Origin of the sequence: Pandoraea capi (assembly GCF_902459735.1) — a bacterium.
Classification (GTDB): domain Bacteria; phylum Pseudomonadota; class Gammaproteobacteria; order Burkholderiales; family Burkholderiaceae; genus Pandoraea; species Pandoraea capi.
Genome location: NZ_CABPRV010000005.1, coordinates 1 through 114157, shown reverse-complemented (window position 1 = coordinate 114157; position 114157 = coordinate 1). Strand labels below are relative to the sequence as shown.

Sequence of the window (114157 nt, the reverse complement as noted above, 5' to 3'; positions counted from 1 at the left end):
GGGCCACGTTGGCGGTGACCGAGATATTACCCTGACCGCCCATGAGCATGAGCGCAACAGCCGTCAGGTCGTCGCCGCTATACACGGCGAAGCTCTTCGGGGCGCGCCGGATCAGGTCGATACCACGATCCAGATTGCCCGTGGCGTCTTTCACGCCGATGATGCCGGGCACTTCGGCCAGACGCAGCAGCGTTTCGTTGCTGGCATCCGCCACGGTACGGCCGGGCACATTATAGAGGATGACCGGAAGCTCACCGGCTTCGGCAATGGCGCGGAAGTGTTGATACTGGCCTTCCTGCGTCGGCTTGTTGTAGTAAGGCACGACCTGCAACGAAGCGTCGGCGCCAACCTTCTTTGCATGCTTGGTCAGCTCGATAGCCTCGGCCGTCGAATTCCCGCCGGTGCCGGCAATCACGTGCACCTTGCGCCCGCGCGACTGGCCGGCTTCCGCCGTTTGCTTGACCGCGATCTCGATGAGTTCGCAGTGCTCTTCGACGTTGACCGTCGGCGATTCGCCCGACGTGCCGACGATGACGATACCGTCCGTGCCTTCGTCGACGTGCCAGTTGATCAGGTTACGCAGTGCTTCACGGTCAAGACTGCCGTCCTCTGCCATCGGCGTGACAATCGCGACGATACTGCCTTGAATCGGAGTTTGGGTAGTCATGTTTGATCGAACAATTCAGCGATAAGGGTGGATTGTAGCGGATTACGCTGTCGCCTCGTACAGCGCGGCAGTCCCGGGGTTTTCCCCGGGGGTGGACGCACGCGTCGCACACAGCCGCTGCACACACGCCGCGCGCGGCGCCGGCAACGTGACATCTTCGAAACCCGCAACCCGCAGCCCCGCCTCACGTGCCACGTCGAGCAACTCGCCCGGCGCCAGCAGGAACAGCGGATTGGACGGTTTCCCGTACCTTTCGTTTCCTTGGGCAAAGGTTTCGTAAATCAGGACACCGCCCGGCGCCACACTAGCGGCAATACGCGCGAGCAACGGTCGGTGGAGATAGTTTGTGACGATGACGGTGTCGAACGTCGCGTCCGCAGGTAACGGCCACGGAGCCCCTTCCAGGTCCGCAGACACCGTCGTGACGCCCGCCAGCGTTGACATCGTGGCAAGCGCCGCCTCGTCACGATCGATTGCGGTGACGTTCACGCCACGCGACGCGAGCCAGCGCGAGTGACGCCCATGCCCGCACGCCACATCAAGCGCACGGGTGCCAGGCGCAATCAGATGCGCCCAGCGCATCAGCCACGGCGATGGAGCGCCGGTGCCGTGCATCACATCAGGGACGACAACGCCCGTCATGAGTACTGAAGCCCCATGGCCTCACGCACATCGCGCATGATTTCCTGCGCCGATTTACGGGCCTTCTCGCAGCCGTCGGCCACAATGGCGCGCAGCAGCGACGGATCGTCCATGTACTTCTGTGCGCGTTCGAGCATTGGTTGCTGCTCGCGCAAAATGCCTTCGATGACCGGTTGCTTGCATTCGATGCAGCCGATACCGGCGCTGCGGCACCCGGCCTGGACCCACTCACGCGTATCGTCATCGCTGTAGACCTGATGCAGTTGCCACACCGGGCACTTGTCGGGGTCGCCCGCATCGGTGCGACGCACGCGCGCCGGATCCGTCGGCATGGTGCGCACCTTCTTGGTGATCGATTCGGCGTCTTCGCGCAGGCCAATGGTGTTGTTGTAAGACTTCGACATCTTCTGGCCGTCGAGGCCGGGCATGCGCGAGGCTGGTGTGAGCAGCGCCTGCGGCTCGACCAGAATCAGCTTGCGCGCGCCTTCGAGGTAACCGAAGAGGCGCTCACGATCCCCCATCGACAGCGATTGCGACTCGGAGAGCATGGCGCGCGCCTGTTCGAGCGCCTCGTCATCGCCCTTCTCCTGATACGCGTTACGCAACTCCAGATAGAGCTTCGAGCGCTTGCCGCCGAGCTTGCGTGCAGCCGCCAGCGCCTTCTCTTCGAAACCCGCTTCGCGGCCGTAGAGATAGTTGAAGCGGCGCGCGATCTCGCGCGTCATTTCGACGTGCGGCACCTGATCCTCGCCCACCGGCACATGCAACGCGCGATACAGCAGAATGTCGGCGGCCATGAGCACCGGATAGCCCAGGAAGCCGTACGTCGACAGATCCTTTTCCTTGAGCTTCTCGATCTGTTCCTTGTAAGTCGGCACGCGTTCGAGCCAGCCCAGCGGCGTGCTCATGCCGATGAGCAACGCCAGTTCGGCATGCTCAGGCACCTTGCTCTGGATGAAGAGCGTGGCCTGATTCGGATCGATCCCTGCGGCCAGCCAGTCGATCAGTACGTCCCATACGTTCTGCTCGATGACTTCCGGCGTTTCGTAATGCGTGGTGAGGGCATGCCAGTCGACCACGCAGAAGTAGCACGGATACTCCGACTGGAGCTGAATCCAGTTCTTGAGCACGCCGTGATAATGGCCCAGATGCAAACGACCGGTCGGTCGCATGCCGGAAAAAACGCGTTCGGGGTACATGGTCTAGTTATAGTGTGCAAAAACTTCAGGAAACCAGCGACAGCAACGGCGTGAGCATCCAGACGATCAGGTCACGCCCCCACTGGATCAGCGGCCAGAGCCACACACGGCCAAGCACACCGCTGACGACCAGCGCCATCACGATGAAAAAGCCGTAGGGTTCTACGCGCGAAAGCGTATAGGCTGCGCGCGCCGGCAGCAGCGACACCAGCACGCGTCCGCCATCGAGCGGCGGCACCGGGAACAGGTTGAACATACACATCACGAGGTTCACCACGAGACCGGCCTGCGCCATCATCATGAAGAACGGCTCGCGAACGCCCGCGATTTGCAGCCCGACCCCAACCACGGCCCAGAGAATCGCTTGCACGAAGTTGCAGAGCGGCCCGGCCAGCGCGACCCAGATCGTGTCGACGCGCGGATTACGCAAGCTGCCGAACGCCACGGGCACCGGTTTGGCGTAGCCGAACAGGAATGCGCCGCTGGTCATGAAATAGAGCGCCAACGGCACGAGAATCGTGCCGATCGGGTCGATGTGCTTGAGGGGATTGAGCGTCACGCGCCCCATCAGGAACGCAGTGGGATCGCCGAAGTGCTTCGCGACATAGCCGTGGGCGGCCTCGTGCAATGTAATCGCAAAGAGGACGGGGAGCGCGTAGACCGCAATGGTCTGGATCAGGTCAGCATTCATAGCCGGCTATTGTAACAAGCAGACCTGCACGCCAGTATTACCCTCCCTTACAAAGATTCGGGCGCCCGCGAAGGCGAGCATGCGCCGCTTCCCATTCACCGCGCCCAATGGGTTCAGGACAGTCCGAACGGCGCCAGCGATCCGCGACCGCGACGCAGCACTTCCGGCGGCGTCACCGTCAGATCGACCACCGTCGACGGCTCCTTGGGACACGCACCGCCGTCGATCACGAGATCCAGCTGCTTTTCGAGCCGCTCGCGAATCTCCTCCGGGTCGTTCAGCGGCTCGGTTTCATCCGGCAGGATCAACGTCGTGGCCAGTAACGGCTGCCCGAGTTCTTCGAGCAACGCCAGCGTGATCGCGTGCTCCGGCACGCGCAGACCGATCGTCTTTCGCGACGGATGCGAGAGGCGCCGCGGCACTTCTTTCGTCGCTTCAAGAATGAAGACGTACGGCCCCGGCGTCGTGGCCTTGATCAACCGGTACTGCCGGTTGTCGACGATGGCGAACTCAGCCAGCTCGGACAGATCGCGCACGAGCAACGAGAGCATCTGCTTCTCGTCGAGCCCGCGAATGCGACGCAAGCGCTCTACGGCATGCTTGTCGTCGATGTGACACGCGATCGCATAGCTCGAATCGGTCGGCAACGCCACGATGCCGCCCTTGTCGATAATCTGTACGGCTTGCTTGATGAGACGTGACTGAGGATTTTCCGGGTGAATCTGGAAGAATTGCGACATGTTGTCGGAGAGTTACTGCCAGCGGCTCCAGACCGGTGTGAGATCGTCGGGCAACGCAGGCAACTTGCCGAGCAGCGCGCGGCTCTCGGTCGGTCCATGGAAATCCGAGCCGCGCGAGGCCAGAAAACCGTATTGACGCGCGACATCGGCATACTCTCGGTACTGATCCGGCGTATGACTGCCGGTGACCACTTCGATGGCTTCGCCACCCAGATCACGGAACTGATCGAACAACGCCCCGAATTCGAGCGGCGTGAACTTATACCGGCCCGGGTGCGCCACGACCGCAATGCCGCCCGCGCCCCGAATCCACTTGACGGATTCTTCGAGCGTAGCCCATCGATGCGGCACATAACCGGGACGGCCTTCCGAAAGGTACTTCGCAAACACGTCGGAGACCGACGCGCATTTGCCGATGTCCACCAGAAACCGTGCGAAGTGCGTGCGAGAAATCAAGTCGGGATTACCGACAAAGCGCAACGCCCCTTCATAGGCCCCAGGGATACCGGCCGCGGCCAACTGCTCGCTCATCAGTTGCGCCCGCGCTGCCCGGCCGCCGCGCGTTGCCGCGAGGCCATCGATCAGCGTGGGATTATCGGGATCGATATTCAATCCGACGATGTGCACCGTGCGGTTCGCCCACGTAATCGAAATCTCGACGCCGCCGACATAGCGCATGCCCAGCGCTTCGGCCGCCGCACGTGCTTCGCGTTGCCCGCCGATCTCGTCGTGATCCGTCAGCGCCCATAGGTCGACGCCGGCCTCGAAAGCGACCTGCGCCACTTCGGACGGCGACAGCGTGCCGTCCGACACCTTGGAATGACAATGAAGATCCGCGTTGAGCATGATGAGCCGCCGGGTGAGGGTGCCGTGGCATCGCAAAGACTTCTGGCCCGTCCGACACCGGCGTATGACGTGGTAATGACGCCTTCATTCTACCGCTCAAGTGCACGCGACGCGAGTTGCCTGCAATGACGGCCCCGCCTCACGCCAAGGCTGGCCTAGCAATCGACTGACGGGCGCCGCACTCCCCCACGCATCGCGGCACATCACATCACTTCACAGCACTTCCCGATCAATCGCGGCAAAACGCCTCGATGAGGCGTGCGACGGCTTCCGGCTGATCGTGATGCAACATATGACCGGCATCGGCCACGAACGCTTGCGTCAAATTCGGAAAGACCTCGAAACGCTCGCGGAAGACATCCTTACCCTGCGCCCCGGCGAAATGCTGGAGCACATCCGAATCCGTCGCTTCGACGTTCAGCACCGGGGCGCTTACGTTGCCCCACACCGCCATCGCTTCGTCCAGCCGATAGGGATAGGGATTCGCGATCTTGTGCGCGGCATCGGCAAGCAAATGCCATTGCCCGTCGCGCTCCTGACGGGCCCAGCGCTGCGCCAGCCATTCCGCCCGCTCGGGCGTGAGGCGCGGGTTCGTCTTGCGCAAACGCGCCGCCACGTCGGCGAGCGATGCATACGGGCGCAGCGTCGGCACCGTCTGAATGTCGTCGAGCCAGCGGCTGAGTTGACGGATCGCCGCTGTCGGCGCCGAAGGTGGCAGGCCGAAGCCCTCCAGATTCACGAGACGTCGCACACGCGCCGGCCGCACGCCTGCGTACAGACACGCCGCGTTGCCGCCCATGCTGTGGCCGATCAGGTTGATGGCTTCACCGGGCTCCGTGTAGACGTCGAGCAAGGCGTCGAGATCGGCGAGATAGTCCGGGAACCAGTAGCTGCCTGCGCGCCCGTCCGCGACTGGCCAGTCGGTGAGGCCGAAGCCCCGCCAGTCCGGCGCGAGCACATGCCAGCGTTGGGCGAGCGTCTGCGCAACGAAGTGGAACGAGGCCGACACATCCATCCAGCCATGGAGGGCAAACAGTTTCGGTGCGCCGGGCGTGCCCCACTGGCGGACATGGTGGCGCAGGCCGCGCACCGTCAGGAACTCGGATCGGGAATCGATCATGATGCGGGCAGACGATGAAGATCTGAACGATTGAGGAACGTCGAGTATATCGGTCGCTGTCGACACCCCGGTAGCCGCGTCAAAAACGGCCCCTGCGAGGACGGCGGCGACTCGTCGCTCGCGTTGTGCCTGATACATCCCTACGTCCGAACGTCGACAACATCACGTCGACGGAAGGGCCCCAGACGCATGGACGCCCGGCCGACGGTGTCAGCCCGATTGGGTCACCGTCATTCCCCTGCCTGAAGCGCGGCCAGTTCGGCGTCGTCGAAACCCGCCGCCCGGCGCGCCTCGAGATTGAACGGCCCTCTCAGACGCGGCGCACCGTACTGGGTCGCCAGCCGGGCATAGGTCTCGACAGGCTCGCATCCGGCGCGCTCGCAGCCCCAGCGGTACCAGCGATTGCCGACGGCCACATGGCCGATTTCGTCGCGCAGGATGATATCGAGAATGGCAGCTCCCGCCTTGTCGCCTGCACTGGAGAGCTTCGCCTTGATGGGCGGGCTGGCGTCGAGCCCGCGTGCCTCCAGCGTGCGCGGCACGAGGGCGAGACGGGCCAGCCAGTCGCCGGACGTGCGACGCGCCATGTCCCAGAGACCGTCGTGCGCGGGGAAACACCCGTAGACGTACGTGTCGCCCAGCGTCTTCAGATGCGCGGCCAGTAACGAGAAGTGGTAGGCCTCTTCCGCCGCGACCTGAAGCCAGTCGTCGTAGTACTCGGCGGGCAGCGCATCGAAACGCCACAAGGCGTCGAGCGCCAGATTGATCGCATTGAATTCGATGTGCGCGAGCGCGTGCAGCAAGGCAGCGCGCCCTTCTACCGTCGTCACGGCGCGCTGCTTCAACTCGCGCGGAGATACCAGCGCCGGTGCCGCGGGACGCCCCGGAATCCCCTCGTCTGCCACGCCGTCGGCTGCCTGCACAAACCGGCGTGCCGGATACCAGAATGCGCCGCCGCCACGCACAGCGTCTCGAAGCGCCGTGACGCCTGCGGCTTTCTCGTACGGATCGCAAACGCGCAGCAACTCGAGCGCGCGCGCCCGCGCACAGGACGGGAAGACGGTTGACGTGTCGGATGCGTCGCCCGCATCAGATACGTCGGCGGGGGAAGCGTGGGAAGGCTCGCCGACGGCGATGCTGCGAAGGCCAGGTTCGGCGCCGGGCGTAGGAGTGAAATCGACCATGACGTTACAATAGCGGTTTCGTCGATTTTAACCGCGAACCAAAGCCGCTATGCCGATCTATAAACTTGGAGACAAGACCCCGCAGATCCACGAGAGTGCTTTCGTGGCCGACACTGCCACCATCATTGGCGAGGTGGTGCTCGCCGAGAACAGCAGCGTATGGCCGGGGGTGGCGATTCGCGGCGACAACGAGCCGATCAAGATCGGCATGGGCACCAATGTGCAGGAAGGCGCGGTGCTGCATGCCGATCCGGGTTATCCGCTGACGCTGGCCAATGGGGTGAGCATCGGCCATCAGGCCATGCTGCACGGCTGCACGGTCGGCGAGAATTCGCTGATCGGCATTCAGGCGGTGCTGCTCAACGGCGCCGTCATCGGCCGCGACAGCCTCGTGGGCGCAGGTGCGCTGGTGACCGAACGCAAGACGTTCCCGGACCGCTCGCTGATCCTCGGCGTGCCGGCCAAGGTCGTGCGCGAACTGACGGACGAAGAAGTCGCCACCCTCAAGCGCAACGCCGACACGTATGCAACGCGCCGGCAGGTATTCAAGGAACAGCTGGTGCGCATCGGCTGAACGCACGACCGGCAAGCGTTGCACGCCAGTCGTCCGGCGTGCGGAACGTCGCTGCCGGTGTGTTGAAAATGCGGCGCGCGCCCCCAGATATTGCAGCATTGACGCGCCAAACTTCGGCTTGTGTGCCATGCCGGGCTCGCAGGAATGCGTGCAAGACGAGCGAATTGTCTGATTTTCGTGCGTAAACCGTGTAAATCGGACTCACCGCACGTCTTGCGCCCTCCCGCCTTGCCGGATCGCCTGCCACACCGACCGCCGTTGCCGCATTTTTCAGGAATTCGACCGTGTCCGACCAACTTCAGAAATTCATGTTCGACGCCGCCCCCGTGCGCGGCGAGTACGTCAGCCTCGACGCCACCTGGCGCGCCGTGCTGGATCGTCACGACTACCCGCTGGCCGTTCGCCATCTGCTGGGCGAAATGATGGCCGCCGCCGCCCTGCTCACCGCCAACGTCAAGTTTGATGGCGCGCTGATCCTGCAATTGAAGGGGGACGGCCCCGTCAGCATGGTCGTCGTCGAATGCAATGCCGACCTCACCATGCGCGCCACGGCCAAGTACAGCGGCGAGATCCCCGAAGACGGCACACTCAAGTCGCTTCTCAACGTCAATGGCCGTGCACACTTCGCCATCACGCTCGATCCCCGCGTCAAGCAGCCGGGGCAGCAGCCGTACCAAGGCGTGGTGCCGCTCTCGGACGAGCATGGTCCGCTGCCTGACATGGCGTCGGTCCTCGAACACTACATGCACCATTCGGAGCAGTTGGACACGCGCCTGTGGCTGGCCTCGGACGACAACCACGCCGTGGGTATCCTGCTGCAAAAGCTGCCGGGCCACGGCGGCACGGCGGGTAGCGGCGCCGAACACGCGCCCGAAGAAGACGAGGACACGTGGAACCGCGTTTGCCAACTGGCCAACACGCTCAAGCGCGACGAAATGCTGAGCACCGACCGTGAAACGATGCTGCATCGCCTGTTCTGGGAAGAAACGGTGCGCGTCTTCGACCCGCTGCCGACGGCGTTTCGCTGCACTTGCTCGCGTGAACGCGTCACCAATATGCTGCGCACGTTGGGCGAAGCGGAAGTCATGAGCGTATTCGACGAGCGTCCGAACGTGGAAGTGGCATGCGAGTTCTGCCGCCAGACGTATCACTTCGACAAGGTCGATGCGGCGCAACTCTTTACGGAACAACCGCACGCTGCACCGGCAGGCCAGCATTGATATCGGATCACTGGGAAATCATCGGTGCACGGAACCGTCCGGCGCGCCGATGACTCTCAGTTGGCATCCGGTGAGATGCCGCGCGTCGGCGCTGCGTCTGCCACCACTGCCTGACGCTACTGCTGCCCTGCTACGGGCTTTACGGGTTATCGCACCATGTCCCGAATTGCTGCCAATCCTGCCGCCCCCACGACTCACGCCGTCCAGGCGATTGCGCTTCCGAGCCAGGATAACGCTTCACCGGCGGGGCGTCGCGGCGCCGCGTGGGGCCCTCCAATGCGATCGCTGGCAGGCGTGTTCAGCCTCTTCGCGCTAACGCTCGCTGCCGGATGCGCCCAGTTGCAATTACCTCCGCCAGACGCACCGGTCGCACGCCTGCCGCAATCGCAGGACGGGCAAAACACGGCACCGGGCGCCATGACCGACACCCAGAAGCAGGATCTCACGCGCCTGAACAAGCGCATCTACGACGAACAGGAAACCGCCATCGAGCGCGAGCGTGCGCAACGCGCCTACGAAGATGCCCTTCGCAGCTACAACAGCAATGCCTACTTCTATGGCGGCTGGGGAAGCCCCGGCTGGTACGGGCCGGGTTGGTACGGCCCGGGATGGTATGGCCCTGGCTGGTACGGCGGCCCTCGCTCGTCTGTGGGTGTCAGCGTCGGCTTCTGATGGATCGCATGACGTAACTGCGTTGTGTGGCCAGCGTGGAACAGCAAAACACCTGACCTGTGATGCCCGCATCTGTGCCACCGGCACCCCATAAAAAATGCCGCGTCGATTCGCATCGAAGCGGCATTTTCGTTCTGGCTGAATGGCGGGCGATTGCCCTCTGGGAAGGCACGCCATTCTTGTCCTGCATGACATCGGCAACGGATCACCCGCGATAGCGGACCGTCTCGAACAACAGTCAACGACGATCAGTGGTGCTGCGCCTTGTGAGCCGACTGCGCCTTGCTCTTCGTTTGCGACGGCGGCGGTGGCGGCGCAGACGCGACGGTCTTGTGCGCCGGTTCGGTCGAGGACACTAGCGGCGCATCGGCACCGGAAGCACCCTGCGGTGCACTTGCACCCTCCGCACCGACGAATTGCACGAACAATTCGCCGTCCTTGACCATCCCCAGTTCGAAACGAGCGCGCTCTTCGATCGCTGCCGTGCCGTCCTGCAAGTCCTGCACTTCGCCGGCCAGACGATCGTTACGTTCTTTCAACTGCTCGTTCTTCTGCTGTTCGGCGCTCAATTCGTCGCGCAGTTCGTGCACGTACAACCAGCCACCGTGGCCGAACCAGAGCGGATACTGGATGACTACCAAGAGCAGCACCAGTACCAAGGTCACCATTCGCATGCTTTCGCCTGGCAAGAATTCCGGGAAGCGGGCCGCAACAACCTGAGTCGCAAATCAACTTCCCGGGGAAACGGAATTAGCGCAGATTGTAGAACGTTTCCTTGCCCGGATACGAAGCGATATCGCCGAGATCTTCTTCGATACGAAGCAGCTGGTTGTACTTGGCGATACGGTCGCTACGCGAGAGCGAACCGGTCTTGATCTGACCGGCGTTGGTGCCCACGGCGATATCGGCGATCGTCGAGTCTTCGGTTTCGCCCGAACGGTGCGAGACCACGGCCGTGTAGCCGGCGCGCTTGGCCATTTCGATGGCGGCGAACGTCTCGGTCAGGGTACCGATCTGGTTGATCTTGATGAGGATCGAGTTGGCCACGCCTTGCTCGATACCTTGCTTCAGGATCTTAGTGTTGGTGACGAACAGGTCGTCGCCGACCAGTTGCACCTTCTTGCCCAGCTTGTCCGTCAGGATTTTCCAGCCGGCCCAGTCGTCTTCCGACATGCCGTCTTCGATCGAGACAATCGGGAACTTGTCGCACAGGTTGGCGAGGTAGTCGGCGAACTCTTCCGAGCTCAGCGACAGGCCTTCACCGGCCAGTTCGTACTTGCCGTTCTTGTAGAACTCGGTCGACGCGCAGTCCAGCGCGAGCAGCACGTCGTCGCCCAGGCGGTAGCCGGCCTTTTCGACGGCTTCCTGAATGGTCGCGAGGCACTGTTCGTTCGACTCGAAGTTCGGCGCGAAACCGCCTTCGTCGCCCACGGCCGTGCTCCAGCCCTTCTCGGCGATCAGCGACTTGAGTGCGTGGAAGATTTCGGTGCCGCAGCGCAGCGCTTCACGGAAGCTCGACTGACCGACCGGCATCACCATGAATTCCTGGATGTCCAGGCTGTTGTTGGCGTGTGCGCCGCCGTTGACGATGTTCATCATCGGCACCGGCATTTGCATGGCGCCCGAACCGCCGAAGTAGCGATACAGCGGCAGGCCGGCTTCTTCAGCAGCCGCCTTGGCAACGGCCATCGACACAGCCAGCATGGCGTTGGCGCCGAGGCGCGACTTGTTGTCGGTGCCGTCGAGTTCGATGAGGGTCTTGTCCAGGAAGGCCTGTTCGGCAGCATCCAGGCCCATGATCGCTTCCGAAATTTCGGTATTGATGTGCTCGACAGCCTTTTGCACACCCTTGCCGAGGTAACGCGACTTGTCGCCGTCACGCAGTTCGATCGCTTCACGCGAACCGGTCGACGCGCCCGACGGCACTGCCGCGCGGCCCATCACGCCCGACTCCAGCAGCACGTCGCACTCGACCGTCGGATTGCCGCGCGAGTCCAGCACTTCGCGCCCGATGATATCTACGATTGCACTCATGTATTCCTCGGTATCTATAAGACAAAAACGCTAAAGGGAACCTGCTTCGCGCCGCGATCCTGCCGATCACCTGCCGCTACCACGCCGGGCGCTGAACGTGAATCGGCAGCGCGCCGCATCCTGACGTGGATCGCGATGCTGCGCGTCGTGCGCGCGCACCGGCTGGACAGTACGTAGACGGGGGAACAACGGCGCCTCGAAATGAGGCACGGCGGCCTGTGGGATGACATCGATGTCGACGGTGCGCTCGGCGTGCGGCACGCGGGCATCTCCTCGGGGACTCGCCCTTGCGGCGGTCGCTCGCGACCGCTGCGCGACAAGCTTAACGACTCGACGCCATGCTGCCAAGGCGTCTGACCGCTATACCCGTCCTGTGGGCGTACAAATAGTGGCCCCAGGACGGTGTGTCTCATTTCAGTTGAAATTATTTTCCAGGAACTGCCCCTGCTTCACCGCCGCATCAATGGTCTTGAGCGTGGTGAGCAGCTCGCGCATGCGGCCGAGCGGCACGGCGTTGGGACCGTCCGAGAGTGCGCAGGCCGGATCCGGGTGCGTCTCCATGAACAGGCCCGACACGCCCACGGCCACTGCAGCACGCGAGAGCACCGGCACGAACTCGCGCTGACCGCCCGAGCTGGTGCCCTGCCCGCCGGGCAACTGCACGGAGTGCGTGGCGTCGAACACGACCGGCGCACCGGTCTCGCGCATGATCGCCAGCGAGCGCATGTCCGAGACCAGATTGTTGTAGCCGAACGAAACGCCGCGCTCGCAAGCCATGAACACGTCATCGGGCAGACCGGCTTCGCGCGCAGCGTCGCGGGCCTTGTCGATGACATTGATCATGTCGTGCGGCGCGAGAAACTGCCCCTTCTTGATGTTCACCGGCTTGCCCGACTGGGCGCAGGCACGAATGAAATCGGTCTGACGGCACAGGAAAGCCGGCGTCTGGAGCACGTCGACGATGGGCGCGGCAACCGCCACGTCCTCTTCGGTGTGCACGTCCGTGAGGACCGGCACGCCGAGCTGGCGACGCACTTCCGCGAGGATCTTCAGACCCTGCTCACGGCCGGGGCCGCGATACGACTTGCCCGAACTACGATTCGCCTTGTCGAACGACGACTTGTAGATGAACGGAATGCCGAGCGCGCTCGTGATTTCCTTGAGCTGCCCCGCGACGTCGATCGTCATTTGCTCCGATTCGACGACGCAGGTACCCGCGATCAGGAAAAACGGCTTGTCCAGGCCAACATCGAAACCGCACAGTTTCATGGGAACTCCTTGTCTCTCGCTCGCTGCGCGTCTCAGGCGGCCTTCTTGCGCGCCTGCTGACCTGCCAGCGCCGCTTCAACGTATGCCTTGAAGAGCGGATGGCCGTCGCGCGGCGTCGAGGTGAACTCGGGGTGGAACTGAACGCCCACGAACCACGGGTGCACCTGCTGCGGCAACTCCATCATCTCCGGCAGGTTCTCGGTCGGCGTACGCGCCGAGATCACCAGACCAGCGGCTTCGAGCTGCGGCACGTAGTGATTGTTGACTTCGTAACGATGGCGGTGACGTTCGTTCACCGTATCGCCGTAAATGCGCGAAGCCAGCGTTTCGGTCTTGATCGGCACACGTTGCGAACCAAGGCGCATCGTGCCGCCCAGATCCGAATCTTCCGTACGTTGTTCGACCTTGCCGTCACGGTCTTGCCACTCAGTGATGAGGGCGACCACCGGATGCGGCGTCGACGGCTCGAATTCCGTGCTGTTCGCTTCGGCCAGATTGGCAACGTCGCGCGCGAATTCGATCACGGCCAGTTGCATACCGAGGCAGATGCCCAGGTACGGCACACGGTTTTCGCGGGCGTAACGAATCGCCTTGATCTTGCCTTCGGTGCCGCGACGGCCGAAACCGCCCGGCACGAGGATGGCGTCCAGATGCTTGAGCGCATCGGTGCCGTCCTTCTCAATCTGCTCGGAATCGATGTACTCGATGTTCACGCGCGTTTCCGTGTGGATCGCAGCGTGACGCAGCGCTTCGATGAGCGACTTGTACGACTCGGTCAGATCGACATACTTGCCGACCATACCGATCGTGACGTCGTGCTTCGGATTCTCGACGGCATGCACCAGACGCGTCCACATCGACAGGTCGGCCGGCTTGGCTTCGATCTTCAGTTCTTCGCAGATGATCCGGTCCATGCCCTGGTCGTGCAGCATTTGCGGAATCTTGTAGATCGTGTCGACGTCCCACACCGAGATCACGGCGTCCTGCGGAATATTCGCGAACAGCGAAATCTTCGCGCACTCGTCTTCCGGGATCTGACGATCGGCGCGGCACAGCAGCACGTCCGGCGAGATACCGATTTCGCGCAGCTTCTGCACGCTGTGTTGCGTCGGCTTGGTCTTGAGTTCACCGGCCGTCGCGATGTACGGCACGAGCGTCAGATGCACGAAGGCCACGCTGTTGCGGCCCAGGCGCAGATTCATCTGACGTGCGGCTTCAAGGAACGGCAGCGACTCGATGTCACCGACGGTACCGCCGATTTCGACAATGGCGACGTCGGGATGGCCGTCCCACGTCGAACGCGCACCGCGCTCGACGAAAGCCTGAATTTCATTGGTGATGTGCGGAATGACCTGAACGGTCTTGCCGAGATACTCGCCACGGCGCTCCTTGCGGATCACCGACTCGTAGATCTGGCCCGTCGTGAAGTTGTTCGCACGACGCATCTTCGCGCTGATGAAGCGCTCGTAGTGACCCAGATCCAGGTCGGTTTCCGCACCGTCCTCGGTGACAAACACCTCGCCGTGCTGGAACGGGCTCATTGTGCCCGGATCGACGTTGATGTAGGGATCAAGCTTGAGGAGGGTGACTTTGAGGCCACGCGATTCGAGAATCGCGGCCAGAGATGCGGCAGCAATTCCCTTACCAAGAGAGGAAACCACGCCGCCCGTGACAAAAACGAATTTGGTCATCGCAGTAATTGCTCGCGGGAAAGCCGGATTATACCCGAAAGCAGCCCCGCCCTCGAGGTCCGGCGCGGCAAATTTTGGTCTTGACAGGCATCGTGCGCGGCGCCCCATCACGACCGGCGCGCTCCGGCCCGATATCGCGTGCTGTGGCGTGATGTGGGCGATCTACCGTACGTCGATCACGCCGCAAGCGAACGCCGGTGTTCGCCTTTCAGTTCCGCGAGCATGTCACGAATGGCCGAGGCGGTCTCCAGCGGGCGCTCCATCGGGAAAAGGTGCGTCCCCGGCACGTACCGCAGATGCGTGCCGACGATACGGCGCGTGGCGCCGATCCCTGCCTGACGCAGTTCGCGTGACTCCGTACCCGCCAGAAAACCGACCGGCACCGGAACCCCACGCAGGGCGCGCACCGCGAGCGACGGCGGCAGCGTCAGATAGATGCGGTATTCGATCTCTCGCGCGAACGCCAGACGCCGCGCCCCACCGTCCCCAGTGGGCAAGGTGCCGCAATCGATATAGTCACGCAGCACGTCCGGATCCCAACTGGCGAACGCCGGCTTGCTCGCGAAATGCTGCCAGGCGCTTTCCCAGTCGGGCCATTGATCACGACGCTTCTTCGTCACGCCAGCGGGCGACAGGCGTTCATAAAGGCCGGTGAGCATACCCAGACGGAGCATCTGCGTGCGCCAGCCCGGCGTGACGATAGGCGAATCGACCATCACCACACCGCGCACGCACTGCGGTGCCTTGAGCGCCGCCATCAGACTCAGGAAGCCGCCGAGCGAATGTCCGACGAGCCAGACGGGCTCACCGTGATACTGACGCACCAGCGTATCAACCAGTTCGTTACGCAGATACCGCCACCCCGGTGTGACAGGATAGCGCGGATCGTGGCCGATGCGATCGATGGCTCGCACGTCGTACTCGTCGGCCAGCGCACCGAGCATCTTGCGATAGACGCCTGCGGGAAAGCCGTTGCCGTGCGAAAAATGGATGATGTCTCTTGTCATGGAATTCGTTGTCCTGGCGCGCTCGCGTCACGTCCGGTGATCAGGGCGCATGACACTCACCGGACCATTCTAGCGAACCGCTCGTCGAGTACCGGTAGAGGTTTCCATCGAATCATGGGGGTATGGGCGGTGACCACGCCCGCCATTTCGACGGGGTCACCCAAGCCACCATGTCGTTTTCAGGACGTTTCCGGAAGTGCGGCATGCCAGTAGCGCCGATATTGCTCGCGGTAGGCTTGCACCTCGATCCCGTCGGGGGCAGTGGAAAAACGGACCCCACCATGCGCCACGCTTTGCCAGAGTCGCGCGCCGATCGCACGGTAGCGCTCCATCACTGGCGCCTTCGGATGACCGAACTTGTTGCGATATCCCGCTTGAAACACCACGTGCCGCGGCGACACGGCCGCCACAAATGCGGGCGTCGACGACGTCGAACTGCCATGATGTGGCGCCAGCAAGATATCCGAGCGCACTGTCGATGCCGGCGCGGCCCCGCCGCGCAGTAACATCGCCCGCTCTTGCGGCGCCTCCGCATCGGCAGCAAGTAACGCGCTGTGCCGCCGGCTCGAGACACGCAACACGCAACTGACGCTGTTCGGGCCACCCAGCGAACCGCCTTTACCGTGTTTTCCACGCCATCCCTCGCGCAATGCAGACGTGTCCGGGTGCAGAAACCGGAACGTCACGCCATCCCACGTCCAATGTTGTCCGGCCAGACAGGTCCGATGCACCTGTGCCGCCCCACGCACCTTGTGCCCCGCAGGCAACGAGGAAAACACCTGCGTCGCCGGAAATGCGCGCAACACGCTCAACGCGCCGCCAAAGTGGTCATCGTGCGCATGACTGACGATCATCCGGTCGAGTCGCTGGACGCCTGTCGCCCGCAAATAGGGCACGATCACACGCCGACCGCTATCGCTGCGCCGCCCCATCGGCGGCCCTGTATCGAAGAGCAGCGTGCGTGTCGCCGTTTCCACCACCACGGCGTTGCCCTGACCGATGTCGAGCATCGTGACGCGAAACTCCCCTTCAGCAGGTCGCGTCGGCGAAGCGAACACTGCCGGCCCCATGAGCGCAAACCCGGCGATGCGCGCGCCACACCGCCGAAGCCATCGAAAGCGCGTCTGCCGAACCTGGGGCGACAGCGGCATGAGGCAAAGCATCACGCCGACAACCGCGGCGACTTGCGCCCAAACCGGTGACACCGGTGCCCGCCATACGGCCCACGGCACCGCCGCAAGCGCGCCGAGCCACGCCGCAAGCCAGCCGACGACCGTATGAGCGACGGCCAACGTCCAATGCGCGAGACTGACGGGCAGCAGCAAACTCAGCAGTGCAAGCGGCGTCACGACCAGCGTCATGACGGGAATGGCGACAGCGTTCGCCAACGGACCGAGCAATGGCACCGCGCCAAACCACGCCAACGTCAGCGGTACGAGGCCGATCGTGACGGCATACTGGGCGCGCGTGGCCTGCGCCAGACGATCCCCTAGCACGCTGCCCCAACGTCGGTCGCCGCTCGACGACGGGCGCAGACTACGTTGCAACCCCGAGGCATCGCCCGCTCCGTCGGCAAGCACCGGGCGCGCTACACCTACACCTTCTGTATTTTCGTCGGCTTCGCAACGCGCAACCTCTCCCATCGATGTGTTGCGATGGCGGCTCGCCATCACCAGCGCCGCCACGGCGCCAAACGAGAGCCACAGGCCGGGGGTGACGACCGCCCAGGGATCCAGCGCGACGACTACGGCCAGCGCCCATGCCAGCACATAGGACGGGGCAGCGAACCTCCCGCTGAGCAGCGCGACAACGAGGATGCCCACCATCCCGACGGCACGCCGGACCGGAACACCCCATCCCGCCACAGCCCCGTAGGCCACCGCAACAAGCAAACCGGCGACGGCCGCCGCCTTCGGTGCCGGCCACCACAGCGGCAGACTGAAACGCCGGAAGCACGCCCGACGCCAAAGCATGCCCACAAGCGCGGCGAAGACCCCGGTGACCAGTGATACGTGCAAGCCGGAGATCGCCAGCAAATGGCTCACGCCGGTATCGGCAAACACTTGCCAGTCCGCGTCCGCAATATCGCCCCGCTCGCCGAGGGCCAAGGCCATCAACACGCCGCCGTACCGCCCCGACTCACCGAGCGCAGCCCGAAAATCGTCTCGCAAGCGCTCACGCCAGGCGGCGAAGCCGTACCCCGTCATCGGCCCGGCCTGCAATCTGCGAGGGCGTCGCTCCCACGATGCCGCCGCCCCGCCATGAGCTGTGCGCACATATCCCGAGGCGCGAATCCCTTTCACAAATGCGAGCAATTCGGCGTCGAAGCCGTGCCAATTGGCGACGCCTCGTGGCGCTTTGAGGCGGACTGGCAGGCGCCAGCGCTCCCCAGCCCGCGGCATATCCGAACCCGAGGCAATGACCCGCGCGCCCGATCGCGTAGCGATAATAGGGTCGCCGACGTTTCCTTCGCGGCGCTCATTCGACTCCCTGGACCCCGCCGCGTCAGACCGCCGACGCCCCTGTCGCCCGAACTTTCCCGCGAATGGTGCATTCTGCGGCCATACCAGCTCGACGGACTTTGGCACGTGGACGCTCTTGTCGCTCGCGCCCGGGATGAACGCGGCCTCAACGTGGAATACGAATCGCACGCCGTCGCCGGTGGACGTCGGCAGCCCGGCGACGACACCAGTCACCGTCACGTCCCGGCCTTCCAGCGCCGGGGGCAAACGATCACTAAGTCGTGCGTCCGCTCGATACGCCGCCCATGCATACCCGCCGACACCGGTACAAACAGCGAGCCCTGCTATCGCTGCACGCCTCTCCCATCTGCCGTTCAGCAACGTTACGCGATGCACTCGCCGCACGCCGTTGTCCACCGCCCACCCCGACGCGCGCCCCTCGGCTCCACTCCGCGTCCGGCCCGCGTCTTCGCCGCAAGTCCTCCGCGCCGATGCCATACAGGCGCCCCTCAGCACCCATAGCGCCGCCACGACGAAGACGCCGCTGGCGATACCCACCGCCCATCCATACCCCCGGCCTGCGGGCAATTCCGGTGCCTGCTGTAACCACCAGATGCCGACAACCCAGGCAAGCAGCACAACTCTCATGACGTCACCGCGTCATGTCTGCACATCCGCGCGACGCCGAAGCGTCAGCGCGAATGCCCGGAGGGGTCTTCGGAAATCAGGGAAAGTTTGGCGCCAGCGTCATCACCGGGCGTCATCGCCATTGCGCCGGCAAGACGCGGCAACACCCGCCAGGCGTTGGCACAAGTCGCTTGAGACAACGCGTCGGCAGACACGCCACGCACCTGCGCCAACACTTGCGCGATACGTGGCAGCTCGACGGGACTATTGCGCTGCTTGTAGCGCCATTCCGGCGCGATATCGGGAGCGTCCGTTTCCAGCACGAGAGACGACAGCGGCATTTCCACGGCCAGCCGGCGAATCTGCAATGCCCGATCAAACGTCATTTGCCCGCCGAACCCGAGACAGAATCCGCGCGCCACGAACATGTCCGCCTGCTGACGACTACCGTTGAACGCATGCGCGATACCGCCTCGCGGCGTGAAGATGCGCAACTGCTTCAACAAGGCATCCTGCGACCGGCGTACATGGAGGATGACCGGTAAATCAAAGTCCCGGGCGATCTTCAGTTGCTCGACGTAGAAGAATTGCTGACGGTCCGGATCGAGCGTCGTGACGAAGAAATCCAGACCAATCTCGCCAATCCCGACAAATCGTGGATCGCCCATCGCACGCGCCACTGCGCGACGCAACGTCGCAATGTCCTCATCCCGTGCCCGGGGCGTATAAAGCGGATGGATGCCGAGCGCGTAAGCGCCGCCGGGTATCGCACGGGCCGACGCACGCGCGGCATCGAATGTCGCGCATTCGACGGCAGGCACCACAAGGCCCGTCACGCCAGCGGCAACGGTGTCGGCAATTACGGTCGGGCGGTCGGCGTCAAATTCCGCCGCATCGAGATGGCAATGGGTATCGATCCACATGGTCAAATGTCCTTGAGCGTCAATTCTACGGGTCGATGACAAGGCTCGCACGCCGCGCCCGTCATGACCATCGGACAACACCGCATCCGGGTCTAGGACGTTGCCGAAAAAACCGATCAACCGCGCCTGAAATGAAAAAACGCCGGGGAACTCCCCGGCGTCGCATCATCGACAGCGATAGCGCATAACGACGATCAGGCCAGTTCCAGCACCCCTTCGCGCAACCGCAAAGCGCGGTCGCAACGACGTGCCAGATCAATATCGTGCGTGACGATCACAAAGCTGGTCCTGAGCGTCTCCGACAGTTCCAGCATGAGTTCAAATACCGTCTCTGCGGTATGCCCGTCGAGGTTGCCGGTCGGTTCGTCGGCCAACACGCACGCCGGCTGCGTTACCAGCGCACGCGCCATTGCCACGCGTTGACGCTCGCCCCCGGAAAGCTCCGACGGGCGATGTTTCATGCGCGAGCCAAGGCCCACACGTTCGAGCATCGTCTGCGCCGCCACCCGCGCCTGCTCGGTCGGCAGCCGACGAATACGCAACGGCATCGCCACGTTATCGAGCGCCGAGAACTCGGCAAGCAGATGATGGAACTGATAGACGAAACCCAGCGACTGGTTGCGTTGCGCGGTCTTGTCGCGCTCACGCAGCGACGAAAACGGCTTGCCAAGCAACGACACTTCGCCGCGCGACGGATCGTCGAGCCCGCCGAGTACATGCAGCAAGGTGCTCTTGCCCGACCCCGACGCCCCCACGATGGCGACCTTCTCACCCGGCGCCACATCCAGACTCGCACCGTTGAGTACGGTCACATGCAACTGACCTTGACGAAAGGTCTTGTGCAGATCGCGTGCGCGCAGCACAGGGCCGTCGTAGGCCAGATTCGGCACAGGCGCCATCGATTGATTCGCGTTACTCATAGCGCAAGGCCTCCGCCGGTTTGACGCGCGAGGCACGCCAGCTCGGATAGATCGTCGCCAGTGCCGACAGGATGAACGAGATCACCCCGATGCGAATCACGTCCGACGATTGCAGATCCGAGGGCAATTCGGAAATGAAATAGATGTCTTGCGGCAGGAAGTGAATCCCCAGCAAACGCTCGATGAACGGCACGATGGTGCCGATGTTCACCGAGATCAGGCAACCCAGCCCCACACCGAGCAACGCGCCAGCAAAGCCGATGGTCACGCCCTGCACGATGAATATCTTCATGATCGAGCCGGGTTGCGCGCCCAACGTACGCAAGATGGCGATGTCCGCATACTTGTCAGTCACCGTCATCACGAGCGACGACACCAGATTGAATGCCGCAACCGCAATGATCAGCGTCAGGATGATGAACATCATGCGCTTTTCGGTCTGCACGGCCACGAACCAGTTCTTGTTCTGCTGCGTCCAGTCACGCACCCACATATTGCCGGACAGCGTCTTGGCCAGCTCACGCGCGACGAGCGGCGCCTGCTCCATATCCTGAATTTTCAGACGCACGCCCGTCGGTCCATCCAGACGGAACAGCGTCTCCGCGTCATGCAGGTCGATCAACGCGAGCGAACTGTCGTACTCATAGTGCCCGGCGGTGAAGATGGCCACCACGGTGAACTGCTTCACGCGCGGCAATACCCCCGCCGGCGTGATGGTCCCCTGCGGCGCCACCAGCGTGATCTTGTCGCCGATGCTCACCCCAAGCGCACGTGCCAGTTCGCGCCCAAGCACGATGCCGAAGCTGCCGGGGGTGAGGTTGGAGAGCGTACCGTCGGTGATCTGTTTGCCGAGATCGGAAACCTTGGCCTCCTCGCTCGGGACGATGCCGCGCAGCACGACACCGCGCACGTTGTCCTCGCGCGTGAGCATGGCCTGTTCACCGACGTAAGGCGCGGCAGCAATGACGTTCTTGTTCTGCAACGCCTCGGCGGCCGTGCGCTGCCAGTCCGGCAAATTACCGTCGACCGCGAAGACCTCGATGTGCGCCAGCACGGAAAGCATGCGGTCCCGAACTTCCTTCTGGAAGCCGTTCATCACCGAGAGCACCACGATGAGCGCCGCCACGCCCAGCGCAATGCCGGCCATGGAGATGAAGGAAATGAAGGAAATGAAACCGTTGCCGGATGATCGCTTGCCGGTGCGCGTATAGCGCCAGCCGATCTGCCATTCGTATGGGAATTTCAAACGGATTCCTGATTCTTGATAAGGATCGATCGGAACGCGCCGACGCCGGCTTTCACCGGCGCTGATCGGTTGCTCAAGCCCCGCATCCGGCCCCTGCCCGGTATGCTGGACGGCACGTTCCGTACCTGACGTCAGGGTCACCCAACTGCCAGCGCGAAGTTTGCCATACAATTCGCCTCGACATGGATACACCTGCCCTGCACTTTCTCTTGCCGTTCGCGCTCCCCGCGTCGGCCCATTTGCCCGCACTGCTGGCCGAATTGGAGTTGCCCGCGCTCGAAAAGTTGCTCGCGCGTGGCGTTCAGTCGGCGCAGGACGTGCCGGAAGACCCTTTCGTCCCTACCCTGCCGCATGAGCGCTGGCTCGCCGACGCCTTCGGGCTGCCCGGCGGCCCCGCGCGCGCCCCGCTGGCGCCTTTCATGCTGCTGGCGGACTCGGGCTCGCTCGACACCCGGTTCTGGTACTGCGCACAACCCGCGCACATCCACATTGCCACCGATCATCTCGTGCTGACCGATCCGGCCGAACTCGAACTGAGTTCAGAGGATTCTGCCGCCCTTTTCGCGACAGCTCACGCCCTGTTCGCCGAAGAAGGCGCCGACTTGATCGCACCACGCCCCGATCGGTGGTACCTGAGCGCGCCGGCGCTCGGCGACCTGCTCACCGCCTCGCCGGCACGTGCCGCCGGCCGTAACGTCGACATCTGGTTGCCGCAAGGCAAGGCCGAACTGACCTGGCGCAAGTGGCAAAACGAAGTCCAGATGGCGTGGTACGACCACCCGGCCAATCAATCTCGCGAAGCGCGCCGCCTGCCGCCGGTCAACGCCCTCTGGCTCTATGGCGGCGGTCAACGCATTGCCGCGCCCCGCATGAATCGCCCGTGCGTGACCGTGCTGGCAGACGCGCCCGCGACTTGCGGGCTGGCAAACCATATGCAGATTGCGTTGCATCCGACATCTGCGGGAATCGACGCTGCCGACGGTCGCACACTGGTGCAGCTCGACACGCTGACCCCGCATTTCCTGATGGAAGACTGGGCGCGCTGGCGAGACGCCCTCGTCGAAATCGACCGTACGTGGCTCGCGCCCGCCTTAGCTCGTGTCACCGGCTCGCAAGCGCGTGAAGTTGCGCTCACGCTGTGCGGCGACAGCCACAGCGTGACGATTCGTGCACGCGGCGGCGATCTGCGCAAATTCTGGCGACGTCAGGCACTTCCTGCCCGAATGGCAACGCTGGCCCGACTCGGCGAGGAAGTGGCATGACCGACATCGTCACCCGTCATGTCGACGATGCGACGGCCAACGCGCTGTCCAGCAACGGGGTGCATCCCGTGCTTGCCCGCCTGTTCGCGTCTCGCGGCGTGAGCGAGAGCAGCGAAACGGAAACCGCCCTCGCCCGCCTGATCCCGCCTACGCAACTGAAGGGAGCGCAAGACGCGGCCGTCTTTCTTGCGGACGCCATCGACGCCGGCAAGCGCATGCTCGTCGTGGCCGACTACGATTGCGACGGCGCGACAGCCTGCGCCGTGGCCGTACGCGGCCTGCGCATGTTCGGCGCGAAGGTCGAGTATCTGGTGCCCAATCGCTTCGAGTATGGCTACGGACTCACGCCCGAAATCGTCACCCTGGCGGCCCGAGGCAAGCAAGGGCCACCGGACGTTCTGATTACGGTCGACAACGGTATTGCCAGCCTTGACGGCGTGGCCGCTGCGCAAATGCTCGGCATCGAAGTCGTCGTCACCGACCATCACTTGCCCGGCAGCGAACTTCCTAACGCGCGCTGCATCGTCAACCCGAACCAGCCGGGGTGCGAGTTTCCGAGCAAGAATCTGGCCGGCGTCGGCGTGATGTTCTACGTTCTGCTGGCGTTGCGCGCCGAGTTGCGTAGCCGTGGCGCGTTCGAGACCCGCGAGCAACCGCGTCTCGACACGCTGCTTGATCTCGTCGCACTGGGGACCGTAGCGGACGTTGTCAAACTCGATGCCAACAACCGCATTCTGGTGGCGCAAGGTCTTTCGCGTATGCGCGCCGGACGCATGCACCCCGGCATCAACGCCCTCTTCCGTGCGGCCGCCCGCAATGCGCGTCAGGCCGCCAGTTTCGATCTGGGTTTCGGGCTCGGCCCACGCCTGAATGCAGCAGGGCGTCTCGCCGACATGTCGCTTGGCATCGAATGTCTGCTCACGGATGACGATGCCCGCGCCTGGACACTCGCGCAGGAACTCGACGCGATGAACCGCGAACGGCGCGAAATCGAAGCGGGCATGCAGCAGGAGGCGCTGGCGGACCTGGCTCGCTTCGACCCACGTGCGGCAACCACGCTGTGCGCGTTCAATGAAACGTGGCATCAGGGCGTGATCGGGATCGTGGCCGCTCGGCTGAAAGAGAAGTTTTACCGCCCGACCATCGTGTTCGCGCCGGGCGACGACGGCCAGATCAAAGGCTCCGGCCGCTCGATCCCCGGCTTTCACCTGCGCGACGCCCTCGATCTGGTGACCAAACGCGAACCCGGCCTGATCGGCAAGTTCGGCGGCCACGCCATGGCCGCTGGCCTGACGATCGCGGCCGACGCGCTGCCGCGCTTTCAGGCCGCGTTCGAAGCCGTCGGGCAGGAATGGCTCGACGAGAAAGCGCTCTCACGCGTGATCGAAACCGATGGCGACATCGGCGACGATTGCTTCGTGCCGCCGTTCGTCGCGCTGCTCGACGCTCAAGTGTGGGGGCAAGGTTTCCCGCCCCCGGTGTTTTCAGGCGAATTCGAAGTGCTTTCGCAAGCCATCCTGAAAGACAAACACCTGAAGCTGCAACTCGGGCGCGGTCGCATGCGCTTCAATGCCATCTGGTTCAATCATGCCGATACGTTGCCCAGCCGCGCGCAATTCGCGTATCGCCTCGCTGCGGACACCTTTAACGGCGTATCTCGCGTGCAGATGATCATCGAACACGCACAAGGCTGACGAAGTACAGCGGACGGACGTGATCTGCGTTCGTCCGCTAAGTCCGCTGAGTCCGCCGAGTCCACCGATTAAGCCGATTAAGCCGATTAAGCCCTCGATATCTCAGCCGGGTTACGCCTCGTCCCGGCATGGCATTCACGGCGCCGCACATCCCGTCTACGCGGGTTGCGCCTCGGCAACATACTCACGCATCACCCGCAGAAACGCTTCTCGCGCAGGGTGCACATCCACGCCGCGGTGCCGAACGAAGAAGTTGGGGACCGCTGCCAGATCCTCCATCGCGTGCCCCACGATGTTCGCCTCCTGTCGGTACCGCAGATAGATGCCGCGAGGCACGAGGGAATAGCCCACGCCGGCACCCACGCAAGCGACGATGGTCGCGTAGCTTCCGTAACTCAAGACGCGCCCCGGCGTGACCGCGTTCGACGCCAGCCACTGCTCCATCGTGCCGCGATACGGGCAGCCCGGCGGCCACATGAGCAGCGTAGCGCCGGCCAGATCGGAAGCCTCGTGCACGCGTCCCGCTCGTGCCGGGGCGACCAGCACGATCGGTTCGCGGTAGATCTCGTCCGCGACGACCGACATTTGCGCCTGTGCTTCGAGACATGCGGTGCCTGCGATCAGCGCGGCATCGACGCGTCCGTGCTGGATTTCGTCGAGCAGGTTCAACGATGTATCCGTCACCAGATTCAGACGCACTTTCGGATAGGCCGCGTGGAACCTTGCCAGCACCGCAGGCAAGCGCGACGTGGCCGACGATTCGATGGCGCCCAGAGAGAAATCCCCCGACGGTTCGTTCGCAGGATTGAGTGCCGCGCTCGCTTCGCGCGATAGCGCGAGAATCCGGTCCGCGTAACCAAGCAGCGTACGCCCGCTCGGCGTGAGTTGCAGACGTCGCCCCTGCCGGTGGAAAAGCTTCACGCCTACCGTGTGCTCCAGGGACCGGATGCGCGCCGTCACGTTCGATTGCACACAGTGCAGCGCCTCGGCCGCGCCCAGCACGCTGCCCTCATCGACGATGGCTTTAAAAGTCTGAAGTTGCAGAAAGTCCATGACGGGCTCCAGGGCAAATCGCGTGACGACAAGGCCGCACGACGACGCCAAGGCGACATCGTGCTTTCGGTCTGCCGCAACAAGACCGGCGGCCAATCGTGAAATGTTACGCGTCGGCCGCCATCACTTCAATAATAGTGAACAAAATCACCTTAACAATTCACTTTTTTAGTGCACGCGAAAGGCATAAGATTCGGGTTATCCCTAATGCGATGCCCACCCAGGCATTCCGCCTCCGGCCCTCGTGTCGCACCTTGTGAAGGAAGTCACACCATGTACCGCCCTCTGTCCGCCGCTGCCAACCTCAACGCTTCCGCCCCGGTCGTTGCTGCGCCGGTCACGCCGCTCGGCCTGTTCTTCCGTGCCATTGATCAGTGGCGCATGCACTATGAGCAAACGCTGCAAGCCGAAGCGCTCGCATCGTTCGACGATACGTCTCTCGCGGATGTCGGCTATGCGCGCGATGCGTTCGGTCTGCGTCAGACGTCGCGTTAAGCCACTGTCCGAAAGTCGTCAAAAGCCCCCGAAAAGTCAGGGAAACAGGGGCTTCGCTGCGCTATAATTGCGGTTTTCCCGAATTCGCAACTGTCATAGCTCATGGAAGCCGAACGCCTCAACGCCCTCGAATCCCTGCTCGCCGACCTTCGCACTCGCGTGGGCGAGCTCAGGGGGTATCTTTGACTTCGATGTCAAGCAAGCTCGCCTGACGGAAGTCAACAAAGAACTCGAAGATCCCAACATCTGGAACGACTCCAAGCGTGCTCAGGCACTGGGCAAGGAGAAGAAGGCGCTCGACAGCGTGGTCACCAATCTGACCGAACTCGACGCCGGCCTCTCCGACACGCAGGAGCTGTTCGACATGGCTCGCGAGGAAGGTGACGAAGACTCGCTCGTGGCGCTTGAAGGCGACACGAAGGGGCTCGAAGCCCGCGTGGGTGACATGGAGTTCCGCCGGATGTTCAACAACCCGGCCGACCCGAACAACTGCTTCATCGACATTCAGGCCGGCGCCGGCGGCACCGAGGCCAACGACTGGGCCGGCATGTTGCTGCGCCAGTACCTGCGTTATTGCGAGCGCAAAGGCTTCAAGGCCGAAGTCCTCGAAGTGTCGGACGGCGACGTCGCCGGCATCAAGAGCGCCTCGCTCAAGGTCACGGGCGACTACGCCTACGGTTATCTGCGTACCGAAACCGGTGTGCACCGTCTCGTGCGCAAGTCGCCGTTCGATTCGTCGGGTGGCCGTCACACGTCGTTCGCCAGCTTGTTCGTGTACCCGGAAGTCGATGATTCGATCGATATCGAAATCAATCCGGCCGACGTGCGTACCGATACCTATCGCGCCTCGGGTGCGGGCGGTCAGCACATCAACAAGACCGACTCCGCCGTGCGTCTGACGCACATCCCGACGGGCATCGTCGTGGCCTGCCAGAACGACCGCTCCCAGCACCGTAACCGCGCCGAAGCGTGGGACATGCTGCGCTCGCGTCTGTTCGAACACGAGATGCGCAAGCGTCGTGCCGAGCAGGACAAGCTTGAATCTAGCAAGACGGATGTGGGCTGGGGTCACCAGATTCGCTCGTACGTGCTCGACCAGTCGCGCGTCAAGGACCTGCGCACCAGCGTCGAAACCGGCAACACCGGCAAGGTGCTCGATGGCGATCTGGACGACTTCATCTCCGCGAGTCTCAAGCAGGGAGTGTAAGGAATGGCGTTTGTCCGCACGCTAGCCGTGTGGGTGGTGAGTGCGCTGTGCTTGCAGCGCGCCGCCGTTGCTGCCCCGGCCAGTTCGCCGGGTGCACCGGGTGCAAGTCCCGAGACGGGACCGTACCTGCATGAACTGCTCAAGCGCCCGGATTTTTCGGGCGCTTACGCACGCATCGTTGCACCGCGCAATGTACCCGCATGGGTGCGTCAGGGTGGCACCTCGACGCCATCGCAACGCGTGAGCGTCGCAGGCAAGCCCTGGCTGCTGGTGCAGAGTTGCAAGCCGCACGATTGCCCGAGCGAGTACGTCCATATCCTGTATGAGCCGCGCTCGCAGGCCATCGCGGCGTTGTTTGTGCGAGACCCCAGTGCAGCGGCCAATGCCAGCCCGCATCAGGACCGCACGGAACTGATCTGGCTGGGTGCGCCCGACGGCTCGCTCAAGAATGCCCTGCTCCACACGCTGCGTTTTACCGAATAACTTCATCGTTCGCATCATGACCGATCAAAACATCCCGGCCGATTCGGCCAATCAGGCCAACGACCTGCCGCAGGACGACAACAAGCTCATCGCCGAGCGTCGCGAGAAGTTGACGGCGATTCGCGCGGGCGGCGTGGCATTCCCGAACGACTTCCGCCCCGAACAGCACGCCGGCGATCTTCAGGCACGCTATCAGGACGTCGACAACGAAACGCTTGAAGCCGAACCCGTCGCCGTGTCGGTGGCCGGTCGCATGATGCTCAAGCGCGTGATGGGCAAGGCCGCTTTCGCCACCGTGCAGGATGGCAGCGGTCAGATTCAGTTCTTCATCGGTCGCGACGACGTGGGCGCCGATTCGATGACGGCGTTCAAGGGTTGGGACATCGGTGACATCATCGCCGCAACCGGCACGCTGTTCCGCACGCGCACCGGCGAACTGTCGGTCAAGGTGAAGGAACTGCGTCTGCTCGCCAAGGCGCTGCGCCCGCTGCCGGACAAGTTCCACGGTCTGGCCGATCAGGAAACGAAGTATCGTCAGCGCTACGTCGATCTCATCACGTCGCCGGAAACCCGCAACACGTTCCGCGCACGTGCGAAGGCCATCGCCTCGATCCGCCAGTACATGACGAACGCCGACTTCATGGAAGTCGAGACGCCGATGCTGCACCCGATTCCGGGCGGCGCGGCAGCCAAGCCGTTCATCACGCACCACAATGCGCTCGACATGCAGATGTATCTGCGTATCGCCCCCGAGCTCTATCTGAAGCGTCTGATCGTCGGCGGCTTCGAGCGCGTGTTCGAAATCAACCGTAACTTCCGTAATGAAGGCGTGTCGCCGCGCCACAATCCGGAGTTCACGATGATGGAGTTCTACGCAGCCTACACGGACTACCGTTGGCTGATGGACTTCACGGAAGCCCTGATCCGTCGCGCGGCCGTCGACGCACGCGGCACGGCAACCATCGAATATCAGGGTCGCGAACTGGATCTGGCCAAGCCGTTCCATCGCCTGACGATCGTCGAAGCCATCCTGAAGTACGCGCCGGAGTACACCGAAGCGCAACTCGCGGATATCGACTTCGTGCGCGGCGCGCTCGCCAAGTACGGCGTGAAGACCGATGCACCGCAGTTCAAGAACGCCGGTCTCGGCGCGCTGCAACTGGCGCTGTTCGAAGAAACGGCGGAGAGCCAGCTCTGGGAACCGACGTTCATCGTCGACTACCCGGTAGAGGTCTCGCCGCTGGCACGCGCGTCGGACACGCTGCCGGGCATCACCGAGCGTTTCGAGTTGTTCATCACGGGCCGCGAGATCGCCAACGGCTTCTCGGAGCTGAACGATCCGGAAGACCAGGCCGCACGTTTCCGTGCGCAAGTCGATCAGAAGGATGCGGGCGATGAAGAAGCCATGTATTACGACGCCGACTACATTCGCGCGCTCGAATACGGCATGCCCCCGACAGGCGGTTGCGGCATCGGCATCGATCGTCTGATCATGCTGCTCACCGACAGCCCCAACATTCGCGACGTGCTGCTCTTCCCGCACCTGCGCCGCGAAGACTGATCGGTCGGCACGCAACCAACGCAAGATGAAGCCGCAGCCCTTGTCGGGGGCTGCGGCTTTTTTCATAGGGACGTCGAACGCTCACGACGCAGCGACGTATCCTCCTCATCGGGCAATTCGCGATCGTCCGGGGACGTCGCCGGTAAGGTGGATGTCGGCACCGGCGTCGTGGTTTCCGAACATGCCTCCCGGCGACGCGTCAGCGCGTCCTCCCCTTCCCGTCCAACGATCGAATCTCGCCAGTCGATTCCTGCGCACTCACGCATGAAATCGGCAATCTCGATGGCGGCGACCGATGTCGGCTGTCCATCAGCCGACAGGCGCGCCACGGATTGGGTGACGTTGGCCAGACAGTCCACCAGGCCACCCGCGTGCATGTGAAACGACACGATTCGCACGCAGATCTCGTCCATGAGCTGCCCCGATTCGTGCGTCGCAAGATGCGGTAGAACCGCGCGTCCAACTGCGCAGAATAAGGCCGTATTCGGATCGGACGACCAGACGCTTTCATCGACCGACGGCATCACCGAACGCCACGATGGGGCGAGCGCACGCCAACCGAGGTCATATTCGAGCGCCGCCATCGTGCCCGGCTCGAATCCCGGCTCGCGAAGGTAGATCGATGGGAGTGATAACGCCTCCACCGTGGCGAACTCACTCGTATCCACGGGAAGGCTGAGGTCACGAATCTCGCCGACATTACTGACATCGCTGACCTCCTGCGGGGTGGACGGCACCTGCGCCTCGGCGCGCCGAGACCCACCGGCACCGACACCAAGACACGCCATGCGATCCGCGATATCGGTGGCCACCTCCCCGGGACGTACGGTGGCCGGACATCCATCCTCAGTACGGGTAGCACCGAGCATCTCCATCCATACGGCACTGACCCGATTTTCGTTGAGAAAGCCCACGCGGTCCGGCTCGGAATGCAGATGCATGATCGTTCTCCCCTCGACCTGAACCTCGACGGGAGACGCTTGCGGCAACACCGTACGGCATTGCGCGGACGCACGTGGCTCGGCGACGGCGCGAAGCACGCGTGCACCGTTGAACGCCTCGGAGAACGCAGTACTCCGAATTTGCACAGAGCCAATCGGTGAGAGGAAGACGGAAGATGTGTGTCCCGTCGAGGAAGCCGTATGAGCTGCGTAGGAATGAGTCGCGTAAGACGATACCGAGGGCAAAGCTGGCATACGTGGTCTCCGGTGAGGGCAACGGAATGTGCCCTCACCGAGTCTAGGTAGCGTCCCATGTCCCGTTTTGGGGTCGCGAGCGCCGGCTATGTGAAACGAGACAACACTGGAAACCTGATTTAGAAAGCCGGCGTACCTCGATAAGCGGACGGCCAGTCGCCGTCGAGTCGCAACCAACTACGTGAGATGGGCAGAATGGCGCCCGTCGATGCGCCCTCGATCAACTGACGCAATGCCAGCGACGACACCGTCTTCGTATCGGTAGGAAAGGCGACGAGGAAGGTGCGGTTCACGGCGATTGCCGCGAACTCCGTCGCTTCGAAATGCTCGGCCATCGACTGGTAGAGATTCCCCAGCACCAGAGCACCCGCGGGCGCCATCCAATTGCCGCGCGAACCGCCAATCATCGTGCCGTCGTCGAGCCGGGCAATGCCGAATTCGAAATGACGCGCAGTCCAGGCACGTGAGAGGTTGGATGCCGCTTGCGCGAACGCCGCCTCGAACGTCAGTCCGGCAGCTTGCAGGTCGCTACCCTGCAAACGTCGCAGCCCGGTCGGGCTATCGAGGACCAAGGTGACGAAGACGTCGTCCGAAAACGGCTCACTGACGTCGCCCTGCGCATCGTGCATATCGACCCACGCACGTTGCACGACGTACGGATATACATGCGGATGGCTCGCCGCATCCAGCGGATTTTCGAGAGTCGGTAACGTATCGATCATAAGTGTGCGACCAAGCGCCGGGAGATGCGTTCACAGACGATGCGCAACATTATGCGCGCGTGAGGCTTGCTGTGCCCGTTGTGCGCGTATGGCGCGGACAGCACGCCACCCGATCAGCCACATCAATGCAGGCAGCAAAACGACACCCCACTGCCCCATCGGCGTCCAGAGTACGGCGAGATACGCTTGTAACGGCAGCAGCCAGAGCAACGCCTGCAATCGCCCCGCTAGCCACGTCTGCCCTTCGTTCGTGCCAACAGTGACGTCCTCTTGTGCGAGGCATAACAGCGGCACGATCAACCACACCAATTCGTAGTAGAGAAGATAGGGCTGAACCAGTAACGTCGCTGTCATGGCCGCAGCGACGCGCAACGGTAAGGGCCCACGCTTCGCCCATAGCCATGCGGCAACGAGTATCGAAGGCACGGCCACAATGGCGTAGAGTGCGTACGCCACGGGCAACGGGATTCCGCTCAGACGTGCCGCAGCGAACACCGTCGGCATCGCATGCCAGATATCGCCTGCGCCTTGCTGGACTACCTCGACATTGAACGCGGACATGGCCGCAAAGAACGCCCGCCACAAGGGCCACCCCTCCCACGTCAGCGTAAGCGCACAACAGAGCGCAGCGGTCGCGGCCATCGTCATCAAAGCGCGCCACTGTCTTGCGCATAGCCACCACAGCGGCAGCAGCACCGCGAATTGCGGTTTGATGACGAGCAGGCCGGCGCACACTCCCGCAAGCAACGGGGAAGTGCCCGAATACGTTAGCGCGACCGTCATCAGCAACAGCGTCACGACCGAGTTCTGCCCCGCCAGGATCGCGATCCAGAGTCCGGGGAATGCCATGACGACCAGCCACGGCCAACCCGCCCCAACTCGCCATCGCCTCACGGCAACAACAAACAATGCGACGCTAACGATGACGTACAACGCGTACACCCAGCCGTATGACAGCCGTGACAGCGGTTGAATCAGCCACTGGAATGTCGGCGGATACAGCCAACGCCCTAGCTCGCTGTATGCGGGGAAGAAATGCAGTTGCGCGGCGTCGAGCGTGGCGTTGTCGAAGGCAGCAGATGCACCGAGATGCGTGGTGATCCACGAAACGGTCCAGAAGACGCGCAGATCGTGGCCCAGCGGCGGCATGCCCTCAGTCCCCTCAGCCCCGTCACGTTCGCTCATCAGCCAGCTGAAAGCCCACGCGCCAAGTGCCGCCCATTGCAGCACCATGACGACACCCGCCGCCATCACGACGCCGCGCGGCAACGACACGCCCCCTAAGGGCTTGCCTCGACGCGTCGTCGGCAGTTCGGATGACGCCATCTGTCGATTCATGTCTCGCCTCTCCCACGACTTGTTTCTTTTGTTAAATCCGCCGCAGACGACGCCTGCGCAACGCCTTTTCAATCAAAGAAAATTCTTATATTTTTCAAAAGCTTAGGGGATACAACAACATGACCGGAAGGTCGATCAGACGATGCACATCTTACATCGCGTTACAAAATGAAACGGATGCCCCTTTCGCGGTGACGGAAACTTTTCTCATGCGAAATCGCCCGTGCACGCCAGCACGCAAAAGAGGATTCGCACTTACCGCACGATGGAGAGAACAACATGGATAACGATCTGCAACCGCGTCGCATGCATCCCCTGGTCGCTGCCGCTGCCGGCAGTATCGTCGTTGTCAGCCTGCTCGGTGTCGCCGCCATTACCGGCGTGCTGCCGGTGGCGAAGAGTACCGACGGCCCTGCGCCAACGAGCAATAGCGCACAGTACGCATTGACTGGCCCGCAACAAACGGCGCCGGCGGCACAGACGCAACAAGCCGCGTATGCAGAACAGCCGCAAACGCCGTACGCATCACAACAAATGTCGCAGCAAACGCAGCAACAAGCACCTCAGCGCGCTCCGGCCCCGCAGCCGTCGTATGCCCAGCAGACGGCCGCGCCGACGCCACAGCAAGCGGCGACGTGCTCGACTTGCGGCACCGTGCAATCGGTGCAACCGATTCGCACGGAAGGTCATGCGACCGGTCTGGGCGCTGTGGGCGGCGCCGTGGCTGGTGGCTTGCTCGGCAATCAGTTCGGCGCAGGTAACGGCCGCACGGCAATGACGGTGGTCGGTGCACTCGGCGGCGGTCTGGCCGGAAACGAAGTCGAAAAGCGAGTCCGTTCGGACACCGTTTATCGCGTGTACGTCCGCATGGATACCGGCAAGACGCGTTACTGGACCTATCAATCGGCCCCCGGCGTTCAGCCAGGCGACCGCGTGCGTCTGGAAAACAACGGGCTGGTGCGCGCGAGTTGAGGCGTGAGGCGAGCGCCCGGATGGGCTGTATGGCCGCATCGCAAGAAAGCAAAAAGCCGCTCTTTCGAGCGGCTTTTTTCGGACATCTCATCCAGCCAACAAGACCCGTTGGCCTGGCAGCATCGATCCGGATCAGTCGGCTTCGTCGATCCATGCCAACTGAATGGCTTCCAGAATCTTCTCACCGGAACGATCCGGCGCATCGTCGAAACCGTCCAGCGCGACGACCCACTTGTGAAGGTCGGTGAAGCGCACGTATTGCGGGTCGACGTCGGGATGCGCCTCAGTGAGCGCAATCGCGATTTCCAGGCTATCGGTCCATTTCATGGGGAAGCTCCTTTGTGCTATCTCGTCACTGCACGACACCCACGGGCATCGCTCAGTGATTTTCCTTGGCGTGGTTGATTGTGTACTTCGGAATTTCTACGACGAGATCCGTATCGTCCGGCATCAGCGTCTGGCACGACAGACGCGACGTCGGCTCCAGGCCCCAGGCCTTGTCCAGCAGATCTTCTTCTTCGTCCTGCGCCGGCTCCAGCGATTCGAAACCCTCACGCACGATCACGTGGCACGTCGTGCACGCGCACGACAGCTCGCAAGCGTGTTCGATCTCAATATGATTGTCCAGCAACGCGCGGCACACGGACGTGCCCGGCGCAACCTCCAGCACAGCACCCTCCGGGCACAGCTCGACGTGAGGCAATACAACGATTTGAGGCATGGCTTTGAATTCCGTGTGTGTCTTACAGTTTGTCGATGTCTGCCACGCGACGACCGGCCAGCGCCGCACGGATGCTCTTGTCCATGCGGCGTGCGGCGAACGCGTCGGTCGCATGCGAGAGCGTTTCGGTCGCCGCCTTGATGGCGGTCTGATCGTCGCCCGAGGCCTTCTGACGCAGATCGGCCAACAAGCCATCGATCTGCGCGCGCTCTTCCTCGTCCAGCAATTCGGGATCGGCTTGCAGCGCGCTGTCGATCGCGACCAGCAGACGCTCGGCTTCCACCTGCTGCTCGCGCAATGCGCGGGCATGCATGTCCTGCTCGGCGGAGCCGAAGCTGTCCTGCAACATCCGGGAAATGTCTTCGTCGGCCAGACCGTACGACGGTTTCACCTCGATCGAAGCCGCCACGCCCGAGTGCATTTCCTGAGCGAAGACAGACAGCAAACCATCGGCGTCGACTTGATACGTCACGCGAATTCGCGCCGCACCAGCCGTCATCGGCGGAATGCCGCGCAGCTCGAAGCGCGCCAGCGAACGGCAGTCCGACACCAGTTCACGCTCGCCTTGCAGCACGTGAATGGCCATTGCCGTCTGGCCGTCCTTGAAGGTCGTGAACTCTTGCGCACGCGCGACCGGAATCGTCGCATTGCGCGGGATGATTTTCTCGACGAGGCCACCCATCGTCTCGACGCCAAGCGAGAGCGGGATCACGTCGAGCAATAGCCAGTCGTCGCCTTCCGCCTGATTGCCCGCGAGCAGGTTGGCCTGTACGGCCGCACCCAGCGCCACGACCTGGTCCGGGTCGAGATCCACCAGCGGTTCCCGTCCGAAGAAGCTCGCCACGGCAGCGCGCACTTGCGGCATGCGCGTAGCGCCCCCCACCAGCACGACACCCTTGACGTCTTCCGGACCCATGCCAGCATCGCGCAGCGCCTTGCGCATCGGACCAATCGTGCGCTGCACCAGCGGTGCACCCAACGTCGTGAACTGCTCGCGTGTGAGGTCCAGTGAAATCTTGCGCTCACCCGACAGCGTCAGCGCGATGGTCGCCTGCTCGGTGTCCGTCAGCGATTCCTTGGCGGTGCGTGCATGATCCAGCAAGCTGCGCACGTCTTCCGGCGTCAGCGACGCCGTGTCGATGCCCGCCGTCTGCACCGCCCAGCGGTAGATCACCTGATCGAAGTCGTCGCCACCGAGGGCAGAATCCCCACCCGCGGCGAGCACCTCGAACACGCCCTTCGTCAGTCGAAGAATCGAGATGTCGAACGTTCCGCCACCGAGGTCGTAGACGGCGTAGAGGCCTTCTGCACCATTGTCCAGACCATACGCAATGGCGGCAGCCGTCGGCTCATTGAGCAAACGCAGGACATTCAGCCCGGCCAGACGCGCCGCATCCTTGGTCGCCTGGCGTTGAGCGTCGTCGAAGTACGCGGGGACCGTAATCACGGCGCCAACCAGATCGTCGCCGAGCGAATCTTCTGCACGTTGACGCAGCGTCGCAAGAATCTCGGCAGACACTTCCACCGGGCTCTTCACACCGCCCGCGGTGTTCATCTGCACCATGCCGGGCGCGTCGACGAAGTCGTAAGGGGTGTTGTCAGCGTGCGCAACATCGGCGAGACCACGGCCCATGAAGCGCTTGACGGAAACGATGGTGTTACGCGGATCGGTCGCCGCCGACGCCTTGGCGTCGTAACCGATTTGCGTACGGTGCCCGCCCAGGTAGCGGACAACGGAGGGCAGCAAGACGCGGCCCTGCTCGTCGGGAAGGACTTCGGCCACACCGCTGCGCACGGAGGCAACGAGCGAGTGCGTCGTGCCAAGGTCGATGCCCACGGCGAGTCGCCGCTGGTGCGGCGCGGGGGACATGCCGGGTTCGGAAATTTGCAGAAGGGCCATGACTTTGCAATACGGGCGACACACGCCAGCGCGCGCGCCCTGTTCTCAAGCAGTTCTCAATGACATGTGACGGCGCCGCACCGGGCCGTCACGCGTTTTCCAGCATTTCGATGCGCTGCGCGATGTCTTCCTCGGCGCGCGCAATGAACATCAGTTGTCGCACGGCTTCCGCCGCCGGTTGCCAGGCCGCACTGTTCAGCCAGTCGCCCAGCTTGGCGAGTCGCACACGACGGTCGTCGCGCAAGGACTTGGCGAGGGCATCGAGCGCACCGACGTTGCGCGCGGCAACGGCGTCGTCGATCGCCTCGCGCCACTCCATCTGTTGCATCAGGAAATCGGGGGCCATCGCGGTGTTGTTCTCCGCGCCCACATCGATGCCCTGCAACGTCAGCAAATAGGTCGCGCGCTGGAGCGGGTCACGCAGCGTACGGTACGCGGCGTTCGCCTGCGCAGCCCATTGCATGGCCACGCGCCGTTCGGCATCGCTCGCGCTCGCAAATCGATCCGGATGCACGCGAGATTGCACGGCACGGTACGCCGCCTCAAGCGCTTCGGCATCGAGCGCGAAGCCCTGCGGCAGATCGAACAGCGTGAAGTAGTTATCAGTCAGTGCACTCATCGCGCCCGCTTAATACGTTTAATACGTTGGACCTACGTCCGGGCCAACATTCGACCCGTAAAAAAAGCGGCTCGCGCCGCCTTGCTGCCTACGCTACTGCCCTTGCCTGCAAAAACCAGCAACCGGGGTATCCCGTCCAGTCACTCGTCGGATGGCTCACCACGCTCGCATTTCCGGCAAGGTAATTCGCTCCCGAGCATCGCTTCACGACCTGCGGCACTCTGCGTCCATGTCCGGATCTGCCATGGGGGAAGATGCCTGACATGTTGTCCATGCCCACACGCCAGTCGCGCAACCCATTGGCCTTCGTCGTCTTGCCGAAAACCGATGATCTTGCGTGATGGTGGCAATACCGCAGGCATTGCCACCGTCGCGTCAGACGCGGAACGACTCACCGCAGCCGCACTCGTCCTTGACGTTCGGGTTGTTGAATCGGAACCCTTCGTTCAGGCCTTCGCGCGCGAAGTCCAGCTCAGTGCCGTCGATGTACGGCAGACTCTTCGGATCGACGATCACCTTCACGCCGTGGCTTTCGAAGACCGTATCTTCGTTCGCCACGTCGTCGGCGTACTCCAGCTTGTAGGCCAGGCCCGAGCAACCGGTCGTCTTCACGCCCAGTCGCAGGCCCACGCCCTTGCCGCGCCGCGTCAGATAACGCGAAACGTGCTGCGCGGCCTTCTCGGTCAATGTAATGGCCATCTTGCCTGATTCCTTATTCGTCGCGCCGCTTACGCAGCCTTGGCCGTTTCGGCCGTCTGGCCGTGCTTCTGCTTGTAATCGGCGACCGCCGCCTTGATGGCGTCTTCAGCCAGAATCGAGCAGTGAATCTTCACCGGCGGCAGCGCCAGTTCCTGCGCGATTTCGGTGTTCTTGATCTCGAGCGCCTGATCCAGCGTCTTGCCCTTGACCCACTCGGTCACGAGCGACGACGAAGCGATTGCCGAACCGCAGCCGTAGGTCTTGAACTTGGCGTCTTCGATCACGCCGGCTTCGTTCACACGAATCTGCAACTTCATCACGTCACCGCAGGCCGGCGCGCCGACCATGCCCGTACCGACGGCGTCGTCGCCCTTCTCGAACGAACCGACGTTACGCGGGTTTTCGTAGTGATCCAGAACTTCTTTGCTGTACGACATGGCTAACTCCTTGAATACTCAGTGTGCGGCCCACTGGATCGAATTCAGATCGACCCCGTCCTTGTACATTTCCCACAGCGGCGACAGATCACGCAGCTTGCCGATCTTGCTCTTGAGCAGTTCGACCACGTAGTCGACTTCCTGCTCGGTCGTGAAACGACCCACCGTGAAACGAATCGAGCTGTGCGCGAGTTCGTCGTTGCGACCCAGTGCGCGCAAGACGTACGAAGGCTCGAGCGAGGCCGATGTGCACGCCGAACCCGACGACACCGCCACATCCTTGATCGCCATGATCAGCGATTCGCCTTCGACAAAGTTGAAACTGATGTTCAGGTTGTGCGGGACACGTTGTTCCATGTCGCCGTTCACATACACCTCTTCCATTTCCGTCAGACCGGTCAGCAAACGATCGCGCAGCATACGCACGCGCTCATTCTCGACGGCCATCTCTTCACGCGCCAGACGGAAGGCTTCGCCCATCCCGACGATCTGGTGCGTCGCCAGCGTGCCCGAACGCATGCCGCGCTCATGGCCACCGCCGTGAATCTGCGCTTCAATACGAACACGCGGCTTGCGACGCACGTACAGTGCGCCGATACCCTTCGGGCCATACGTCTTGTGCGCCGAGAACGACATCAGGTCGACCTTCAGTGCTGCCAGATCGATCGGCATCTTGCCGGTGGCCTGTGCGGCGTCGACGTGGAAAATGATGCCCTTTTCACGGCAGATTTCGCCAAGCGTGCCGATGTCCTGAATCACGCCGATTTCGTTGTTCACGGCCATGATGGACACGAGAATCGTGTCGGGGCGCAGCGCCGCCTTGAAGACGTCCAGATCCAGCAGGCCGTCATCCTTGACATCGAGATAGGTGACTTCGAAGCCTTCACGCTCGAGTTCGCGCATCGTGTCGAGCACAGCCTTGTGCTCGGTCTTCACGGTGATGAGGTGCTTGCCCTTGCCTTGATAGAAGTGCGCAGCGCCCTTGATGGCGAGGTTGTTCGACTCGGTCGCGCCCGACGTCCAGACGATTTCGCGCGGATCGGCGTTCACCAGCTTGGCCACTTCCTCACGCGCCTCTTCCACCGCCTGCTCGGCAGCCCAGCCGAACGAGTGGCTGCGCGACGCCGGGTTGCCGAACTGCTCACGCAGGTAGGGCAACATCTTGTCCACGACGCGCGGGTCAATCGGCGTCGTGGCGCTGTAATCCATGTAGATGGGGAGGTTGAGGGTGTCGTTTTTCATGGGGTGCTCCAGGATCGTGCCGTGGCGCCTGTTATGAACGGGCCATATCAAAGACCGAATTGGGGATGCGCGTCGTAATCGTCTGGTTGCTGTTACCGGACTCGCGCGTATCGCGCAGCACAGCCTGCTGTGCCTGCTTGCTGCGCTGCTGCTCGACCAGGTCGCGCAGCGAAACGGAATCGAGATACTCGACCATCTTCTGGTTGAGTGTCGCCCACAGCTCGTGCGTCATGCAGTGACCGCGATGGCCGTCCTGGCCCTTCTCGCAATTGCCCTTGCTGCCGCACTGTGTGGCGTCGAGCGGTTCATCGACCGCAATGATGATGTCGGCGACGGTCACCTCTTCTGCGCGGCGCGCAAGGCTGTAACCACCACCCGGCCCGCGTACGCTCTCCACGATTTCGTGGCGGCGCAGCTTACCGAACAGTTGTTCCAGGTAAGAGAGGGAAATTCGCTGACGCTGACTAATGCCCGCAAGCGTCACGGGACCCGCGTCCTGGCGCATGGCCAGGTCGATCATCGCCGTGACGGCGAAACGGCCTTTCGTGGTAAGTCTCATGATGATGCAGGGGATTAATCTCGACTATTTTCGTCAAGTATAAATTCCCTACGAATTTAGTCAAGTACTTCTGGCCCATTTTTTGCGGAAGTTCCCCTATCCGTCCGGGCAACTTCCTAAACTTCTTATTTTTCGGGACGAGGGTCCATCCGCGGGGAGCGCAGAGGGAACAGCAGTACCAGAGGATTGCGCAGCACGGCGCGCCAGATGGCACGGTGAATTTGCCGACGGTCGCCCAATCGCAGTGGACGCGATCTGAGCGCCATGTGGAATGCTAACGCAAAACTGACACCCACGTTGAGCAGGGCCATCGATCCGACGCCCGCGACAGCCAGCCAAAGCGCCGAGTCATGCAGCACCGGCAGGCCCAACACCCCGATCGACGTCGCGATCGAACCCGTCGACAGCGTCACGTGCCGGACTTCGAAGGGCAGCGCGAAAGCCGTCAGAATCGCCGGCACCAGGCCCAGCATGAAGCCAAGCGTCAGATTGCCCAGCACCGGCGCAATGTGACGCCGACACCAGTCTGCCAGCCTTGCCGCTCCGTTTCGCCCGAAGACGAAGCGCAAGCGACGGTTGTAGGCGAGGACATCGCCGATGCCATGCAACGCGAACCAGTTATCCGCCCAGCCCGAAATCAGGCTGGAGCACCAAAGCAATACGCCGGTCAGTGCCGCAAAGAACGGCGTCACCCCCAGGATCGAGAACGAATGCAGCGTTGCCTGCGCTTTTTCCGGCGTGATGGTGTTGACCCCCAACGCTGCCGACACGGCCCACTGCACCAGAAAACAGAACGGGAAGACCATCGCCAGATTGCCGAAGATGGCCGCGGCCTGCGTCCGCACAAGTGCCAGGACTTCGCCAACGAAGGCGTCCATACCGGCCGGCGTATCGACGTCGTCGAGCTTGCTCGCAATCGCCGGCGCCGTCATCGCAGGCTGCTTGGTCGCCAGCGTGAAATGGCAGAAGTGCATGAACAGGAAGCAGATCGCGTAGTTCGCGCCGGCAAGGAAGCCCTCGACGACCGTCGGCAGATGCGCCCCCGCGATCATGAACTTGATGTAGACCGTCACGACGGTCACCAGACCACCGCCGCAGGCCATTTTCAGCATCGAAAAGTATTCGCCGCGGTTCCTCGCGATGTAGTGCTCACCGGTCTCAGCGCTACGCTCGACCACCTTGCGCGCCAGCAATCCAAACGAGGTCCGCGCCAACTCACCGACACTCTGGCTTGCCTTGTTGGCCCGCACCAGATCGGCGAGAAGACGAACGCGAGCAACGGCCCTATCGCCGCGGTCGCCGTCCGTCAGCCAAGCCTCCAGCAGACGCTCGAGCCGTCGAATTCTCGCTTTGGCACGCTCGACCTGAAACACGATGTCAACGCTGACACCGTTCTCGTCGAGATGCGCATACACCTGCCGCACGGCGAGGCCGCAATTGTCCAGTAGTGCGCGAAAGACATTGATCTGTTGCACGAAAATCTGCGATGGCGGCGCCCCATGCGCGAATGCCTGACCGGCATCTTCGAGCGCCTGCATGGCGCGTCCGAGCCGGTAGAACGGCGAATCGTTGACGCGCGAATATGTCAGACGCGAACGCACCGCCTGCGACAGTCCGGTCGATGCAATCTGATCAACCAGATGATGCATTGCGGCGAGCAGATCCTCGGCGAACGGGTTCCAGTCGGCCTCGGCGTCCTCGTCCTCGCCGTAATGCAGCAGCGCGATGAGATCCCCCAGCAGTTCCGGCGGCAACGCGCCAATCCAGTCGGCCGCGTCGCCGTCGGGAAACATCAGCGAGCACAGCGCCGAAAGGTCGCGCCGCGTTGGCGGCGGCGGGATCAGCGCCTTTTCTATGCGCTCGACCAGCGCGCCCCAGAATCCCGGACGCACCGGCATACCGGTATCGCAGAGGAGCGAAATCGCGTCGCTTTCATTAATGACGCTACGCAGCGTGCGCGCCACTGGCAATCGCCACTGCGGATTGCGATCCAGCATTTGCAGCAGATAGCGCAGGCGCGTATGCGGACGATATCTCGCCGCCTCCCCCTGCTCCCGCGCGTCGTTCACCAGGGCGCCACGCTTCTGCACCCAGTGCGCCAATTCGATCAGCCATTGGTTGCGGACCGCCAGCGGCGCCGAAGGATCGGCGTGTGCGAGCAGTTCGTCGAGTTGATGGCCAGCGTGACGTGATGCACGCCATTTACGCCAGTACGAATTGAGCGAATTGAACATCGGTGAAAGAACGCGCGAAGAAAAAACGGGAAATGATCGGGATCACGAAAAGACGAAATTCCACGCGGCGCGAGCGACCTCTCGCATGCGGGGCCAGCATCATAGCCTTGAAAGCGGATTTCCCGAAACCGTCATGCCGACATTGATCAGTCCGCACCCTGCTCATCGGGCGCTGCGTCTCAGGCGCTCAACGCGCCTTTCCCAAATGCACGAGCAAGCCATCGAGACCATCTTCAATATAGTCGAGCACGGTCTCGAAACCTTGTGCGCCACCGTAATACGGATCCGGCACTTCCGTGGCGTCGTGATGCGTCGCAAAGTCCATCAATCGCACAATCTTGTGACGATACTGAGCCGGACATCGCGCCACCAGGTCGGCAACGTTGGCGTCGTCCATCGCGACGATCCAGTCGAAGCGCTCGAAATCGTCAGCCTCGACGAGACGCGCCCGCAACGCGCTCAGGTCGTAGCCGCGACGCTGCGCGGCGTCCTGTGTCCTGGCATCGGGCGCGTGACCGATGTGATAGCTGTGCGTGCCTGCCGAATCGACGTCGACGATCTCAGCCAGACCGGCTTCCGCCAAACGGTGACGAAAAATGCCGTCAGCACTGGGTGAACGGCAAATGTTGCCCATGCAGACAAATAAGATTGATGTCTTTTTCATTGAGATCAAATATACAAAACCCACGCGCTCAGCAACAGTTGCAAGAACGTTCTGTTGCGACCTAATGAGGTCAACTCACTTATCCGTTTTGCACACGATGGGCCTGCGCCCCGCAAGCGCGACATACTGAAATAGCACACGATGCGAGAATAACTGCAGGCATCGTCGGCTACCGGGAAGATCCGGCGCTCTGACAGTCAATGGGGTGGTACGGCGACTATCTTACCGAAACGGTATCTGACACCTAGCGAAATGCCTGCGACGACCGACACGGTGAGCATCTGCACGCAACATCTGATATTGATAGCCTCGATGAACTTTTTGCATCAATGCATGGCAATTGAGCCCGCAGGCGCGCACCGTGAAGCAAAAAGGTAGAATCCCGCCTACTTAAATTCAGACTCCCGAACCGGTTCGCGGAGAATAAGTGAATCTCCGGCGATGGCAAATACTTACTACAAGCACATCGACGGGCTGCGCGCGATTGCCGTTCTGTCCGTCTTTCTGTACCACTTGGGGTTTCCGGCGATGACCGGCGGATTTGTCGGCGTCGACATATTCTTCGTCATCAGCGGGTATCTGATCACTGGCATCATCCTGCGCGAGTTGCAGGAGACGGGACGCTTCAGTTTCGTCGCCTTCTATATCAGGCGCGCCAAGCGCATATTCCCCGCGCTCGCCTGCACGCTGCTGGTGTCATTCTGCATCGGCGTCTGGCTACTAGTCCCCGCAAAGTTCACCCCGTTCGGTGGCACGTTGGCCGCCGCGGCAGCTTCCGTGTCAAACATCTTCCTGCTCAAGCAGGCCGGGTACTTCGACATCTTCTCGAAGTCCAATCCGCTGCTCCACACCTGGTCGCTCGGCGTCGAGGAGCAGTTCTACATTTTCTGGCCGGTGCTGCTACTCTGCGCGCACCGACTGGTGAAAAGACGATGGGCTGCACCAGTTGTCATTGCGGTCGTCGCGGCCGCAAGCTTCTACCTCAGCCTGCACCACCTCTCGACTCATCGAACTGACATTTATTACCTCGTCCAGTATCGTGCGTTCGAGTTTTGCATCGGTGCGGCCGTGTTATGGCTCCCGAGGCTTGAAGTCACCCGCAAGCGGCGGACGCTCGAAATACTGTGCGCGCTCGGATTCGTTCTAACGGTCATTGCGCTCGTCACCTACAACGAGTCCACCGTCTTCCCGAGCTACAACGCCATTCTTCCCGCCGTTGGCGCTGCCCTTCTGATCTATGCCGGCGAGGCGAAGTGGAGCGGCGCACTGCTGCGTTGTCGCCCCGCCGTGTACGTCGGCCTCGTCAGCTATTCACTCTACCTCGCGCACTGGCCGTTGATCGTATTCGTGAAGACGTTCAACGAGAATATGGACGGCACATATGCGCTCCATGAGTGGCAGCCCACAGGCATCTTCGTTGCTGCGATCCTGATTGCATCACTGATGCACAAGTCCATCGAGCAGCCGGCACGTCATATGCGCACCTCGATGAAGCGGTCTCAGGCGATGTTTGCCGGTGGATGGATCGCAGCGCTCGGCTGCATCGGCGCATTGGGGGTTAGTGTCTATCTCAGCACGGGCTGGCTATGGCGTGTGGACCTGCCCATTGCACTGCGCAATACCGCTTCGATCAACGAGTTTTCGACGAAGTATTGGGGCGGCGCGGGCTTCGAAGGTGGCCTGATTCACCAAGGCAAAGATGCCGCGCCAAACATCGTCATCATGGGCGATAGCCATGCTGGCATGCTATTCACCGGCATGGTCAACGAACTCGCCAAACCTTTTGATCTGACTGTCTTTAGCGCTACAGGCGGCGGTGGAGGGAAATTCGATTCCGCCCTGTTACTACCCGGCACGACGCGTCTCGCCGAAAACCAACCGTCCTTCGACGCATCGACCCGGTCTGCGAATGCAGAAGTGTTGCAGCAATTGGCGCGCTCTTCGAGTTCCGTGTTCATCTACTCGGCAGCCTATACCGGGCAGCTCCCGGAGGCCGCCGATCTCGTCACCCACAAAGCGTGGGATATTCGCCCGGACCGCGATTTGGAGTCATCAAAATATGCTCCGTTCGTCGCCGCACTTGAACGCATGCGCATTGCCCTTGACGGAAGAAAATTCATTATCGTCGGAGATGTGCCGGGCTCGTCGAAATATCGGGTGCTGTCCTGCGTCGCGCATTTGAAATGGTTCCCGCGCCCTCTCTGTTTGCCCGAACAATCACGGCTGGAACATCAGGCAGCCCTCAATGTCAACAAGGTGCTCAGAGCTTACGCCGAGACTCACCGCGGTGTCTTTTTTATCGATCCATATGATGCATTCTGCAACGAGACTACCTGCCGCAATGTCGACTCAGATGGGATGCCACTCTATTCGGACATCCATCATTTGACACAGGCCGGTTCAGCGCTGCTTTTTGCCAGAATTAGTGACCACATCATGCGCATTATCGGGAAACAATCGGTCTCCGCGAACACGGAAACGCCCCGGTCGACGCCTATGGCAAATTGAATTGGCATCCGTATGCTGCAGCAATGCTTGTGGGTTAACCACACAGACAAACCGTGCGAGGGCTGTTTCGTAAGAATCAAATACCCAAAGTGCCCCCGCCCACCTAACACGATCAACGACTTACCACGTTTTTTGCCACCAATCTACGCATTGGTTTCAACATCAACCGGATAGACAATCCCCCCGAAAGGAAAGAAAATGTGGCCCAACACACGTTAGATTTTCTTTCCATTTCCAGCATGGAAATCGCGCACTGGATCAGGGCAAGCCGGGAGGCCGCCCAACTCAAGCAGGACGACCTCGCGGAAAAACTCAAGAAAACGCGGGGTAACATCTCCGCATGGGAAAACGGACGGCATGAACCCAGCTTCAGCCAAATACTTGAAATCTCGCGTATCACGAAGCATGCAGTGCCAATCCCCGGACTGGGGAGCTCACAATTTGAAAACGATCCAGCCCCGACGCCCGGACATCGGCGAGTGCCCCTGGTTGACCGTACATGGGTGGCACAAATGAGCCAGACGACTGAAGCATTTGTGCCGTTCCCGCCGAATGTTGCATTGGCTCATCTGCTCACAGACGTTGAACTGTCGGACCATGCGTTCGCCCTCAAAGTCGAGGGCCGCTCAATGGAACCTCAGTTCCACGAAGGAGACCATCTGATAGTCGACCCGGCGATGGCACCGCTGCCCGGTGATTTCGTTATCGCCACGAGCGATCACGAGGTGGCGACACTCAAGAAGTACAGGCCGCGAGGCATCAACGCGAGTGGACATGATGTGTTTGAACTAGTACCGCTCAACCAGGATTACGCGACCATCAATAGTGAGTACGAGAAAGTGGTAATCATCGGCGTTGTCATCGAGCACCGACAGGTATTGCGCCGGTAGTTGAAAACGCCTCGGCGTCCCGATCAATTGCGGCACGACGTGACAAGCCTCAATTGATGACACGCCTACGCTCATTCCAACCCGTTCATCTCTCAACACTGCGCGCTCGTACAAACGCGCAATCCAAGTACCCAGAATGCGATCAACTCTTACAAAACATAAAATTTTCGCGGCACTTCTCGTCGTTCTACTTATTGGGTTGTTCGCCTACAACTTCAATCATGGAGAGCGAATTCAGTTTCAGGATGGACTTGGATGGGATGGCTCACTGTATGCCGGCTGGGCCCAAACAAACTCGAAAGAGCTCATCCTGAGCAAGACGGTGCCGGCCTATTACGTCGGGCGGCTCCTTCCTTCCGTGATCATTCACAACGTCAGTGGTCTGCTGCACTACGACATTAGTTACCCTGTACGCGTCATCCACGCGTTTTATATCTATAACTTTGGCCTTCTCCTGATTGCAGGATTCTTTACCTATCTGATCGGGCGTCATTTCGAGTGGCGCTTACCTACCTATTTTCTCGCCGGCACTGCGCTTTTCATCAACTACCCTGTTCTGAAAAATGCTTCGTACAACCCGACCCTGGTCGACATTTCGGCATACGTGATCAGCCTGGTAATTTTCTACTTCTATCTTCGCGATCGCGTAGCGCCCCTCGCGCTTTCCATCATCATCGGCGCATTCATCTGGCCGACGCTGCTCTACGGCACGATACCGCTTCTCGCATTTGGCAAGGCCCCCTTCAAGAGTGATCGCGTCAAGATCCCGGCCAACGTTCTTGCCCTCCTCATCCCGGTTCTCTGGATGGCGCTCGCTGGATACCTCTATTTTTTCGAAGGGCTGCGTCAGCAGAACGGCACGACACCGATTCGCATGGCGCTCTTTCCGGCCAGTGTAATTCTGCTGATGGCGTACATGTATTTCGTGGTGCGTCCGTTTACCGATGTCGGTGCCTGGTTTTCGGCGCTGCGAGTCGTGCGCTGGTATCGCGTGGCCCTGGCTGCAATCATTTTTGCGATCATCAAATGGGTCATCGGCACCGTTGCGGCTCAGGGCGGCGACCCTCTGACGATTACGTCCTACATCGGCCTGCTTACCCAAGCCTCCGTCGCGAATCCGCTTGTCAACGTGATCGCACACGCGCAGCATTACGGGCCCTTCTATGTCCTCGCCATCATTTTGTGGCCGCAAGTCAGTTCGATCGTGAAAGAGCAAGGCGCCGGCCTCGTCTTCTATGTAGCGCTTTTCGCACTGCTTTCGGCGGGCGCCGAGTCGCGCCAGTTCATCAATGCGTGGCCGATCGTCGCGATCATTGTTTGCGAGGCGTTGCGCCGTCGAATGGGAACCGCTGGAGACTGGGCCTTCAACTACAGTATCCTCGCCATCGCGCTTGTGGTCTCTCGTTTCTGGCTTGATATCAATGTCGGCCCATGGACAGGCAAATTGCTCGAATTCCCGGATCAGATGCTTTTCATGTACACCGGCCCATGGATGTCAAATCGCATGTATGAAGTATTCGTTGCCGTGACTGTTTTGATGACGGTTGCGCTGATCGCACTGTTGCGCAATCTTCAGCCGAGCGCTGCCGGCAATCGATCGCCCCAACACTGAGATACGCCGTGAAAAAACTCTCGATCATTGTTCCAGTTTATTTCAATGAAGGATCGTTGCCGGATCTCTTCACAAAAATGGGCGGCGTCCGTAAAGAGCTTGCCGCCCGCGACATGGAGCTGGAACTGATCTTCGTCGATGACGGGTCTGGCGACGGTTCGCTCGCCTTGCTCAGGCAGTACAAATCCATGCAACCTGACGTCCGCGTTATCAAGCTGAGCCGCAATTTCGGAGCTATCAGTGCCGTAAAAACGGGGGTGACTTACGTTACCGGGGATTGTTTCCTTTTTCTCGCGGCGGACTTGCAAGACCCTCCTTCGCTGATTCCGGAAATGGTCGATCACTGGCTGTCCGGGAAGAAGTATGTGATCTGTGCTCGAACCGATCGCGAAGATCCGCTTTCATCAAAGCTTTTCGCCAAGATTTACTATCGAATGCTGAGATCCTTCGTGATCGCGTCCTACCCGGAAAAAGGATTCGATCTTGCACTGATGGACGCAATGTTTTTGCCGTACTTGAGAGACAGCGGAAAGCACGTCAATTTCCCGCTGTTCCCGTACTGGCTCGGCATCGAGCCTTATGTGATCCATTACAAACGCATTGCGCGCGAACACGGCAAATCGAGATGGACTTTCGGCAAGAAGCTGAAACTCATGATTGACTCGATATTTTCGTTCTCTTTCGCACCTGTCAGAATCATTTCTTTCACCGGTGCGACGGTCTCTTTTTTCAGTTTCGCCTACGGAATACTCGTTGTTATCAGTGCGTTGCTGGGCAAAGTGGCAGTACCAGGCTTCGCGACGATTGTCTGCCTGATTTCATTTCTGCTGGGCCTGATCATCGTCATGCTCGGCATTATTAGCGAGTACGTGTGGAGAATTTTTGATGAAGTCAACAAGCACCCGTACTCCGTGGTGGAAGAAGTTTTTTAGCCGGGAGTTCGCCCGCTTCCTCTTGGTTGGGGCGACTAACACCGGCTTCGGGTACGTGATTTATGCGGTATGTTTGACGTTCGTAGGATATAGGTTGGCTTACACAGTATCCTTCGTTCTGAGCGTGATCTTTTCATATTGGTTGAACTCGCACTTCGTCTTCAAGGTAAAGATGTCGGTGGCGGGACTGTTGAAATTTCCGCTCGTGTACGTGGTTCAGTATCTGGTCGGCATCGGACTGATGTATGTGCTCGTCGGCAAGCTGCAGCTCTCACCTTACCTGGCGCCAATTGCCGTTGTCGTGCTCACGATTCCGATCACTTTCCTGATGTCCCGAATCCTCATCAGGGGAAGTCTTTCGGGTTGAGTGACACGGCCGGAGACGGCGCCCGCTGCCGTCTCCAATGCTCTGATCCCCGCGCGGGCTCCGTTCCCCCTATATGCCTCAAACTCACGCAGAATCGAGCCGACCAAACGCGCGATAGAATTTACATACGCTATCGGCAGTTATTCTCGCACCCAATGGATCGTTAATCCGTCAAACGGGTGTCGCATCCGTTATTACCGCCCTTTGCGCTAAACAGCGGAACACTTACTTTGCGCCCGGCACACTGCCTCCCTTCGGCCCCAGTTCCGCCTCGCTGGCACCGTCGGTGCCGAACACGAGCGCCTTGACGTGCAGCAACTGGTCGCGCACCTTCGCGGCCTTCTCGAACTCCAGGTTGCGTGCATGCTCCTGCATCTGCTTCTCGAGCTTCTTGATCTCGCGCGCCAGTTGCTTTTCCGACATGTCCTGGTAGTGAGCCTGCTCCTTGGCTTCCGCCAATTCCGCCTTGGCGTCCTGCGGATCGTAGACACCATCGATGATGTCCTTGATGCGCTTTTTCACGCCCTGCGGCACGATGCCGTTCGCTTCGTTATGCGCCATCTGCTTCGCGCGGCGGCGCTCCGTCTCGCCGATGGCGCGCTTCATCGAATCGGTCATCTTGTCTGCGTACAGGATGGCCGTTCCGTTCACGTTACGTGCCGCCCGCCCGATCGTCTGAATCAATGACCGCTCGGCGCGCAGGAAACCCTCCTTGTCTGCATCGAGAATCGCAACCAGCGACACTTCCGGAATATCCAACCCCTCACGCAACAAGTTGATCCCAACAAGTACGTCGAACGCGCCCAGACGCAAGTCGCGAATAATCTCTACGCGCTCAACGGTGTCGATGTCACTGTGCAGATAGCGGACCTTTACGCCGTTGTCCGACAGATACTCGGTCAGTTGCTCCGCCATCCGCTTCGTGAGCGTGGTCACCAGCACACGTTCCTCGACCGCCACGCGCTTGTTGATCTCCGACAGCACGTCGTCCACCTGGGTACGCGCCGGGCGGACATCAATGATCGGGTCGATCAGCCCGGTCGGACGCACCACCTGCTCGACCACCTGCCCCGTACGCTTCGCTTCGTAATCTGCGGGGGTCGCCGAGACGAAGATGGCCTGACGCATCTTGCGTTCATACTCGGCAAACTTGAGCGGACGGTTATCGAGCGCCGATGGCAAACGGAATCCGTAATTGACGAGGTTCTCCTTACGTGCCCGGTCACCGTTGTACATGCCGTTGAACTGACCGATGAGCACATGTGACTCGTCGAGGAACATCAGGGCGTCCGGCGGGAGGTAGTCGACGAGCGTCGGTGGCGGCTCGCCCGGTGCGGCGCCGGACAGATGCCGCGAGTAGTTTTCGATGCCCTTGCAGAAACCCAGCTCCTGCAACATTTCCAGATCGAAGCGGGTACGTTGTTCAAGGCGCTGCGCCTCGACCAGCTTGCCGTCCTTATAGAAGAAGTCGAGCCGCTCGCGCAATTCGTCCTTGATCGTCTCGATCGCCCGCAACACCGTATCTCGCGGCGTCACGTAGTGTGAGGACGGATACACCGTGAATCGCGGCACCTTCTGACGCACACGCCCCGTGAGCGGATCAAACAACTGCAACGAGTCGACTTCGTCGTCGAACAACTCTACACGCAAGGCCAACTCGGCATGTTCAGCCGGAAACACGTCGATGGTGTCGCCACGAACGCGGAACGTCCCTCGGCCAAAATCCGTTTCGTTACGCGTGTACTGCATCGCAATCAGACGGGCGATGATTTCGCGCTGCCCCAGTTTGTCGCCCTGGCGCACGGTCAGGATCATCTGGTGGTACTCGCTCGGATTACCGATACCGTAGATGGCCGACACCGTAGCCACGATCACCACGTCTCGCCGCTCAAGCAGACTCTTCGTCGCCGACAGACGCATCTGCTCGATGTGCTCGTTGACCGACGAATCCTTTTCGATGAAAAGGTCGCGCTGCGGAACGTACGCTTCCGGTTGGTAGTAGTCGTAGTACGAGACGAAATACTCCACCGCATTTCGCGGGAAAAACTCGCGAAACTCCGAATACAACTGTGCCGCGAGCGTCTTGTTCGGCGCGAACACGATAGCGGGACGGCCCAGACGAGCAATGACGTTGGCCATCGTGAACGTCTTGCCTGAGCCCGTCACGCCAAGCAGGGTCTGAAATGCCAGCCCGTCCTCAATGCCCTCCGCCAGTTGCGCGATGGCCGTGGGCTGATCGCCTGCCGCAGGAAACGGGCAGTAAAGCTGATAAGGCGAATCCGGGAACGTGAGGAACTTGCTTTCGTCGAGATCGGTGTCAGCCGCAGGGGTCATGGCGGGGGCGCGAACATGAGGGACGTAATCTGGCATTCTAGCGCGTCGGACGATTCCCTGACGCCAATGGGTTACGTCGAGGGGTTCCCCGGGCTTTCGTCAATTTCTGGCAATACGTGGCACTTTTTGTGCCGAAAAGGCACGATTTCGTGCATTACGGGCCGGTGTTTACCACAAGGGCGGGTAATCTTCGCTAAAATAGCCCGCTGGGCCGATCCTGCGTAAGTTGCGGCCGTCCCGCTGCATTTTCCTACTACCTGCCTCGAGCCGTCGAAATGACCCTCTTTTCCGCTGTCGAACTCGCCCCGCGCGACCCCATTCTTGGTCTGAACGAAGCCTACAACGCCGATCACCGCACCGATAAGGTGAACCTGGGCGTCGGCGTGTATTTCAATGCGGAAGGCAAACTGCCCCTGCTCAAGGCTGTGAAGGCAGCGGAAGAACAACGTGTGGCCGCCGGCCTGCCGCGCGGCTATCTGCCGATGGAAGGCATTGCCGCCTACGACAAGGCCGTGCAGGAAATGCTGTTCGGCAAAGAATCGCCGGTGCTGGCCGAAGGCCGTGTTGTGACCGCCCAGGCGCTGGGTGGCACGGGCGCACTGAAGATCGGCGCTGATTTCCTGAAGCAACTGAACCCGAACGCCACGGTCGCGATCAGCGATCCGAGCTGGGAAAACCACCGCGCCCTGTTCACCACGGCCGGCTTCAACGTCGTTTCGTACCCGTACTACGACGCCGCATCGCATGGTGTGAACATCACCGGCATGCTCGACATGCTCGGCAAGGAACCGGAAGGCACGATCGTCGTGCTGCACGCTTGCTGCCACAACCCGACCGGCGTCGACCTGACGATGGACCAGTGGGCGCAAGTCGTGGAAGTCGTGAAGGCCCGCAAGCTGGTGCCGTTCCTCGACATCGCCTACCAGGGCTTTGGTGACGGCATCGATGCCGACGCCGCTGTGGTGCGTCTGTTCGCCGCGACCGGCCTGAACTTCTTTGTCTCCAGCTCGTTCTCCAAGTCGTTCTCGCTGTACGGTGAGCGCGTTGGCGCCCTGTCGATCGTGACGGGCAACAAGGACGAATCGGCCCGTGTGCTCTCGCAACTCAAGCGCGTGATCCGCACCAACTACTCGAACCCGCCGACGCATGGTGGCTCGGTGGTCGCCGCCGTTCTGGGCAACGCCGAACTGCGCGCCCTGTGGGAAGAAGAACTTGCCGAGATGCGCGAGCGCATCCGCGCCATGCGTCTGGCACTGGTCGAGAAGCTCCGCGCCCAGGGCGTGGACCGCGATTTCTCGTTCGTGATCAAGCAGCGCGGCATGTTCTCGTACTCGGGCCTGACCGCCGACCAGGTCGAACGTCTGCGTGAAGAGTTCGGCATTTACGCCGTGAGCACCGGCCGCATCTGCGTGGCTGCGCTCAACGACAAGAACATCGACCACGTGGCATCGGCCATCGCGCAAGTACTTCGCTAAGCCCTTGAGTCGCACCCAATGAGAAAGCCCGCCACTCGGCGGGCTTTTTTTATCTCTCGCATTGTTGCGTCGCAGCAACGATAGTTAATAACAATGACCTGAATAAGCTAAAACTATCGAGATGATGCGGAAATGCCATATATCAGGGTTATGCTGCGTTGCACAGCCGCGATAAACGGTTGCATAATTCCCCCCATCATCCGCCTCAGGGCACACAACATGCTGTATCAGATTCATGAGTACAACCGTGCGTGGCTGAATCCCCTCACCACGTGGGCAAAGGCGGCGGCGACGACTTTCGTCAACCCGGGCAGCCTGCTTGCCATGATGCCGGGCGCACCCCGCATCGCCGCCGGATACGAACTCCTCTACCGGCTCGGCAAGGATTACGAAAAGCCCGAATTCAATATCAAGGCAGTCGAGGTCGATGGTCACAACATCCCGGTCGTGGAAATGACCGCGATGGAGAAGCCGTTCTGCCGCCTGCTGCGTTTCAAGCGCTATGCGGACGACGCCAGTGCTGTCGGGCAGCTCAAGGACGACCCGGTCGTGCTGGTCGTGGCCCCGCTGTCTGGCCACCACGCTACGTTGCTGCGCGACACGGTCTCCACGCTGCTCAAAGACCACAAGGTGTACATCACCGACTGGGTCGACGCGCGCATGGTGCCGCTTGAAGCGGGGGCGTTCCATCTGGACGACTACGTTGCGTACATTCAGGAATTCATCCGGCACATCGGCGCCGAGAACCTGCATGTCATTTCGGTCTGCCAGCCGACGGTGCCGGTGCTCGGCGCAATCTCGCTCATGGCGTCGAACGGCGAGAAGACGCCCAGGACCATGACGATGATGGGCGGCCCGATCGATGCTCGCAAGAGCCCGACGGCAGTCAACTCGCTGGCAATGAACAAGTCGTACGAGTGGTTCGAGAATCACGTGATTCACGCGGTGCCGGCGAACTATCCCGGCGCGGGCCGACTGGTCTACCCGGGCTTCCTGCAACACGCGGGCTTCGTTGCCATGAATCCGGACCGCCACCTGAAGTCGCACTGGGACTTCTATCTGGATCTGATGCGCGGCGATAACGACGATGCCGACTCGCACCGGCGCTTTTACGACGAGTACAACGCCGTGCTCGACATGTCGGCCGAGTACTACCTCGATACCATCAAGACGGTGTTCCAGGACTTCAGTCTGGCACGCGGGACGTGGGACGTGGCCGGTGAGCGAGTGCGCCCGCAGGATATCAAGACCACAGCCCTCTTCACCATCGAAGGCGAGCTGGACGACATCTCGGGTAGCGGTCAGACGCAAGCCGCGCACGAGCTGTGCACCGGGATTCCGGCCAAGCGACGCGCGCATTTCACCGCGCCGAAGTGCGGGCATTACGGGATTTTTTCCGGCAGCCGCTGGCGTAACGTGATCTATCCGCAGATCCGCGACTTCATTGCGAAGCACGCCTGAGCGTCGTGCTCTGATCCCCGTTCGCGAATCCTGACAGTCATACCAAAACCGCCGCGTGAGCTTCGGCCCACGCGGCGGTTTTGTTTCCAGGCCAGACGCCTAAGCCGCAGGGTGCGGCTGGACGGTCATCGCGTACGCAAAGAATCCAGCAGCATCTGCGTATTGAACGACGAGTACGTCTTTCGCGCCTCGTCGCTCATGACATCGCGTCCCATGACGATGGAAAGCGTATGCCGGTTCGACATCACGTAATAGCCCATTGCGGAAATCGTCACGTAGAGGTCGACAGGGTCGATGCCATCTCGAATCTCCCCGCTGATCTGGCCCCGCTTGAGGGTCTGGGAGAGCAACTCTACGATCGGCGAGACTTGCTGACGAATCTCCGTCGACTGACGCATCGACTTCGCCTCGTGCAGATTCTCGTTGTTGATGAGCTGGATCAGTTCCGGATGGTCGGCGTAATAGTCCCACACGAAGTGGGCCAGTTCCGCCACGGCATCGAGCGGTGCCAGCAGGTCGAGCTTCAGCCCATGTTCGGCACGGTTGAACTCGCCATAGACCTCTTCGAGCACCGCCAGATATAGCTGGTCCTTGTTGCCGAAGTAGTAATAGAGCATGCGCTCGTTGATCTCGGCTCGCCGTGCAATGCTGTCCACGCGCGCACCACTCGAACCACGTTCCGCAAACTCCTCGATCGCAGCGGCAAGAATCCGCTGGCGGGTGCGTTCCGGGTCACGTTTGATCTTGGTTTCTAGTGTTGTCATGATCGGCCGGTCGTTCTCATCGGGCGGAATTATGGCACAACGGTTTCAGTGTTTCTGCAAAATGCAGGATAATTCGACTTTCTGCCGAATCCTCCACAAAAGACGTGTCCGAAGTCAGCGCGCTCGCTCAGCGCATCGATGCCCTATTGCCCCAGACGCAATGCACCAAATGCGGTTACGCCGGTTGCCGTCCGTACGCCGACGCCATCGCCAGCGGGCAAGCCAGCTATAACCAGTGCCCGCCCGGCGGCGCCGAAGGCGTGGAACGTCTTGCGAAACTGCTCGGCCGCCCCGTCATTCCGCTTAATCCGGAGAACGGCGTCGAGCGCCCGCGCCCTCGTGCCGTCATCGACGAGTCATTGTGCATCGGTTGCACATTGTGTATTCAGGCCTGCCCGGTCGACGCCATCGCCGGTGCCGCAAAACTGATGCATACGGTGATCGCCGATCGCTGCACGGGCTGCGATCTCTGCGTACCGCCCTGCCCTGTCGACTGCATCGAGATGGTTCCGGTCACGGGGGAGCGTACGGGCTGGGATGCCTGGTCGCCGGCGCTGGCCGACGAGGCACGCACCCATTTCGACGCGCATCAGGCACGTCTGGCCAAAGACAAAGCCGAGCGCGAGGCGCGTCTCGCCGCACGGACAGCGCGTGTCGAACCGGGTGCAGCGGGTGCACCGACTCCACCCGCCACGCCCACCGCGTCGCCAGGAAACACGGTCGCAACGCAATCCACGCAAACTGCTGCGTCCATACCGGTGGCACCACAAGACACTTCGCAAACGCCCCCGGCGGCCGATGATGCTGCGGCAGCCGCCGCACGCAAGCAGGCGATCATTCAAGCGGCGCTGGAACGCGCCCGTCAGAAGAAGGCGGCACTGGCTGCCGAAGGTCTTGGCCCGAAGAACACCGAAAATGTCTCCGCATCGGTGCAGGCACAGATCGACGAGGCGGAAGCGCGTCGCAGGCGACTGGGGCTTGAGATCGACAGCCCGGACAACGACAAGGCCTGAACGAGCGGCACCACGCTTGGACGCCATCCCCATCAATAACAAGACAGACGCCACCCCACACGCGCCCCCGCCATGAACGACGCCAAACGCCGCGCCCTGTTCGAGACGCTGCAACAGCTCAATCCGACGCCGACGACCGAACTGGAATACACGTCGCCATTCGAACTGCTGATCGCCGTGCTGCTCTCGGCGCAGGCTACCGACGTCTCCGTGAACAAGGCGACGCGCAAGCTTTACGCCGTGGCGAACACCCCGGCCAAGATGCTTGCCCTCGGCGAAGCTGGCGTGTCTGATTTCATCAAGACGATCGGCCTGTATCGCACGAAGGCCAAAAACGTCATCGCGACCTGTCAGTTGCTGCTCGATGTGCATGGCGGTGAGGTACCGCGATCCCGCGAGGCGCTGGAATCATTACCTGGGGTTGGCCGCAAGACCGCGAACGTCGTACTCAATACGGCGTTTGGCGAGGATACGATTGCCGTCGATACGCATATCTTCCGTGTCGCCAATCGTACCGGGCTGGCGCCTGGCAAGGATCCGCTGGCCGTGGAACTGGCGTTGGAGCGCTTCACCCCGCGCGAATTCAAGCACGACGCGCATCACTGGCTCATTCTGCACGGCCGCTACGTATGTAAGGCACGCAAGCCGGAGTGCTGGCACTGCGCCATCGAACCGCTGTGCGACTTCCGGCCCAAGACGCCCGCCCCAAAGGTCTGATACGGCACCGGCGACGCGTCACGGCACAACGTACCCACGCACGAACCTTGAAACGACAACGGGCGGCCCGATAGCGGGACCGCCCGTTTTGTCTTGCGCTCGCCCACGAAATGCGGCGGCGTACGCAGACAGCGTGTTAGATGATGCGTGCCGCTTCGTCGAACGACAGACGCGGATTGCGGGGGAACAGTTTGCTCTGATCGCCGTAGCCCAGATTACAGATGAAGTTCACACGCCACTCAGTGCCAGCAAAGAACGTATCGTTGACCTTCTGCGCGTCGAAGCCGGCCATCGGACCGCAATCGAGGCCCAGTGCACGTGCTGCGAGGATGAAATACCCACCTTGCAGCGAACTGTTCATGTGCGCCGCGCCGGCAGCCTTGGCGGCGTCCCCCGAGAACATCGGCACCATCTTTTCAGCACCGTTCGGGAACAGCTTGGGGAGATGTTCGTAGAACTTCAGGTCATAAGCGATGATCGCCGTCACCGGTGCGGTACGCGTCTTGTCGACGTTGCCGGGCGCCATGCACTCGAGCAGCTTCGCCTTGGCTTCCGGACTCTTCACGAACACGATACGGGCGGGCGTGGTGTTGGCCGAGGTCGGTCCCCATTTCACGAGGTCATAGAGTTCGCGCAGCGTTTCGTCGCTGATCGGCTTGTCGAGCCACACGTTGTGCGTGCGGGCATCGGTGAACAGTTGGGCGACAGCTTCTTTGGCAATGGTGCTCATGACGGATGACCTCTGGTGTTGAACGTCGAACGAATGGCAAACGATGGGCGATTGTACCGTCGTCGCATGGCAGGCGCTCGCGAGCCAAAAATCGCAGAAGGATCAGGCACTTGCGGTGTTCGCTGTGTCTGCCGACGCACCAGGGGCCGAAAGCCAGACCACGCCGGCAAGAATCAGCGCCCCGCCGCCCAACTGCGCGACGGTGAGCGTTTCACCCAGCAGCATGGCCGCGAGCAGCACGGTCACCACGGGCTCCAGCGTCGAGAGCATCGAGGCACGTCCGGCGCCGAGGCGCTGCAAACCGGCGAAGAACGTCAGGATCGCGATGACCGTCGAGCACACGGCAATTGCGGTGAGCGCGGCCCACCCCATGGCGCCGTCCGGCCAGTGCAGCGGCAACCCATGCCATGCCCGAACCGCCGCGATCGCACCAAACGACACCGTCGCCGCCAGGCAGACGAGCGTGGCAGTCGCCCGGGCATCCACGCCGCGTGTCACACGCGCGCCGACGACGATATACCCCGAATAAATCAAGGCCGACGCCACAGCCAGCGCCATACCGAGCGGTTGGCCGTGTCCGCCCCCGACCGTCAAGGCCGTGCCAAACGAGCACAGCACCAACGCGCCGATCTTTACCGGGGTGAGACGTTCATGCAGAAAAATCGCGGCCAGAATCGTTACGAAAACGGGGTACAGATACAACAGCAATGCGACGAGCGAAGCCTGCGCATACTGGAGCGCCCCGAAGAAACAAAGCGATTGCCCCACGTAGCCAATGCCCCCCATCAGGGCGATATGCAGCGACTGACGCCGCGAAGGGAAACGCACCTGCTGTATCCGGCACCAGACGAGCAGCAACACCGTTGCCACGAAAAAACGGAACAGCAGCATCGCGAACATGTCGGCACCGGAAGCGGCCGCGCCGCGCGCAAAGATGGCCATGGCGCCGAACGCCGCCGCCGACACCGCAATCAGCGCAATGCCGCCGCGTGCGGATGGCGCTGGTGACATAGGCACGGGCGGCGCATCGCCAAGCGCCGGGGGAATGACTGGGCTGCGGGGGCTTTGCGGCATGATTGAGCAAATTGAGCGACAATACGGCGTGTTTTTCTTGCGTTATCGGCGTGATCCGGTCATTCCCGGACCGCCGGGCAGTTTGCGGCAATACGCGCGCTGCGGCTCCCCGCAGGCGGATGCGCCATTGTAGTCACGGTAAGGCACGCCGCAAGATGCCCGAAAAAAGAACCCCCACGGAGTCCCCATGTTCAATCCGAGCCGCGACGAAGTCCGGCAATTCTTCTGCACCACCTGGCAAAAGCAGCGCAGCGGCGGCATTCTCACGCCACTCGAAACGATTGCCGCCGACTGGATCCAGGAACATCCCGAATATCACGAAGCGCTCGCCGATACGGAAGACGCCAGCGGGCGCGATTACTCGCCGGAAGCCGGGCAGACCAACCCGTTCCTGCATCTGTCGATGCACCTGGCGATCAGCGAGCAGGTCTCGATCGACCAGCCGCCGGGCATCCGCGCGGCTTATGAAAAGCTGACCCATCGGCTCGACTCGCCGCACGAAGCACAGCACCGCATCATGGAATGCCTGGGACAAACGCTCTGGGAAGCACAGCGCAGCGGCCAACCGCCCGATTCAGACGCGTATCTGCAACGCATCGAACAACAGGCGTCGCGCTGAGCGAGCCCCTCGGCGTCACTCGGAACGACGGGAACCGCACCTACCGCAACCGACGCCGATGAATATGCGATAGACGTGATGCCCGGAAGGAAAGCAAACGACGGCTGCCGCTACGGCAACCGTCGTTTTTTTACGTCCGGCGCCATGACAGGCGCTCGCAAGCTTACTTCTTGGTGACGAGATCGCCCGGCAGCGATTCGATATAGGCCGAAATGTCCTTGAGTTCTTGCGACGTGAACGGACGCGGCTTGCCGTCCTTACCGATCGTCGCAGGATTGGACATGACCTGCGTCTTCATGATTGCGTTGCTGCGCCCATACACGGTGCTGGTTTCGTTCTGATACGCACGCAAGGCGTTATAGACGTAGTCAGCGTACTGACCAGCCAGCTTGGGGTATTCGGGGGTAATGGGCGCGTTCAAATTGGCGCCGTGGCAGCTCGCACACATTCCCTTGTCGACGAGCGCCTTGCCATTAGCGACGTTACCTGCGGCCATGGCCGAACCGCTAAGCGAAGCGAGCACCGCACCGAGCGTGAGCGACACCGCAGCAGCGGCCTTTGCCATCGAATGCTTCATCTTGTTCTCCTCAGCCACGCACGATTTACTTTTGGGGATTGACCGGCGACGACGCCGTCTGCGCAGCGTAGTACGCGGCGATGTTGACGATGTCCTGATCGCTCAGCGTCTGCGCAATGGCATGCATGGTCGAGAACTTGCGGTCGCCCTTCTTGTATTCGTTCAGTGCGTTCTCGATGTATTTGGCATTCTGCCCGCCGATACGCGGCACCCGGTAAACCTCGGGAAACGCGGTGCGATAGTCGGGAATGCCGTGGCAGCCAATGCACATGGCAACCTTGCTCTTCGCGGCGTCGAGATCGGGCTTGAGCTCTGCCGCATGCGCCGCAGACATCAGCGACGTGCTGCCAAGCGCCAGCGCCATCATCGTGAGGAACTTTTTCATGGTCTTCTTGGGAACGTTTTTGGTTGGAATACCGGCCCGCAACACGCAGGTCGACGTCCTGGCTCCAAGGCCGTCGACCCGTGAAAAAAGCAATCGATTGTAACCCACACCCTCGCGGGCGCAAACTCGGTGCTGACCCGCACAGTTCTCCGAAGTTTTTCCGCAAGCCTTTGATGTCAAAACACATTTTCAACGCCCGAGCGAGCCATATGCGCAATGTCTTATACTGAACTTTTTCCCTGCCCGGCCGGTTGGCCGGCTGTTTGCGGACGGCACCGACAATGCGCTTTGAAGGCTCTTCCCAATACGTCGCCACCGACGACCTCAAGCTCGCCGTGAACGCGGCATCCACGCTGCAACGGCCGCTGCTCATCAAGGGTGAACCGGGCACCGGCAAGACCATGCTGGCGGAGGAAGTCGCTGCCGCGCTCGATATGCCGTTGCTGCAATGGCACGTCAAATCCACGACCAAGGCGCAGCAAGGCCTGTACGAGTACGACGCCGTCTCGCGCCTGCGCGATTCGCAACTGGGCGACGAGCGTGTGCGCGACATCGCCAACTACATCGTCAAGGGCGTACTCTGGCAAGCCTTCGAGGCCGATCATCCGGTCGTGTTGCTCATCGACGAAATCGACAAGGCCGACATCGAGTTTCCGAACGACCTGCTGCGCGAACTCGATCGCATGGAGTTCTACGTTTACGAGACGCGCGAGCTGATCACGGCACGTCACCGTCCGCTCGTCATCATCACGTCGAACAACGAAAAGGAGCTGCCGGACGCCTTCCTGCGCCGCTGCTTCTTCCACTACATCAAGTTCCCGGATCCGGCGACCATGCAGTCGATCATCGACGTGCATTTCCCCAATATCCGCCGCGAACTGGTGAGTGCGGCCATGGCCACATTCTTCGAGGTGCGCGAAATCCCCGGACTGAAGAAGAAGCCGTCGACGTCGGAACTCATCGACTGGCTCAAGCTGTTGATGGCGGAAGAGATCGGCCCCGAAGCGTTGCGTAGCGCCGACAACAAGCTGGCGATCCCGCCGCTGGCCGGCGCGCTGCTCAAGAACGAACAGGACATGCATCTGTTCGAGCGACTCGTGTTCATGAATCGCGCCAACCGGTAAGCGTACCCACGTCATGCTGATCGACTTTTTCTACACATTGCGCGCGGCGAAACTGCCAGTCTCGGTGAAGGAATATCTGACGCTGCTCGAAGCGTTGCAGCGTCAGGTCATCGCGCCGTCGCTCGATGACTTCTACTATCTGGCTCGCCTCTCGCTCATCAAGGACGAGAAGCACTACGACAAGTTCGATCAGGCCTTCGGCGCCTACTTCAAAGGCGTACAGCAAATGGTGGACGCCTCGGGGGAAGTGCCGCTGGACTGGCTCAAGAAACGTATGCAACGCGAGTTGTCCCCGGAGGACAAGGCGCGCATTCAGGCGCTGGGGGGGCTCGACAAGCTCATGGAACGTCTGCAGCAACTGTTCGACGAGCAGAAAGGCCGGCATGAGGGCGGCAGCAAGTGGATCGGCACGGGGGGAACGTCGCCGTTCGGCAACGGCGGATTCAACCCGGAGGGCATTCGCATCGGCGGCGAAAGTAACGGCAATCGCACCGCAGTCAAGGTATGGGACCAGCGGACGTACCGCGACTACGACGACACCGTTGAACTCGGCACCCGCAACATCAAGGTCGCACTGCGGCGTCTACGCAAGTTTGCGCGTGAAGGCGCCGCCGAGGAACTGGATCTCGATGACACCATTCGATCGACGGCAGCCAACGCGGGCTGGCTCGATCTGAAGCTCGTGCCCGAGCGCCACAACAACGTGAAAGTGTTGATGCTGCTCGATGTCGGCGGCTCGATGGACGATCACATCGCCCGCACGGAAGAACTGTTTTCGGCGGCGAAATCGGAATTCAAGCACCTCGAGTTCTACTACTTCCACAACTGCGTCTACGACTATCTGTGGCGGCAGAACCGACGCCGCCATAACGAGCGCTTCGAGACGTGGGACGTGCTGCGCAAATACCCGTCAGACTACAAGCTGATCTTCGTGGGCGACGCGACGATGAGCCCGTACGAAGTGCTGCAGCCGGGCGGCTCGGTCGAGTACAACAACAAGGAAGCCGGCGCCGTCTGGCTGCGGCGCTTCATCGATCGCTTCCCGCATCACGCGTGGCTCAACCCGGAACCGGAAGGCATCTGGCAGTATCGCCAGTCGATTTCGGTGATCCGCCAGCTGTTTGCGAATCGCATGTATCCCATTACGCTGGCGGGACTGGAGTCGGCGATGCGGGTACTCAGCAAGTAACCGTCCCTCTTCCACTCCCGCCGAACCGATGCCGGACGCCTGTCCGGCACACGGGGCTTTTGCTGCCCGCCGCAAATCTGTATCGTTTAGCAAGCGGCAATCACAACAACAACGTAACGACAGAGACATACGCCATCATGACGTCCAGCACGACTCCCGTGACGCCGCCACCTTTGCGCCCCCTCGCGGATACTTCGCCGTCGGCCATCGTGGCCGGCTTCGTCGCGATGATGACGGGCTACACCAGCTCGCTCGTCCTCATGTTTCAGGCGGGGCAAGCCGCACATCTTACGTCTGCGCAGATTTCATCGTGGATCTGGGCGCTGTCCATCGGCATGGGCGTGACGACTGTCGGGCTCTCGCTGCGGTACCGCACGCCGGTCGTCGTGGCGTGGTCGACCCCGGGCGCAGCACTCCTGATCACCTCACTGCCCGGCGTGCCGTACGGCGAGGCCATCGGGGCCTTCATCGTCTGCAATGCGCTCATTGCCATTTGCGGGCTGACAGGCGGTTTCGAGACGATCATGCGGCGCGTGCCGCCAGCGCTGGCGTCGGCCTTGCTCGCCGGCATTCTGTTCCGCATCGGACTCGAGATCTTCGTCGCGGCACAACAGCAGACGGCACTGGTGTTGTCGATGTTCTTCACGTATCTCGTCGTCAAGCGCTTCGCATCGCGTTACGCCATTCTGCTGGCCCTGATCGTGGGAACGGCCGTTGCCGGTGGGCTTGGTCTGCTCGACTTCAGCCACTTCGACATCTCGCTCGCAAAGCCGGTCTGGACCACGCCTGCGTTCTCGCTGTCGGCAACGATCAGCATCGCGATTCCGTTGTTCGTCGTGGCGATGGCCTCGCAGAATGTGCCGGGTCTAGCCGTACTTCGGGCCGACGGCTACAAGGTGCCGGCGTCACCCTTGATTTCGACTACGGGAATTGCGTCGGTGCTGCTGGCGCCGTTCGGCTCGCACGGCATCCATCTGGCGGCCATCACGGCGGCCATCTGCACCGGAAGGGAGGCGCATGAAGATCCGGCCAAGCGCTATACGGCTGCCGTGTGGTCCGGCGTCTTTTATCTCATCGCGGGCACGTTCGGCGCGACCATCGCTGCCCTGTTCGCCGCATTTCCCAAGGCGCTTGTGGTCTCCATTGCGGCGCTCGCGCTGTTCGGGTCGATCATGAACGGCCTGGCCAACGCCATGCACGACACTCGCCAGCGCGAAGCGGCGCTCATCACGTTCATGGTGACGGCGTCGGGTCTGACACTGTTGTCCATCGGCTCCGCGTTCTGGGGGTTGATTGCGGGCGTGGTGACGCTCGCGATTCTGGAATGGCGTCGCGCGTGAACCCGCGCGGGCCGAGGTGATACCATTCGGCCCGCAACGTTTTCCAATCACTTTTGACGTAACCGCAGGAGCAGCAGAACCATGGCAGTGATCGAACCGACCCCGGTCTTCAAGGACAATCTGGCATTGATGGCCGCCATCGGCAGCGTCGAGGGCATCGCCCGTATCGATTTGCGCAACGGCAGCGGCGCCGTGGTGGGCACCATCGAAAACGCACCGGGCAAGCAAGGCTCGCTCGCCGTCTACCACTATCTGAAGCAAGCCTTCGGCACGCTTGACGCGAAGGCTGCCGAGCACGCGCTGGCCGTCTTTGGCGAGCACACTGCCGATGCCCGCAACCGTCCGGGCGCACATCCGAACGTCGACCGTCTGCTGGCTATCGTCGCCGGCGGCGAAGCGCTGACGATCGAGGAAGTCACGGCCTGATACCTGACACGTGGCGTCCAACGGGCAATAAAAAAGCCAGCCGATCGGCTGGCTTTTTTACGTACGCCACGAGCAAACGCCATCGGCGCAGCAATGCTCGGTACGCGATACGCGTCAGACCGTCAGTACCGGACCACCGTCGCCGTTGGTCTCACGCAGTTGCTTGACCCAACGCTTGGCAGGCAGGCCGGTGGCCGCTTCCACGACCTTGGCGCGCGCTTCCACGTCCTTCCACTCCACCGACAGCAGCGGACCGTTGAAGGCCAGCACGATCACATTGCCGTCGTGAACTTCCGGAAACTCGATCACCCGGTTGTCGAACGCCTGACGCAGACGACGGATGTTCTTCGGATAGCTGTCGTGATCGCCGAAAAGATTCATCGTCAGCATGCCCGGTTCGCGCAGCGCTGCGCGGCAGGCCTTGTAGAACGCGGGGGTGTCATGCACCGGGCCGCGGGCGGTGGCGTCGTAAAGGTCGACTTGCAACACGTCGATGGTCCCGTGATTCACGGTATTCGTGACGAAATCCCAGGCGTCGGCTTCAAGCACCTTCAGGCGGCGCGAATCGCTCGGAAGATCGAACATCGTCCGCGCGGCCACGACCACGGCCGGGTTCAGTTCGACAGCCGTGACTTGCGTGCGCGGGAACTGCCTGGCGGAAAACTTCGTGATCGAGCCCGTGCCCAGGCCGAGCTGCACCACGTGCTTCGGTACGTGCATGAACAGCAACCACGCCATCATCTGCTGCGCGTATTCCAGCTCGATGCGATCGGGCTTGGACAAACGCATCGCGCCTTGCACCCACTCTGTGCCGAAGTGCAGGTAACGCACGCCACCAATTTCGGAGAACGTCACCGGCGCGAAACGCGGCTTGTATGCGGGACGCGGGGAACGGGCGGCACGATCGTCGGCGACGAACGCTTCGGCTTCAATGGATTTGCGTTTGATGAGGGTCATGTGTCCTTCAGTAAAGCTCGGGAAATTCCGATGGGTTCGCATTGTACCGGGTTCGGGATCCAGTCCCGGCGGTGACAGTACGTTTGGTGCGCATACGCTCTGTGGTGGTGTCCGCAAATTATGCGGATGTCATCGATCCGGGCTCACCGAGCCACTCGCGCAACGCAAGCCAGGCGTCGCGCTTCGTAGCGAACGGAATCGTATAGGCCGGGCTGCTGGAGGGTAGCAACGCCACCGGCAATGTCACCCTGCCCCCGCCTTGCGCCAGCGCGCGTTGACCGATGCGGGCGGCGGTCCCGCCATTGAACGCCACAGCACGCAACGACGGCAACGTCTCGATCAATCCGACGAGGTCACTCCCCTCATGCAAGCGGATATTGCTGTCGAGGCTGCCCTCGCGACGCGCCTGCGCCACCACATCCCAAAGTCCAACGCCATGCGCGCGCAGCACGTCGAGCCGGGCCTCGTACGCCAGTGTCGGCAGCGGCACGCCGATTACGTCGCCGACCAGATGCCAGAAGCGATTTTGCGGATGCGCGTAGTACTGCTGCTGCGCCAGCGACACTTCACCCGGCAGACTGCCGAGAATCAGCACGCGCGTATTCGCATCCACGACAGGGGGAAAGTTGCGCTTCAGTGCCGGGATGGGAGATGTGGACACGCCGCTCAGTCCTTCACCGTCTCACGATGCGTGGCTTGAAGGCGGCGCCAGAAGCGCGGCAAGAACGCTTCCGTCACGAGCAATGGCGCGCCATGCCGCAGAAACACCGAGCGACGTGCCCACAGGCGCGCGTTCGGATGCGTACCCACCAGCGGGTCACGTGCATCGCGACGCGCGCGAGTGTGCAGCAGATGTCGCGACCCCAACGGGCTGGACACCAACACGGAGCGCGTGACGGTGGGGTCGTGATAAAGCAGATCGGCAAGCGGTCGTGTACGCAAGCGACGCATCGCCTGCCAGATCGAACGGCTGTACGTGAGCGGCGTAACGCTGTGCGCAACGACAACGGGTTCGTCGTCCACAAGCAGAATGACGTCGCGCGCCCACATGGGGGTACGCAACGGCACGCCGATGGCACGGCACTGATCCGCATCGGCGGGCATGACCCGCTCAGCCACGACGCGCACGCTCACACGCCCCAGCGCGGACAGATGCCGCGTGAGTGCGCCGCCCCGGGTCAACCAGTCCTTGTGACGACGCGAAAGCGCCGGTGCCGGGACAGCCTGCCAGCGCCGCCCGCTTACTTCGAATCGGAAAGTCATGGCTCGGCATTATAAAGGCGCCACGCGACAACGCGCCGTGCACCACGGCGGCCGCGGATGTCCGCCCGACACCGCACAGTCAATGCCTGCGGACCGACGCGCCCCATGAAAAAACCCCCGCGACATTTCGTCACGGGGGCTTTTCATGGCACGGTGGAGCGACTTGGGTGCCGCTCAGCGGAACCGGTGAAATCAGCGCGCGGAGAGCAACAGTGCGTTGGTCCGCTTCACGAACGCCGCCGGGTCTTCCAGACTGCCGCCTTCAGCGAGCAATGCCTGATCGAACAGCAGTTGCGTCCAGTCCGCCAGATCGGCGCTCTCGGCATTCAGACGCTGAATCAGCGCGTGCTCCGGATTGATCTCGAGAATCGGGCGGAATTCGGGCATCTTCTGCCCGGCCGCCTTCATCAGACGCTGGAGCGTGCCGCTCATATCGTTCTCGTCCGACACCAGGCAAGACGGCGAATCGGTCAGACGGAACGTGACACGCACGTCCTTCGCCTTGTCCGCGAGCACTTCCTTCATCTTTTCGACGAGCGGCTTGAGGTCGTCGCTGGTCTTCTCCTGCGCTTCCTTCTCACCGGCATCTTCCAGCGCGCCGAGGTCCAGATCGCCACGCGCTACGCTCACGAGCGCCTTGCCGTCGAAGTCGTGCACGTAGGACAACATCCACTCGTCTACGCGATCGGTCAGCAGCAGCACTTCCACCCCCTTCTTGCGGAACACCTCAAGATGCGGGCTGTGGCTTGCGGCCACCCAGCTCTCTGCCGTCACATAGTAGATCTTGTCCTGACCTTCCTTCATGCGGCCGACGTAATCCGCCAGCGACACGTTTTGTTCGGCCGAATCATTGTGCGTGCTGGCAAAGCGCAGCAGCTTGGCGATACGCTCGCGGTTGGCCTGATCCTCACCGGTGCCTTCCTTGAGTACCTGACCGAAGGCGCCCCAGAACTGGGTGTACTTGTCCTGCTGGTTCTCGGCCAGATCCTCGAGCAGGCCGAGCACCCGCTTGGCACATCCCTCGCGAATGGCCTTCACATCGCGGCTCTCCTGAAGGATTTCGCGCGAGACGTTCAACGGCAGATCGGCGGAATCGACGACCCCACGCACGAAGCGCAGGTAATTCGGAAGCAGTTGCTCGGCGTCGTCCATGATGAACACGCGCTTGACGTACAGTTTCAAGCCGCCTTGCGAATTACGGTCCCAGAGATCGTACGGCGCATGGCCCGGCACATACAGCAGTTGCGTGTATTCGCTGCGGCCCTCTACGCGGTTATGAGTCCACGCAAGCGGCGGTTGCATGTCGTGGGCAATGTGCTGGTAGAACTGCGTGTACTGCTCGTCCGTAATCTCGCTCTTGCTGCGGGTCCATAGTGCGCTGGCCTGATTGACGGTTTCGTCGGCCTCGGCAGGCTCCATTGCCTGTTTCTCTTCGTTCCACGCTTCGCCGCGCATCACGATGGGCAGTGAAATATGGTCCGAATACTTGCGGATGATCGACTGCAATTGCCACGACGAAAGCAGCTCGTCTTCGCCTTCGCGCAGATGCAGCGTGATCGCCGTGCCGCGCGGTGCGCGCTCGATGGTTTCGACCGAGAAGTCGCCTTCGCCCGTCGACGACCAGCGCACGCCCTCTGCGGCGGGCAGACCGGCACGGCGCGATTCGACCGTCATGCGATCGGCGACGATGAACCCCGAGTAGAAGCCCACGCCGAACTGCCCGATCAGGGCGGCGTCCTTTTGCTGATCGCCCGACAGACGCGAGAAAAACTCCTTGGTGCCGGACTTGGCAATCGTGCCGAGGTGCGCGATGGCTTCCTCACGGCTCATGCCGATGCCGTTGTCTTCGATGGTGACAGTGCGGGCGTCCTTGTCGAACGACACGCGAATCTTGAGTTCCGGATCCTGCTCGTACAGCGCGCCGTCGTTGATCGCTTCGAAACGCAGCTTGTCAGCGGCATCCGAAGCGTTGGAGATCAGTTCGCGCAGGAAGATTTCCTTGTTGCTGTACAGCGAATGAATCATCAGTTGCAGAAGTTGTTTGACTTCTGCCTGAAAGCTCATGGTTTCTTGCGCCATGGTCGGGAACCCTCATGAATCGGTGAGATGGATGAAATGTCGACTCGGACCGCCGCCGGGCGCACTTGCGCGCGCGCTGCCGCAAAGGCGGTACAGGTCGGAACATGGGACTGCCCGCCTGCATTTCAAGGCCGGCAGGAGGGTTATTTTGCCGATGCTGGCCCAACATGTTTGTGAAATGCGGCAAGACCCGGCAAAAACCCAAAGCGCCAGCCTTGGCTCCGGCACCGGAGATGACGTAAAAACGGTGCGACAAACGATGGAAATGACGGAAGCGGTGGAATCCGTGGAATCGGCCCGCACCCTGCGGATCATCGGTACGCAGACACGCCCTACCAACCGATCGGTCGGCCCTCCGATCGCACCGTAGCGGATATCACGCCGCCAGTTCGAGCTGCCGCGACAGGAACGACAGCATTGACGGATCGCTGGAGCATGTGATGTTCATGCGCATCCACGTACTCGGCGTCTGTCGCGGCGAAAACAACGCACCGGGCGCAAACAGAAATCCTGCCTCGTGTCCCGCAACTGCAATGGCGTTCGTATCGATCCCCGTGTCGACCCAGAGAAACATGCCGGACGTCGGCTCCCCGAACATCCGCAATCCGATTCGCTCCAGATGCCGTCGCGTACCATCGCGCACCTCGTCGAGTCGCGTGCGCAAACGCTCGACGTGACGTCGATAGTGCCCCTCGGTCAACGCCTTGTAGACGATGCGCTCGTTGATCTCCGGCGTGGTCGAACTCGATAGCATCTTGTGATCGACAAACGTCTTCGCCAACTCCGGCGAACAGGCCACGAACGCCACGCGAAGATTGGCGGCGAGCGTCTTCGAGAAGCTGCCCATGTAGATCACGCGCTTGAGCTGATCCAGACTCGCCAGACGCGCCACCTGCTGATGCGGCGGACACAGATCGCAGTAGATGTCGTCCTCCAGCACCATGAAGTCGTACTGCTCCGCCAGCCGCAGAATCTGGAACGCGCGCGCCGGGGTCAGCGACGTGCCGGTCGGGTTGTGAAGAATCGAATTGAGGATGAGCAACTTGGGGCGATGCTGCTGAACCAGTCGCTCCAGCGCCTGCATGTCGAGGCCGTCCGGTGTGTACGGCACGCCGATCGTATGCGCGCCTTGCGACGCGATTCGTCCGAACATGACGAACCACGCGGGATCCCCCACGAGCACCGTATCCCCTGCGCCAACGTACAGCCGCAGCAGGAAGTCCACAGCTTGCGTAATGCCCGACGTCAACACGATCTGCTCCGGACGCGCGCCAATCTCGAGCTCCGCAAGCTGCGTCTGCAACTGCATGCGCAGCGGTAGAAAACCGTGCGGATTGCCGCTCTGAAGCAGATGCGCGCTCGACTGTCGGCTCATGGACCGCATGGCAGACGTCATCATGTCCGCATCGAGCCAGCCGGGCGGCAGGTACCCCATTCCCGGGCCGCGTTCGGGCGCGACCTGATGCAGCATGCTGCGGACCAGCCAGGCCACATCGAGCGGCCCTTGCGCCACCATCGGCGCCGCAACGTTCTGCGGCGGCACCGCCGGACGCTCGCGCACGTAAAAGCCCGAACCCCGCCGTGCTTCGAGATAGCCCTGCGCGACCAGCCGCTCATACGCTTCCACGACCGAGAACCGCGATACGCCCTTGTCTTCGGCCAGCGAGCGGATCGACGGCATCCGCATGCCCGGCAGAAAGACGCGCTCCTCGATACGCAAGCGCGCCCAATGCACCAGTTGATCGACGAGCGTCATGCGCGCCGTGTCGAGCGCGGCGTTGTCCGCCAGAATCAACGGAGAAATACGGTTCGTTGTCGTCATCGTCGTCCACCTTGTGGCGCGCCGCACGAGCGCAGCCATCCCTAACAGAACGCACCGGTCGTGCCGATGCGGACATTTGCGAAGGTCACCGATTGGCGTCCCTCGCCAGGTTGACACGCTCGTATGCCGAAAGTGTCAGCCCGATGTCGCTATGGGTCGCCACTCTACGCTAGTCAAATTCCCTGTCAATGCCGAACTGTACCGAAAACTCCCTCGACATCTGTATCGGTACTGTATCGGAGTTAACCGATAAAGTGTCCTCTCAACTGGAGACCGCCATGCGTGAAATCCGACTCTTCGAGCTAGATCCGGGACAGACCGTCTTCTGGCAAAGCCCGGCTATCGAACCGCCTCAGTCGCTGCAAGTGCTGCAGGGCGTACTGTGGCTGACCGTGGAAGGCGAACCGGCCGACCACTGGCTGCGTGCGGGTGAGAGCTTCGAGATTCGGGGCGGTCAGCGCGTGTGGCTCGGCACCTGGCAAGACGGCGCCCGTATGCGCGTGAGTCAGCCCGCCAAGACGCTTTGCGCGTCAGGTGGCAGCGGCCTGCTTCGTAGCGGATGGCGTCTGGCATGGCGTGAAATCGCCGCCCGCGTACCGCGTCTGACGAATCGGCAGGCGACGCCGCTCTCTCGCGGGTAAGCCGGCCGGGCGCCACGACGCGAGGACAAGCGCAGACAAGCGCAGACAAGCGGATCGGCGCACGACATCGGCACGGATCGCCCAACGCACGCCCGACAAATCCCCGGGATGCGCAAACCTCACGTAGCGGACATGTCACAGGTAAGCTATCGCTTTTGCGGCTCAGCTTTGCCGCCCGACTTCGCCAGAACCGAATATGACCGCACTGAATGCCTCCAGGGCTTTGAAACTCGATCACCTCGTCGTTGCCGCACAAACGCTGGAAGCGGGGGAAGCGCATGTCATCGAGCAACTTGGCCTCACCGATGTCATGCCGCAACGCGGCGGCAAGCATGCCCGGATGGGAACGCATAACAGCTTGCTGGGACTGTGGGGGGGCACGTATCTGGAGATCATCGCGATCGACCCGGACGCGCCGGCCCCGAGTCGTGCGCGCTGGTTCGGACTTGACGACGAGACCGTACAGGCACGCCTTGCCCGAGGCCCGTACCTCGCGCACTGGGTGGCGCGCGTCGATCGACCGCGTTCGCTGCCTCGCTGGCAAGCGCAATATCCGCAGCGGCTGGCGCCGGTAATGGCCATGCAGCGCGGGGCGCTGACCTGGCAGATCGGCGTACCCGACGACGGCAGTCTTCCGTCGTGGCAAGGCGCAGGGCAGGGGCTGCTGCCTACGCTGATCCAGTGGGATACGCAGCAGCATCCGGCCGATGCCTTGCCGTCCGCAGACTGCGCGGTCACATCGTTGCGTGGCTTTCACCCGCAGGCAACGGTGATTGCAGAACAACTGCAATGGCTGGGCGCCGATGCGCTCGTCAACGTGGAAGCGACATTGGTCGAGCCCTCGCTCGCCGCAGAAATCGAAACCCCGAACGGTCCTCGCACCTTGCGTTAGACCTTATCGATCCCAACGCCCGGCCACAGCGCATGGCGGGCGGATCATTACCAGAACCACGAGGCGACACCATGAATTCGCGTGAATCCCGGGGCATGCTGATCGGATTGATCGGCGTGCTCATCTTCAGTCTGACGTTGCCCATGACGCGCATCGTCGTAGCGGAAGTCAACCCGCTGCTCAATGGACTGGGACGCGCGCTGGTGGCAGCGGTATTCGCCGGGGCGCTGCTTTGGTGGCGCAAGGAGCCCTGGCCCACCCGGTCGCAGCTCAAGAGCCTTGCGGTCACTTCGCTCGGCGTCATCGTCGCCTTTCCGGTGTTCTCGGCCTGGGCGATGAAGACGATCCCGGCCTCACATGGCGCCGTCGTCAACGGCTTGCAGCCGTTCTTCGTCGCAATCTATGCCTACTGGCTCGGTGGCGAGCGCCCGTCGCGCGGCTTCTGGATCTTCGCGCTGCTCGGCAGCGCACTGGTGATCGCTTTCGCGCTGCGCGCCGGGGGCGGTAGTCTGCATGCTGCGGACGGCCTGATGCTGCTCGCCGTCGTCATCGGCGCACTGGGCTACGCAGAAGGCGGCAAACTCGCCCGCGAGATGGGCGGCTGGCAGGTCATCTGCTGGGCACTGGTGGTGTCGGCCCCGGTATTGCTGTTGCCTGTGGGATGGCTTGCATGGCAGCAACCCTGGCCCGTGAGCGGCCGCGCCTGGGGCGCATTCGCCTACGTGACGCTCTTCTCTCAGTTCATCGGCTTCTTCGCCTGGTACGCCGGCCTCGCCATGGGCGGTATCGCGCGTGTCGGCCAAGTACAATTGCTACAGATTTTCTTCACGATTGCGCTGTCCGCCCTCTTTTTCGGCGAACAGGTCGATGCCGTCACGTGGCTGTTTGCCGCGGGCGTCGTTACGACGATCGCACTTGGCAAGAACATGAAGATCGGCGCTTCGCGACTCACGGGCAAACCGGTCTGACGACACACCACGGCGCATGCGATCCCTGCGCCGTGACGTGTCAGCCCCCTGGCGTTGCGCCTGCCCCCAAGCGCTCGGCACCCGCAACGCCCGATACTCGCGGCTCACGCAGAAAAGCCGCACATTCCAAGCGAGACCATCATGCACGATTGGCAATATTCCGAACGCGCCCGCAATCTGACCAGCTCGGCCATTCGCGAAATTCTCAAGGTCACCGAGCGCCCCGAAGTCATCTCGTTCGCTGGCGGCCTGCCCTCCCCGGCGACGTTCCCCGTCGCACAGATGCGTGCGGCCGCAGAGCGCGTTCTCACCGAGTCGCCGCAGACTGCGCTGCAATACAGCGCGACCGAGGGGTTTGCCCCGCTGCGCGAATGGATCGCCAAGCGTTACTCACGCGACGGCCTGACGCTCTCTTCCGACAACGTACTGATCACCACCGGATCGCAGCAGGGTCTCGATCTGATCGGCAAGATCTTCATCGATGAGGGCAGCCGGGTGCTCGTCGAAGCGCCGAGTTATCTGGGGGCACTGCAATCGTTCTCGCTGTTCGCGCCGAAATACGTGCCGGTGCCGACCGACGATCATGGCCTGCTTCCCGAGGCGCTCACGCCGGAACTGGCGAAAGGCGCCCGCTTCCTGTACGCCATGCCGAACTTCCAGAATCCGACGGGACGTCGCTTGCCCATGGCGCGTCGTGAAGCATTGGCGGCCGTGGCCAAGCGCGACGGTCTGGCGATTATCGAAGACGACCCCTACGGCGAACTCGACTACGAAGGCCAGCGCCTACCGAGCCTCCTGTCGCTTGCGCCCGAGCACGTACTCCATATGGGCTCGTTCTCCAAGATTCTCGCCCCGGGGCTGCGACTCGGCTTCATCATCGGCCCGACGGCGGTGATTGCCAAGCTCGTCCAGGCCAAGCAGGCCGCGGATTTGCACACGCCCAGCGTCACGCAGCGCATCGCCTACGAAGTCGTGAAAGACGGATTTCTCGACACGCATATCCCGTCGATTCGCACGCTTTACGCCTCGCAGGCGCAAGCGATGCTCGCATCGCTGAAGCAGCACATGCCCGCCGGAGCCACGTGGACCACGCCTGCGGGCGGCATGTTCATCTGGTTGACATTGCCCGCTGGCATCGACACCATGCAGCTACTGGAAAAAGCGATTGCGCAGAATGTCGCGTTCGTGCCCGGCGCGCCGTTTTATGTCGGCACGCCGCAAACGAACACGCTGCGATTGTCGTTCGTGACGGTGCCGCCCGAGAAGATCGAGATCGGTATCGCACGCCTGGGGGCATTGATTGCAGACGCCGCGACCCGACGCGCTGCCTGATTCGCCCCCCGCGCGACAGCGACCCGTAACCCGTCTTGCGCTGATTGGCCCGAGCCTGCCTCGGGCCAATTGCCAAGGGATCGACGGGAATCGCGCAACCCATCGCCGAACCAGCCCCACCGATCGCATCTACGAATCGATCGGCCCGATTTCACCGTATCTGCAAGGAAGCCGTACATGTCCGTCTACGACAAACTCAAGCAACTCGGTATCGAACTGCCGACCTCCGCCGCCCCGGCCGCTGCCTACGTCATGGCCGCTCAGACCGGCAACACCGTTTTCCTCTCGGGTCACCTGCCGAAGAAAGACGGTAAGGTCTGGACCGGCAAGCTCGGTCAGGACGTGAGCGTCGAAGAGGGCAAGGCCGCCGCACGTGCTGTCGCGATCGAGCTGATCGCCACGCTGCATGCGCACACGGGTGACCTGAACAAGGTCAAGCGCATCGTGAAGCTGATGAGCCTCGTGAACTCGACACAGGAATTCACCGACCAGCATCTGGTGACGAACGGTGCGTCGGAACTGTTCGGTGAAGTGTTCGGCGACGCGGGCAAACACGCCCGTTCGGCCTTTGGCGTCGCGCAGATTCCGCTGGGCGCCTGTGTCGAGATTGAACTGATCGCCGAACTCGCGTAAGCACTGCGTCAGCCCTGCGCATGCGTTCGCGGGACGGGCTCGAGGTAGCGCTCTCGAGCGCGCCGACATGCCGCCGCGACGACGACATTCGATGTCGCACCGTCAGCGTAGTCGGCACGCTCGTCCCGCGAATATGACAACAGCCACCCTCGGGTGGCTGTTGTGTTTTGACGCGGTACCGCACTCGCTGTGACGTCGATCAGACCGGCTTGCCCGATCCGTACGCACGCCGCATCGCGATGGCGACGGCCAATGAAATCACCACAGCGACGCACAGCAAGGCGACCACACCGTGCCAGCCGTTCGACTTGAGCATCACACCAGAGAAGCTGCCGAGTAGGCTGGAGCCGAGGTAATAAAAGAACAGATACAACGCCGACGCGATCGCCCGCCCTTCTGTCGCACGCCGTCCGACCCAACTGCTGGCAACCGTATGGGCACCGAAGAAGCCGAACGTAAAGATCGCCAGTCCGGCCACCACGCCCAGCACCTGCGGCAACAACATCGTCACAAGCCCGACCATCGCCAACGCCACGAGCGCCCAGAGCAGGCGTGGACGCCCCACGCGATCCGAGAGCGGCCCCGCGATGAACGAGCCGGCCACCCCAATCAGATACATCCCGAAAATGGCGCCGATGGCCGCATGCGGCAGATGGAACGGAGCTGCCGACAAATGGAAGCCGAGATAGTTGTAAATGCTCACGAAGCTGCCCATCATCAGCCCGGCGAACAGATACAGGCCAAGCAGCGCCGGATCGCCCAGATGGCGGCGGGCATGACCAAGCGCCTCGCGCACGGGCATGTGGCGCGGCGTGAAGCGGCGTGAATGAGGCAAGCTGCGGGCGAATTCGAGTCCCATCGCCAGGCAGACGAGTCCGATCAGCGCGACGGACACACGCCACGAGAACATGTCGGCGACGAAAGCGGCCATCACCCGGCCCGCCATCCCGCCCAGAATGTTGCCGCCGATGTAGAGGCCCATCGACATGCCGAGCGAGCGTTGATCGATCTCTTCGCTGAGGTAGGCCATGGCAATGGCGGGCAAGCCCGACAGGGCGAGCCCCTTGAGCGCCGCCAGAATGACGATCGTCTCGAAGTTGGTCGAGAACGCACTCGCCAGCGTCAGCACCGACGAACTGAGCAACGCAATGGTCATCATGCGCTTGCGACTCACGCGGTCTGCGGCGACACACGTCACGAGCAGGCCAAGCGCCATCATCATCGTTGCCGCAGACACCGACCAACTCGCCTGCGCGGGGCTGATGCCGAACGTCGTCGTCAGCAGCGGGAGCAGCGATTGCATGCAGTAAAGCTGCGCGAACGTTGAAAAACCGCCGAAAAAGAGCGCCCGGCTGATAACGGCGTATTCACGCGTGCCACGGGCTACGCCCGCAGGAAGTTTCGGGGCAGACGCGCCAGCGACGGACGCACCGCCGGTAGCAAGAGGGAGGGAATTCGTTGATGCCATGGAGATGGCTCGCCTCGCGCGAACCAAGGGTGAAATGTATACAACGAATGATAGGTTTGCCCTTACCTCGCGTCCAATATATATTTAAGCGACTTTTCTATATATAAAATAGATCAATTGAGGCTCCAAGCATGGAACTGCGTCATCTCCGCTACTTCGTGACGGTCGCCGAGGAACTGCATTTCAGCCGTGCAGCCCAGAAGCTCAACATCGGGCAACCGCCGCTGTCGATGCAGATCCGCGCACTGGAAGATGAGTTGGGCGTGCCGCTCTTCGAGCGCTCGCAGCGACGCGTCTTCCTCACTGCCGCGGGGCGCGCGTTCCTCGTGCGGGCACGCCAGATTCTGGCCGATGCCGACGCTGCGCGCCTCGAAGTGCAGCAAATTGCAGGACTCGACGCCGGTGAGTTACGCATCGCCTTTACGACGTCGGCGCCGATGACGAATCTCATGAAACGCGTGCTCACGAGCTACCGTCAGCGGTATCCACGCGTCACGCTCACGCTGAGCGAGTCGCCCTCGGAGAATCAGCGCGAGGCACTGGTCGCTCGCACGCTCGACATCGGTCTGTTGCGCCAGGCAGAAGATGCGCCGCCGGTCGCAGGCCTGAGTTTCGAGACATTGATCGATGAGGCGCTGGTCGTGGTCTTGCATCAAGGGCATCGACTCGCGCGGCGGGCCAGCCTGTCGATTGCCGATCTGGCTGACGAAGCCTTCATCATGCATCCCCACGGCGTGGGCACGGCGATCGACGGTCAGATTCGGGGCATGTGCGAGCGCGCTGGTTTTACACCGCGTGTCGTGCAGGAGGCGCGCGAGTCGACGACGATTGTCGCGCTCGCGGCAAGTGGATTGGGTGTGGCGATCCTACCGGCAGCGGTGCGTTGCATCCAGATCGAAGGGGCGCACTTCATGGATGTCAGCGAACCCGATGCCCATGCACCGTTGCTCCTGGGAAAGCGCCGCGACGACAATAGCCCGCTTGTTCAGGCTTTCGTGGCGATGTGCCACGAAGTGGCCGGCCATCTCCGCGACGAGCGTCAGCCAGCCACGTGATGCCGCCAATCTTGCGATCGGATGTGATCGGCGCGACCGGTATCAGCCGTATTAGCCGCGCAGCGACGCCGCCAGACCGATCACCACGATCCCCAGCACGAGATTCAGAATCACGAGCCGGCGAATGCCGTTGACGGCCGCAGCCCCGTCGGGCCAGGACTGCGCCTGCACCGCGCGTTGCAGACGCGGGAACAGCGCGAAACGGATGTGCCCGAAGACCAGCATCATCAGCACACCGATCCCCGCCATGGCATGCACCGGCCAACGGGCATGCAAACCACCCATGCCCATCATCATGTGCCCGCCGGAGAGCAGAATCAGCACGATGGCAACGCCGACCCACGTGAAAAAGCGCGTGAACGCGGCTTCCCACAACGGCAGACGTTGCTGGGGCGAGAGCTCCGACGACGCCGGACGCAGACACACCAGCGCGAAGAACATTCCACCGATCCAGACGGCGACACTCACCAGATGCAGGAACAGGCTGAAGGCGTAGACACTCATGCGTGATCCTCTCAGGATGCCGTCGGCGCGGCCGGCAACACCGGCTCGAGCGAACGCGGTTTGAACGTCGCAAACTTCACTGCCGGTGCGCGTCCCTTGCGAGCGCGCTTGCCGATGTTCGGCGCCAGCGATGCACCCGAGAGCGTCTCGGACTGCAACTTGCCGCCCCGTACCTCACCGTACACCGTGACCCCCGCTTCGCTGATCGGTACGACCGACACCAGCGTCTGCTTGCTTTCGAGACCGATCAGCGTGACACCACGTCCGCCTCCGGTGAGCGCCTTCATTTCGTCCATGCCGAATACGAGCAGACGTCCATCGCTCGACAGACAGGCCACGGCACTCGCCCCCTGCCAGATCGGCGTGGGCGCCAACGGCTCGGCACCGTCATCAATCGTCATGAACGACTTGCCAGCCTTCACGCGGCTGACCATATCGCCCAGTTTGGTCGTGAAGCCAAAGCCAGCCGTCGTGGCCAGCAACAGCGGTTGCTCGCCCGAGGCCGCGTAGTAGTGCAACAGACGTGAACCCGATTCGAGTTCGATCAGCGAGGTCAGCGGCACGCCGTCGCCACGCCCGCCCGGCAGGAGCGCCACCGCGACCGAATAGACACGGCCGTTGCTGCCCCATGCAATCAACGGATCGACCGTCCGGCATTCGAAGGCGCCATACAGCGAGTCGCCCTGCTTGAACGAGAAACCCTGCGCGTCCAGACCGTGGCCCTTGAGCGCCCGGACCCAACCCTTGGCAGAAACGACAACGGTCACTGGCTCATCGACGACGCGTGCTTCGGCCACCGCACGCTTCTCCTCCTGAATCAAGGTGCGACGCTCGTCGCCAAATTGCTTGGCGTCGGTTTCGATTTCCTTGATGATCAGGCGCTTCATCGTGCTCTCGTTGGCGAGCAGGTCTTCGAGCTTCGCCTTCTCGTCGCGCAACGACGCGAGTTCCTGCTCGATCTTGATCGCTTCCAGACGCGCCAACTGACGCAGGCGAATTTCCAGAATGTCTTCAGCCTGACGCTCGCTCAGCTTGAACGATGCCATCAGCGCGGCCTTCGGCTCGTCCGACTCGCGAATGATACGAATGACTTCGTCGATATTCAGGAAGACGATCATGCGGCCTTCGAGAATATGGATGCGGTCGTCGACCTTGCCCAGACGGTGACGCGTGCGACGCGTGACCGTCTCGAAGCGGAAGCCGATCCATTCGGTAATGATGTCGCGCAACGACTTCTGGCCCGGACGGCCATCGGCGCCCACCATCACGAGGTTCACCGACGCACTCGACTCCAGGCTCGTGTGCGCGAGCAGCGTGGTGATGAATTCCTGCTGATCGATGCGGCTCGATTTCGGCTCGAACACGAGACGTACCGGCGCGTCCTTACCCGATTCGTCGCGCACGGCATCGAGCATCGCCAACATCGATTGCTTCAGATTCTGCTGCTCGGGCGTGAGCGACTTCTTGCCGAGCTTGACCTTCGGATTCGTCAGCTCCTCGATTTCCTCGAGCACCTTCTGACCGGAGGTATTCGGTGGCAGTTCATACACCACCGCCTGCCACTGACCGCGCGCCATTTCTTCGATCTTCCAGCGCGCCCGCATCTTGAGACTGCCACGGCCGCTCTCGTAAGCGGCGCGAATCTCTGCCGCACTCGAGATCAGTTGCCCGCCGCCCGGGAAGTCCGGCCCCTGCACGTGGGTCATCAGCTCGGCATCGTCGAGCTTGGGATTGCGGATCAGGGCGACGGCAGCCGACGCGACTTCGCGCAGGTTATGCGAGGGGATTTCCGTGGCCAGACCAACCGCGATCCCCGAGGCGCCGTTGAGCAGCACGAACGGCAGGCGCGCCGGCAACAAGCGCGGCTCCTCCGTGGAGCCATCGTAGTTCGGCACGAAATCGACCGTGCCCGCATCGATCTCGTCGAGCAGCAGCTTCGCGATCGGCGTCAGACGCGCTTCGGTGTATCGCATTGCCGCCGCGCCGTCGCCATCGCGCGAGCCGAAGTTGCCCTGACCGTCGATGAGCGGATAGCGCATCGAGAAGTCCTGCGCGAGACGCACCAGGGCGTCATACGCGGACTGGTCGCCGTGCGGGTGGAATTTACCGAGCACATCGCCGACGACGCGTGCCGACTTCACCGGCTTGGCGTCGGACGCAAGGCCCATTTCGTTCATCGCGAACAGGATGCGGCGCTGTACCGGCTTCTGACCATCGCAGACGTCCGGCAGGGCGCGGCCCTTGACCACGCTGATCGCGTAGTCCAAATAAGCGCGCTCGGCATACGCGCCGAGCGTTAGCGTGTCGTCATCCGACGGTTGCGTAAAGAGATCTTCTGCTTGTTCCATAAAACCTGTGGGTTTGCTGCGAACGTTTGACGAGAGTTCGGGAGGACGTTGACCGCGAGATCATACCAAGCTCGCCGGTACATTTCGGCAAAAACGCGTCTGAATGGCAAAGCGAGATGTGATTTTGGGATCGACGGCGAGTGAAACTACCGGAATTCCGACCGCAATTCGGAAGATTCCGAGTCGCCATGCCGCATACCGCATGCGGGAAGCGGCCTCAGTCGGTGGCGGGCGGCGCCGACAACCCGGAGGGTGCCGATTCACGCCCGGAGGCGTTCGGCATAGTAGCAGGCACCACGGGCAGGCCCGACGGTGCGCCCAGAACGACGTGTATGCGGCCGTCGCGCGAGCCGTTCACGCGGGCATTGCCGAATTTCCCGGCGCCGGTCCTGACGACATTCCCGCCCGGCATGCCGGCTGCATCGGGATTGAAACGTCGATACAGTTCGAGCACGGCTGCGACGTAATCGCGCGTTTCCGCATAAGGCGGAATCTGATTCGCGTGCCGGGCGACAGCACCCTCACCTGCGTTGTACGACGCGAGCACCAGTTCGAGACGGTCGGGATATCGCGCTTGCAGGTCACGCAAGTAGCGTGCGCCTGTCAGCACATTGGTACGCGGATCGGTGAGTTTCTGGGCCACCGTGCGGCGAGCGTCCGAACGTACCCCGTAACGCTCCCCGGTGGTCGGCAGCACCTGCATCAATCCCACCGCGCCTTTGGGTGACACGGCATCGCTATCGAATCCCGACTCAGCCGCAATCACGGCTTTCAGCAACGCGGCATCGACATGAAATTTCTGCGCTGCCTGTGAGATCACGGGCGCCAGTTTTTTCAGATTGGGATGACGGGCAAGCGCGTCGTACAGACGCGAACGATCGGTGGTGCTGACCGCACCGCCCTGCTGCTGCGTGCGCAAATCGACGTCGCCGCCATTACCGACCACCAGCCGATAGCGCGCATCGAGCTTGCGCGCCGCCAGGTGAGCGACACCGTTTTCGTCGACGTAACCGTAAAGCTCGGCGTGCGCGAGTGGCGTCGCGGCAAGCAGCAAAGCTGCCAACGCGGGACCTGCGAACTGCCGCAGAGAGAACTTTCGGCGGATCGCGCTGAGGCGCTCTGCCGTCGAAACTGGATTATTGCTGACCTTTGACATGCACCTTGATCGTCTGGCTCATGGCCGGACCGTACGACTGGTGCGCACCGTTGGCGAATTGCATCGTCAGGGTGTGATCGCCTGGCGTCAGATTGACGCTCGTCTCGGTCTGTCCTTTGCCGAAATGCAGGTGCGTGTCGTCGGTAGGAACGACCTGACCTGCCGGAACCGGATCGCCGTCGATGATGAGATGGTGATGGCCCGTGTCGGACGTCATGTCGCCCGCCGGTTTGATCGCCATGCCCGCGACGCCGAACTTGACCACGACCGGGTTCGAAACCGTCGCCCCATCAGTAGGGGCAACGAAGAAGACGCGCGGCTGGGCCGACTGTGCCAAGGCGGTAACGCTTGCACCGGCAAGCAACATCGGCACGAAAATGCAACGCATAGAACGCAACATAACGCGACTCCCGGTAGGGTGAAGGGTGGATTATCCCACTATGTGAGCGCTCACGCTGGTTTGCCCTGCGTGAGCGCGGCGAAAATGCGATGAATGGACACTTTCCGACACGCCGACACCCCACTGATCGCCCGCCAGACGCGGGCCTACGGCATTCCGCTCAGATATCGGCTTCCACTTCGTTGCCCTTGGCTTCGAGCCAGCTACGGCGCTGCGCCGCCTCGCCCTTGCCCATGAGCATGTTCATCCGCGACACGGTTGCGTCGAAATCGAGATGCCCCAGGGCCACGGGGCTCAAGCGCCGCGTGTCGGGATTCATCGTCGTCTCCCATAGTTGCTCGGCACTCATCTCGCCCAGCCCCTTGAAGCGGCTGATGGACCATGCCGATTCGCGAACACCGTCCTTGCGCAGCTTGTCGAGAATCGCTTCGAGTTCGCCCTCGTCGAGCGCGTAGAGCTTTTGCGCGGGCTTCTTGCCGCGTGCCGGGGCGTCGACACGATACAACGGCGGGCGCGCCACGAACACGTGCCCCGTCGCGATCAGTTGCGGGAAGTGGCGGAAGAAGAGCGTCAGCAGTAGCACCTGAATGTGCGAGCCATCCACGTCCGCATCGGAGAGGATGCAGATCTTGCCATAACGCAAATTCGACAAATCGGGCGTGTCGTTCGCGCCATGCGGATCGACGCCGATCGCCACCGCGATATCGTGCACTTCGTTGTTGGCGAACAGTCGGTCGCGCTCGGTCTCCCACGTATTGAGGACCTTGCCGCGCAACGGCAGAATCGCCTGAAACTCTTTGTCACGCCCCATCTTCGCCGAACCACCTGCCGAGTCGCCCTCGACAAGGAACAGTTCGTTACGCGTGATGTCTTCCGTCTCGCAATCCGTGAGCTTGCCCGGCAGAACGGCCACGCCCGAACTCTTTTTCTTTTCGATCTTCTGGCCGGCACGCGTACGCGCCTGCGCCTGACGAATCACGAGTTCGGCAAGCTTCTTGCCATGCTCGACGTGATGATTGAGCCACAACTCGAGCGCCGGGCGTGTAAAGGACGACACGAGACGCACCGCGTCACGACTGTTCAGGCGCTCCTTGATCTGCCCCTGAAACTGCGGATCGAGCACCTTTGCCGAGAGCACGAACGACACGCGCGAGAACACGTCTTCGGGCAGCAGCTTCACGCCCTTGGGCTGAAGATTGTGCAATTCGATGAAGCCGCGCACAGCCTGGAACAGCCCTTCGCGCAGCCCTGATTCGTGCGTGCCGCCTGCGGGCGTCGGAATCAGGTTGACGTAGGACTCGCGCACCTGCGCGCCGTCCTCCGTCCAGGCCACGACCCACGCAGCGCCTTCGCCTTCGGCAAAACTGTCTTCGCTGCCGTCGGCAAAACGCTCGCCTTCGAAGAGTGGAATGAGAGGCTCTGCGCCACCCAGCGATTCGACGAGATAGCCGCGCAGGCCATGCTCGTAAAACCACGTCTGCTCTTCACCGTTCTTTTCCTGACGCAACGTCACACGCACGCCGGGCAGCAACACGGCCTTCGAGCGCAGCAGGCGTTGCAGCTCACCCAGCGGCAGCGTCGGGCTATCGAAGTACTTGGCGTCCGGCCACACGGTCACGCGCGTACCGCTCTTCTTCTCGCCGCGTTGCGCCGCACGCGAGTGGAGCGCGACGTCGACGTTGCCGCCGTCGGCAAATTCGAGTTCCGAGACCTGACCGTCACGCCAGACCGTCACGGCCAGTCGCGTCGCGAGTGCGTTCGTCACCGACACACCAACGCCGTGCAAGCCGCCCGAGAACGTGTAAGCGCCGCCCGCGGCCTTATCGAACTTGCCGCCCGCGTGCAGACGAGTGAACACGATTTCCACGACCGGCACACCCTCTTCCGGGTGGATGCCGACGGGAATACCACGGCCATCGTCCTCGACACTCACCGAACCGTCTTTGTTCAGCGTGACGAGAATCTGCTTGCCATAGCCGCCAAGCGCTTCGTCAGAAGCGTTGTCGATGACTTCCTGAATGATGTGCAGCGGATTTTCGGTGCGGGTGTACATGCCCGGGCGCTGCTTGACCGGCTCAAGGCCCTTCAGGACCTTGATGGACGCTTCGCTGTACTGGGCAGGCGTATTTTTTTTCGACATAGCGTGACTGAATTGGGGTTCGACGCCCGGCGATTATCCACATTTCCTGTGGACAACCACGGGGAAAACCCATTAACACATGACAAAAGTGACGCCGGATCAACGACTTGTGTTGCGGCGCCCACATAATGGGCACTCGGGTGTTCGTGCGGCAACGGCCAATGCTCCGGCAGACGCCCGACGCCCGATGAATCGCGGCCTATTGTACTGTCACTCGCGGCGCGCTCAAGTGACATCGCCGATCACCTCGTGACATCCATCGTGACATCCAAAGAAATGCGGCCGGAAAACCGGCCGCCGTTTCAGTTGTCCGCGACACGGCGGTTCACGTGAGCCAACGGGCTTACGCGCCCTCGCCGCGCTGCTTGGCTTCGAGCACTTCCCAGCGTTCGAGCGCTTCGAGCAACTCCAGTTCAATCGCTTCGAAACGTTCGGACAACGCCGCACCCGCTGCCGGATCTTTCACAAAGATCGAACCGTCTTCGATCGTGGCTGCGGCCGCTTTCTGCTCGTTTTCGAGCGACGCAATGCGCTCTGGCAATCCATCGAGTTCGCGTTGCTCCTTGTAACTGAGCTTGACGGTACGATTCGTGCCCCGCTTGGGCGCGCTCGCCGTTTCCTTCGGCGTGTCGTCCGCCGGCGCACGTTGCGCGGCAAGAGCCGCCGAGCGCTCGCTCTGCACCTGCCAGTCGGTAAAGCCACCGACATACTCCCGCCAGTTGCCGTCGCCCTCCGCTGCGATGACCGAAGTCACCACGTTGTCGAGGAACGTACGGTCGTGGCTCACGAGGAACACCGTCCCGCTATATTCCTCAAGCAATTCTTCGAGCAGCTCAAGTGTCGGAATGTCGAGGTCGTTGGTCGGTTCGTCGAGCACCAGCACATTGGCCGGACGCGCGAACAACCGGGCAAGCAGCAAGCGGTTGCGCTCACCGCCGGAAAGCGACTTCACCGGGGAGCGCGCGCGTTCCGGCGAAAACAGGAAGTCGCCGAGATAGCTCATGACGTGCTTGCGCGTGCCGTTGATCTCGATCCAGTCGCTGCCCGGGCTGATGGTGTCGAGCAGGCTGCGCTCCGGATCGAGTTGCGCGCGCATCTGATCGAAGTACGCCACCTGAAGGTTCGTGCCGACGCGAATCTGGCCGCTGTCCGGCGTGATTTCCCCAAGGATCAGCTTGAGCATCGTCGTCTTGCCGACCCCGTTGGGGCCCACGAGACCGACCTTGTCGCCACGCATGAGCGTCGCGGAAAAGTCGCGCACGATGACGCGCCCGCCGTAGGCCTTCGTCACGTTGGTGAGTTCGGCCACGATCTTGCCCGACTTTTCCGCCTGCGCCACATCCATGCGCACGTTGCCCTGCTGCTCGCGACGTTCGGCACGTTCGCTGCGCATCGTCTTCAGACGCTCGATACGCGACACGCTCCGCGTGCGACGCGCCTCGACGCCCTTGCGAATCCACACTTCCTCCTGCGCGAGCAGCTTGTCGAACTTCGCGTTCTCCACACGTTCGATTTCCAACTGCTCGGCCTTGCGCTCCTGATACTGCGTGAAGTTGCCCGGGTACGAGAGCAAACGCCCCCGGTCGAGCTCGACGATGCGCGTGGCGACCCGATCCAGAAAGCTCCGGTCGTGGGTGATGAACAGCAACGCGCCACGGTAGTTGACGAGCAGCTCTTCAAGCCAGCGGATCGCGTCGAAATCGAGGTGGTTGGTCGGTTCGTCGAGCAGCAACACATCGGGCTTCGCGACCCACGCCTGCGCGAGCGAGACCCGCTTCTGCATCCCGCCGGAGAGCGCGCCGACGCGGGCGTGCCCGTCGAGTCCGAGCTGCGCGATGGTCGTCTCCACACGTGTCTTGAGTTGCCACGCATCGGCCGCATCGAGCGACGATTGCAGCGAGTTCAGACGGGCAAGCAGGGCATCATGCTCGGCACCCTCCGGGGCCACCGACAGCGCTTCTGCCGTGCGGTCGTATTCGGAGAGCAGGACGTGCGAGTCACCGAGCCCCAACGCGACGGCGTCGAACACCGACTGCTCGGGATCGAACTCCGGCTCCTGCTGGACGTAGACCGTATGCAGCCCGGCCTGACGCGCCACCAGACCGTCGTCCGGGGACGTGAGTCCGGCCACGATCTTGAGCAGCGACGACTTGCCGGCGCCGTTACGGCCGATAAGCCCGACGCGCTCACCGGCTTCGAGTGAAAAATCGGCATTGTCGAGCAATGCGTGGTGACCGAACGCCAGTTGGGCGCCGGTGATGGAGTACAAGGCCATGTGTCGGGGAAAGTCTCTGGAACGCGTGAACTGCGGTGGGAGATATTGTAGTGCCGGGCGCGATGGCCCGGCCGATAAAGCGTGATACTGCGCGAATATGTGCTCGGCGATGGCAGCGATGTTACCGCGCTCGCAGGCATCGAATCAGGCGTTGCGCGGTGCTGCACGCACCATTTCGATGTGCATGATGCCGTCTTCATCGTAGGGCTCACTGGCTTTGACGAAGCCGAATCCGCCGTAAAACGCCTCTAGATGCGCCTGGGCACCGATACGCAACGCCGCCGTCGGCCACTGCGCGTCGGCAATCGCGACCGCCCGCGCGAGCAGTTCCCGGCCAAGCCCGGTCCCCCGATGGGACGACGCCGTGATGACACGCCCGATCGAGGCCTCCTCATAGGCCAACCCGGGGGGCAGCAATCGCAGATAGGCAGCGATCTGCGCCCCATCCGAGGTGCTCGTCGTGGCTTGCGCCACCAGGTGGAGGCTGTGCGGATCACGTCCGTCGATGTCCTGATACGGGCAGTTTTGCTCGACCACGAACACCGCGTTTCTTGCGGCCAGAATGCGATAGAGCAGCGCGCTGCCCAACTCATCGAACGACTTGCACATCCATTCCATTGCCGACGCTCCGCCCTTTGCCGAGGGAAATCGTGAGAAAGGCGGGACTATAGCACCGTCGCAAAGCGACGATGCCGGGATCGCGCACATGGGATGAATAGGGGGAAGACGAAAAAGACGAACGAGAAAAGCGAACGAGGCAGTCGAACGGGAATGTCCCGGACTTACTGGTAAAAGACGATACCTTGCTCGATGTCGGCGCGGGCGTTGCGCTCGGCGTCGTCGAGGGCGTTACCCTGCGTGGCGAAGCCGTAGGCCGTCTGCACCTGATAGGCACCCACTTTTTCCAGACCCTTCTGGGTCGGACGATGAATCTCGTAGAACGCGTCCCAACGGGCATTGTCTCGCTCGATGGCGTGGACACTGTACTGGAATTCTTGATATTGCGTTGTTTTCATTTTGTATCCTTCTTTACTGCAAGAAAATTGACTAATAACTATCCCTCTCGAATCGGCTTACGGTGATGAGAGTGCAAATTTGCACAAATGTTTCCGTGAAGTGCACGCAGCGTAGCTGTCGAATATGACAGTCACACGACAAAAAAGTGACTGACATACGACAAGCGATGCGACTGAACGTTGCATACGGCGCAAGTCCGCATGCGCACCGACGGCGCGAAAAAACAAGGCGCAATCCGGGCGTTCTGTACGACTTCCTGTTTCGGGGAACGGTGTCGCCCGTCCTTTCGGAACGGCGACTTGAACGACTAAGCGTTCAGGGTGACATGCGTCGGCAACGTACATGCGACACATCTGTAGTGATTTTCGTGCCGCGCGTTTGGCCGACGCCGGGCAGATGTCTTATCTGCCGGGCATTTCATGCCACGAGAAACTGCCTCAAGCAAACCCGAAGTTGACGGGCGAATGAATGCAGTTGGCGAATCATAGCAGAAAACGATCCGACTTGCACCAAAGTGCGTCAACGCCCGCCGGATGGCGCTGGACTACGGTGTCGACTTGTCGTCGTCCATTTGCCGCAATACCCAGTACATATACCCTGCGAATGCACCGAAAATTACGTGACCCGCCACCATCGTCCACCCGCGCGACTCCATGAACCACGGGAACATCTGGGTCATCACATAGAAATTGACGGCATAGACGATCAGGCCGAAGACGCCGCCGGCAATCGACACGGTCGCGACGTCGGAGTCGAGCCGGAACGGCGCGATGATCGCCCCGAGCACCACGCCCAGCACGACACCGATGGCCGCGTGCACCATCAATGCCATGGCGACGATCGACACGTCGAACGTGGCCGGCTGCGACAGAATGCCCGGCCCGAGCACGATGGCCGCCACCATACGGGGCGGCACCCATGGGCTCTGGCCCGAGACGAGCAGCACCATGAGCATTTCGACAGCGGAGAAGAAGGCGCAGGCCACAAAACCGGCGACGGCCGCGGCGGCCCAGTCCGGCGAGCGGTGCGTATAGCGATGCGAGCTGAGATGCAGTTCCATGATCTCCTCCATTGAGGGTCAGGCACAGAGCCGCCGGCCACGCCGACAGTGTTTCCAGCATAGGACACAATCCGGGAAACGTGTCCGCGCACACCGATCCCTTCCTTATACTTGCCCCTGGGCCTCGCATTGGGTGGGGCGCATAGGGAGATGTCTCATGGCTAATACGCCAAGCTTTCTCGCTCTACTCGTCAGCATCGTGCTGATCGGTGTCCCGGTGTGGCGCATTCTTCGACGGCTCGGCTTTTCCCCCTGGCTCACGGTGCTGGCCTTCATTCCGATCGTCAACATCATTTCACTCTGGCTACTCTCATACGCCAACTGGCCCAGCCAACGCGCCCCGACGCAAACGCCCTGATCCCACCGGTCAGGCCGCAGGAGGCAGGAGGCAGGAGGACGCGGCATCGCGGCTCGATGCCGTGTCCTGAATTGCGACGTCGCGTGGCGTGGAGATGACGCTCTCCCGTGGTGCAGTGCGGTACGGTAGAATATTCGCCAAACTCCGAACACTGGACAGGCATGAGCACAGAGCTGAGCGCGGCATCCAATTTCATCCGCAACATCATTGACGAAGACAATCGCTCGGGCAAATGGGGCCAGCGCGTCGAAACGCGCTTCCCGCCGGAGCCGAACGGCTATCTGCATATCGGTCACGCAAAAGCGATTTGTGTGAACTTCGGTATCGCCCGCGACTACGATGGCGTGTGCCATCTGCGCTTCGACGACACCAACCCCGAGAAAGAAGAAACCGAATACGTCGACTCGATCATCGACATGGTCAAGTGGCTCGGTTTCAGCTATCAGACGCCGCAGAAAGAACATCTCTACTTCGCGAGCGACTATTTCGAGCAGCTCTATCAAGCCGCCGAGATGCTGATTCAACGCGGCAAGGCATATGTCGACAGCCAGAGCGCCGACGACATGCGCGCCAATCGCGGCACGCTCGTCGAGCCCGGCAAGGACTCGCCGTTCCGCAATCGCACCGTCGAAGAAAACCTCGACCTGTTCCGCCGTATGCGTGCGGGCGAGTTCGCCGACGGTACGCACGTGCTGCGCGCGAAGATCGACATGGCGTCGCCCAACATCAACTTGCGCGACCCGGCCATCTATCGTATCCGTCACGCGCACCATCATCGTACGGGCGACGCCTGGTGCATCTACCCGATGTACACGTACGCGCACCCGCTCGAAGACGCCATCGAGAACATCACCCACAGCTTGTGTACGCTGGAGTTCGAAGACCAGCGTCCGTTCTACGACTGGGTGCTCGGTGAGCTGGCAGACGCGGGCATGTTCAGCCGCCCCACGCCGCAGCAGATCGAATTCGCCCGTCTGCAACTGACCTACGCGATCACGAGCAAGCGCAAGCTGCGTCAGTTGGTGGACGAAAAGCACGTCGACGGCTGGGACGACCCGCGCATGCCGACGCTCGTAGGCCTGCGCCGTCGCGGCTTCTCGCCCGAGAGCCTGCAACTGTTCTGCGATCGTATCGGCGTGGCCAAGTCAGCGTCGTGGATCGACATGAGCATTCTCGAACAGGCCCTGCGCGACGACCTCGACCCGAAGGCGCCGCGCGCCACGGCAGTGCTCGACCCGCTCAAACTCATCATCGACAACTACCCGGAAGGCAAGCAGGAAGACTGTCAAGCGCCGGTGCATCCGCACTTCCCTGAGCGCGGCGTGCGTACTTTCCCGATCTCGCGCGAGCTGTGGATCGAGCGCGAAGACTTCCAGGCCGAGCCGGTCAAAGGCTTCTTCCGTCTCTTCCCGGGCAACAAGGTTCGCCTGCGCTACGGGTACGTGGTGGAGTGCACTGGCTTCGATACCGATGCCGACGGCAACGTGAGCGCCGTGCATTGCAACTACTTCGAAGACAGCCGTTCGGGCACGCCGGGCGCTGACAACTACAAGGTCAAGGGCAACATTCACTGGGTGAGCGCGCCGCACGCACTGGCGGCGGAAGTGCGTATCTACGACCGTCTGTTCCTCGACCCGAACCCGGATGCCGGCGACAAGAATTTCCTCGACGCCATCAATCCGAACGCCAAGCGGGTCACGCAGGCTTATGTCGAGCCGGGCATGCTGAACTTCGCGCCGGAAGATCGCGTGCAGTTCGAGCGTCACGGTTACTTCGTGGCGGACCGTCACGATTCGGTGCCGGGCAAGCCGGTCTTCAACCGGATCGTCTCGCTCAAGGACAGCTGGGCAGTGAAACCGGCCAAGGGCGGCGGCAAGTAAGCGCTGCGCCTGACAGCCTGACACCCGTTGAACAAAACCCGCGCCCTCGTGCGCGGGTTTAGCATTTCCGGGACGGTGGATCGGGGCTTTCGGCCGCTCAAATACCGACTATAACGAGGCCACATACCCGGCGATGACGGTTCGGCGTAAGCTCGCCGCCATCGCTGCGTTGCTGTCACTGGCCGATCCGACGACCGCGCGCGAGCCCCCTCTCACGTCCGCCAACGTCGCTGTCGTTTCCGTCATGACCGTGCCCCGCTCGCCCATCGTAACGCCCCCGCCCACGTCGAAAGCCTCATCGTCGCTGGCCGGCGAGCGTCAATGGATGATTGCAGAGATGCGTGGGGTCATGGCCAACTTTGCGCAAATCTACTTCATGCCGTCGCCCGGCGTCGGTGCATTGCTTCTGGCCGTGCTCGCGCTGGCCGACCTGTCGGCCGCCATGACGGGGTTGGCGGCGAGCGTGAGCGCCTCGGGTTTTGCCATCGCACTGCGGATGCCGCGAGACCGGCGTCGGGCGGGACTGATCGGGTATAACGGGGCGCTGACCGGGATTGCCTTCGGCGCCTTGTGGCAACCGGATGCCAGCTTTGCCGCCTGGCTCACGCTATGCGTGGGCATGAGCGTCGTCGCGACGGCCGTCCTCGCTCGATACCGGATTCCCGCGCTGACTGGCCCCTTCGTGGTCGCCATGACCGTGACATGGGCCCTCCGGCCGTGGCTGGATCTGCTACCCCGCAGCGGCGCTCTGGCGTGCGATGCGGGCACGCCCGGCTTCGTCTTCTGCACTGTCGGGCAGGTCGTCTTCATCGCGCCGCTGGTGCTGGGTCTGCTCACCTGGTACGTGCTGGCGCTCGGGAATGTGCGTGCGACGCTCTGGGCTTTGATCGCTGCCACGACCGTCTGGATGATCTTTACCTTGATGGCAACGCCTTGGCCCTCCATGACTGTTCAGATGGGAGGCGCCGGCGTCAATGCCTTCCTTGCCGCGCTTGGATTAGGGGTTTTCGGGCGCCCTCCAAAGCTTCGCCTGCTTGGCGCGATGCTGGCGGCGACTATCTGCGTGGTATTGGGCACATGGCTCGCGCCATTGCGATGGCCATACTTCACCTTGCCGTTCAATCTGGCCGTCTGGCTTGTCCTTGGGATCGGCGCATGGCGTGGACATCAGGCGAAACAAAAGACCAAACAAGAGACCAAGCAAAAAGCGACGGCATAAAAAAATGCCCGGAACGCTTACGTTCCGGGCACTCGCTCAACGCGAACCCCGTGGTTCGAAGCTGCCGTCTATGCGGCCAAGGATTAACTCCAGCTTCCCCGTGTGGTTTTGGCCTGCCCTTGCTCGTTTCAGAGCATTTTGAGCACATCTGCTGTTGTAGTACTGCTTCCTCCCTGACGCTCACTAACGCCCCCCGACGTTGCGAACCGATATCGAAGCCCAGGCCTCTTGCGTGCCATACCCGTATCAACGGCCGACCATGGAAAAAGTTGACCGGGGTATACACGTATCTGCGCACGTATCTACGTGGATTCGCACTGGGCAGGATTTACCCCGCGATCATTCGTCTTCGGCCCCAGCCTCGCTGGACACCGCGGGCGTCTTCACCACGGCGTATCTCGCCAATGTTTCCTTGCGCGCCACGTCGTGCGCCACCAACGGGTGCGGATAGTCGCGTCCGAGCGTCACCTTGGCGTCTCGTAGTATTTCAGCGTCGACACGCCACGGCGCATGAATCGCCTTGTCCGACAAGTCGGCCAGTTCCGGGACGTACTTCCGGATAAAACGGCCCTCCGGGTCGAACTTCTCCGACTGCGTGACCGGATTGAAAATGCGAAAGTACGGTTGCGCGTCGCAACCGGTAGAGGCGGCCCATTGCCAGCCCCCGTTGTTTGCCGCCAGATCGAAGTCGTTCAACTGACGCGCGAAGTACGCCTCCCCGCGCCGCCAGTCGATCCCGAGATCCTTGACCAGAAAGCTGGCCGTCACCATGCGCAGCCGATTGTGCATGTAACCGGTCTCATTGATCTGACGCATGGCCGCGTCTACCAGGGGGTAGCCCGTGCGCCCGTCGCACCACGCCTGAAAAAGTGCGTCGGCTGCCTTGCCGGACGCCCACTCGATCGCATCATAGGCCGGCTTGAAGGCGTTACCGACGACATCCGGATGATGGTGCAGGATCATGAAATAGAACTCACGCCAGATCAGTTCGCTGAGCCACGTCTTCGCGCCATTCCCGGCGTCGCCGCTGCGCAGCATGGCCGCATGCGCCTCACGTGCCAGGGTCCGGATCGATACCGTGCCGAAACGAAGATGCACCGACAGATAGCTCGGTCCTTTCACCGCAGGATAATCGCGCCGCTCATGGTAGTGCGACATGCGCGGCAGGAAGTCGTCGAGCAACTGGCGCGCCCCCGCCTCCCCCGCAGGCACCGCCATACGGCGTGACGCCGGCACATCGAATCCGAGAGACGCCAGCGAAGGCAGTTTGCCGTGACCGTGCGGCGGCTTCGCCAGACGTTTCAGGTCTGTCGGGCGTCCATGCGGCGCCAGATCGACCGGACGCACCTGCTTGAGCCAGGCGCGCGAATACGGCGTGAAGACGCTGTAGGGTTCGCCCTGCGCCGTCAGGATCTCGTTCATCTCGAAGATCACCTGATCCTTGACCAGTTCGAACGCCACGTCCGCATCCGCCAGGGTGTGGGCGACGGATCGGTCGCGAGCGACGGCCGCCGGCTCATAATCGCGGCCGGCAAATACCGCCTGTACCCCCAACGATTTGGCCAACGCCGGAATTTCCTTCGACGGATCACCATGCCGGACGATCAGCCCACCGCCTGCATCGGCGAAGGTCTTCGCCAACTCGCCGACGCTGTCGTGAATGAACGCAACACGACGGTCGTCTCGCGGCAGTTCGTCGAGGATCGTCGTATCGAAAACGAACGCGACGTAGACCTCGCTACAGGTCGCTAGCGCTTGCGCCAGCGTCGCATTGTCGGCGCAACGCAGATCGCGTCGCAGCCATACCAGCCCTTTTTGGAATTCGCTCATGTCTGATTGGCGCGACAGGTGTGCGCCGTCATCGGGTTAAGTCGCAGGTGCCTTGCGGAATCCGGGACGAATCCGCCAAATCCCGTACCATAGCGAGATCATGAACTTTACGCCATCGGCCTCGATTACCTCATGACTCGGAAGTTTCCGATTTTGGCCTGTTCCCGCCACGTTGTGCCAACCCTGTGCAGCGCCGTTACCGTGCTGATCCTTGCAGGGTGTGCAGCGCCTTGGAAGCCTCACGGCGATTCGATGACTACACGCCAGACGAGCCCGGACGCCGCGACGCTGCGTGAGCGGCATCTGACCGCCGCCGATGCTGCCGCCGATCAGTACCGCACCTGCCTTTACGGTCACGTCGCCCGTTACGTCAATCTCGTGCCGGACCCGATCCGTCTGGCCGACGAAGCCGCCACCGAATGCGCGCCGATTACCGAGCGTTTTCGCCGCGAACGGCAGGCGGCCATCGTGACGTACACCTCAGCATCGGACGCCGCCCAACAAGCCGACGCCGCCACCGTCACCCTTCAGACCGACGGTCTTCGCGTCGCGCGCGCACGTGCCACCGAGTTGCGCGCACTTCAATGATATGAAGCGCACATTTCAATCGAGCACGTTCGGTTACGTAGTCACCCGAACGTGCTTTCCCTAATCGGGCAAGCCCCGATTGGCGAAACACAGGCAGGTGACCAAAATGAAATCGCCCTCTTACGTCCTTTTGGGGGTACTGCGACAACGTCATTTGCCCGCTTCGGCGGGCATTTTTCTTCGGCATCCACAAGAATATGCCCAGGACGTTCAGGGCGGGGAGACTGCGATGTGCGTCTTCTGCAAACGCGTCGATGTTACTTGTCGTCGTGCGCACGCGGCACCGTCGCGTCCGCGTCCGGTGAGTGCTTTTCCGGCTCGTCGTGTCCTAGCCAACGGTGCGCGAGCGATTCGATACGCCCGCCGAGCGCCAGCACGATAAGCAGCAGCACCATGGCCACCAACGCGATATGCCAGCGACCGAGGCCGCAAATGATGCCGATTCCGGTCGTGCTCCACAGCGCTGCGGCTGTCGTAAAACCATGGACCGAAGCCCTATGACTCGGCCGGATGATGCATCCCGCACCGAGGAACCCGATCCCCGCGACGATACCTTGCACGACGCGACTCACTGACGATCCGTCGTACGGCAGCGCCGTCCCCGGAAACGGCACCACGGCGAGCACGAACAACGCCGATCCGAAGGAAACGATAGCCAGTGTCCGCAGGCCGACCGACTTGTGATGCAGGTTCCGGTTGAGCCCGACCAATCCGCCGAGGATCAACGCGGCAGTCAGCCGCAGTGTGACTTCGATGATCTCCGCCATCCCTCACCTCACGCGTCTATGCAGTTCAGGCCTGCGTGGGTGCATTATCGCCCGATGCGGATGTTGAGTGCGTCGATTCATCCGGTCCATCACGGCCGTCCTCCCAGTCGTCGAACAAGCGCAACTGACGCGTTGCCTGTCCTTCAAGCAGCCGGACCCCGACGCCCATCAACCGAACCGGACGGCGCTTTCGCCCCACGGCTTCAGCCAGCAATTCGCGGCACTGCCCCGGATCGACACCCAGCGCCCCTGCCTCCGCTGTCGTCCGTGAAAAGTCGGCAAAACGAATCTTGACGAACACCTTGGCAATCGCTAGCGGCTCATTGCGTCGGGCTCGACCAATTCGCTCGGTCAACTGACGAAGCAAGGGTTCGAGCGCCGTCTCGCACTCAGCCAATGTCCGCAGGTCACGCGTGTACGTCGTCTCGACGCTAATCGACTTGCGTTCGCGATCCGGGCTGACCTCCCGGGTATCGATCCCACGGCAGCGTTCGAACAGGCGTTGTCCGAACACACCAAAGCGCTCAGTAAGATCGGCCATCGAATGGCTGCGCAGGTCGGCGCACGAATCCACCCCCAGCGCACGAAGTTTTTCGGCCGTGACCTTGCCAACGCCAAATAGTCGCTCGACAGGCAGGACAGCAACGAAGGCATCGACTTCGGCAGGCTTCACGACGAACATACCGTCGGGCTTGCGCCAGTCGCTGGCAATCTTGGCGATGAATTTGTTGGGTGCGACGCCCGCCGATACCGTCAACCCAACCTCTGCGGCGACGCGCGCCCGGATCTCGCGGGCGATAAGCGTGGCAGATCCGCCGCAGTGCTCGCTGTCGGTGACATCGAGATACGCCTCGTCCAGCGACAACGGTTCGACCAGCTCCGTGTAGTCACGATAGATCGCCATGATCCGTTTGGACGCTTCCTGATAGCGCTGCATCGTCGGCGCAATGATGCGAAGCCTCGGGCAGAGTTTCATAGCCTGCGCGGACGGCATGGCGGAACGCACACCAAACGCACGCGCCTCGTAGTTGCATGTCGCCACCACGCCGCGCTGATCCGGCTGACCGCCCACCGCCAGCGGAATCCCACGCAGCGACGGGTCGTCACGCATCTCTACGGAAGCGTAAAAACAATCGGCGTCGCAATGAATAATCTTGCGCAGAGGAGCTGAAGGGTCTGTCATGGCGGGTGGCGGAAACACTGTGCAAATATACAGCATTCGCGCACATTCCGCGTCCCATCGGTAACGTTTGTCCGACCTATCTCATCCGCGCCACGAGCGTCGCCGGATCACCGTACCGGCAAGAACTGAAGGAACTGCGCCCCCAGCAGGTTCTGAACGTAGCCGATGCCGGCCCGACGGTACTTCTCGTCGAGCATCTCGGCGAGAAGATCGAGCCGACCGATGATCTTGCCGAACTCGCGCTCGAAACTCACATTGCGCACATCGCCGATTTCATTCGCCAGCAGCAGCGGCTTGCCCGTCATATCGCGACGGCTCGCCAGTAACCACGCAGCGATTTCTACATTACGGGCCGCGTTGAAAATGCGTTGCGCGTCCAACCCGTCGCTGAGATAGAACACCGTCGTGCCGCCATGTGCGGCGATGATCGTGTCCGACAGACTGAAGACGAAAGCGGCGACCCGATCGCCGCTAAAGGTCGGATCCAGTGACAGCGACAAGGCCTTCACGTCCCGCAAATCCTTTAGTGCCGCCAGCGTACGACGTCCCTCGACGGCGGCACGCAACTGCGCCATGGCTTCGGACTGCGTCGCCGCCCCGCCCTTGTGCCATTCACGGGGATTGCGCTTGTAGAGCTTGTCCGCGAGCAGATACAGGCTCTCGAGATTCGCCCGCATGCCCAGCGTCGCCATGCGGTTGATGTCCGTCTGCGCCAGATCGGCCGTCGTCATCGATGTCGAACGGACCTTGCCTCGATCCGTCGGCGCGTCCTGATACGACGCGCATCCCGCACACGTCACGATGGCGACCGCAGCACTTGCGACGACAGTGCTCACCCAGTGCGGTCGCGCAGCGGAGATCGGCCATTGCCGTGGTCTGAGCGAAGCAAGCCGTCGAGTCATAGCGGAGTGGTCTTTGGTCAGCAAAGACTCTACGCGATTGAAGCCCCCCATTCGCGTCTAACGGCCATGAAAAATTGTGACATTCGGTAACGCCTCGCGGCGCCAACACCTGTTATCGCCAGCGCACACTCGCTGGGGCCCCTCCTCGCCACGATTGCGGCCCCCATCCATTCCCCCCTCGCACCACACCCCTCCCTTATCCGCATCACGGCAGCAGTGCCTCTCTCGTTTGCGCAAACAGCGGATGTTTGATCGCTTCCTCAAGCCGAAGTACAGGCGTCACACAACAATCGGCGTCAGCAAAACGTGCGGTCCAGTCGGCTTGCGACGCACTGCCAAACACGGCAGCCAATTCGGCCTGAAGCGCCATAGCGTCCGAACCGCCGATCGTTTGCCCTAACGACCAGTGACGCGCCTTCCAATCGCTCCGTTCGAGCACATCGCACAACGTCTCCCAAAACTTCAGTTCGAGTGCGCCAACGGCCATGTAACGGTCATCGAGTGTGCGGTACACCTGATAGCACGGCACGCCGCCATTGAGCAGATCCTTGCCCGCGCGTGAAGCACTGCACTGACGATGCAGCGCGACCGCTGGAACGATGTTCGAGCGAAACACTTCGTGTGTCATCGAGATGTCCAGCCAACGCCCGCGTCCGGTGCGTTGCGCCGCGACGAGCGCCGCCAGCACTGCTTGTACGGCAGCCTGCCCGCCGCCATAAAGGTCGCCGATCTGGAAGTTCGGAACGATTGGCGCGTCGCCCGCGTCGGCCAGTTGATCGAGTACGCCCGCATAACCGATGTAGTTGATATCGTGTCCGGCCGCTTGCGACATCGGTCCCTGTTGTCCGTAACCGGAGATCGATGCCATCACCAACGATGGCCGCACGCCCACGAGCGTTTCGAAATCGAACCCCAGACGCGCCATCACACCGGGCCGGAACCCTTCGAGCAGGACGTCCGCACGGGCAACATGCGCAAGAAACCGCGCGCGATCTCCCGCTTGCTTGAGATCCAGCCGCTCGACGGTTTTTCCACGATTCAGGAGTCGCCAGAAGGCACTCGGTGCCGATTCTCCCTCTCTGAGCATCATCTCGCGGGCATAGTCGCCCGCGCCCGTGTCCTCGATCTTGATGACGTGCGCCCCCATTTCGGCAAGGCGCTGACCGGCGAGAGGTCCCGGCAGCAGCCGCGTCAGATCGAGCACGGTTACGCCGGACAATGGTTTGTCTGAGGCGTCGGGCAATGCGGACGTTTGACGGGCGTTCAGGGCATCGAGCGTGTCGGTCATAGCGTGATGGGGGAAGCAAAGTGACGGTAGATGTCCATACCGTACCGCGCTCGCCCATCGAGCCGCAAGCAGACAACACGCCGACGCGCCTCGGAAAACTCCGAGAAATCGGCGCTCACCCCTGATTCGCGCCGTCTTTCCACAAAACGGGACCGGCGGGGTCGCCCGCGCCGGATGCATCGTCCGGCGTCGATCCGTCCACCGGTCCCGCCACCACCCCCTCGCTCAACAGACGCGCAATCTGGCTATCGGGATATCCGAGATCGCGCAAAATCTCGTTCGTATGCTCGCCCGATGTCGGCAACGGGCGCCGCGCGGGCAGACGCTGCCCGGCCATCGTGATCGGCAACAATGGCACCTGCGTCTGCTCGCCGTCATCGGTCGTCAGATCGCCCAGTCCGCCACTTGCGAGCAGATGCGGATCGTCGAACAACGCTTCCGGTTTGACGATCGGCGCGAATGGCAAGCCGTGGCGCTCGAATGCCGCCGCAAGATAGCTGGCGTCGAAACCCTGCATCATGTCCCGCAACATCGGCAGCAACCAGTCGCGCGCCATCACGCGATCGTTATTGGTTGCCAGACGGGGATCGTCCGCCAGGTCGTGCCGCCCGAACACGTCGCAGAAAATGCGCCACTGGCTGTCACTCACGACGGCCAGGAAAATCTGCACACCGTCGCGCGCCGTGAAGACGTCGTACACGCCCCACGCAGACACGCGTGCCGGCATCGGATCGGGTGCGACACCGGTGACAGCGTACTGTTGCATGTGTTGCGCCGCGAGCAGCACGCAATTCTCGAAAAGCGCACCCTGTACTTCCTGCCCGCGTCCCGTCGTCTTGCGTTCGTAAAGCGCCGCCAACGCAGCGAGCGCACCGAACACGCCCCCCATGATGTCGTTGACCGACGTCCCCGCACGCAACGGTTGGCCCGGCGGCCCCGTCATGTACGCAAGTCCCGCCATCATCTGCACGACCTCATCGAGTGCCGTACGAACTGCGTATGGCCCCGGCAGGAAACCTTTGAGGGAGACGTAGACAAGGGCCGGATTCAAGCGAGACAACGTGGCGTAATCCAGCCCGATCTGGCGCATGCGCCCGGGCTTGAAGTTCTCCATGAGCACATCTGCGGTACTGACCAACCGCAAGATAAGTTCACGGCCTTCGGGGCGCGTCACGTCGACGACGAGGCTACGCTTGTTACGGTTGAATGTTCGGAAAAAGCCAGCACCGGTGCCGAGCAAGCGCCGCGTAGCGTCTCCCCCGACCGGCTCTACCTTGATGACGTCGGCGCCGAGATCGCCGAGCACCATGCCGCACGCCGGGCCCATCACCATGTGCGAAAACTCCACGACACGAATGCCTTTGAGCGGCATCGGCGCCGTGGGGAATGCGTCCTGCATCGGCTAACCTCCGGAACTGACTCGCGAGGCCTCGCCCCCACGCCGCGGCGACACGCGCGCCAGGTGGGTCGCGAATCCGTCGCGTCGTAATTGATCGAAGCCGACGATGTACCCCGCCAAGGCACTCGCCGCCACCGTGGCCGGACTGCCCAGCCACATTTGTCCTGGCCCGGATCGGCCGGGGAAATTACGGTTCTGGGCGCTGATGACCACGTCGTCCACTGCCGTCGACACGCCGGGACCTGCGTTGACACAAGCACCGCAACCGGGCGAGAGCATCGTCACGCCTGCGGCCCTGAACACATCCGCGTAACCTTGTGCCTCGCACCAGAGACGCACGTCTTCGCTTCCATATTGCAGATAGAAGCGCACGCCGTCGGCGACACGATGCCCCTGCGACAGGCCCCATGACAGCACGTCGTGACACGCGCGCAGATCGTCGCGCTTGCTGCCCGTACACGAGCCACCGTACGCAATGTCGATGGGCACGGCGGCCGACAGCTCGGTGAGCGCCACACCGTTGCCCGGGTCTCCCGGACTCGCCACCATCGCGCCGACCTGCCCGCAGTCGATCTCGATCACATGCGCATACGACGCCTGCGTATCACTCGTCATCCACGTATCTAACGTGACGTCGATACCGCGTCGTTCGCGCAAGTAGCGTACGGTCTCGTGATCCGGTACGACCAGCCCCGTCAGCCCGCCGATCTCGGCCACCATGTTGGTGAGCGTGGCCCGTTCGTCGGTCGACAAGTGCGCCACCGCTTCGCCGGAAAACTCGATGATCTGCCCGATGGCGCGGCCATCGCGGATGTACGGTAAGTGCAGCAGATGCAGGGCGAGATCCTTGGCGCCGACGCCCGCCGGCAAGCGAGAACAGAGGTGGACGAGGCACGTACCCGGCACCGCAAGTCGTGCGTCTCCCGTCAACCAGGCATTCGCCATCTCAGTGGCGCCCACGCCAAAGGCGAAGGCGCCGACCGCGCCGCAATGGGGCGTGTGAGAGTCCGTACCAACGATGATCTGCCCCGGTAACGCATAGCGTTCCAGCATCAACGCGTGGCAGATCCCCTCGGAGCCGCCGCCCGCTGCACGTCCGTGCAAACGCACGTCGTGCTGCGTACAGAACTCGCGCTGAACGGTACCCAACCGCCGAGCGGCGTCTACGATTTGCGTTGAGCGGCTGCCATCGGCGGACACCGCATCAAGATGCGTCAAATGATCTTCGAAGCAAAGAACGGTCGACGGATCATGCAACGCCGGTGTTTCGTCTCCAAAAGCGTGACGCAGGAAACTGACGGCCATCGGTGTCACGTACTCGTGGGAGAAGCGCCAGCTTGCGGGGACGAACACCGCATCTCCCGCCCGTACGCGGTCAACGCCCAGTGCTCGCGCGATGATTTTTTCGCCGTAAGTCATGGCGCCCGGCGCATGCGCAGGTTGCGGCGGCACGATGTCTCCGGACAGTCTGCGGCGCGTATAGCCGAACAACCCGCCGCTACGGACAATGGCCTCGCCCAACGGATCGCAGTCTTCGAGAAACGCCTCGATGGGAATCGCCTCGCCGCGCTGCAAGCGCTCGGCAAGGGCAAGATCGGTGGACATCAGGAGACCGAGGTTCTGGCAATTCTGCGCATAGATGCGCTCGAAACTCTCGGCAATCACGATACGGATGCCGGCACACCACTCGGCGAACGGGCTGGCCTCGCGCGACGACCCTTTGCCGCGACGCGACCCCGCCACCGACAACGCGAAGCCCCCTTCACGCACTGCTTTTGGCTTGACCGGGAAGACGCCCGCCGGATCGGTCGTGTCCTCGCTGCATCGCAAACCCGCATAAACGTAATCGCCAAGCGATTCGTCGAATGCAAGACATGCCCGGGCGGGCGTCATTTCATCGGTGGATATCTGATCGCGCAGCGGACCGGCGTCGGCACGCGTCAGGTCCTCCCCCGCCAGTTGACGGACCATCGCATCGGCCCGGTCGCTCAACCACAGTACCCGGCCATTCAATTGCACGGTGGCTTGCATGAGATCGCTCCTCGAATGTTCCCGCATGGGTTCACCCGTTTCGATCGCAAGTTGCGTGCCGAGGCAGCCGGCGACAGCGAGGAAAAAGTGGGGGCATGACGTCCAAACGCGTGTTCGTCGACCAACGCTCAGGGATACTGGCGATTCGCCTGTGCGGCGAACGTATTCGTCCACGTATCCCCCAGACGGATTTGCGACGGCTTGACCTCCGGGGAGAACGAGGCCAGCGCTTTGAGTGCTGTCGCCGGTCCATCGGCCGGCATCAGACCATCCGGAGAGAACGCCTCGCGGCAGTTGGCGAAGGCTTTCAGGTAGAGCGTCTTGTCACCGAGCAGATAGGGTTCAGGCACCGTTTTGAGCAACTGCGCGGCTGTGGCCCGCTGTAACCACTTGTCGGCTCGCACGATGGCATTGGCCAGCGCCTGTACCGTCCTCGGATTTTTCTGGATGAAGTTTTGGGGCGCATACATGACAGCCGCAGGCATCGGACCGCCGAACATTGCGCGGGTCCCGGCTTGCGTACGCGTATCGATCAGCACCTTCACGTCGCCCGACTCCTGGAGCAACGTCATCATCGGATCCACGTTGGAAACGGCATCGATTTGTCCATTGCGGGTCGCGCCAATAACCGTGGCGTTGCTCCCGACGCCAACGATCGACACATCGGTCGGCTTGAGCCCGGCCTTCGTCAGCGCAACACTCACCAGCATGTGCGTACTCGAGCCGGGCGCGCTGACGCCTACCCGCATCCCTTTCAGATCCTTGACCGACTTCACCTCTGCCGCCTTGCTCTTGACGACGCCCAGCACGAGTTGCGGCGCCGCACCAAGCACGACGAACGACTGGTAGGTCATGCCTTTGGTCTGCATGAGCAGCGTATGTTCGAAGGCGCCGGTGCCCACATCGGCACTCCCGCCAACGACCGCCTGCAACGCCTTCGACCCACCGGCAAAATCATCGATGGTGACGTCGAGCCCCTCGTCCTTGAAATAGCCGAGTTGCTCTGCGATGGTGAGGGGCAGGTAATAGAGGCCGGGCTTTCCGCCGACGGCAATGGTGATCTTTGGTTTTTCGAGCGGTTGGGCCGGTGCAGCGGAGGCGCCGGCGCTCATACTGAGTGCTATAAGGCCCAACGCCATCAGCGTAACGACGAGAATCAGGCGTCCCACGGCTTCGCGCACGCGGCGCGCTTCGGCATGTGTCATTGCGTGTCTCCTCCCGCACTATGCGAGATACAGGCGCGCCCCGGCTCGTCGGCCGGAATCGCTATCGGCATCCAGAGCATCCGCTGACCGTGACATGGCGGCAAGTTGTGTTTCGGCATGCCAGACATCGCGGTTCACGATGCCTGCCTGCGAGGACTCGCACCCGCCGTAAGGACCTGTCGCCTTTCCGTCACGCTTCGCCCGCCTCCGGCACGTTCCCCCCCGTTACGTTACGGGCGCACAAATGGTCCACCAGCATGCGGGACGCGACGGGCAACGCGTCGTAGCGGCGAACGCAGACGACCAGACGGCGCGCCGCCCACGGGTCGGTCAGCGGCACGATTCGCAAAGCTTCGCCGTCCGTCACCTGCGAATAAATACCAACGGCTTCCTTGGGCGCGATGGCAAGCCCGAGTTGAGCCCGCACCATGCGGCAGACCGCTTCGAACGTCGAGACGTGAATCCGAAACTTGACGGTTTTACCCTGCTCTGCGGCTAAGCGCCGGAATACGGTGTACATCGCGCTGTCCGGGTGAACGCCGATCTGATCGAAGTCCAGCGTTTCGATGAACGATAGCTGCGGTGCGCAGGCGAGTGGATGGTCGCGGTGGAGCACGGTCACGATCTGATCGTGACGGTAGGGGAAAACTTCGACGTCGCGCGTATCGACGGCATCCCAACAAATGCCGATATCGGTGGCCCCGTCGGCCACGCCGCGCACGACCTGAGCGCTGGTGTGCTCCTCCAGGTCGACTTTCACGCCCTCGTGACGCCGCAGAAAGGCGCCAAGCTCGTCGGGCAATGTTTCGACAATCGAGGAAACGTTGGCGAAGATGCGGATGTGGCCACGTACGCCACTTGTGTACTCCGACAGGTCGCCCTGCATCTTCTCAAGGCTGCGTAGTACATTGCGCGCGTGATGCAGCAGCGCTTCGCCGGCGGGTGTGGCCCTGACACCCCACTTGTGGCGCTGCAAGAGCGCGGAGCCGACCAGCGATTCAAGGTCGTTGATCCGCTTACTGACAGCCGAAGGTGCAATGAACTCACGCTCCGCCGCGCGAGCGATGCTGCTCTCTTCGCAAACCGCGACGAACAACCGTAACGAGACGAGATCGATCCGCCATAGCGCCATGCCTATCTCCCGAAGGCACTGCATTGACAGCGATTTTGCGGCGCACGCGACAAAAACGTCATTCGGGGCCGCCCCTGACCATACGTGAAAACAACACTCGATTGACACGCAACGTCCGCGAACCCACGCGAACGGCCCCAAACGGAGCCACAACTGGCTGATAACGCATCAACCGTCGCGGGAGACAACCCTGAGCGGACGGCATCGTCAAAGGCGCAACGATGCCGACATGACACGTAACCGACATGGTCTCGTCAGGTTGCACGCTTCCCCCGGACGTCCTGCGTCCGGTGAAATGTCCTTGCGCCGATCCCTCCCAGGACAACCGCCTAGCGCATCGCCCCCGTCAGCAAAACGGCACTCCAGCCGCCGTCAGCCGTGTTGAGCGGTGCCTCGGGTGGTGGTGCCGTCGCCAAGGCCATGAACAGCCAACATTTGCAAATGATGATCGCAATCATTTTGTTGACGCTCAATCATCCCGGCTCGGTCGCCGGGTCTGATTTGACTATAGTGCGACGCTATCGACGCGGCAACTGTGAAACGTTTCTAGATTTAACAAAGCGGCACCGCGATGACGCACGCGGCGCATTTTGAGACCTCAAGGGCGACGTGCGATCGTGCGAGCCAGCACGAATACCGGCAACAGTCCGACGAGAACCAGCGTCAGTGCAGGCACTGCCGCCTCAGCCAGACGCTCATCGGCGGCCAGATGACTCGTAACCACAGCCAGCGTATCCATATTGAAAGGCCGCAACGCAAGCGTGGCGGGCAGCTCCTTCATGACGTCGACAAACACCAGCAAGGCGGCCGTCAGCACGCTCCCCCGCAACAATGGCAGATGAACCCGGCGCAACATCGCCCATCCCCCCACCCCGAGACTCCGGGCGCTGGCGTCGAGATTCGGTGCAATTCTGGCGAAGCCGGCATCCACGCTCTGGAGCGCGGCGGGCAGGAATCGAACGAGATAGGCATAAATCAACACGCCGCCGGTCCCGGCAAGCACCAGACCGTTCGCACCGAACGCATTGCCCAGCCAGGTATCCAGATGCAGAACCGGCGTGAGAATGCCTAACGCAATGACCGCCCCGGGAATCGCGTACCCCACCCCGACCAGCCGCACGGCGATACGCGTGATGCGCCCCGGCGCCAGTCGCTGCGCATAGCCAAGGACCAGCGCGAATGCGCAAGCTACGACTGCGGCCACCGCCGCGAGCCGCACCGTATTGAAGACCCATTCGCCATAGCGCGGCCATGGCACCTGATCCAGTTCGGATATCGCCAGTCGCACCATGATGAGTGCCGGAAGCACAAAGCCAATGACAAGCGGTAGCGCGCAAACGAGGGTCGCCAGACTGCCACGCAGCCCCTTGAGACGCGTACGGCGCGACGTTGTCGGCGCGCGTCCCGGCGCGCCGTAATAGCGCAGGCGCGTCCGGCTGCGTGCCTCGGCGACCAAAAGCAGCATGACCGCGAACAGCAAGCACGCGGACAGCTGTGCCGCCGCCACTCGGTCTCCCATCGAGAGCCAGGCGCGGTAAATACCTGTCGTGAAAGTGGGCACGCCGAAGTACGCCACGGCCCCGTAATCGGCCAGCGTCTCCATGAGGACCAATGCCACCCCTGCAACCAACGCCGGGCGCGCGAGCGGCAGTGCGATGCGTACCAACGCACGCAGCGGCGTACATCCCAACGTGCGCGCCGCTTCGAAGAAGCGTTGGCTGTGCTCCGTGAACGCCGTACGGGCCAGCAAATACACGTAGGGATAGAAGGCACCGGCAAAGACCCAGGCCGCGCCATACCAGGAACGGATTTCGGGGAACCATGCCAGACGGTCGACCGCCAGCATCTGCCGCAAGCCCGTCTGCACCGGTCCCGCGAACTGGAGGAAGTCAGTGTACGCATAGGCGGTGACATACGCAGGCATCGCCAGGGGCAGGATGAGCGCCCACTCGAGCACGCGCCGTCCCGGAAAGGCGTAGTGCACGACCAGCCATGCGCTCGCCACGCCCATCACCAGCACGCCACCGCTCACTGCCAGCGAGATGCGTAGTGAATTCAGCGCGTACTCGGGCAACACCGTATCGAGCATGTGCGTCAGGACCGCTCGGGTGTCAGCATCCCCCGCCCCCAGGGCTGCCAGAATGCCGAACATCGGCACGAGCACGATCAACGCCGGAATCCACGCCACCAGTCGCCAACCTGAAGCACCGAAAAGCCGATGGTGACGGCGGCGCAGCACGCGATGCGTCTCAAAATGGGGGGAAGACGTCGCCTGCGTCTGCGCGACGGGGTCAGGCGTGAGCGATGGTCGCCTTTGTGTCGCTTCCGGAGGCAATTCAGCGGGTAGCGTATCGGTAACGGCGCGTGACGGAGGCGTCGATGACATCGGCAAATCGTGGTTGGAGGCGGTAAGAGGCGTCCCGGGATCTAGGGGTTCCGGAGATTTCGGGAAGTACAGCGTCAATCAGGATGCATCGTGGCTAGACAGATAGCGCTGCGCGTCAGCGCTGCGAAATGTGACCGTGGGTCACCACGACCCGACGCCCTTTGCGTATTACTGAACGGAACCGAAAATCATTCTCTGGTCTAAAGCGTTGTAAATTATACGCATTCCCATCTGCGCCTCTGACACGGCCACGCCCGGAAAGTGCCCGACAAGCAAAACTCGCCAACGAACCAACCAATCTACCAACGAGGTCGAAGACGGCAAGCACGAGACCATGTCCCGTACGCTAACGCCGCTAACGCAACCAGCGTAACTAACGGTCAACCGCCCAGCGCAAACCTCCATCACGCCGATGCCTCTGCCCTATCTACTGCTCGATCACATCTCCGTCAGCTATGACACCGCAGGACACGTCCACACAGCGGTACGCGATCTGTCGCTGTCCCTTGCACGCGGGGAGATCGGGTGCCTTTTGGGCCCGTCTGGCTGCGGCAAGACGACCGTACTTCGGGCTGTTTGCGGCTTCGAACCGTTGGTCGGCGGAAGGATCGTGCTCGATGGTCATGAAGTCGCGAATGCCCAAATCAGCGAGCCGCCGGAGCGCCGCCACGTGGGCGTGGTGTTTCAGGACTATGCCCTGTTCCCGCACCTGAACGTGGCGCAGAACATCGGCTTCGGTCTGGGCCGCATACCACGCGGGGAACGTAAGGCCCGCGTCGAGATGCTTGCCGAACGTGTCGGTCTGTCCGGCGCACTGCGAAAATATCCCCACGAGTTGTCGGGTGGCCAGCAACAACGTGTAGCGCTTGCCCGCGCGCTGGCGCCCGCGCCGGCGCTGTTGCTGCTGGACGAGCCCTTCTCGAATCTCGACCTCGATCTGCGTGAGCGCCTCGCCGTCGAAGTCCGCGAAATCATCCGTGCGAGTGGCGCCACGGCCATTCTGGTCACACACGATCAGCATGAGGCGTTCGCCATGGCCGACCGCATCGGCGTGATGCATGCGGGGGCTATTGCCCAGTGGTCTCCCGCGCGCGAACTCTGGCGCACGCCCGCCAACCGCGTGGTTGCGGACTTCATCGGTCGCGGGGCATTGATTCCGGGTACGTTCCGCGGCAATGCGGACGGCGGCGGCATTTCGATGGAGCTGGGAGAGATTTCCATTTCACCGGCGATAGCCGGCAAGCTGCTGCGCAATGCAGCGAAAGACACCTATCCCGTCCATGTCGACGTCCTGTTGCGTGCAGACGACATCGCGCACGACCCGGCAAGCCCTTTCGAAGCCACGCTCGTACGACGCGCGTTTCGCGGCGCTGATCAGTTGTACACGCTGCGTCTGGCGTCCGGTATCGAGGTCGTAGCCCGGGTCGATGGCGAGCTCGCGCACGAGGCAGGCGATCGCGTGGGACTTCGGCTCACGGTGCAACACCCGGTAGCATTCACCGCGAGTCCTGCCGTGGTCTAAGGCCCGGGAAGGGCACTGTTACGCAGAGGCTGGTAAAATCCGGCAAAACGGATGGGCCTATGAAACAGTACCTCGACTTCATGCGCCATGTACTTGAACATGGCACAGACAAGACTGACCGCACCGGCACGGGCACGCGCTCGGTGTTCGGCTATCAGATGCGCTTCAACCTGCAGGCAGGATTCCCGCTCGTCACCACGAAGAAAGTGCACATCAAGTCCATCGTGCACGAACTCCTCTGGTTCTTGCAGGGCAGCACCAATGTGCGCTATTTGCAGGAAAACGGTGTTTCCATCTGGAACGAATGGGCCGATGCCGACGGCGAACTCGGTCCGGTCTATGGTGCGCAATGGCGTTCGTGGCCGACGCCGGACGGCGGCCATATCGACCAGATCACGCAGATCGTGGATCAGATTCGCTCGACGCCCGATTCGCGTCGCCTGATCGTATCCGCGTGGAACGTCGGTGAGATCCCGCGAATGGCGTTGCCGCCGTGTCACGCGTTCTTCCAGTTCTACGTTGCAGACGGCAAGCTGTCCTGCCAGCTCTATCAACGTAGCGCCGACATTTTCCTCGGTGTGCCGTTCAACATCGCCAGCTACGCATTGCTCACGCACATGGTCGCGCAGCAAACCGGGCTGGACGTGGGCGATTTCATCTGGACCGGCGGCGACTGTCACCTGTACAACAACCACCTCGATCAGGTGCGCACGCAGCTCGAACGTGAACCGTTCCCGCTGCCGAAGCTTGAAATCGCGCGCAAGCCCGACTCGATCTTCGACTACAAATTTGAGGACTTCCATATCACCGGATACGAAGCGCATCCGCATATCAAGGCACCGGTGGCCGTATGACGATACTGACGCTGGTCGTCGCCCGAGCCGAGAATGGCGTGATCGGGCGCGATAACCAATTGCCTTGGCGCTTGCCGGAAGACCTCGCCCACTTCAAGCGCACCACGCTCGGCAAGCCCGTCGTGATGGGTCGCAAGACGTACGATTCGATCGGGCGTCCGCTGCCGGGGCGCCGCAATATCGTCGTATCGCGCAATCCGGATCTGAAGATTGAAGGATGCGAAGTGGCCGGTTCGCTGGTGGATGCGATGCGCATGTGTGTGGGCGCCGAGGAAATCTGCCTGATCGGCGGCGCGCAGTTGTACGCGGAATCGTTGGCGAGTGCCGACAAGGTCGTCGTTACGGAGATCGCCAAGGCCTTCGAAGGCGATGCCCACTTCCCGGATCTCTCGGCTGCGCAATGGCGCGAGACCGCGCGTGAAACCCATCACTCGCCCGCGCCGAACGATTTCGATTACTCGTTCGTTACGTACGAACGCGTCTGACACTGTCGCCCGGCTGTCCGGGCGATCCTCAGATGTTCAGGTTCACGCGCGGCACGTCAGTGGCCGCGCCATCGCCTTCACACACATCCCCCACCGAAACGCCCGTTGCCACGTGGACACGATCACGCCCCAAGCGTTTCGCTGCGTATAGCGCCTCATCGGCCAATGCAATCAACCGCTCCGACGTATCTCGCGCATCCCCTTGCTGCGGTACGTGCGTTGCGCATCCGACGCTGACGGTCATGACACCCTGCGGTCCCGAGCCCGGGATCGCCAACGCACGTACGGTCTCCGTCACGCGCGTGGCTACGAAATGTGCGCCCTTGCCATTCGTCTCAGGCAACACGATCACGAACTCCTATCCCCCGTAGCGCGCGACGAGATCGGTTGGGCGGTGCGTCGAGCGCATCAACGCCAGTGCAACGTGCTCAAGGCATTCGTCGCCCACGGGATGGCCATGTTCGTCGTTGTAGCGCTTGAAATGATCGACGTCGACCATCAACAGCGACAGAGGATGTCCGGCGCGACGTGCTTGCTCGAAGTCACCGGGAAAACGATCGTTGATGGCCACGAGATTGAGCACGAGCAAAACGATGCCGGTTCCGCCGCCAGAGAAGTCGCCTGGCGCAGTGGCCGGTGACAAGGCCGGCGGTAGTCGCACTGTCAGCGCCGTCAAACACAGCAGCACGCCCACGACCCACGATAGCCCCAGGTAAAGCCAGAGGCGTTGGCCGACCGGGAGCAATTGGGTCACGAGCTTCGGCGTGAATTCGATAGATAGAGGCGCTGCGAGAGCATCGCGATGACGACGAGCGTCGGGAATCCCGCATGCCAGAAGACCCAGATCCAGCCGGATGTCGTCGGATGGGCGCCAAACAATCCCGTGGGGGCGAAAAGTCCGGGGAACGTCAACAACTGCATCGCCACAGTCATCGCCGTAAAAGCGTAGGCACCGGCAAGCCAACCAAACACAGGCAGACGGCTGACCCGAAATTGCGCAGAAAGCAGATACGCCACGATCGCCAGACAGCCGGCAAAAGCCCGCTGTCCACGCGAAGCGTGCTCCATCAGAAAGCCGTCCCTGAAATCTCTTCCTCCTGTCGAGCGCGATGCCGAATCGACGGAGCCTCGTCGGCGGCGTCGCCGTGAGGGCCCGCGGCCGAATAGCCGGAGCATGCACCAATTCCGACGGCCTGCCAACGTGCCTTGCGTTGGTGTTGCCTTTCGGCCTCCATCCACAAAAAGAGAAACGGCGTCGACCAGCTATCTTCGAATAGCCCGTCGACGCCGTTGGCGTCACTTCATGGCGTTGGCCGGTAACGTTCGAATATGCGTTTTGAACACGCCTTCGTTCCGTGCCCTTTTCGGGACTTAACCGCCCAGATACGCCTCCAGCACTCGCGGATTCCCGAGCAGATTCCGGCCAGTGTCCTCCAACACGACCTTGCCGGTCTCCAACACGTAACCGTGCTGAGCGATCTTGAGTGCCTGACGCACGTTCTGCTCGACCAGGAAGATGGTCAACCCATCGGCATTGATCTCCTTGAGCGTGGCGAAAATGCCCTGCACGATGATCGGCGCCAACCCCATCGACGGCTCGTCGAGCAGCAACAACTTCGGACGTGCCATCAACGCACGGCCGATCGCCAGCATCTGTTGCTCACCGCCGGACAGATTGCCCGCCATCTGGTCGATACGCTCTGCGAGCCGCGGAAAACGCTCAAGCACCTTGTCCAGATCCGGCTTGATGTTCTGCTTGTCGCGTCGCGTGTACGCCCCCAGTTCGAGATTCTCGCGCACCGACATGGTGGTGAGCGTGGCACGCCCTTCCGCCACCTGCACCAACCCGCGCTGCACGATCTTGTTGGGCGCCAGGCCGCCAATGTCCTCACCTTCGAAGACAATGGTTCCCGCCTGCTTCTTGATGAGGCCAGACAGCGCAATCAACGTGGTCGACTTGCCCGCACCGTTCGCGCCGACGAGCGACGTGATCTCGTGCTCGCGCAATGCAAAGTCGACACCCTTCACGGCCTCGATATGCCCGTAGGCCACTTTCAGGCCCTTCACTTCGAGCAGCGCGCTCATGCCTTGTCCTCCGCGCCAGCCGCCAGGGCCGCCACATCGTCATCGTCATCGCGGCCCAGATAGGCTTCAATGACCTGCGGATTGTTCTTGATCTCGTCCGGTTTGCCTTCGGCGATGATGCGGCCGAAGTTCAGTACGGCAATTCGCTCGCACAGCCCCATCACGAAGCGCATGTCGTGCTCGATCATGAAGATCGTGTAACCGCGCGCCTTGATGTTCTCGATCTCGCTCATCAGATCGACCTTCTCGCCGGTGTTCATGCCCGCGACCGGCTCATCGAGCAGCAGCAGTTTCGGCTCGGTTGCCAGCGCGCGCGCCAGTTCGAGCTTGCGCTGATCGCCGTACGAGAGGTTGTCCGCAATGTCGTACGCCTTATGGTCGAGCTTGACCCACGAAAGCAGCTCGTGCGCACGCTCGCGCGAACGCTTCTCCATATCGCGGAAGCCCGGCAACGACAGCAACAGCCCCGCCGGACCATACGTGAGATGGCGATGCATGCCGACCACGACGTTCTCGATCAGCGTCATCTCCTTGAAGATGCGGATGTTCTGGAACGTACGCGCAATACCGCGCTGCGTAATCCGGTGCGGCTTCTCGCCCACCAGACTCTCGCCGTTGAACGTGATGCTGCCGCCCGTGGGCTGCAACAGGCCGGTGATCAGGTTGAAAACGGTCGTCTTACCTGCACCGTTCGGGCCGATCAGGCCAAAGATCGTACCTTGCGGGACTTCGATGTTCACGTCCTGCAACACGTGAAGGCCACCGAAGCGTTTGGAAATATTGGAAAGCTTAAGCATGTCGTGTCCTCCGTGCGCTTACGTGGAAGACGCCGAACGCGCCTTGCCGGCACGGAACCAACGGCGAAAACGCATCGGGTCCCAGATGCCCTTGGGCAGGAACAACACGATCAGCACCAGGATCAGGCCGTTGACCACGAGACGGAAGTCGTTGAACGCGCGCAGCAGTTCCGGCAACAACGTCAGAATCGTACTGCCGAGCACCGGGCCCACGAGACCGTTGATACCGCCGAGAATCGCCATCGTCAGAATTTCGACGCCACGGTCGAAACCGAATTCGTTCGGTCCGATGAAGAACGTCAAATGTGCGTTGAGTGCACCGGCTAAACCGGCCAACACCGCGCCGAGCACGAACGCCAGCATCTTGTAGCCGGTGACGTTGATGCCCATGAGGCCGGCTGCCGTCTCATCTTCCTTGATGGCTTCGAATGCGCGTCCCACCTTCGAACGACGCAGACGCCACAGCACCGCCAGCACGATCACGACAGCCGCCGCGACATGCCACCACTGCGTGAGTTGCGGAATGCCGTTCAGACCGAGCGCGCCGCCCGTCAGATCCTCCGTGTTCAGGATGAGCACGCGCACGACTTCGCCGAAACCGAGCGTCGCCATGGCCAGATACACGCCGGACAGACGCAGCGTCGGCTTGCCGATGATGAACGCGATCAGCGCCGGCGCAGCCATGCCGCCAGCGAGCGACACGGCAAACGGCGCGTCGTAATTCATCGTCAGCAGTGCCGCGCTGTACGCGCCAATGCCCATGAACGCCGCGTTGGCCATTGCCAGCATGCCGCACGAGAGCGTGAGGTAAATCGACAGTGCCAGCAACGCATTGGTACCCAACGTCAGCACCAGATTGCTGTACACCGCCCAGAAATTATTGAACCAGTCCATTGCGCCCCCGTGATTACGCTTTGCGTTCGAGCACTTTGCCGAACAACCCCTGCGGACGCACCAGCAGGATCAGGAACAGAAGGCCGAACGCCACGGCATCGCGCATGTTCGAGCCGATGTACGCCACCGACAGCACTTCGGCGAAGCCGAGGAACAAGCCGCCGATCATCGCGCCGCGAATGTCGCCCATGCCGCCGAGAATGATCACGGCGATGCCCTTGTGCAGCATCGGCTGCCCCATGAGCGGGAATACGGCGTTGGAGTAAAGGCCGATCAGCACCCCGGCCATACCGCCCAGACCTGCGGCAGCGAACGACGTCGCCAGAAACAACCCTTCGACGTTGATGCCCAGCAGATACGCCGCCTTCGGCGATTCGGCGATGGCACGTAGCGCACGTCCCAATTGCGTCTTCTTGATCGTGGTAATCAGCACGGCCATGAGCGCAAACGAGATGAAGATGATCGCCAGTTCAAGCACCGTCATGTGAACGCCGGCCACCGTGAGAGTGTCCTGCGAGACGATGTCGTACGGAAAACGCAGGTTCTCCGCGCCGAAAATGCCCTGTACGCCGTTGTTGAGCAGAATGCCCACGCCAATGGTCGCGATCATCGGAATCAGGTGAGGCGCACCGCGCTTGCGCAACGGTTTTAGCACCAGTACGTCGATGATCAGGCCTAACAGGCCAGCGACGACGACGGCCGTGAGAATAGCCGCCCATAGCGGTAGATGCAGGCGCACGACAGCTTGCAGTGCCGCATAGGCACCGACCATGAAAACCGCGCCGTGTGAAAGATTGATAACGCCGAGGATGCCGAACACGAGTGTGAACCCGAGCGCGAACAAGGCGTACACGCACCCGAGGGAGAGCGCGTTGACGAGTTGCTGTTCCAGCATGGTGTGTATTCCAGCCTAAGGGACGGGAGCGCGCGTCGTATGGGGGGCGACGTGCGCCAGAAACGCCGATGGGCGTAGCGCCTTTCGGCCCTACGCCCATGCGGACTTCTTCAAGTAC

The 114157-nt window shown here is 62.0% G+C and carries 106 protein-coding genes and 2 pseudogenes (1 of these 108 cut by a window edge); 37 read left to right on the top strand and 71 right to left on the bottom strand.

Translation table 11 applies throughout. The features are described 5' to 3' along the window. The 8 genes from dapA to PCA20602_RS12345 all read right to left on the bottom strand — a co-directional run. Positions 1 to 667, bottom strand: the 5' portion of a protein-coding gene (gene dapA, locus PCA20602_RS12380) for a 4-hydroxy-tetrahydrodipicolinate synthase (protein ID WP_150721493.1). It extends 251 nt beyond the left edge of the window; only the first 667 of its 918 coding nucleotides appear in the window; it begins with the start codon at positions 665 to 667; the stop codon falls past the left edge of the window. A gap of 42 nt (positions 668 to 709) precedes the next feature. After that, a complete protein-coding gene (locus PCA20602_RS12375; RefSeq protein ID WP_150721492.1) occupies positions 710 to 1309 on the bottom strand; it encodes a class I SAM-dependent methyltransferase in 600 nt (199 codons plus the stop codon). Next, the gene (locus PCA20602_RS12370) at positions 1306 to 2508 is read right to left on the bottom strand and encodes a tryptophan--tRNA ligase (RefSeq protein WP_069341659.1); all 1203 of its coding nucleotides are present in this window, start codon (positions 2506 to 2508) and stop codon (positions 1306 to 1308) included. The genes PCA20602_RS12375 and PCA20602_RS12370 overlap by 4 nt, the downstream gene beginning before the upstream one ends. Before the next feature lie 25 nt (positions 2509 to 2533). Continuing rightward, positions 2534 to 3199 carry a site-2 protease family protein gene (locus PCA20602_RS12365; protein WP_069341660.1) on the bottom strand — a complete coding sequence of 222 codons (666 nt, stop codon included), beginning with the start codon at positions 3197 to 3199 and terminating at the stop codon, positions 2534 to 2536. Between the two features lie 113 nt (positions 3200 to 3312). Next, on the bottom strand, positions 3313 to 3939 hold the full coding sequence (locus PCA20602_RS12360) for an L-threonylcarbamoyladenylate synthase (protein ID WP_069341661.1): 627 nt from the start codon (positions 3937 to 3939) through the stop codon (positions 3313 to 3315). Between the two features lie 12 nt (positions 3940 to 3951). Continuing rightward, a complete protein-coding gene (locus tag PCA20602_RS12355) occupies positions 3952 to 4785 on the bottom strand; it encodes a 3',5'-nucleoside bisphosphate phosphatase (protein ID WP_150721491.1) in 834 nt (277 codons plus the stop codon). Positions 4786 to 5014: 229 nt separating this feature from the next. Next, positions 5015 to 5905: an alpha/beta fold hydrolase gene (locus tag PCA20602_RS12350; RefSeq protein WP_150721490.1), complete on the bottom strand. Its 891-nt coding sequence runs from the start codon at positions 5903 to 5905 to the stop codon at positions 5015 to 5017. Positions 5906 to 6135: 230 nt separating this feature from the next. Next, on the bottom strand, positions 6136 to 7089 hold the full coding sequence (locus tag PCA20602_RS12345; protein WP_150721489.1) for a ferritin-like domain-containing protein: 954 nt from the start codon (positions 7087 to 7089) through the stop codon (positions 6136 to 6138). A gap of 49 nt (positions 7090 to 7138) precedes the next feature. Here PCA20602_RS12345 and PCA20602_RS12340 point away from each other — a divergent pair, with 49 nt between their 5' ends. The 3 genes from PCA20602_RS12340 to PCA20602_RS12330 all read left to right on the top strand — a co-directional run bounded on the left by PCA20602_RS12340 (position 7139) and on the right by PCA20602_RS12330 (position 9555). Then, positions 7139 to 7663 carry a gamma carbonic anhydrase family protein gene (locus tag PCA20602_RS12340; RefSeq protein ID WP_150721488.1) on the top strand — a complete coding sequence of 175 codons (525 nt, stop codon included), beginning with the start codon at positions 7139 to 7141 and terminating at the stop codon, positions 7661 to 7663. 284 nt (positions 7664 to 7947) lie between these two features. After that, the gene (gene hslO / locus PCA20602_RS12335) at positions 7948 to 8883 is read left to right on the top strand and encodes an Hsp33 family molecular chaperone HslO (protein WP_150721487.1); all 936 of its coding nucleotides are present in this window, start codon (positions 7948 to 7950) and stop codon (positions 8881 to 8883) included. Between the two features lie 276 nt (positions 8884 to 9159). Next, entirely contained in the window at positions 9160 to 9555 is a 396-nt protein-coding gene (locus tag PCA20602_RS12330; protein ID WP_150721486.1) for a hypothetical protein, read from the top strand. Positions 9556 to 9803: 248 nt separating this feature from the next. Here PCA20602_RS12330 and ftsB read toward each other — a convergent pair whose 3' ends face one another. From ftsB to PCA20602_RS12280, 11 genes and pseudogenes are all read right to left on the bottom strand, one after another. Continuing rightward, the gene (gene ftsB / locus PCA20602_RS26195) at positions 9804 to 10229 is read right to left on the bottom strand and encodes a cell division protein FtsB (protein ID WP_150721485.1); all 426 of its coding nucleotides are present in this window, start codon (positions 10227 to 10229) and stop codon (positions 9804 to 9806) included. A 76-nt stretch (positions 10230 to 10305) separates the two neighbouring features. Next, a complete protein-coding gene (gene eno / locus PCA20602_RS12320) occupies positions 10306 to 11589 on the bottom strand; it encodes a phosphopyruvate hydratase (protein ID WP_150721484.1) in 1284 nt (427 codons plus the stop codon). A gap of 66 nt (positions 11590 to 11655) precedes the next feature. Then, a complete protein-coding gene (locus tag PCA20602_RS12315; protein WP_069341670.1) occupies positions 11656 to 11850 on the bottom strand; it encodes a hypothetical protein in 195 nt (64 codons plus the stop codon). 153 nt (positions 11851 to 12003) lie between these two features. Next, positions 12004 to 12858, bottom strand: coding sequence for a 3-deoxy-8-phosphooctulonate synthase (gene kdsA / locus PCA20602_RS12310; RefSeq protein WP_150721483.1), 855 nt, complete (start codon positions 12856 to 12858; stop codon positions 12004 to 12006). Positions 12859 to 12890: 32 nt separating this feature from the next. After that, on the bottom strand, positions 12891 to 14549 hold the full coding sequence (gene pyrG, locus PCA20602_RS12305) for a CTP synthase (protein WP_069341672.1): 1659 nt from the start codon (positions 14547 to 14549) through the stop codon (positions 12891 to 12893). Positions 14550 to 14725: 176 nt separating this feature from the next. Continuing rightward, a complete protein-coding gene (locus PCA20602_RS12300) occupies positions 14726 to 15556 on the bottom strand; it encodes an alpha/beta fold hydrolase (RefSeq protein ID WP_150721482.1) in 831 nt (276 codons plus the stop codon). A gap of 179 nt (positions 15557 to 15735) precedes the next feature. Continuing rightward, positions 15736 to 17763 (bottom strand): ComEC/Rec2 family competence protein, encoded by a 2028-nt coding sequence (locus PCA20602_RS12295; RefSeq protein WP_246182155.1) that lies wholly within the window; start codon positions 17761 to 17763, stop codon positions 15736 to 15738. Between the two features lie 351 nt (positions 17764 to 18114). Next, positions 18115 to 18516: pseudogene (locus tag PCA20602_RS26010) on the bottom strand (DUF4131 domain-containing protein); the annotation flags it as partial. Positions 18517 to 18710: 194 nt separating this feature from the next. Beyond that, the gene (locus tag PCA20602_RS12290; protein ID WP_150721480.1) at positions 18711 to 19568 is read right to left on the bottom strand and encodes a TatD family hydrolase; all 858 of its coding nucleotides are present in this window, start codon (positions 19566 to 19568) and stop codon (positions 18711 to 18713) included. Positions 19569 to 19762: 194 nt separating this feature from the next. Then, positions 19763 to 20488, bottom strand: coding sequence for a lipoprotein-releasing ABC transporter ATP-binding protein LolD (gene lolD, locus PCA20602_RS12285; protein WP_150721479.1), 726 nt, complete (start codon positions 20486 to 20488; stop codon positions 19763 to 19765). Next, positions 20481 to 21734, bottom strand: a complete 1254-nt coding sequence (locus PCA20602_RS12280) for a lipoprotein-releasing ABC transporter permease subunit (protein ID WP_069341677.1) — start codon at positions 21732 to 21734, stop codon at positions 20481 to 20483. The genes lolD and PCA20602_RS12280 overlap by 8 nt, the downstream gene beginning before the upstream one ends. A gap of 182 nt (positions 21735 to 21916) precedes the next feature. Between PCA20602_RS12280 and PCA20602_RS12275 the strand changes: the two genes are divergently transcribed. Both PCA20602_RS12275 and recJ read left to right on the top strand, forming a co-directional pair. Then, on the top strand, positions 21917 to 22996 hold the full coding sequence (locus PCA20602_RS12275) for a regulator (protein ID WP_150721478.1): 1080 nt from the start codon (positions 21917 to 21919) through the stop codon (positions 22994 to 22996). Continuing rightward, positions 22993 to 24690 carry a single-stranded-DNA-specific exonuclease RecJ gene (gene recJ, locus PCA20602_RS12270; protein ID WP_150721477.1) on the top strand — a complete coding sequence of 566 codons (1698 nt, stop codon included), beginning with the start codon at positions 22993 to 22995 and terminating at the stop codon, positions 24688 to 24690. Before PCA20602_RS12275 ends, recJ begins: the two co-directional genes overlap by 4 nt. Positions 24691 to 24846: 156 nt before the next feature. Here the strand turns inward: recJ and PCA20602_RS12265 are convergent, their stop codons facing one another. After that, positions 24847 to 25743, bottom strand: coding sequence for a LysR family transcriptional regulator (locus PCA20602_RS12265; RefSeq protein ID WP_150721476.1), 897 nt, complete (start codon positions 25741 to 25743; stop codon positions 24847 to 24849). 273 nt (positions 25744 to 26016) lie between these two features. Here PCA20602_RS12265 and PCA20602_RS12260 point away from each other — a divergent pair, with 273 nt between their 5' ends. The 4 genes from PCA20602_RS12260 (at position 26017) to lysS (ending at position 29489) form a co-directional block, all read left to right on the top strand. Continuing rightward, positions 26017 to 26238, top strand: coding sequence for a hypothetical protein (locus PCA20602_RS12260; RefSeq protein WP_150721475.1), 222 nt, complete (start codon positions 26017 to 26019; stop codon positions 26236 to 26238). Positions 26239 to 26340: 102 nt separating this feature from the next. Next, positions 26341 to 27445, top strand: a protein-coding gene (prfB, locus tag PCA20602_RS12255) for a peptide chain release factor 2 (protein WP_174981037.1) whose coding sequence is annotated in 2 segments (ribosomal slippage) — positions 26341 to 26412 and positions 26414 to 27445 — 1104 coding nt in all. Because the reading frame shifts where the segments join, the coding sequence is not laid out codon by codon here. A gap of 3 nt (positions 27446 to 27448) precedes the next feature. Next, positions 27449 to 27928 (top strand): Ivy family c-type lysozyme inhibitor, encoded by a 480-nt coding sequence (locus PCA20602_RS12250; RefSeq protein ID WP_069341682.1) that lies wholly within the window; start codon positions 27449 to 27451, stop codon positions 27926 to 27928. A gap of 16 nt (positions 27929 to 27944) precedes the next feature. Continuing rightward, complete coding sequence (gene lysS, locus PCA20602_RS12245; RefSeq protein ID WP_150721473.1) at positions 27945 to 29489, top strand: lysine--tRNA ligase; 1545 nt, start codon at positions 27945 to 27947, stop codon at positions 29487 to 29489. 62 nt (positions 29490 to 29551) lie between these two features. On the opposite strand, the gene PCA20602_RS12240 is transcribed toward lysS, so the two are convergent. The 3 genes from PCA20602_RS12240 to PCA20602_RS12230 all read right to left on the bottom strand — a co-directional run bounded on the left by PCA20602_RS12240 (position 29552) and on the right by PCA20602_RS12230 (position 32745). Beyond that, on the bottom strand, positions 29552 to 30430 hold the full coding sequence (locus PCA20602_RS12240; RefSeq protein WP_150721472.1) for a hypothetical protein: 879 nt from the start codon (positions 30428 to 30430) through the stop codon (positions 29552 to 29554). A gap of 374 nt (positions 30431 to 30804) precedes the next feature. Next, complete coding sequence (locus PCA20602_RS12235; protein WP_150721471.1) at positions 30805 to 31407, bottom strand: hypothetical protein; 603 nt, start codon at positions 31405 to 31407, stop codon at positions 30805 to 30807. A 30-nt stretch (positions 31408 to 31437) separates the two neighbouring features. Continuing rightward, complete coding sequence (locus tag PCA20602_RS12230; RefSeq protein WP_150721470.1) at positions 31438 to 32745, bottom strand: glycosyltransferase family 87 protein; 1308 nt, start codon at positions 32743 to 32745, stop codon at positions 31438 to 31440. 279 nt (positions 32746 to 33024) lie between these two features. Between PCA20602_RS12230 and PCA20602_RS12225 the strand changes: the two genes are divergently transcribed. After that, entirely contained in the window at positions 33025 to 33717 is a 693-nt protein-coding gene (locus PCA20602_RS12225) for a glycine zipper 2TM domain-containing protein (protein WP_150721469.1), read from the top strand. A 132-nt stretch (positions 33718 to 33849) separates the two neighbouring features. Here PCA20602_RS12225 and iscX read toward each other — a convergent pair whose 3' ends face one another. The 11 genes from iscX to PCA20602_RS12170 all read right to left on the bottom strand — a co-directional run bounded on the left by iscX (position 33850) and on the right by PCA20602_RS12170 (position 42792). Further along, a complete protein-coding gene (gene iscX / locus PCA20602_RS12220; RefSeq protein ID WP_039399317.1) occupies positions 33850 to 34044 on the bottom strand; it encodes a Fe-S cluster assembly protein IscX in 195 nt (64 codons plus the stop codon). A gap of 52 nt (positions 34045 to 34096) precedes the next feature. Then, the gene (gene fdx / locus PCA20602_RS12215; protein WP_150721468.1) at positions 34097 to 34438 is read right to left on the bottom strand and encodes an ISC system 2Fe-2S type ferredoxin; all 342 of its coding nucleotides are present in this window, start codon (positions 34436 to 34438) and stop codon (positions 34097 to 34099) included. A 22-nt stretch (positions 34439 to 34460) separates the two neighbouring features. Next, the gene (hscA, locus tag PCA20602_RS12210) at positions 34461 to 36338 is read right to left on the bottom strand and encodes a Fe-S protein assembly chaperone HscA (RefSeq protein WP_150721467.1); all 1878 of its coding nucleotides are present in this window, start codon (positions 36336 to 36338) and stop codon (positions 34461 to 34463) included. A gap of 88 nt (positions 36339 to 36426) precedes the next feature. Continuing rightward, entirely contained in the window at positions 36427 to 36957 is a 531-nt protein-coding gene (gene hscB, locus PCA20602_RS12205) for a Fe-S protein assembly co-chaperone HscB (RefSeq protein WP_150721466.1), read from the bottom strand. A 140-nt stretch (positions 36958 to 37097) separates the two neighbouring features. After that, positions 37098 to 37319, bottom strand: coding sequence for a DUF3565 domain-containing protein (locus PCA20602_RS12200; RefSeq protein ID WP_150721465.1), 222 nt, complete (start codon positions 37317 to 37319; stop codon positions 37098 to 37100). 13 nt (positions 37320 to 37332) lie between these two features. Next, positions 37333 to 37656, bottom strand: coding sequence for an iron-sulfur cluster assembly protein IscA (iscA, locus tag PCA20602_RS12195; protein WP_069341690.1), 324 nt, complete (start codon positions 37654 to 37656; stop codon positions 37333 to 37335). A gap of 29 nt (positions 37657 to 37685) precedes the next feature. Beyond that, complete coding sequence (iscU, locus tag PCA20602_RS12190; RefSeq protein WP_047907598.1) at positions 37686 to 38093, bottom strand: Fe-S cluster assembly scaffold IscU; 408 nt, start codon at positions 38091 to 38093, stop codon at positions 37686 to 37688. An 18-nt stretch (positions 38094 to 38111) separates the two neighbouring features. Then, entirely contained in the window at positions 38112 to 39335 is a 1224-nt protein-coding gene (locus tag PCA20602_RS12185) for an IscS subfamily cysteine desulfurase (RefSeq protein WP_069341691.1), read from the bottom strand. 31 nt (positions 39336 to 39366) lie between these two features. Continuing rightward, the gene (gene iscR, locus PCA20602_RS12180; RefSeq protein ID WP_069341692.1) at positions 39367 to 39894 is read right to left on the bottom strand and encodes a Fe-S cluster assembly transcriptional regulator IscR; all 528 of its coding nucleotides are present in this window, start codon (positions 39892 to 39894) and stop codon (positions 39367 to 39369) included. A gap of 125 nt (positions 39895 to 40019) precedes the next feature. Further along, complete coding sequence (locus tag PCA20602_RS12175) at positions 40020 to 42128, bottom strand: site-specific recombinase (protein ID WP_150721464.1); 2109 nt, start codon at positions 42126 to 42128, stop codon at positions 40020 to 40022. 187 nt (positions 42129 to 42315) lie between these two features. Beyond that, positions 42316 to 42792 (bottom strand): low molecular weight protein-tyrosine-phosphatase, encoded by a 477-nt coding sequence (locus PCA20602_RS12170; RefSeq protein WP_150721463.1) that lies wholly within the window; start codon positions 42790 to 42792, stop codon positions 42316 to 42318. A 441-nt stretch (positions 42793 to 43233) separates the two neighbouring features. Here PCA20602_RS12170 and PCA20602_RS12165 point away from each other — a divergent pair, with 441 nt between their 5' ends. The 5 genes from PCA20602_RS12165 (at position 43234) to PCA20602_RS12145 (ending at position 49101) form a co-directional block, all read left to right on the top strand. Beyond that, entirely contained in the window at positions 43234 to 45300 is a 2067-nt protein-coding gene (locus PCA20602_RS12165; RefSeq protein WP_150721462.1) for an acyltransferase family protein, read from the top strand. Between the two features lie 200 nt (positions 45301 to 45500). Continuing rightward, a complete protein-coding gene (locus PCA20602_RS12160) occupies positions 45501 to 46190 on the top strand; it encodes a LexA family protein (protein ID WP_150721461.1) in 690 nt (229 codons plus the stop codon). A 136-nt stretch (positions 46191 to 46326) separates the two neighbouring features. Beyond that, positions 46327 to 47802 carry a hypothetical protein gene (locus tag PCA20602_RS12155; RefSeq protein ID WP_150721460.1) on the top strand — a complete coding sequence of 492 codons (1476 nt, stop codon included), beginning with the start codon at positions 46327 to 46329 and terminating at the stop codon, positions 47800 to 47802. 8 nt (positions 47803 to 47810) lie between these two features. Then, a complete protein-coding gene (locus tag PCA20602_RS12150; protein ID WP_150721459.1) occupies positions 47811 to 48734 on the top strand; it encodes a glycosyltransferase family 2 protein in 924 nt (307 codons plus the stop codon). Next, positions 48688 to 49101: a GtrA family protein gene (locus tag PCA20602_RS12145; RefSeq protein ID WP_150721458.1), complete on the top strand. Its 414-nt coding sequence runs from the start codon at positions 48688 to 48690 to the stop codon at positions 49099 to 49101. The genes PCA20602_RS12150 and PCA20602_RS12145 overlap by 47 nt, the downstream gene beginning before the upstream one ends. A gap of 225 nt (positions 49102 to 49326) precedes the next feature. On the opposite strand, the gene uvrB is transcribed toward PCA20602_RS12145, so the two are convergent. Beyond that, on the bottom strand, positions 49327 to 51435 hold the full coding sequence (gene uvrB / locus PCA20602_RS12140; protein ID WP_150721457.1) for an excinuclease ABC subunit UvrB: 2109 nt from the start codon (positions 51433 to 51435) through the stop codon (positions 49327 to 49329). A gap of 275 nt (positions 51436 to 51710) precedes the next feature. Between uvrB and PCA20602_RS12135 the strand changes: the two genes are divergently transcribed. Then, complete coding sequence (locus PCA20602_RS12135; RefSeq protein ID WP_150721456.1) at positions 51711 to 52910, top strand: amino acid aminotransferase; 1200 nt, start codon at positions 51711 to 51713, stop codon at positions 52908 to 52910. A gap of 219 nt (positions 52911 to 53129) precedes the next feature. Next, entirely contained in the window at positions 53130 to 54371 is a 1242-nt protein-coding gene (locus PCA20602_RS12130) for a polyhydroxyalkanoate depolymerase (protein WP_150721455.1), read from the top strand. Between the two features lie 125 nt (positions 54372 to 54496). Here the strand turns inward: PCA20602_RS12130 and PCA20602_RS12125 are convergent, their stop codons facing one another. Further along, a complete protein-coding gene (locus PCA20602_RS12125) occupies positions 54497 to 55135 on the bottom strand; it encodes a TetR/AcrR family transcriptional regulator (RefSeq protein WP_150721454.1) in 639 nt (212 codons plus the stop codon). Positions 55136 to 55239: 104 nt separating this feature from the next. Here PCA20602_RS12125 and rsxB point away from each other — a divergent pair, with 104 nt between their 5' ends. Together rsxB and nth are read left to right on the top strand one after the other, a co-directional pair. Further along, complete coding sequence (rsxB, locus tag PCA20602_RS12120) at positions 55240 to 56148, top strand: electron transport complex subunit RsxB (protein WP_150721453.1); 909 nt, start codon at positions 55240 to 55242, stop codon at positions 56146 to 56148. Between the two features lie 72 nt (positions 56149 to 56220). Next, on the top strand, positions 56221 to 56865 hold the full coding sequence (gene nth / locus PCA20602_RS12115; protein WP_150721452.1) for an endonuclease III: 645 nt from the start codon (positions 56221 to 56223) through the stop codon (positions 56863 to 56865). A 136-nt stretch (positions 56866 to 57001) separates the two neighbouring features. Here nth and PCA20602_RS12110 read toward each other — a convergent pair whose 3' ends face one another. Both PCA20602_RS12110 and PCA20602_RS12105 read right to left on the bottom strand, forming a co-directional pair. Then, the gene (locus PCA20602_RS12110; protein ID WP_150721451.1) at positions 57002 to 57595 is read right to left on the bottom strand and encodes a malonic semialdehyde reductase; all 594 of its coding nucleotides are present in this window, start codon (positions 57593 to 57595) and stop codon (positions 57002 to 57004) included. Between the two features lie 102 nt (positions 57596 to 57697). Further along, positions 57698 to 58606, bottom strand: coding sequence for a DMT family transporter (locus tag PCA20602_RS12105; RefSeq protein ID WP_150721711.1), 909 nt, complete (start codon positions 58604 to 58606; stop codon positions 57698 to 57700). Positions 58607 to 58856: 250 nt separating this feature from the next. Here PCA20602_RS12105 and PCA20602_RS12100 point away from each other — a divergent pair, with 250 nt between their 5' ends. Further along, the gene (locus tag PCA20602_RS12100; protein WP_150721450.1) at positions 58857 to 59288 is read left to right on the top strand and encodes a DUF1841 family protein; all 432 of its coding nucleotides are present in this window, start codon (positions 58857 to 58859) and stop codon (positions 59286 to 59288) included. Between the two features lie 163 nt (positions 59289 to 59451). Here PCA20602_RS12100 and PCA20602_RS12095 read toward each other — a convergent pair whose 3' ends face one another. Together PCA20602_RS12095 and PCA20602_RS12090 are read right to left on the bottom strand one after the other, a co-directional pair. Beyond that, positions 59452 to 59865, bottom strand: coding sequence for a c-type cytochrome (locus tag PCA20602_RS12095; protein WP_240493490.1), 414 nt, complete (start codon positions 59863 to 59865; stop codon positions 59452 to 59454). 25 nt (positions 59866 to 59890) lie between these two features. Beyond that, positions 59891 to 60199, bottom strand: coding sequence for a c-type cytochrome (locus PCA20602_RS12090; protein WP_371442719.1), 309 nt, complete (start codon positions 60197 to 60199; stop codon positions 59891 to 59893). Positions 60200 to 60531: 332 nt separating this feature from the next. On the opposite strand from PCA20602_RS12090, the gene PCA20602_RS12085 reads away from it, so the two are divergent. From PCA20602_RS12085 to PCA20602_RS12070, 4 genes are all read left to right on the top strand, one after another. Continuing rightward, positions 60532 to 61374 carry an AAA family ATPase gene (locus tag PCA20602_RS12085; protein WP_150721449.1) on the top strand — a complete coding sequence of 281 codons (843 nt, stop codon included), beginning with the start codon at positions 60532 to 60534 and terminating at the stop codon, positions 61372 to 61374. A 13-nt stretch (positions 61375 to 61387) separates the two neighbouring features. After that, positions 61388 to 62563, top strand: coding sequence for a vWA domain-containing protein (locus PCA20602_RS12080; protein ID WP_150721448.1), 1176 nt, complete (start codon positions 61388 to 61390; stop codon positions 62561 to 62563). A gap of 137 nt (positions 62564 to 62700) precedes the next feature. Beyond that, complete coding sequence (locus PCA20602_RS12075) at positions 62701 to 63903, top strand: benzoate/H(+) symporter BenE family transporter (RefSeq protein WP_150721447.1); 1203 nt, start codon at positions 62701 to 62703, stop codon at positions 63901 to 63903. An 87-nt stretch (positions 63904 to 63990) separates the two neighbouring features. Next, positions 63991 to 64329, top strand: a complete 339-nt coding sequence (locus PCA20602_RS12070; protein WP_069341887.1) for a DUF2322 family protein — start codon at positions 63991 to 63993, stop codon at positions 64327 to 64329. 114 nt (positions 64330 to 64443) lie between these two features. On the opposite strand, the gene PCA20602_RS12065 is transcribed toward PCA20602_RS12070, so the two are convergent. The 5 genes from PCA20602_RS12065 to PCA20602_RS12045 all read right to left on the bottom strand — a co-directional run bounded on the left by PCA20602_RS12065 (position 64444) and on the right by PCA20602_RS12045 (position 70450). Beyond that, positions 64444 to 65286 carry a spermine/spermidine synthase domain-containing protein gene (locus tag PCA20602_RS12065; RefSeq protein WP_150721446.1) on the bottom strand — a complete coding sequence of 281 codons (843 nt, stop codon included), beginning with the start codon at positions 65284 to 65286 and terminating at the stop codon, positions 64444 to 64446. Between the two features lie 118 nt (positions 65287 to 65404). Continuing rightward, the gene (locus tag PCA20602_RS12060; RefSeq protein WP_425495667.1) at positions 65405 to 65947 is read right to left on the bottom strand and encodes a DNA-deoxyinosine glycosylase; all 543 of its coding nucleotides are present in this window, start codon (positions 65945 to 65947) and stop codon (positions 65405 to 65407) included. A 5-nt stretch (positions 65948 to 65952) separates the two neighbouring features. Next, on the bottom strand, positions 65953 to 66549 hold the full coding sequence (locus tag PCA20602_RS12055; RefSeq protein ID WP_150721444.1) for a chorismate--pyruvate lyase family protein: 597 nt from the start codon (positions 66547 to 66549) through the stop codon (positions 65953 to 65955). Positions 66550 to 66741: 192 nt separating this feature from the next. Then, entirely contained in the window at positions 66742 to 68628 is a 1887-nt protein-coding gene (gene htpG, locus PCA20602_RS12050) for a molecular chaperone HtpG (protein ID WP_150721443.1), read from the bottom strand. A gap of 376 nt (positions 68629 to 69004) precedes the next feature. Then, entirely contained in the window at positions 69005 to 70450 is a 1446-nt protein-coding gene (locus PCA20602_RS12045; RefSeq protein ID WP_150721442.1) for an aminotransferase-like domain-containing protein, read from the bottom strand. A gap of 278 nt (positions 70451 to 70728) precedes the next feature. Between PCA20602_RS12045 and PCA20602_RS12040 the strand changes: the two genes are divergently transcribed. The 5 genes from PCA20602_RS12040 (at position 70729) to PCA20602_RS12020 (ending at position 74916) form a co-directional block, all read left to right on the top strand. Next, the gene (locus PCA20602_RS12040; RefSeq protein ID WP_174981034.1) at positions 70729 to 71091 is read left to right on the top strand and encodes a DUF2917 domain-containing protein; all 363 of its coding nucleotides are present in this window, start codon (positions 70729 to 70731) and stop codon (positions 71089 to 71091) included. Between the two features lie 196 nt (positions 71092 to 71287). Further along, on the top strand, positions 71288 to 71983 hold the full coding sequence (locus PCA20602_RS12035; protein ID WP_150721440.1) for a VOC family protein: 696 nt from the start codon (positions 71288 to 71290) through the stop codon (positions 71981 to 71983). Positions 71984 to 72054: 71 nt separating this feature from the next. After that, entirely contained in the window at positions 72055 to 72951 is an 897-nt protein-coding gene (locus PCA20602_RS12030; RefSeq protein WP_150721439.1) for a DMT family transporter, read from the top strand. 141 nt (positions 72952 to 73092) lie between these two features. After that, positions 73093 to 74283 carry an aminotransferase-like domain-containing protein gene (locus tag PCA20602_RS12025; RefSeq protein WP_150721438.1) on the top strand — a complete coding sequence of 397 codons (1191 nt, stop codon included), beginning with the start codon at positions 73093 to 73095 and terminating at the stop codon, positions 74281 to 74283. Positions 74284 to 74460: 177 nt separating this feature from the next. Next, positions 74461 to 74916, top strand: coding sequence for a RidA family protein (locus PCA20602_RS12020; protein ID WP_150721437.1), 456 nt, complete (start codon positions 74461 to 74463; stop codon positions 74914 to 74916). 199 nt (positions 74917 to 75115) lie between these two features. Here PCA20602_RS12020 and PCA20602_RS12015 read toward each other — a convergent pair whose 3' ends face one another. Continuing rightward, positions 75116 to 76384 (bottom strand): MFS transporter, encoded by a 1269-nt coding sequence (locus tag PCA20602_RS12015; protein ID WP_150721436.1) that lies wholly within the window; start codon positions 76382 to 76384, stop codon positions 75116 to 75118. A 131-nt stretch (positions 76385 to 76515) separates the two neighbouring features. Here PCA20602_RS12015 and PCA20602_RS12010 point away from each other — a divergent pair, with 131 nt between their 5' ends. Further along, on the top strand, positions 76516 to 77439 hold the full coding sequence (locus tag PCA20602_RS12010; protein WP_150721435.1) for a LysR substrate-binding domain-containing protein: 924 nt from the start codon (positions 76516 to 76518) through the stop codon (positions 77437 to 77439). A 51-nt stretch (positions 77440 to 77490) separates the two neighbouring features. Here PCA20602_RS12010 and PCA20602_RS12005 read toward each other — a convergent pair whose 3' ends face one another. The 9 genes from PCA20602_RS12005 to PCA20602_RS11965 all read right to left on the bottom strand — a co-directional run bounded on the left by PCA20602_RS12005 (position 77491) and on the right by PCA20602_RS11965 (position 88339). After that, positions 77491 to 77943 carry a CopD family protein gene (locus PCA20602_RS12005; RefSeq protein ID WP_069341724.1) on the bottom strand — a complete coding sequence of 151 codons (453 nt, stop codon included), beginning with the start codon at positions 77941 to 77943 and terminating at the stop codon, positions 77491 to 77493. Between the two features lie 11 nt (positions 77944 to 77954). Beyond that, complete coding sequence (parC, locus tag PCA20602_RS12000) at positions 77955 to 80291, bottom strand: DNA topoisomerase IV subunit A (RefSeq protein ID WP_150721434.1); 2337 nt, start codon at positions 80289 to 80291, stop codon at positions 77955 to 77957. Between the two features lie 217 nt (positions 80292 to 80508). After that, entirely contained in the window at positions 80509 to 81354 is an 846-nt protein-coding gene (locus PCA20602_RS11995) for a lytic transglycosylase domain-containing protein (RefSeq protein WP_246182141.1), read from the bottom strand. A 73-nt stretch (positions 81355 to 81427) separates the two neighbouring features. After that, entirely contained in the window at positions 81428 to 81814 is a 387-nt protein-coding gene (locus tag PCA20602_RS11990) for a DUF4399 domain-containing protein (RefSeq protein ID WP_425495669.1), read from the bottom strand. Between the two features lie 193 nt (positions 81815 to 82007). Beyond that, positions 82008 to 83987, bottom strand: coding sequence for a DNA topoisomerase IV subunit B (locus PCA20602_RS11985; RefSeq protein ID WP_150721432.1), 1980 nt, complete (start codon positions 83985 to 83987; stop codon positions 82008 to 82010). A 343-nt stretch (positions 83988 to 84330) separates the two neighbouring features. Further along, positions 84331 to 86262 (bottom strand): ATP-binding cassette domain-containing protein, encoded by a 1932-nt coding sequence (locus PCA20602_RS11980; RefSeq protein WP_150721431.1) that lies wholly within the window; start codon positions 86260 to 86262, stop codon positions 84331 to 84333. A 144-nt stretch (positions 86263 to 86406) separates the two neighbouring features. Continuing rightward, entirely contained in the window at positions 86407 to 86880 is a 474-nt protein-coding gene (locus PCA20602_RS11975) for a GNAT family N-acetyltransferase (protein ID WP_150721430.1), read from the bottom strand. Between the two features lie 164 nt (positions 86881 to 87044). Continuing rightward, complete coding sequence (locus PCA20602_RS11970) at positions 87045 to 87278, bottom strand: hypothetical protein (protein WP_069341730.1); 234 nt, start codon at positions 87276 to 87278, stop codon at positions 87045 to 87047. 545 nt (positions 87279 to 87823) lie between these two features. Beyond that, positions 87824 to 88339, bottom strand: coding sequence for a hypothetical protein (locus tag PCA20602_RS11965; protein ID WP_150721429.1), 516 nt, complete (start codon positions 88337 to 88339; stop codon positions 87824 to 87826). Positions 88340 to 88496: 157 nt separating this feature from the next. Between PCA20602_RS11965 and PCA20602_RS11960 the strand changes: the two genes are divergently transcribed. The 3 genes from PCA20602_RS11960 (at position 88497) to PCA20602_RS11950 (ending at position 91796) form a co-directional block, all read left to right on the top strand. Further along, complete coding sequence (locus tag PCA20602_RS11960; RefSeq protein ID WP_150721428.1) at positions 88497 to 88697, top strand: hypothetical protein; 201 nt, start codon at positions 88497 to 88499, stop codon at positions 88695 to 88697. Between the two features lie 161 nt (positions 88698 to 88858). After that, complete coding sequence (locus tag PCA20602_RS11955; protein ID WP_150721427.1) at positions 88859 to 90577, top strand: glutamine--tRNA ligase/YqeY domain fusion protein; 1719 nt, start codon at positions 88859 to 88861, stop codon at positions 90575 to 90577. 133 nt (positions 90578 to 90710) lie between these two features. Beyond that, positions 90711 to 91796, top strand: coding sequence for an urea transporter (locus PCA20602_RS11950; RefSeq protein WP_150721426.1), 1086 nt, complete (start codon positions 90711 to 90713; stop codon positions 91794 to 91796). A 339-nt stretch (positions 91797 to 92135) separates the two neighbouring features. On the opposite strand, the gene PCA20602_RS11945 is transcribed toward PCA20602_RS11950, so the two are convergent. Then, a complete protein-coding gene (locus PCA20602_RS11945; protein WP_150721425.1) occupies positions 92136 to 93626 on the bottom strand; it encodes a cryptochrome/photolyase family protein in 1491 nt (496 codons plus the stop codon). A gap of 252 nt (positions 93627 to 93878) precedes the next feature. Between PCA20602_RS11945 and PCA20602_RS11940 the strand changes: the two genes are divergently transcribed. After that, entirely contained in the window at positions 93879 to 94214 is a 336-nt protein-coding gene (locus PCA20602_RS11940; protein WP_150721424.1) for a hypothetical protein, read from the top strand. A gap of 257 nt (positions 94215 to 94471) precedes the next feature. Here PCA20602_RS11940 and PCA20602_RS11935 read toward each other — a convergent pair whose 3' ends face one another. From PCA20602_RS11935 to PCA20602_RS11895, 9 genes are all read right to left on the bottom strand, one after another. Continuing rightward, positions 94472 to 94981, bottom strand: coding sequence for an MgtC/SapB family protein (locus PCA20602_RS11935; RefSeq protein WP_150721423.1), 510 nt, complete (start codon positions 94979 to 94981; stop codon positions 94472 to 94474). Positions 94982 to 95006: 25 nt separating this feature from the next. Next, a complete protein-coding gene (gene dinB / locus PCA20602_RS11930; protein WP_246182140.1) occupies positions 95007 to 96200 on the bottom strand; it encodes a DNA polymerase IV in 1194 nt (397 codons plus the stop codon). 71 nt (positions 96201 to 96271) lie between these two features. Continuing rightward, the gene (locus tag PCA20602_RS11925; RefSeq protein ID WP_174981031.1) at positions 96272 to 97000 is read right to left on the bottom strand and encodes a hypothetical protein; all 729 of its coding nucleotides are present in this window, start codon (positions 96998 to 97000) and stop codon (positions 96272 to 96274) included. Positions 97001 to 97271: 271 nt separating this feature from the next. Then, entirely contained in the window at positions 97272 to 98354 is a 1083-nt protein-coding gene (locus tag PCA20602_RS11920; protein ID WP_150721422.1) for a CaiB/BaiF CoA transferase family protein, read from the bottom strand. 115 nt (positions 98355 to 98469) lie between these two features. Then, positions 98470 to 99753, bottom strand: a complete 1284-nt coding sequence (locus PCA20602_RS11915; protein WP_150721421.1) for a CaiB/BaiF CoA transferase family protein — start codon at positions 99751 to 99753, stop codon at positions 98470 to 98472. Positions 99754 to 99756: 3 nt separating this feature from the next. Further along, entirely contained in the window at positions 99757 to 101784 is a 2028-nt protein-coding gene (locus PCA20602_RS11910; RefSeq protein WP_150721420.1) for an aconitase family protein, read from the bottom strand. Positions 101785 to 101912: 128 nt separating this feature from the next. Continuing rightward, a complete protein-coding gene (locus PCA20602_RS11905) occupies positions 101913 to 102923 on the bottom strand; it encodes an ABC transporter substrate-binding protein (protein WP_425495668.1) in 1011 nt (336 codons plus the stop codon). Between the two features lie 256 nt (positions 102924 to 103179). After that, entirely contained in the window at positions 103180 to 104121 is a 942-nt protein-coding gene (locus PCA20602_RS11900; protein ID WP_150721418.1) for a LysR family transcriptional regulator, read from the bottom strand. A 598-nt stretch (positions 104122 to 104719) separates the two neighbouring features. Beyond that, complete coding sequence (locus tag PCA20602_RS11895) at positions 104720 to 106507, bottom strand: ABC transporter permease (RefSeq protein ID WP_174981026.1); 1788 nt, start codon at positions 106505 to 106507, stop codon at positions 104720 to 104722. A gap of 412 nt (positions 106508 to 106919) precedes the next feature. On the opposite strand from PCA20602_RS11895, the gene PCA20602_RS11890 reads away from it, so the two are divergent. From PCA20602_RS11890 to PCA20602_RS11880, 3 genes are read left to right on the top strand one after another with little or no spacing between them, the layout of a single operon-like run. Continuing rightward, positions 106920 to 108029 (top strand): ABC transporter ATP-binding protein, encoded by a 1110-nt coding sequence (locus PCA20602_RS11890; RefSeq protein WP_150721417.1) that lies wholly within the window; start codon positions 106920 to 106922, stop codon positions 108027 to 108029. Between the two features lie 59 nt (positions 108030 to 108088). Then, complete coding sequence (locus PCA20602_RS11885; RefSeq protein ID WP_150721416.1) at positions 108089 to 108883, top strand: thymidylate synthase; 795 nt, start codon at positions 108089 to 108091, stop codon at positions 108881 to 108883. Continuing rightward, positions 108880 to 109368, top strand: coding sequence for a dihydrofolate reductase (locus tag PCA20602_RS11880; RefSeq protein ID WP_150721415.1), 489 nt, complete (start codon positions 108880 to 108882; stop codon positions 109366 to 109368). The genes PCA20602_RS11885 and PCA20602_RS11880 overlap by 4 nt, the downstream gene beginning before the upstream one ends. Positions 109369 to 109396: 28 nt before the next feature. Here the strand turns inward: PCA20602_RS11880 and PCA20602_RS26005 are convergent. From PCA20602_RS26005 to PCA20602_RS11850, 6 genes and pseudogenes are all read right to left on the bottom strand, one after another. Beyond that, positions 109397 to 109939, bottom strand: a pseudogene (locus tag PCA20602_RS26005) (GGDEF domain-containing protein). 179 nt (positions 109940 to 110118) lie between these two features. Next, positions 110119 to 110436: an MASE4 domain-containing protein gene (locus PCA20602_RS25610; RefSeq protein ID WP_174981007.1), complete on the bottom strand. Its 318-nt coding sequence runs from the start codon at positions 110434 to 110436 to the stop codon at positions 110119 to 110121. Positions 110437 to 110739: 303 nt separating this feature from the next. Next, positions 110740 to 111453 (bottom strand): ABC transporter ATP-binding protein, encoded by a 714-nt coding sequence (locus PCA20602_RS11865; protein ID WP_150721412.1) that lies wholly within the window; start codon positions 111451 to 111453, stop codon positions 110740 to 110742. Continuing rightward, positions 111450 to 112250, bottom strand: a complete 801-nt coding sequence (locus PCA20602_RS11860) for an ABC transporter ATP-binding protein (RefSeq protein ID WP_069341747.1) — start codon at positions 112248 to 112250, stop codon at positions 111450 to 111452. The genes PCA20602_RS11865 and PCA20602_RS11860 overlap by 4 nt, the downstream gene beginning before the upstream one ends. A gap of 18 nt (positions 112251 to 112268) precedes the next feature. Then, positions 112269 to 113144 carry a branched-chain amino acid ABC transporter permease gene (locus PCA20602_RS11855; protein ID WP_150721411.1) on the bottom strand — a complete coding sequence of 292 codons (876 nt, stop codon included), beginning with the start codon at positions 113142 to 113144 and terminating at the stop codon, positions 112269 to 112271. 13 nt (positions 113145 to 113157) lie between these two features. Further along, entirely contained in the window at positions 113158 to 114039 is an 882-nt protein-coding gene (locus tag PCA20602_RS11850) for a branched-chain amino acid ABC transporter permease (protein WP_069341749.1), read from the bottom strand. Between the last annotated feature and the right edge of the window lie 118 nt (positions 114040 to 114157).

What these genes read in the sequence shown, in the direction of transcription:
- lysS (WP_150721473.1), top strand. Translation starts at nt 27,945, where the DNA reads ATGACCGATCAAAACATCCCGGCCGATTCGGCCAATCAGGCCAACGAC.
- PCA20602_RS12225 (WP_150721469.1), top strand. Translation starts at nt 33,025, where the DNA reads ATGGATAACGATCTGCAACCGCGTCGCATGCATCCCCTGGTCGCTGCC.
- PCA20602_RS11860 (WP_069341747.1), bottom strand. Translation starts at nt 112,250, where the DNA reads ATGCTTAAGCTTTCCAATATTTCCAAACGCTTCGGTGGCCTTCACGTG.
- PCA20602_RS12200 (WP_150721465.1), bottom strand. Translation starts at nt 37,319, where the DNA reads ATGCCTGCGGTATTGCCACCATCACGCAAGATCATCGGTTTTCGGCAA.
- PCA20602_RS12045 (WP_150721442.1), bottom strand. Translation starts at nt 70,450, where the DNA reads ATGACGACAACGAACCGTATTTCTCCGTTGATTCTGGCGGACAACGCC.
- PCA20602_RS11955 (WP_150721427.1), top strand. Translation starts at nt 88,859, where the DNA reads ATGAGCACAGAGCTGAGCGCGGCATCCAATTTCATCCGCAACATCATT.
- eno (WP_150721484.1), bottom strand. Translation starts at nt 11,589, where the DNA reads ATGAGTGCAATCGTAGATATCATCGGGCGCGAAGTGCTGGACTCGCGC.
- PCA20602_RS12105 (WP_150721711.1), bottom strand. Translation starts at nt 58,606, where the DNA reads ATGTCACCAGCGCCATCCGCACGCGGCGGCATTGCGCTGATTGCGGTG.
- PCA20602_RS12125 (WP_150721454.1), bottom strand. Translation starts at nt 55,135, where the DNA reads ATGACAACACTAGAAACCAAGATCAAACGTGACCCGGAACGCACCCGC.
- PCA20602_RS12030 (WP_150721439.1), top strand. Translation starts at nt 72,055, where the DNA reads ATGAATTCGCGTGAATCCCGGGGCATGCTGATCGGATTGATCGGCGTG.
- PCA20602_RS12265 (WP_150721476.1), bottom strand. Translation starts at nt 25,743, where the DNA reads ATGGACTTTCTGCAACTTCAGACTTTTAAAGCCATCGTCGATGAGGGC.
- PCA20602_RS11980 (WP_150721431.1), bottom strand. Translation starts at nt 86,262, where the DNA reads ATGGCCTTGTACTCCATCACCGGCGCCCAACTGGCGTTCGGTCACCAC.
- PCA20602_RS12340 (WP_150721488.1), top strand. Translation starts at nt 7,139, where the DNA reads ATGCCGATCTATAAACTTGGAGACAAGACCCCGCAGATCCACGAGAGT.
- PCA20602_RS12035 (WP_150721440.1), top strand. Translation starts at nt 71,288, where the DNA reads ATGACCGCACTGAATGCCTCCAGGGCTTTGAAACTCGATCACCTCGTC.
- iscR (WP_069341692.1), bottom strand. Translation starts at nt 39,894, where the DNA reads ATGAGACTTACCACGAAAGGCCGTTTCGCCGTCACGGCGATGATCGAC.
- PCA20602_RS12330 (WP_150721486.1), top strand. Translation starts at nt 9,160, where the DNA reads ATGCGATCGCTGGCAGGCGTGTTCAGCCTCTTCGCGCTAACGCTCGCT.
- PCA20602_RS11890 (WP_150721417.1), top strand. Translation starts at nt 106,920, where the DNA reads ATGCCTCTGCCCTATCTACTGCTCGATCACATCTCCGTCAGCTATGAC.
- iscX (WP_039399317.1), bottom strand. Translation starts at nt 34,044, where the DNA reads ATGAAATGGACCGATAGCCTGGAAATCGCGATTGCGCTCACTGAGGCG.
- PCA20602_RS12365 (WP_069341660.1), bottom strand. Translation starts at nt 3,199, where the DNA reads ATGAATGCTGACCTGATCCAGACCATTGCGGTCTACGCGCTCCCCGTC.
- PCA20602_RS12260 (WP_150721475.1), top strand. Translation starts at nt 26,017, where the DNA reads ATGTACCGCCCTCTGTCCGCCGCTGCCAACCTCAACGCTTCCGCCCCG.
- PCA20602_RS12375 (WP_150721492.1), bottom strand. Translation starts at nt 1,309, where the DNA reads ATGACGGGCGTTGTCGTCCCTGATGTGATGCACGGCACCGGCGCTCCA.
- PCA20602_RS11990 (WP_425495669.1), bottom strand. Translation starts at nt 81,814, where the DNA reads ATGTTGCTTGCCGGTGCAAGCGTTACCGCCTTGGCACAGTCGGCCCAG.
- PCA20602_RS12165 (WP_150721462.1), top strand. Translation starts at nt 43,234, where the DNA reads ATGGCAAATACTTACTACAAGCACATCGACGGGCTGCGCGCGATTGCC.
- recJ (WP_150721477.1), top strand. Translation starts at nt 22,993, where the DNA reads ATGACCGACATCGTCACCCGTCATGTCGACGATGCGACGGCCAACGCG.
- PCA20602_RS12370 (WP_069341659.1), bottom strand. Translation starts at nt 2,508, where the DNA reads ATGTACCCCGAACGCGTTTTTTCCGGCATGCGACCGACCGGTCGTTTG.
- PCA20602_RS12345 (WP_150721489.1), bottom strand. Translation starts at nt 7,089, where the DNA reads ATGGTCGATTTCACTCCTACGCCCGGCGCCGAACCTGGCCTTCGCAGC.
- PCA20602_RS11935 (WP_150721423.1), bottom strand. Translation starts at nt 94,981, where the DNA reads ATGGCGGAGATCATCGAAGTCACACTGCGGCTGACTGCCGCGTTGATC.
- PCA20602_RS11945 (WP_150721425.1), bottom strand. Translation starts at nt 93,626, where the DNA reads ATGAGCGAATTCCAAAAAGGGCTGGTATGGCTGCGACGCGATCTGCGT.
- iscA (WP_069341690.1), bottom strand. Translation starts at nt 37,656, where the DNA reads ATGGCCATTACATTGACCGAGAAGGCCGCGCAGCACGTTTCGCGTTAT.
- dinB (WP_246182140.1), bottom strand. Translation starts at nt 96,200, where the DNA reads ATGCTGTATATTTGCACAGTGTTTCCGCCACCCGCCATGACAGACCCT.
- PCA20602_RS11960 (WP_150721428.1), top strand. Translation starts at nt 88,497, where the DNA reads ATGGCTAATACGCCAAGCTTTCTCGCTCTACTCGTCAGCATCGTGCTG.
- PCA20602_RS12085 (WP_150721449.1), top strand. Translation starts at nt 60,532, where the DNA reads ATGCGCTTTGAAGGCTCTTCCCAATACGTCGCCACCGACGACCTCAAG.
- PCA20602_RS12360 (WP_069341661.1), bottom strand. Translation starts at nt 3,939, where the DNA reads ATGTCGCAATTCTTCCAGATTCACCCGGAAAATCCTCAGTCACGTCTC.
- PCA20602_RS25610 (WP_174981007.1), bottom strand. Translation starts at nt 110,436, where the DNA reads ATGGAGCACGCTTCGCGTGGACAGCGGGCTTTTGCCGGCTGTCTGGCG.
- PCA20602_RS11885 (WP_150721416.1), top strand. Translation starts at nt 108,089, where the DNA reads ATGAAACAGTACCTCGACTTCATGCGCCATGTACTTGAACATGGCACA.
- iscU (WP_047907598.1), bottom strand. Translation starts at nt 38,093, where the DNA reads ATGTCGTACAGCAAAGAAGTTCTGGATCACTACGAAAACCCGCGTAAC.
- PCA20602_RS12110 (WP_150721451.1), bottom strand. Translation starts at nt 57,595, where the DNA reads ATGAGCACCATTGCCAAAGAAGCTGTCGCCCAACTGTTCACCGATGCC.
- PCA20602_RS12185 (WP_069341691.1), bottom strand. Translation starts at nt 39,335, where the DNA reads ATGAAAAACGACACCCTCAACCTCCCCATCTACATGGATTACAGCGCC.
- PCA20602_RS11975 (WP_150721430.1), bottom strand. Translation starts at nt 86,880, where the DNA reads ATGGAATGGATGTGCAAGTCGTTCGATGAGTTGGGCAGCGCGCTGCTC.
- PCA20602_RS12250 (WP_069341682.1), top strand. Translation starts at nt 27,449, where the DNA reads ATGGCGTTTGTCCGCACGCTAGCCGTGTGGGTGGTGAGTGCGCTGTGC.
- PCA20602_RS12235 (WP_150721471.1), bottom strand. Translation starts at nt 31,407, where the DNA reads ATGATCGATACGTTACCGACTCTCGAAAATCCGCTGGATGCGGCGAGC.
- uvrB (WP_150721457.1), bottom strand. Translation starts at nt 51,435, where the DNA reads ATGACCCCTGCGGCTGACACCGATCTCGACGAAAGCAAGTTCCTCACG.
- PCA20602_RS12275 (WP_150721478.1), top strand. Translation starts at nt 21,917, where the DNA reads ATGGATACACCTGCCCTGCACTTTCTCTTGCCGTTCGCGCTCCCCGCG.
- PCA20602_RS11880 (WP_150721415.1), top strand. Translation starts at nt 108,880, where the DNA reads ATGACGATACTGACGCTGGTCGTCGCCCGAGCCGAGAATGGCGTGATC.
- PCA20602_RS12055 (WP_150721444.1), bottom strand. Translation starts at nt 66,549, where the DNA reads ATGACTTTCCGATTCGAAGTAAGCGGGCGGCGCTGGCAGGCTGTCCCG.
- PCA20602_RS11865 (WP_150721412.1), bottom strand. Translation starts at nt 111,453, where the DNA reads ATGAGCGCGCTGCTCGAAGTGAAGGGCCTGAAAGTGGCCTACGGGCAT.
- PCA20602_RS11900 (WP_150721418.1), bottom strand. Translation starts at nt 104,121, where the DNA reads ATGGCGCTATGGCGGATCGATCTCGTCTCGTTACGGTTGTTCGTCGCG.
- PCA20602_RS12155 (WP_150721460.1), top strand. Translation starts at nt 46,327, where the DNA reads ATGCGATCAACTCTTACAAAACATAAAATTTTCGCGGCACTTCTCGTC.
- PCA20602_RS12010 (WP_150721435.1), top strand. Translation starts at nt 76,516, where the DNA reads ATGGAACTGCGTCATCTCCGCTACTTCGTGACGGTCGCCGAGGAACTG.
- PCA20602_RS12145 (WP_150721458.1), top strand. Translation starts at nt 48,688, where the DNA reads ATGAAGTCAACAAGCACCCGTACTCCGTGGTGGAAGAAGTTTTTTAGC.
- PCA20602_RS11910 (WP_150721420.1), bottom strand. Translation starts at nt 101,784, where the DNA reads ATGCAAGCCACCGTGCAATTGAATGGCCGGGTACTGTGGTTGAGCGAC.
- hscA (WP_150721467.1), bottom strand. Translation starts at nt 36,338, where the DNA reads ATGGCCCTTCTGCAAATTTCCGAACCCGGCATGTCCCCCGCGCCGCAC.
- PCA20602_RS12240 (WP_150721472.1), bottom strand. Translation starts at nt 30,430, where the DNA reads ATGCATCTGCATTCCGAGCCGGACCGCGTGGGCTTTCTCAACGAAAAT.
- PCA20602_RS12230 (WP_150721470.1), bottom strand. Translation starts at nt 32,745, where the DNA reads ATGAATCGACAGATGGCGTCATCCGAACTGCCGACGACGCGTCGAGGC.
- lolD (WP_150721479.1), bottom strand. Translation starts at nt 20,488, where the DNA reads ATGAGTAACGCGAATCAATCGATGGCGCCTGTGCCGAATCTGGCCTAC.
- PCA20602_RS11950 (WP_150721426.1), top strand. Translation starts at nt 90,711, where the DNA reads ATGACGGTTCGGCGTAAGCTCGCCGCCATCGCTGCGTTGCTGTCACTG.
- nth (WP_150721452.1), top strand. Translation starts at nt 56,221, where the DNA reads ATGAACGACGCCAAACGCCGCGCCCTGTTCGAGACGCTGCAACAGCTC.
- PCA20602_RS11855 (WP_150721411.1), bottom strand. Translation starts at nt 113,144, where the DNA reads ATGGACTGGTTCAATAATTTCTGGGCGGTGTACAGCAATCTGGTGCTG.
- kdsA (WP_150721483.1), bottom strand. Translation starts at nt 12,858, where the DNA reads ATGAAACTGTGCGGTTTCGATGTTGGCCTGGACAAGCCGTTTTTCCTG.
- htpG (WP_150721443.1), bottom strand. Translation starts at nt 68,628, where the DNA reads ATGGCGCAAGAAACCATGAGCTTTCAGGCAGAAGTCAAACAACTTCTG.
- pyrG (WP_069341672.1), bottom strand. Translation starts at nt 14,549, where the DNA reads ATGACCAAATTCGTTTTTGTCACGGGCGGCGTGGTTTCCTCTCTTGGT.
- PCA20602_RS12080 (WP_150721448.1), top strand. Translation starts at nt 61,388, where the DNA reads ATGCTGATCGACTTTTTCTACACATTGCGCGCGGCGAAACTGCCAGTC.
- PCA20602_RS12020 (WP_150721437.1), top strand. Translation starts at nt 74,461, where the DNA reads ATGTCCGTCTACGACAAACTCAAGCAACTCGGTATCGAACTGCCGACC.
- fdx (WP_150721468.1), bottom strand. Translation starts at nt 34,438, where the DNA reads ATGCCTCAAATCGTTGTATTGCCTCACGTCGAGCTGTGCCCGGAGGGT.
- PCA20602_RS11965 (WP_150721429.1), bottom strand. Translation starts at nt 88,339, where the DNA reads ATGGAACTGCATCTCAGCTCGCATCGCTATACGCACCGCTCGCCGGAC.
- PCA20602_RS12300 (WP_150721482.1), bottom strand. Translation starts at nt 15,556, where the DNA reads ATGACAAGAGACATCATCCATTTTTCGCACGGCAACGGCTTTCCCGCA.
- PCA20602_RS12175 (WP_150721464.1), bottom strand. Translation starts at nt 42,128, where the DNA reads ATGTTCAATTCGCTCAATTCGTACTGGCGTAAATGGCGTGCATCACGT.
- PCA20602_RS12065 (WP_150721446.1), bottom strand. Translation starts at nt 65,286, where the DNA reads ATGACCCTCATCAAACGCAAATCCATTGAAGCCGAAGCGTTCGTCGCC.
- PCA20602_RS12005 (WP_069341724.1), bottom strand. Translation starts at nt 77,943, where the DNA reads ATGAGTGTCTACGCCTTCAGCCTGTTCCTGCATCTGGTGAGTGTCGCC.
- PCA20602_RS12075 (WP_150721447.1), top strand. Translation starts at nt 62,701, where the DNA reads ATGACGTCCAGCACGACTCCCGTGACGCCGCCACCTTTGCGCCCCCTC.
- PCA20602_RS12355 (WP_150721491.1), bottom strand. Translation starts at nt 4,785, where the DNA reads ATGCTCAACGCGGATCTTCATTGTCATTCCAAGGTGTCGGACGGCACG.
- PCA20602_RS11970 (WP_069341730.1), bottom strand. Translation starts at nt 87,278, where the DNA reads ATGAAAACAACGCAATATCAAGAATTCCAGTACAGTGTCCACGCCATC.
- PCA20602_RS11985 (WP_150721432.1), bottom strand. Translation starts at nt 83,987, where the DNA reads ATGTCGAAAAAAAATACGCCTGCCCAGTACAGCGAAGCGTCCATCAAG.
- PCA20602_RS11915 (WP_150721421.1), bottom strand. Translation starts at nt 99,753, where the DNA reads ATGCAGGACGCATTCCCCACGGCGCCGATGCCGCTCAAAGGCATTCGT.
- PCA20602_RS12095 (WP_240493490.1), bottom strand. Translation starts at nt 59,865, where the DNA reads ATGAAGCATTCGATGGCAAAGGCCGCTGCTGCGGTGTCGCTCACGCTC.
- ftsB (WP_150721485.1), bottom strand. Translation starts at nt 10,229, where the DNA reads ATGCGAATGGTGACCTTGGTACTGGTGCTGCTCTTGGTAGTCATCCAG.
- PCA20602_RS12025 (WP_150721438.1), top strand. Translation starts at nt 73,093, where the DNA reads ATGCACGATTGGCAATATTCCGAACGCGCCCGCAATCTGACCAGCTCG.
- PCA20602_RS11940 (WP_150721424.1), top strand. Translation starts at nt 93,879, where the DNA reads ATGACTACACGCCAGACGAGCCCGGACGCCGCGACGCTGCGTGAGCGG.
- parC (WP_150721434.1), bottom strand. Translation starts at nt 80,291, where the DNA reads ATGGAACAAGCAGAAGATCTCTTTACGCAACCGTCGGATGACGACACG.
- PCA20602_RS12090 (WP_371442719.1), bottom strand. Translation starts at nt 60,199, where the DNA reads ATGTCTGCGGCGCATGCGGCAGAGCTCAAGCCCGATCTCGACGCCGCG.
- PCA20602_RS11895 (WP_174981026.1), bottom strand. Translation starts at nt 106,507, where the DNA reads ATGTCATCGACGCCTCCGTCACGCGCCGTTACCGATACGCTACCCGCT.
- PCA20602_RS12040 (WP_174981034.1), top strand. Translation starts at nt 70,729, where the DNA reads ATGCGTGAAATCCGACTCTTCGAGCTAGATCCGGGACAGACCGTCTTC.
- PCA20602_RS12130 (WP_150721455.1), top strand. Translation starts at nt 53,130, where the DNA reads ATGCTGTATCAGATTCATGAGTACAACCGTGCGTGGCTGAATCCCCTC.
- PCA20602_RS11905 (WP_425495668.1), bottom strand. Translation starts at nt 102,923, where the DNA reads ATGGCGTTGGGCCTTATAGCACTCAGTATGAGCGCCGGCGCCTCCGCT.
- PCA20602_RS12100 (WP_150721450.1), top strand. Translation starts at nt 58,857, where the DNA reads ATGTTCAATCCGAGCCGCGACGAAGTCCGGCAATTCTTCTGCACCACC.
- PCA20602_RS12295 (WP_246182155.1), bottom strand. Translation starts at nt 17,763, where the DNA reads ATGACGGGGTACGGCTTCGCCGCCTGGCGTGAGCGCTTGCGAGACGAT.
- PCA20602_RS11920 (WP_150721422.1), bottom strand. Translation starts at nt 98,354, where the DNA reads ATGACCGACACGCTCGATGCCCTGAACGCCCGTCAAACGTCCGCATTG.
- PCA20602_RS12290 (WP_150721480.1), bottom strand. Translation starts at nt 19,568, where the DNA reads ATGTGGATCGATACCCATTGCCATCTCGATGCGGCGGAATTTGACGCC.
- PCA20602_RS12135 (WP_150721456.1), top strand. Translation starts at nt 51,711, where the DNA reads ATGACCCTCTTTTCCGCTGTCGAACTCGCCCCGCGCGACCCCATTCTT.
- PCA20602_RS11850 (WP_069341749.1), bottom strand. Translation starts at nt 114,039, where the DNA reads ATGCTGGAACAGCAACTCGTCAACGCGCTCTCCCTCGGGTGCGTGTAC.
- PCA20602_RS12350 (WP_150721490.1), bottom strand. Translation starts at nt 5,905, where the DNA reads ATGATCGATTCCCGATCCGAGTTCCTGACGGTGCGCGGCCTGCGCCAC.
- PCA20602_RS12170 (WP_150721463.1), bottom strand. Translation starts at nt 42,792, where the DNA reads ATGAAAAAGACATCAATCTTATTTGTCTGCATGGGCAACATTTGCCGT.
- hscB (WP_150721466.1), bottom strand. Translation starts at nt 36,957, where the DNA reads ATGAGTGCACTGACTGATAACTACTTCACGCTGTTCGATCTGCCGCAG.
- PCA20602_RS12015 (WP_150721436.1), bottom strand. Translation starts at nt 76,384, where the DNA reads ATGGCATCAACGAATTCCCTCCCTCTTGCTACCGGCGGTGCGTCCGTC.